This is a genomic window from Streptomyces sp. NPDC031111 (assembly GCF_055570675.1).
On record NZ_JBVIGS010000004.1, the window covers coordinates 1 to 115,343 of the forward strand.

General features: G+C 69.9%; 105 protein-coding genes and 2 tRNA genes (1 of these 107 running past the window's edge). 63 read left to right on the top strand and 44 right to left on the bottom strand.

Going from position 1 to position 115,343, the window contains the following annotated elements; translation table 11 throughout:
- Positions 1-382: 382 nt before the first annotated feature.
- Positions 383-1,048 (bottom strand): bifunctional DNA primase/polymerase, encoded by a 666-nt coding sequence (locus tag ACZ470_RS10315; RefSeq protein WP_468426331.1) that lies wholly within the window; start codon positions 1,046-1,048, stop codon positions 383-385.
- Positions 1,049-1,552: 504 nt separating this feature from the next.
- Here ACZ470_RS10315 and ACZ470_RS10320 point away from each other — a divergent pair.
- Positions 1,553-3,067, top strand: a complete 1,515-nt coding sequence (locus tag ACZ470_RS10320; RefSeq protein WP_468426333.1) for a PP2C family protein-serine/threonine phosphatase — start codon at positions 1,553-1,555, stop codon at positions 3,065-3,067.
- A 123-nt stretch (positions 3,068-3,190) separates the two neighbouring features.
- The gene (locus ACZ470_RS10325) at positions 3,191-4,648 is read left to right on the top strand and encodes an aminopeptidase P family protein (protein WP_468426334.1); all 1,458 of its coding nucleotides are present in this window, start codon (positions 3,191-3,193) and stop codon (positions 4,646-4,648) included.
- 43 nt (positions 4,649-4,691) lie between these two features.
- Here the strand turns inward: ACZ470_RS10325 and ACZ470_RS10330 are convergent, their stop codons facing one another.
- Complete coding sequence (locus ACZ470_RS10330) at positions 4,692-5,156, bottom strand: ATP-binding protein (protein ID WP_468426336.1); 465 nt, start codon at positions 5,154-5,156, stop codon at positions 4,692-4,694.
- 220 nt (positions 5,157-5,376) lie between these two features.
- Here ACZ470_RS10330 and ACZ470_RS10335 point away from each other — a divergent pair, with 220 nt between their 5' ends.
- The 9 genes from ACZ470_RS10335 (at position 5,377) to ACZ470_RS10375 (ending at position 15,195) form a co-directional block, all read left to right on the top strand.
- On the top strand, positions 5,377-6,177 hold the full coding sequence (locus ACZ470_RS10335; RefSeq protein ID WP_468426337.1) for a hypothetical protein: 801 nt from the start codon (positions 5,377-5,379) through the stop codon (positions 6,175-6,177).
- Between the two features lie 177 nt (positions 6,178-6,354).
- Positions 6,355-7,113, top strand: coding sequence for a YcnI family copper-binding membrane protein (locus tag ACZ470_RS10340; protein ID WP_468426339.1), 759 nt, complete (start codon positions 6,355-6,357; stop codon positions 7,111-7,113).
- Between the two features lie 92 nt (positions 7,114-7,205).
- Positions 7,206-7,862 (top strand): SCO family protein, encoded by a 657-nt coding sequence (locus tag ACZ470_RS10345; RefSeq protein ID WP_468426341.1) that lies wholly within the window; start codon positions 7,206-7,208, stop codon positions 7,860-7,862.
- Positions 7,859-8,314, top strand: a complete 456-nt coding sequence (locus tag ACZ470_RS10350) for a copper chaperone PCu(A)C (RefSeq protein WP_468426342.1) — start codon at positions 7,859-7,861, stop codon at positions 8,312-8,314. The genes ACZ470_RS10345 and ACZ470_RS10350 overlap by 4 nt, the downstream gene beginning before the upstream one ends.
- Positions 8,315-8,327: 13 nt before the next feature.
- Positions 8,328-10,265, top strand: a complete 1,938-nt coding sequence (locus ACZ470_RS10355) for a copper resistance CopC/CopD family protein (RefSeq protein WP_468426344.1) — start codon at positions 8,328-8,330, stop codon at positions 10,263-10,265.
- Between the two features lie 6 nt (positions 10,266-10,271).
- Positions 10,272-11,558, top strand: a complete 1,287-nt coding sequence (efeB, locus tag ACZ470_RS10360; RefSeq protein WP_468426887.1) for an iron uptake transporter deferrochelatase/peroxidase subunit — start codon at positions 10,272-10,274, stop codon at positions 11,556-11,558.
- Between the two features lie 71 nt (positions 11,559-11,629).
- Positions 11,630-12,562, top strand: a complete 933-nt coding sequence (gene pheA, locus ACZ470_RS10365; protein WP_073933379.1) for a prephenate dehydratase — start codon at positions 11,630-11,632, stop codon at positions 12,560-12,562.
- A gap of 552 nt (positions 12,563-13,114) precedes the next feature.
- On the top strand, positions 13,115-14,392 hold the full coding sequence (gene serS / locus ACZ470_RS10370; RefSeq protein WP_468426346.1) for a serine--tRNA ligase: 1,278 nt from the start codon (positions 13,115-13,117) through the stop codon (positions 14,390-14,392).
- Positions 14,389-15,195, top strand: a complete 807-nt coding sequence (locus ACZ470_RS10375; RefSeq protein ID WP_468426348.1) for an HAD family hydrolase — start codon at positions 14,389-14,391, stop codon at positions 15,193-15,195. Before serS ends, ACZ470_RS10375 begins: the two co-directional genes overlap by 4 nt.
- Positions 15,196-15,523: 328 nt before the next feature.
- On the opposite strand, the gene ACZ470_RS10380 is transcribed toward ACZ470_RS10375, so the two are convergent.
- From ACZ470_RS10380 to ACZ470_RS10395, 4 genes are read right to left on the bottom strand one after another with little or no spacing between them, the layout of a single operon-like run.
- Positions 15,524-16,243, bottom strand: a complete 720-nt coding sequence (locus ACZ470_RS10380) for an ABC transporter permease subunit (RefSeq protein ID WP_073933376.1) — start codon at positions 16,241-16,243, stop codon at positions 15,524-15,526.
- Positions 16,244-16,253: 10 nt separating this feature from the next.
- On the bottom strand, positions 16,254-17,165 hold the full coding sequence (locus ACZ470_RS10385) for an ABC transporter ATP-binding protein (protein WP_468426350.1): 912 nt from the start codon (positions 17,163-17,165) through the stop codon (positions 16,254-16,256).
- The gene (locus tag ACZ470_RS10390; protein ID WP_468426351.1) at positions 17,162-18,076 is read right to left on the bottom strand and encodes an ABC transporter permease; all 915 of its coding nucleotides are present in this window, start codon (positions 18,074-18,076) and stop codon (positions 17,162-17,164) included. The genes ACZ470_RS10385 and ACZ470_RS10390 overlap by 4 nt, the downstream gene beginning before the upstream one ends.
- A complete protein-coding gene (locus tag ACZ470_RS10395; protein ID WP_468426888.1) occupies positions 18,066-19,046 on the bottom strand; it encodes an ABC transporter ATP-binding protein in 981 nt (326 codons plus the stop codon). Before ACZ470_RS10395 ends, ACZ470_RS10390 begins: the two co-directional genes overlap by 11 nt.
- A gap of 171 nt (positions 19,047-19,217) precedes the next feature.
- On the opposite strand from ACZ470_RS10395, the gene ACZ470_RS10400 reads away from it, so the two are divergent.
- The 5 genes from ACZ470_RS10400 to ACZ470_RS10420 all read left to right on the top strand — a co-directional run bounded on the left by ACZ470_RS10400 (position 19,218) and on the right by ACZ470_RS10420 (position 24,078).
- Positions 19,218-20,978: an SDR family oxidoreductase gene (locus ACZ470_RS10400; RefSeq protein WP_468426353.1), complete on the top strand. Its 1,761-nt coding sequence runs from the start codon at positions 19,218-19,220 to the stop codon at positions 20,976-20,978.
- A gap of 128 nt (positions 20,979-21,106) precedes the next feature.
- Positions 21,107-21,655: an RNA 2'-phosphotransferase gene (locus tag ACZ470_RS10405; RefSeq protein ID WP_468426355.1), complete on the top strand. Its 549-nt coding sequence runs from the start codon at positions 21,107-21,109 to the stop codon at positions 21,653-21,655.
- A gap of 19 nt (positions 21,656-21,674) precedes the next feature.
- The gene (locus tag ACZ470_RS10410; protein ID WP_468426356.1) at positions 21,675-22,121 is read left to right on the top strand and encodes a hypothetical protein; all 447 of its coding nucleotides are present in this window, start codon (positions 21,675-21,677) and stop codon (positions 22,119-22,121) included.
- Positions 22,122-22,180: 59 nt separating this feature from the next.
- Complete coding sequence (locus ACZ470_RS10415; protein WP_468426357.1) at positions 22,181-23,083, top strand: LLM class flavin-dependent oxidoreductase; 903 nt, start codon at positions 22,181-22,183, stop codon at positions 23,081-23,083.
- Positions 23,084-23,190: 107 nt separating this feature from the next.
- Positions 23,191-24,078, top strand: a complete 888-nt coding sequence (locus tag ACZ470_RS10420) for an HAD hydrolase family protein (protein ID WP_468426359.1) — start codon at positions 23,191-23,193, stop codon at positions 24,076-24,078.
- A 4-nt stretch (positions 24,079-24,082) separates the two neighbouring features.
- Here ACZ470_RS10420 and ACZ470_RS10425 read toward each other — a convergent pair whose 3' ends face one another.
- The 5 genes from ACZ470_RS10425 to hisC form a co-directional block, all read right to left on the bottom strand.
- Positions 24,083-25,141, bottom strand: a complete 1,059-nt coding sequence (locus ACZ470_RS10425; RefSeq protein WP_468426360.1) for a M23 family metallopeptidase — start codon at positions 25,139-25,141, stop codon at positions 24,083-24,085.
- Between the two features lie 152 nt (positions 25,142-25,293).
- The gene (gene cydD / locus ACZ470_RS10430) at positions 25,294-28,788 is read right to left on the bottom strand and encodes a thiol reductant ABC exporter subunit CydD (RefSeq protein ID WP_468426362.1); all 3,495 of its coding nucleotides are present in this window, start codon (positions 28,786-28,788) and stop codon (positions 25,294-25,296) included.
- Positions 28,789-28,800: 12 nt separating this feature from the next.
- Positions 28,801-29,805 (bottom strand): cytochrome d ubiquinol oxidase subunit II, encoded by a 1,005-nt coding sequence (gene cydB, locus ACZ470_RS10435; protein ID WP_468426364.1) that lies wholly within the window; start codon positions 29,803-29,805, stop codon positions 28,801-28,803.
- Positions 29,806-29,825: 20 nt separating this feature from the next.
- Positions 29,826-31,331 (bottom strand): cytochrome ubiquinol oxidase subunit I, encoded by a 1,506-nt coding sequence (locus ACZ470_RS10440; RefSeq protein ID WP_468426365.1) that lies wholly within the window; start codon positions 31,329-31,331, stop codon positions 29,826-29,828.
- 273 nt (positions 31,332-31,604) lie between these two features.
- Positions 31,605-32,684 (bottom strand): histidinol-phosphate transaminase, encoded by a 1,080-nt coding sequence (hisC, locus tag ACZ470_RS10445; protein WP_468426367.1) that lies wholly within the window; start codon positions 32,682-32,684, stop codon positions 31,605-31,607.
- A 483-nt stretch (positions 32,685-33,167) separates the two neighbouring features.
- Here hisC and ACZ470_RS10450 point away from each other — a divergent pair, with 483 nt between their 5' ends.
- The 3 genes from ACZ470_RS10450 to ACZ470_RS10460 all read left to right on the top strand — a co-directional run bounded on the left by ACZ470_RS10450 (position 33,168) and on the right by ACZ470_RS10460 (position 36,825).
- Positions 33,168-34,280 (top strand): LacI family DNA-binding transcriptional regulator, encoded by a 1,113-nt coding sequence (locus ACZ470_RS10450; RefSeq protein ID WP_468426369.1) that lies wholly within the window; start codon positions 33,168-33,170, stop codon positions 34,278-34,280.
- Positions 34,281-34,680: 400 nt separating this feature from the next.
- Positions 34,681-35,772 (top strand): metallophosphoesterase, encoded by a 1,092-nt coding sequence (locus ACZ470_RS10455; RefSeq protein WP_468426371.1) that lies wholly within the window; start codon positions 34,681-34,683, stop codon positions 35,770-35,772.
- A gap of 183 nt (positions 35,773-35,955) precedes the next feature.
- Positions 35,956-36,825, top strand: a complete 870-nt coding sequence (locus ACZ470_RS10460; RefSeq protein WP_468426373.1) for a hypothetical protein — start codon at positions 35,956-35,958, stop codon at positions 36,823-36,825.
- Between the two features lie 85 nt (positions 36,826-36,910).
- Here ACZ470_RS10460 and ACZ470_RS10465 read toward each other — a convergent pair whose 3' ends face one another.
- Positions 36,911-38,317: a VWA domain-containing protein gene (locus ACZ470_RS10465; RefSeq protein ID WP_468426375.1), complete on the bottom strand. Its 1,407-nt coding sequence runs from the start codon at positions 38,315-38,317 to the stop codon at positions 36,911-36,913.
- Between the two features lie 110 nt (positions 38,318-38,427).
- Positions 38,428-40,218 carry a phosphomethylpyrimidine synthase ThiC gene (thiC, locus tag ACZ470_RS10470; RefSeq protein WP_468426377.1) on the bottom strand — a complete coding sequence of 597 codons (1,791 nt, stop codon included), beginning with the start codon at positions 40,216-40,218 and terminating at the stop codon, positions 38,428-38,430.
- Positions 40,219-40,472: 254 nt separating this feature from the next.
- Between thiC and ACZ470_RS10475 the strand changes: the two genes are divergently transcribed.
- Complete coding sequence (locus ACZ470_RS10475) at positions 40,473-41,864, top strand: YibE/F family protein (RefSeq protein WP_468426379.1); 1,392 nt, start codon at positions 40,473-40,475, stop codon at positions 41,862-41,864.
- Between the two features lie 56 nt (positions 41,865-41,920).
- On the opposite strand, the gene ACZ470_RS10480 is transcribed toward ACZ470_RS10475, so the two are convergent.
- The 4 genes from ACZ470_RS10480 to ACZ470_RS10495 form a co-directional block, all read right to left on the bottom strand.
- Positions 41,921-42,355: an SsgA family sporulation/cell division regulator gene (locus tag ACZ470_RS10480; protein WP_468426381.1), complete on the bottom strand. Its 435-nt coding sequence runs from the start codon at positions 42,353-42,355 to the stop codon at positions 41,921-41,923.
- Positions 42,356-42,453: 98 nt separating this feature from the next.
- The gene (locus ACZ470_RS10485) at positions 42,454-43,179 is read right to left on the bottom strand and encodes an IclR family transcriptional regulator (protein WP_468426889.1); all 726 of its coding nucleotides are present in this window, start codon (positions 43,177-43,179) and stop codon (positions 42,454-42,456) included.
- A gap of 298 nt (positions 43,180-43,477) precedes the next feature.
- Positions 43,478-43,690 carry a DUF5326 family protein gene (locus ACZ470_RS10490; RefSeq protein ID WP_030048440.1) on the bottom strand — a complete coding sequence of 71 codons (213 nt, stop codon included), beginning with the start codon at positions 43,688-43,690 and terminating at the stop codon, positions 43,478-43,480.
- Between the two features lie 149 nt (positions 43,691-43,839).
- Positions 43,840-44,157 (bottom strand): cupin domain-containing protein, encoded by a 318-nt coding sequence (locus ACZ470_RS10495; RefSeq protein ID WP_468426383.1) that lies wholly within the window; start codon positions 44,155-44,157, stop codon positions 43,840-43,842.
- 60 nt (positions 44,158-44,217) lie between these two features.
- Between ACZ470_RS10495 and ACZ470_RS10500 the strand changes: the two genes are divergently transcribed.
- From ACZ470_RS10500 to ACZ470_RS10520, 5 genes are all read left to right on the top strand, one after another.
- A complete protein-coding gene (locus ACZ470_RS10500; protein ID WP_468426385.1) occupies positions 44,218-44,595 on the top strand; it encodes a phage holin family protein in 378 nt (125 codons plus the stop codon).
- Between the two features lie 5 nt (positions 44,596-44,600).
- A complete protein-coding gene (locus ACZ470_RS10505; protein WP_468426387.1) occupies positions 44,601-45,092 on the top strand; it encodes a low molecular weight protein-tyrosine-phosphatase in 492 nt (163 codons plus the stop codon).
- Positions 45,089-46,258: a cystathionine gamma-lyase gene (locus tag ACZ470_RS10510; RefSeq protein ID WP_468426389.1), complete on the top strand. Its 1,170-nt coding sequence runs from the start codon at positions 45,089-45,091 to the stop codon at positions 46,256-46,258. Before ACZ470_RS10505 ends, ACZ470_RS10510 begins: the two co-directional genes overlap by 4 nt.
- A 226-nt stretch (positions 46,259-46,484) precedes the next feature.
- Complete coding sequence (locus ACZ470_RS10515) at positions 46,485-47,390, top strand: LysR family transcriptional regulator (RefSeq protein WP_468426391.1); 906 nt, start codon at positions 46,485-46,487, stop codon at positions 47,388-47,390.
- A 63-nt stretch (positions 47,391-47,453) separates the two neighbouring features.
- Positions 47,454-47,936 (top strand): NUDIX domain-containing protein, encoded by a 483-nt coding sequence (locus ACZ470_RS10520; protein WP_468426393.1) that lies wholly within the window; start codon positions 47,454-47,456, stop codon positions 47,934-47,936.
- A 10-nt stretch (positions 47,937-47,946) separates the two neighbouring features.
- Here ACZ470_RS10520 and ACZ470_RS10525 read toward each other — a convergent pair whose 3' ends face one another.
- Positions 47,947-48,576, bottom strand: coding sequence for an HAD family hydrolase (locus tag ACZ470_RS10525; RefSeq protein ID WP_468426395.1), 630 nt, complete (start codon positions 48,574-48,576; stop codon positions 47,947-47,949).
- Positions 48,577-48,775: 199 nt separating this feature from the next.
- On the opposite strand from ACZ470_RS10525, the gene ACZ470_RS10530 reads away from it, so the two are divergent.
- Entirely contained in the window at positions 48,776-49,642 is an 867-nt protein-coding gene (locus ACZ470_RS10530) for a GNAT family N-acetyltransferase (protein WP_468426397.1), read from the top strand.
- Positions 49,643-49,731: 89 nt separating this feature from the next.
- On the opposite strand, the gene ACZ470_RS10535 is transcribed toward ACZ470_RS10530, so the two are convergent.
- Together ACZ470_RS10535 and ACZ470_RS10540 are read right to left on the bottom strand one after the other, a co-directional pair.
- Positions 49,732-50,154: a GlcG/HbpS family heme-binding protein gene (locus ACZ470_RS10535; RefSeq protein ID WP_468426399.1), complete on the bottom strand. Its 423-nt coding sequence runs from the start codon at positions 50,152-50,154 to the stop codon at positions 49,732-49,734.
- A gap of 101 nt (positions 50,155-50,255) precedes the next feature.
- Positions 50,256-51,464, bottom strand: a complete 1,209-nt coding sequence (locus ACZ470_RS10540) for an MFS transporter (protein WP_468426401.1) — start codon at positions 51,462-51,464, stop codon at positions 50,256-50,258.
- Between the two features lie 142 nt (positions 51,465-51,606).
- Between ACZ470_RS10540 and ACZ470_RS10545 the strand changes: the two genes are divergently transcribed.
- Together ACZ470_RS10545 and ACZ470_RS10550 are read left to right on the top strand one after the other, a co-directional pair.
- Positions 51,607-52,071, top strand: a complete 465-nt coding sequence (locus ACZ470_RS10545; RefSeq protein WP_468426403.1) for a MarR family winged helix-turn-helix transcriptional regulator — start codon at positions 51,607-51,609, stop codon at positions 52,069-52,071.
- A gap of 9 nt (positions 52,072-52,080) precedes the next feature.
- Positions 52,081-52,533 carry a GNAT family N-acetyltransferase gene (locus tag ACZ470_RS10550; RefSeq protein ID WP_468426405.1) on the top strand — a complete coding sequence of 151 codons (453 nt, stop codon included), beginning with the start codon at positions 52,081-52,083 and terminating at the stop codon, positions 52,531-52,533.
- A gap of 64 nt (positions 52,534-52,597) precedes the next feature.
- Here ACZ470_RS10550 and ACZ470_RS10555 read toward each other — a convergent pair whose 3' ends face one another.
- Both ACZ470_RS10555 and dnaB read right to left on the bottom strand, forming a co-directional pair.
- The gene (locus ACZ470_RS10555) at positions 52,598-53,983 is read right to left on the bottom strand and encodes a serine hydrolase domain-containing protein (protein ID WP_468426406.1); all 1,386 of its coding nucleotides are present in this window, start codon (positions 53,981-53,983) and stop codon (positions 52,598-52,600) included.
- 23 nt (positions 53,984-54,006) lie between these two features.
- Entirely contained in the window at positions 54,007-55,485 is a 1,479-nt protein-coding gene (dnaB, locus tag ACZ470_RS10560; protein ID WP_468426408.1) for a replicative DNA helicase, read from the bottom strand.
- Between the two features lie 460 nt (positions 55,486-55,945).
- Here dnaB and ACZ470_RS10565 point away from each other — a divergent pair, with 460 nt between their 5' ends.
- Positions 55,946-57,283: an MATE family efflux transporter gene (locus ACZ470_RS10565; RefSeq protein ID WP_468426410.1), complete on the top strand. Its 1,338-nt coding sequence runs from the start codon at positions 55,946-55,948 to the stop codon at positions 57,281-57,283.
- Positions 57,284-57,380: 97 nt separating this feature from the next.
- On the opposite strand, the gene rplI is transcribed toward ACZ470_RS10565, so the two are convergent.
- The 4 genes from rplI to rpsF form a co-directional block, all read right to left on the bottom strand.
- Positions 57,381-57,827, bottom strand: a complete 447-nt coding sequence (rplI, locus tag ACZ470_RS10570; protein WP_359982845.1) for a 50S ribosomal protein L9 — start codon at positions 57,825-57,827, stop codon at positions 57,381-57,383.
- 18 nt (positions 57,828-57,845) lie between these two features.
- The gene (gene rpsR / locus ACZ470_RS10575; RefSeq protein ID WP_003949403.1) at positions 57,846-58,082 is read right to left on the bottom strand and encodes a 30S ribosomal protein S18; all 237 of its coding nucleotides are present in this window, start codon (positions 58,080-58,082) and stop codon (positions 57,846-57,848) included.
- Positions 58,083-58,124: 42 nt separating this feature from the next.
- Entirely contained in the window at positions 58,125-58,709 is a 585-nt protein-coding gene (locus ACZ470_RS10580) for a single-stranded DNA-binding protein (RefSeq protein ID WP_019525359.1), read from the bottom strand.
- Between the two features lie 74 nt (positions 58,710-58,783).
- Entirely contained in the window at positions 58,784-59,074 is a 291-nt protein-coding gene (gene rpsF / locus ACZ470_RS10585) for a 30S ribosomal protein S6 (protein ID WP_019324683.1), read from the bottom strand.
- Between the two features lie 271 nt (positions 59,075-59,345).
- On the opposite strand from rpsF, the gene ACZ470_RS10590 reads away from it, so the two are divergent.
- From ACZ470_RS10590 to ACZ470_RS10600, 3 genes are all read left to right on the top strand, one after another.
- Positions 59,346-59,660 (top strand): hypothetical protein, encoded by a 315-nt coding sequence (locus ACZ470_RS10590; RefSeq protein ID WP_468426412.1) that lies wholly within the window; start codon positions 59,346-59,348, stop codon positions 59,658-59,660.
- 167 nt (positions 59,661-59,827) lie between these two features.
- Positions 59,828-60,949 carry a peptidoglycan bridge formation glycyltransferase FemX gene (gene femX / locus ACZ470_RS10595; RefSeq protein ID WP_468426414.1) on the top strand — a complete coding sequence of 374 codons (1,122 nt, stop codon included), beginning with the start codon at positions 59,828-59,830 and terminating at the stop codon, positions 60,947-60,949.
- 83 nt (positions 60,950-61,032) lie between these two features.
- The gene (locus ACZ470_RS10600; protein WP_190164586.1) at positions 61,033-62,064 is read left to right on the top strand and encodes an alanine racemase; all 1,032 of its coding nucleotides are present in this window, start codon (positions 61,033-61,035) and stop codon (positions 62,062-62,064) included.
- An 83-nt stretch (positions 62,065-62,147) separates the two neighbouring features.
- Here ACZ470_RS10600 and ACZ470_RS10605 read toward each other — a convergent pair whose 3' ends face one another.
- Entirely contained in the window at positions 62,148-63,656 is a 1,509-nt protein-coding gene (locus ACZ470_RS10605) for a glycosyltransferase family 87 protein (protein ID WP_468426890.1), read from the bottom strand.
- A 98-nt stretch (positions 63,657-63,754) separates the two neighbouring features.
- Entirely contained in the window at positions 63,755-66,376 is a 2,622-nt protein-coding gene (locus ACZ470_RS10610; protein ID WP_468426417.1) for a transglycosylase domain-containing protein, read from the bottom strand.
- A 396-nt stretch (positions 66,377-66,772) separates the two neighbouring features.
- On the opposite strand from ACZ470_RS10610, the gene ACZ470_RS10615 reads away from it, so the two are divergent.
- The 4 genes from ACZ470_RS10615 to ACZ470_RS10630 all read left to right on the top strand — a co-directional run bounded on the left by ACZ470_RS10615 (position 66,773) and on the right by ACZ470_RS10630 (position 70,553).
- The gene (locus ACZ470_RS10615; RefSeq protein ID WP_468426419.1) at positions 66,773-67,456 is read left to right on the top strand and encodes a PadR family transcriptional regulator; all 684 of its coding nucleotides are present in this window, start codon (positions 66,773-66,775) and stop codon (positions 67,454-67,456) included.
- Positions 67,457-67,499: 43 nt separating this feature from the next.
- Positions 67,500-68,582 (top strand): inositol-3-phosphate synthase, encoded by a 1,083-nt coding sequence (locus ACZ470_RS10620; RefSeq protein ID WP_468426421.1) that lies wholly within the window; start codon positions 67,500-67,502, stop codon positions 68,580-68,582.
- Positions 68,583-68,660: 78 nt separating this feature from the next.
- Positions 68,661-69,923, top strand: coding sequence for an MFS transporter (locus ACZ470_RS10625; protein WP_468426423.1), 1,263 nt, complete (start codon positions 68,661-68,663; stop codon positions 69,921-69,923).
- Positions 69,924-70,046: 123 nt separating this feature from the next.
- Entirely contained in the window at positions 70,047-70,553 is a 507-nt protein-coding gene (locus tag ACZ470_RS10630) for an LppU/SCO3897 family protein (protein WP_468426424.1), read from the top strand.
- A 103-nt stretch (positions 70,554-70,656) separates the two neighbouring features.
- On the opposite strand, the gene ACZ470_RS10635 is transcribed toward ACZ470_RS10630, so the two are convergent.
- On the bottom strand, positions 70,657-72,123 hold the full coding sequence (locus ACZ470_RS10635; protein WP_468426425.1) for a CCA tRNA nucleotidyltransferase: 1,467 nt from the start codon (positions 72,121-72,123) through the stop codon (positions 70,657-70,659).
- Between the two features lie 197 nt (positions 72,124-72,320).
- On the opposite strand from ACZ470_RS10635, the gene ACZ470_RS10640 reads away from it, so the two are divergent.
- The 7 genes from ACZ470_RS10640 to trxA all read left to right on the top strand — a co-directional run bounded on the left by ACZ470_RS10640 (position 72,321) and on the right by trxA (position 82,173).
- Positions 72,321-74,708, top strand: coding sequence for a DUF6049 family protein (locus tag ACZ470_RS10640; RefSeq protein WP_468426427.1), 2,388 nt, complete (start codon positions 72,321-72,323; stop codon positions 74,706-74,708).
- A 43-nt stretch (positions 74,709-74,751) separates the two neighbouring features.
- Positions 74,752-77,082, top strand: a complete 2,331-nt coding sequence (murJ, locus tag ACZ470_RS10645) for a murein biosynthesis integral membrane protein MurJ (RefSeq protein WP_468426428.1) — start codon at positions 74,752-74,754, stop codon at positions 77,080-77,082.
- Between the two features lie 141 nt (positions 77,083-77,223).
- Positions 77,224-78,918 (top strand): protein kinase family protein, encoded by a 1,695-nt coding sequence (locus ACZ470_RS10650; protein WP_468426430.1) that lies wholly within the window; start codon positions 77,224-77,226, stop codon positions 78,916-78,918.
- Between the two features lie 28 nt (positions 78,919-78,946).
- Positions 78,947-79,672 carry an RNA polymerase sigma factor SigM gene (gene sigM / locus ACZ470_RS10655; protein ID WP_468426432.1) on the top strand — a complete coding sequence of 242 codons (726 nt, stop codon included), beginning with the start codon at positions 78,947-78,949 and terminating at the stop codon, positions 79,670-79,672.
- Complete coding sequence (locus ACZ470_RS10660) at positions 79,669-80,595, top strand: anti-sigma factor family protein (RefSeq protein ID WP_468426434.1); 927 nt, start codon at positions 79,669-79,671, stop codon at positions 80,593-80,595. Before sigM ends, ACZ470_RS10660 begins: the two co-directional genes overlap by 4 nt.
- Before the next feature lie 235 nt (positions 80,596-80,830).
- A complete protein-coding gene (gene trxB / locus ACZ470_RS10665) occupies positions 80,831-81,799 on the top strand; it encodes a thioredoxin-disulfide reductase (protein WP_468426436.1) in 969 nt (322 codons plus the stop codon).
- Between the two features lie 41 nt (positions 81,800-81,840).
- Entirely contained in the window at positions 81,841-82,173 is a 333-nt protein-coding gene (trxA, locus tag ACZ470_RS10670) for a thioredoxin (RefSeq protein ID WP_037936319.1), read from the top strand.
- Between the two features lie 79 nt (positions 82,174-82,252).
- Here the strand turns inward: trxA and ACZ470_RS10675 are convergent, their stop codons facing one another.
- The 9 genes from ACZ470_RS10675 to rpmH form a co-directional block, all read right to left on the bottom strand.
- Positions 82,253-82,870, bottom strand: a complete 618-nt coding sequence (locus ACZ470_RS10675; protein ID WP_468426438.1) for a GNAT family N-acetyltransferase — start codon at positions 82,868-82,870, stop codon at positions 82,253-82,255.
- A gap of 322 nt (positions 82,871-83,192) precedes the next feature.
- On the bottom strand, positions 83,193-84,293 hold the full coding sequence (locus ACZ470_RS10680; protein ID WP_468426439.1) for a ParB/RepB/Spo0J family partition protein: 1,101 nt from the start codon (positions 84,291-84,293) through the stop codon (positions 83,193-83,195).
- Positions 84,290-85,366: a ParA family protein gene (locus tag ACZ470_RS10685; RefSeq protein ID WP_468426891.1), complete on the bottom strand. Its 1,077-nt coding sequence runs from the start codon at positions 85,364-85,366 to the stop codon at positions 84,290-84,292. The genes ACZ470_RS10680 and ACZ470_RS10685 overlap by 4 nt, the downstream gene beginning before the upstream one ends.
- 346 nt (positions 85,367-85,712) lie before the next feature.
- Entirely contained in the window at positions 85,713-86,429 is a 717-nt protein-coding gene (gene rsmG, locus ACZ470_RS10690) for a 16S rRNA (guanine(527)-N(7))-methyltransferase RsmG (protein ID WP_468426441.1), read from the bottom strand.
- Between the two features lie 121 nt (positions 86,430-86,550).
- The gene (locus ACZ470_RS10695; protein WP_468426443.1) at positions 86,551-87,063 is read right to left on the bottom strand and encodes a Jag family protein; all 513 of its coding nucleotides are present in this window, start codon (positions 87,061-87,063) and stop codon (positions 86,551-86,553) included.
- Between the two features lie 15 nt (positions 87,064-87,078).
- Positions 87,079-88,347, bottom strand: a complete 1,269-nt coding sequence (yidC, locus tag ACZ470_RS10700) for a membrane protein insertase YidC (protein WP_468426445.1) — start codon at positions 88,345-88,347, stop codon at positions 87,079-87,081.
- Positions 88,348-88,350: 3 nt separating this feature from the next.
- Positions 88,351-88,725 carry a membrane protein insertion efficiency factor YidD gene (yidD, locus tag ACZ470_RS10705; protein ID WP_468426447.1) on the bottom strand — a complete coding sequence of 125 codons (375 nt, stop codon included), beginning with the start codon at positions 88,723-88,725 and terminating at the stop codon, positions 88,351-88,353.
- Positions 88,722-89,093: a ribonuclease P protein component gene (rnpA, locus tag ACZ470_RS10710; protein WP_468426449.1), complete on the bottom strand. Its 372-nt coding sequence runs from the start codon at positions 89,091-89,093 to the stop codon at positions 88,722-88,724. The genes yidD and rnpA overlap by 4 nt, the downstream gene beginning before the upstream one ends.
- Before the next feature lie 21 nt (positions 89,094-89,114).
- A complete protein-coding gene (gene rpmH, locus ACZ470_RS10715; protein WP_003956500.1) occupies positions 89,115-89,252 on the bottom strand; it encodes a 50S ribosomal protein L34 in 138 nt (45 codons plus the stop codon).
- A 375-nt stretch (positions 89,253-89,627) separates the two neighbouring features.
- On the opposite strand from rpmH, the gene dnaA reads away from it, so the two are divergent.
- From dnaA to ACZ470_RS10765, 10 genes are all read left to right on the top strand, one after another.
- Positions 89,628-91,574: a chromosomal replication initiator protein DnaA gene (dnaA, locus tag ACZ470_RS10720; RefSeq protein WP_468426451.1), complete on the top strand. Its 1,947-nt coding sequence runs from the start codon at positions 89,628-89,630 to the stop codon at positions 91,572-91,574.
- Positions 91,575-92,455: 881 nt separating this feature from the next.
- Positions 92,456-93,586, top strand: coding sequence for a DNA polymerase III subunit beta (dnaN, locus tag ACZ470_RS10725; RefSeq protein WP_468426453.1), 1,131 nt, complete (start codon positions 92,456-92,458; stop codon positions 93,584-93,586).
- A gap of 225 nt (positions 93,587-93,811) precedes the next feature.
- Positions 93,812-94,687 (top strand): phosphogluconate dehydrogenase (NAD(+)-dependent, decarboxylating), encoded by an 876-nt coding sequence (gnd, locus tag ACZ470_RS10730; RefSeq protein ID WP_468426455.1) that lies wholly within the window; start codon positions 93,812-93,814, stop codon positions 94,685-94,687.
- Positions 94,688-94,760: 73 nt separating this feature from the next.
- Complete coding sequence (gene recF, locus ACZ470_RS10735; protein ID WP_468426457.1) at positions 94,761-95,882, top strand: DNA replication/repair protein RecF; 1,122 nt, start codon at positions 94,761-94,763, stop codon at positions 95,880-95,882.
- Positions 95,879-96,415: a DciA family protein gene (locus ACZ470_RS10740; RefSeq protein WP_468426459.1), complete on the top strand. Its 537-nt coding sequence runs from the start codon at positions 95,879-95,881 to the stop codon at positions 96,413-96,415. The genes recF and ACZ470_RS10740 overlap by 4 nt, the downstream gene beginning before the upstream one ends.
- Positions 96,416-96,848: 433 nt before the next feature.
- The gene (gene gyrB / locus ACZ470_RS10745; RefSeq protein ID WP_468426461.1) at positions 96,849-98,909 is read left to right on the top strand and encodes a DNA topoisomerase (ATP-hydrolyzing) subunit B; all 2,061 of its coding nucleotides are present in this window, start codon (positions 96,849-96,851) and stop codon (positions 98,907-98,909) included.
- A gap of 42 nt (positions 98,910-98,951) precedes the next feature.
- Complete coding sequence (gene gyrA / locus ACZ470_RS10750; RefSeq protein ID WP_468426462.1) at positions 98,952-101,549, top strand: DNA gyrase subunit A; 2,598 nt, start codon at positions 98,952-98,954, stop codon at positions 101,547-101,549.
- Between the two features lie 18 nt (positions 101,550-101,567).
- Positions 101,568-102,314 (top strand): DUF3566 domain-containing protein, encoded by a 747-nt coding sequence (locus ACZ470_RS10755; RefSeq protein ID WP_468426464.1) that lies wholly within the window; start codon positions 101,568-101,570, stop codon positions 102,312-102,314.
- Between the two features lie 123 nt (positions 102,315-102,437).
- Positions 102,438-102,514, top strand: a tRNA-Ile gene (locus ACZ470_RS10760).
- Positions 102,515-102,803: 289 nt separating this feature from the next.
- A complete protein-coding gene (locus ACZ470_RS10765) occupies positions 102,804-102,947 on the top strand; it encodes a hypothetical protein (protein ID WP_468426466.1) in 144 nt (47 codons plus the stop codon).
- 147 nt (positions 102,948-103,094) lie between these two features.
- Here ACZ470_RS10765 and ACZ470_RS10770 read toward each other — a convergent pair whose 3' ends face one another.
- Positions 103,095-103,469 carry a DUF6344 domain-containing protein gene (locus tag ACZ470_RS10770; RefSeq protein ID WP_468426468.1) on the bottom strand — a complete coding sequence of 125 codons (375 nt, stop codon included), beginning with the start codon at positions 103,467-103,469 and terminating at the stop codon, positions 103,095-103,097.
- 339 nt (positions 103,470-103,808) lie between these two features.
- Here ACZ470_RS10770 and ACZ470_RS10775 point away from each other — a divergent pair, with 339 nt between their 5' ends.
- Together ACZ470_RS10775 and ACZ470_RS10780 are read left to right on the top strand one after the other, a co-directional pair.
- Positions 103,809-103,937 carry a DLW-39 family protein gene (locus tag ACZ470_RS10775; protein ID WP_003999697.1) on the top strand — a complete coding sequence of 43 codons (129 nt, stop codon included), beginning with the start codon at positions 103,809-103,811 and terminating at the stop codon, positions 103,935-103,937.
- Positions 103,938-104,081: 144 nt separating this feature from the next.
- Entirely contained in the window at positions 104,082-105,503 is a 1,422-nt protein-coding gene (locus ACZ470_RS10780) for a hypothetical protein (protein ID WP_468426470.1), read from the top strand.
- Here ACZ470_RS10780 and ACZ470_RS10785 read toward each other — a convergent pair.
- Together ACZ470_RS10785 and ACZ470_RS10790 are read right to left on the bottom strand one after the other, a co-directional pair.
- Positions 105,490-107,061, bottom strand: a complete 1,572-nt coding sequence (locus ACZ470_RS10785; RefSeq protein WP_468426471.1) for a serine/threonine-protein kinase — start codon at positions 107,059-107,061, stop codon at positions 105,490-105,492. The two genes, ACZ470_RS10780 and ACZ470_RS10785, sit on opposite strands and share 14 nt — an antisense overlap.
- Positions 107,062-107,217: 156 nt before the next feature.
- Positions 107,218-107,766 (bottom strand): helix-turn-helix domain-containing protein, encoded by a 549-nt coding sequence (locus tag ACZ470_RS10790; protein ID WP_103545009.1) that lies wholly within the window; start codon positions 107,764-107,766, stop codon positions 107,218-107,220.
- 182 nt (positions 107,767-107,948) lie between these two features.
- Between ACZ470_RS10790 and ACZ470_RS10795 the strand changes: the two genes are divergently transcribed.
- Positions 107,949-108,021 (top strand) — tRNA-Ala (locus tag ACZ470_RS10795).
- Between the two features lie 124 nt (positions 108,022-108,145).
- Here the strand turns inward: ACZ470_RS10795 and ACZ470_RS10800 are convergent.
- Positions 108,146-108,847: a DUF5324 family protein gene (locus tag ACZ470_RS10800; protein ID WP_468426473.1), complete on the bottom strand. Its 702-nt coding sequence runs from the start codon at positions 108,845-108,847 to the stop codon at positions 108,146-108,148.
- A 337-nt stretch (positions 108,848-109,184) separates the two neighbouring features.
- On the opposite strand from ACZ470_RS10800, the gene ACZ470_RS10805 reads away from it, so the two are divergent.
- Both ACZ470_RS10805 and ACZ470_RS10810 read left to right on the top strand, forming a co-directional pair.
- Entirely contained in the window at positions 109,185-109,712 is a 528-nt protein-coding gene (locus ACZ470_RS10805) for a peptidylprolyl isomerase (protein WP_468426475.1), read from the top strand.
- Between the two features lie 106 nt (positions 109,713-109,818).
- Entirely contained in the window at positions 109,819-110,709 is an 891-nt protein-coding gene (locus ACZ470_RS10810; RefSeq protein WP_468426477.1) for a rhomboid family intramembrane serine protease, read from the top strand.
- Between the two features lie 280 nt (positions 110,710-110,989).
- Here ACZ470_RS10810 and crgA read toward each other — a convergent pair whose 3' ends face one another.
- Positions 110,990-111,244 carry a cell division protein CrgA gene (crgA, locus tag ACZ470_RS10815; protein WP_004929143.1) on the bottom strand — a complete coding sequence of 85 codons (255 nt, stop codon included), beginning with the start codon at positions 111,242-111,244 and terminating at the stop codon, positions 110,990-110,992.
- 141 nt (positions 111,245-111,385) lie between these two features.
- Here crgA and ACZ470_RS10820 point away from each other — a divergent pair, with 141 nt between their 5' ends.
- The 5 genes from ACZ470_RS10820 to ACZ470_RS10840 all read left to right on the top strand — a co-directional run bounded on the left by ACZ470_RS10820 (position 111,386) and on the right by ACZ470_RS10840 (position 115,033).
- On the top strand, positions 111,386-112,165 hold the full coding sequence (locus tag ACZ470_RS10820; protein WP_468426479.1) for a DUF881 domain-containing protein: 780 nt from the start codon (positions 111,386-111,388) through the stop codon (positions 112,163-112,165).
- A gap of 187 nt (positions 112,166-112,352) precedes the next feature.
- Positions 112,353-112,514 carry a hypothetical protein gene (locus tag ACZ470_RS10825; protein WP_361459883.1) on the top strand — a complete coding sequence of 54 codons (162 nt, stop codon included), beginning with the start codon at positions 112,353-112,355 and terminating at the stop codon, positions 112,512-112,514.
- Positions 112,511-113,149, top strand: coding sequence for an aminodeoxychorismate/anthranilate synthase component II (locus tag ACZ470_RS10830; protein ID WP_468426481.1), 639 nt, complete (start codon positions 112,511-112,513; stop codon positions 113,147-113,149). The genes ACZ470_RS10825 and ACZ470_RS10830 overlap by 4 nt, the downstream gene beginning before the upstream one ends.
- Positions 113,146-114,258, top strand: a complete 1,113-nt coding sequence (locus ACZ470_RS10835; RefSeq protein WP_468426483.1) for a class E sortase — start codon at positions 113,146-113,148, stop codon at positions 114,256-114,258. The genes ACZ470_RS10830 and ACZ470_RS10835 overlap by 4 nt, the downstream gene beginning before the upstream one ends.
- 13 nt (positions 114,259-114,271) lie before the next feature.
- Positions 114,272-115,033, top strand: coding sequence for a class E sortase (locus ACZ470_RS10840; protein ID WP_468426485.1), 762 nt, complete (start codon positions 114,272-114,274; stop codon positions 115,031-115,033).
- An 84-nt stretch (positions 115,034-115,117) separates the two neighbouring features.
- Here the strand turns inward: ACZ470_RS10840 and pknB are convergent, their stop codons facing one another.
- Positions 115,118-115,343, bottom strand: the final stretch of a protein-coding gene (gene pknB, locus ACZ470_RS10845; protein WP_468426487.1) for a Stk1 family PASTA domain-containing Ser/Thr kinase. 1,775 nt of this gene lie beyond the right edge of the window; the window shows 226 of its 2,001 coding nt (coding positions 1,776-2,001); its start codon lies off the right edge, out of view; its stop codon occupies positions 115,118-115,120.

Consider the following 115,343-nt stretch of genomic DNA (forward strand, 5'->3'; position numbering starts at 1 on the left):
GCGGGGTCTGAAAAAACCGCAGGGTCATGTTGGGTGGCCGGACGGGGGTCCCGCCGGACGGCCGTCCGGCGGAACCCCCGTGCGGCGCACCACCTGCCCCATGGGCAACTCCCGTCGCGGACAAGCCAGTCGGTGACCGGAAAAGCCGAGATCGAATTTGCGAACCGCCGATCTCTTGTTACCGTTCCAGTAGCCCGGTTGCTGGTGCATCCCCCGTCGCCAGCAACCGGGTCTTTGCATACCGACCGGCGTTCACGGAACGCGGTCGCGCGTCAACTGCACGTCGTCACAGGCGAGTTGCCGTGAGGGGCGGAGTGGCGACGGCTCACCGTCGGCTCCGCGCCCGGCATCGCGCACAGGGCGGCCCGGCCTCCGGCACCCGTCAGATCTCGGGTGCGCTCACGCCCGTACGGGTGAGGGCGTCGACCACGGCGTCCACCACCGCCTCGACACCCGGGACCCAGGGCGAGGCCGAGCCGGGCAGCGGCGCGCGCTCCCAGCGGATCCCGCCCTGCGCGGTCTCGGACGGGGGCAGGGCGATGTAGCCGCCCTCGCCGTGGAAGCGGAGGGAGCCGGGGACGAAGTCCTTGGCGTACAGCAGCTCGCCCAGCTGCTCCAGGGAGTAGGGCTTCACCAGGATCGACCAGCGGGTCGGCGAGGCGACGACCGGGCCGAGCCGCATGCCGCGCCGGTCGAGTGCGGCGAGGGCGCGAGCGGCCGGAAGCGCGGGCAGGGACACCGCGCAGGGTGCCTTGCCTCCGGTGGCGAGGATGATGGGCGCCGTCGGCCGGTTGCTCCACCACCAGCGCACCATGCGCGCGTCGGTGGTGGCGGCGAGGAGGCCGGGGTCGAAGGGGTGGGCACCCGGCACCGTGCAGTCGGGGTCGGGGCAGCCGCAGCGGGACCCGCCCCGCGGGTCCGCCGCCACGCCCGGGAGTACGGGCCACTGCCATTCCGAGGCGAAGGTCAGGGCCGCGCCGATCAACTCAGGCCGTCCGCCGCGTCGCCGGGACAGGAGCCCGCGTCGCCTTCCGAGGATCTCGCGCATGAGCGCTCGTTCCTTTCCGTTGCACGCCTGGCAACACCGTGGTCCAGATCACGTCATGTGTCGATCACTTCACTGTGCGTACCTGTTGGCGCATCACACCCCCGCGCCGGGCAGGGGGAACCCCTATGGGCCGAGCATGGGCTGCCTCCGCGGCCGTCCCACCCATACTGCGTCTATCAGAAGTACGGGCGTGGCGTGGGGGTGGCGAAGTCTGGCGTTTGCCGTCGCGCGTGTTTCTCTCCGCCTCCGCCACGGGAGGATGGGGCACGGTCGTCGGTGGTTAAGACGCCCGGGTCCGTCGCCAGGTTCCCGAGCGGTTCCCAACCACCCCTGGCCTTCACCGAGTACGTACCCATCACAACCGTTGTGACGCTCCGTCGAGCAAGGCCAGTCGACCGCAATAAGCCTCCCCCTGAGGCAGTTTCAAGCCAACTTCGAATTTCGGCAAGGGGTCTACGGAGAGTTCCCTTCAACCTCACGGACACCAGGAATCCCAGCAGGACAATGCTGGACATCTCCTCACGAGTACGTGTACATGTGGAGACACTGCCGGCGACGCAGAATGACATGGGGGTTTGCGATGCTTTTGAGCAGTACGTACCGGTCGGAAAGCCGGACGCCATGAGTGCCCCGCACCCTCCGAAAGTGGCCGGAATCGATTCAACGGTTCCCTCACCCGCACACACTGTCGCGTCCGTCGCCGCGGGTACCTCCCCGGCTCCCCCGGCAAACCCCCAGAACGCACCGGGCGCGCTGCTCCAGGACCGGCTCGCCGGCTGGGTCTCCGACCTCACCACCCTCCACGAACTCACCGAGCGCCTGGTCCGCGCGGGCACGCTCGACGAAGCGCTCGAGGAACTGCTGCGCGCGGGATCCGCCCTGGTGGGCGCGCGGCGCGGGCTCGTCGCGCTGGAACCCGCCGACGGTCTCGGTCCGGCCACCACCGTCGGTCTCGGACTGGCCCGCTCGGATCTCGGCCACATGGAGACGGTGCCGCGCAGCTCACTTCCGTACGGCAGGATCCTCGACGGGCTGCCCGGCGCGGACGACGGCATCGCCGAGCCCGACCTGTTCGCCGAGAAGGGGATCGACCCCCGGCACCGCGAGGTCGCCGCCCGCCTCGGCTACGCGGCCAGCTTCACCCTCCCCCTCGCCACCGGGGCCGCCGGGCGCCTGGGGGCCGCGGTGTGGCTCTACGACGAGCCGGCCGAACCGTCGGAGCGCCGGCGCCACCTCGTCGGCCTGTACGTCCGCCACGCCGCCGAGCACCTGGCCCGGCTCCTCGAACTCGAACGCACGCGCGCGTGCATGGCCACGATGTCCGAGGAACTGCTGCCCTCCCGCCTCCCCCGGGTCGCCGGCGTCCAGCTCGCCGCGCGGCACCGGACCTCACCGCTCGGGGGCGGCGACTGGTACGACGCGCTGCCGCTGCCGGACGCCGCGCTCGGTCTCGCCGTCGGGTCCGTCACCGGGTCGGGGCCCAGCGCGGTCGCCGCGATGGGCCGGCTGCGGGCGTCGCTGCGCGCGTACGCGGTCATGGAGGGCGAGGACCCGGTCGCCGTCCTGTCCGACCTGGAGCTGCTGCTCCGGCTCACCGAACCCGCCCGGTCGGCCACCGCCCTGTTCGGCTACTGCGAGCCCGCGCTGCGCCGGATCACCCTCGCCGGGGCCGGTCACAGTCCGCCGCTGCTGCTCGGTGAGCGCCGCACCGAGTTCGTGGAGACCTCGGTCTCCGCTCCCCTGGGCATGCTGGCCTGCTGGGAGGCGCCGAGCGTGGAGGTCCAGGCGGAGCCGGGGGAGACCGTGCTGCTCTACACCGACGGGCTGCTGCACCGCACCGGCGATCCGACCGACCGCGCCTTCGCGCGGCTGCACGCGGCGGCGGCCGTGGTGCCGAAGGCCCTGCGCCGCGACCCGGGCGCCGTCGCCGACCACGTCCTGCGCGCGGTGCTGCCGGAGGGCGCGGACACCGCGGACTCGGCGGAGGACGTGGTGCTGCTGGCGGCGCGGTTCGAGTAGCCGCCCGAGGCCGCGGTCCGATCACCTCACGTACGCCCTCGGTAACAGGTCATTCCCCGGTTCGTCCGTTTCCGCACGACCGTACGATGGGGGTGGTCCAGTGCCGTATCGAGGAGGATGACCGTGGCGGAGGAGCTGCCGGAGACCCCGGAGACTGCCGAAGAGGAGCCCGTCAAGCAGCGCAAGAACGGCCTGTACCCGGGCGTGTCCGACGAGCTGGCCGAGAGCATGAAGAGCGGCTGGGCCGACACCGAGCTGCACGACCTGCGGCCGATCCCCCAGGCCGCCGAGGCGGCCGCCCGCCGCGCGGCGCTGTCCGCCCGCTTCCCGGGCGAGCGTCTGGTCGTCCCCGCGGGCAATCTGAAGACGCGTTCGAACGACACGGAGTACTCCTTCCGCGCCTCGGTCGAGTACGCGTACCTCACCGGCAACCAGACCGAGGACGGCGTCCTCGTCCTGGAGCCCACGGCCGACGGGCACAAGGAGACGATCTACCTCCTGCCCCGCTCCAACCGCGAGAACGGCGAGTTCTGGCTGGACGGCCAGGGCGAGCTGTGGGTCGGCCGCCGGCACTCCCTCACCGAGGCCGAGCGGCTGTACGGCATCCCCGCCTCCGACGTCCGCGAGCTGGCCGGCGCGCTGCGCGAGGCCACCGGCCCGGTGCGGGTCGTACGCGGCTACGACGCCGGGATCGAGGCGGCGCTGACCGACAAGGTCACCGCCGAGCGCGACGAGGAGCTGCGCGTCTTCCTCTCCGAGATGCGGCTGGTCAAGGACGACTTCGAGGTCGGCGAGCTGCAGAAGGCCGTCGACTCCACCGTGCGCGGCTTCGAGGACGTCGTGAAGGTCCTCGACAAGGCCGAGGCGACGTCCGAGCGCTACATCGAGGGAACGTTCTTCCTGCGCGCCCGCGTGGAGGGCAACGACGTCGGCTACGGCTCCATCTGCGCCGCCGGCCCGCACGCCTGCACCCTGCACTGGGTCCGCAACGACGGCCCGGTCCGCTCCGGCGACCTGCTGCTGCTCGACGCGGGCGTGGAGACGCACACGTACTACACCGCCGACGTCACGCGCACCCTGCCGATCAGCGGGACGTACAGCGAGCTCCAGAAGAAGATCTACGACGCCGTGTACGACGCCCAGGAGGCCGGTATCGCGGCGGTGAAGCCCGGCGCCAAGTACCGCGACTTCCACGACGCCGCCCAGCGCGTGCTGGCCGAGCGGCTCGTCGAGTGGGGCCTGGTCGAAGGGCCCGTGGAGCGGGTGCTGGAGCTGGGTCTTCAGCGCCGCTGGACGCTGCACGGCACCGGTCACATGCTCGGCATGGACGTCCACGACTGCGCCGCCGCGCGGACCGAGACCTACGTCGACGGCACGCTGGAGCCCGGCATGGTGCTCACCGTCGAGCCGGGCCTGTACTTCCAGGCCGACGACCTGACCGTGCCCGAGGAGTACCGGGGCATCGGCGTCCGCATCGAGGACGACATCCTCGTCACCGCGGACGGCAACCGGAACCTCTCCGCCGGCCTGCCCCGGCGGTCGGACGAGGTCGAGGCGTGGATGGCCGGCCTGAAGGGCTGACGCACGACACGAAGGCCGGGTGCGCGCGCGTGCCCGGCCTTCGCTACACCGCGACGAGCGGGGCGTCCTCGCGCCACTTGAGGATCTTGTCGAAGCTCACCACCGCGCCGCCCCGGCCCGGCTTGTTGCCGATGTGGACGTGGTCGGCGAGCTCCTGGATGAGACACAGTCCCCGCCCGTGCTCCGCGTCGGACGGCACGGGGCGCGCCACCGGCCGGGAGCGGCTCCCGGTCGCGCCGGGGAAGCCTGGGCCCGCGTCGGCGACCTCGATACGGCACTTCTCGCCGTCGAGATAGGCGGTCACCCGGTACGCCTCCGAGGTGCCGTCCCGCGCGGTGTCCCCGCCGTGCTCCACCGCGTTCGCGCAGGCCTCGCTGAGGGCGACGGAGAGGTCGTAGGAGATGTCGGGGTCGACGCCCGCTGTCTCCATGGTGCCGAGCAGCAGGCGCCGGGCGAGCGGCACACTGGCGGCATCGCGCCGCAGATGGAGTGACCACCAGATGCTCATGCTCCAGCCTCCTGGCTGCGGCTCGACATACCGTTACGTATTGCCCTGAGTGCTCGCCGGTAAGCGTGAAGTTGACGTGACACCGCCCATATGGCGGGTGTGTCGTGGACCCGACCGGTGTATGTGGGGCGGGTTGTGGCACATGTGACCTTCCGGTCGTACCTCATCTTGCGGACCTGCCGTACGGCGACCGGTGGGCCGGTGCGATGATGAGCCCGCCATGTCTGCCCCCCACCCGCGCACGGCGCGCTCCGGACGAGGACTCCGGATCCTGCGGGCCGCGGTGTTCGCCGCGGTCTGCGTCGTGCTGGCCGGGGCGGGTCACACGCTCGCCTCCTGCGCCGCCGTCCCGCTGTGGACGCTGGGCGCGGGATTCCTGGGGGCGGTCGCCGTCGCCGCGCCGCTCGCCGGACGCACCCGGTCGCTGCCGGGGATCGCGGCGCTGCTGGCGTTCGGGCAGACGGCCCTGCACACGCTGTTCGGCCTCGGGCAGCACGGGGCGCCCGCCACGGGTTCGTCGTCCACGCTCTCCGACGCCGCGCTGGTCGAGCAGGCCGCGCGGCTGCTGTGCGGGACGACCGCGGCGGGGATCACCCCGTCGCAGGCCGAGCGCCTCCTCACCGACGCGGGGATCCACCCCGGCGGGACGGACGCCCACGCGGGAGACGCCGTGGCGGCCTCCCCGGTGTCGCTGCTGCCGTCGCTGCCGATGCTGCTCGGCCACGTCCTCGCGGCGCTGGCCGCGGGGTGGCTGCTGCGGCGCGGTGATCTCGCCCTGCTGCGGCTGGCCGAGCTGTCGGCGCACGGTGTCGCCGAGGGCGCTCTCGTACGGTCGCTCCGCGCGGCGCTCGCCCTGGTGCGTGCCCTGCGCGCCGGGCTCCCGGGAGCACCGGAGGCGGCCCCGCGTACGGCGCCCACCGCGGCGCCCGCACCTCTTCCGCCCCGTTCCGTCGGGCTGCATCACACGGTGATCCGCCGGGGCCCGCCGGCCGGCGGCACCGCACTCGCTCTCGCCGCCTAGACGCGAGGCGACCACCACTCCGCCGCCGCCATGCCTTCGGGCATGCGGGGTTCCGGGCTCTCGGGCTTCCGGGCTCTCGGCTGGGGGGAGGGGCGCCGGCGTGCGGCACGCGCGCGTGCGGACGTTCCCCATCCCTCACCGTCAGTGACAACCCAATCGAAGCGGAGTGCTTCTGCCATGAAGGCTTCCCGTATCGCCGCCGCCGGTGCCGTCGCCGGTGTCGCCGTCCTCGCCGTGTCCACCCCCTGTTTCGCGCACGTCAGCGTGCAGCCGGAGGGTGAGGCCGCGAAGGGCGGCTACGCGGTCGTCGGCTTCAAGGTCCCCAACGAGCGGGACAACGCCTCGACCACCAAGCTCGAGATCACGTTCCCCACGGACCACCCGCTGGCGTCCGTGATGCCGCAGCCGGTCGAGGGCTGGGACGTCGAGGTCACCAAGTCCAAGCTCGACAAGCCGCTGGAGATGCACGGCGAGAAGATCAACGAGGCCGTCTCCAAGGTCACCTGGACCGCCAAGGGCGACGGCATCGAGCCCGGCTTCTTCCAGAAGTTCCCGGTGTCCGTCGGCACGCTGCCCGAGGACGCCGACGAACTCGTCTTCAAGGCCCTTCAGACGTACTCCAACAAGGAGGTCGTCCGCTGGATCGAGGTGCCGCAGGAGGGGCAGGAGGAGCCCGAGCACCCGGCCCCCGTTCTGGCCCTGTCCGAGGCCGCCGAGGACGGCCACTCGCACGGCGCCGCGGACGACGACAAGGCCTCCGAGGACGCCGGTTCGGCCGAGAACGCCTCCGCCGAGACCTCCGCCGCCTCCGACGGCGAGGGCGACTCGGGCGGTACGGACACCACCGCCCGCGTCCTGGGCGTCGTCGGCATCGTGGTCGGCGCCGCGGGCGTCGCGTACGGCGTACTCGCCGGGCGTCGGCGCACGACCGCCTGACCTCTTCCTCATCTCCACGGCGCGCACCGGGGCGCCCACGGCCCACGTGACCTCCCGGTGCGCGCCGCAGCACTCACCTCTCAGGACCATTCATGCGCAAGAAGACCTTCGCGGCGGCGGCCCTGCTCGCCGTCGCCTCCCTCACCCTCTCCGCCTGCGGCAGCGGTGACGGCGACAGCGGCAAGCCCGTCGCCATGGTGTCCGAGGAGGCCGGCTCCCAGAAGGCGGCCACCGTTCTCGACAAGCCCTTCGAGAAGCCGGACCTCGTCCTCACCGACACGAACGGCAAGGAGTTCGACTTCCGCGAGGAGACCGCGGGCAAGCCGACGCTGATCTACTTCGGCTACACGCACTGCCCGGACGTCTGCCCGCTGACGATGAACAACCTCGCCGTGGCCAAGAAGCAGCTGCCCAAGGAGCAGCAGGACGAGCTGCGGATCGTGTTCGTCACCACCGACCCGGAGCGCGACACCTCCTCCGCGCTGGGCAAGTGGCTCAAGGGCATCGACTCCCAGGTCGTCGGCCTGACCGGCGACTTCGACACCATCCAGGCCGGTGCCCGCACCCTCGGCATCTCGATCGACCCGCCGCGCGAGGACGACAACGGCAAGACCGTGTCCGACCACGGCACCCAGGTCATCGCCTTCTCGCCGAAGACCGACGGCGGCTACGTCCTCTACGGCGAGGACGCCACCGTCGAGGACTACACCAAGGACCTTCCGAAGATCATCAAGGGCGAGAACCCGTGAGGCGCCCGGCAGCCGTGGCCATGGTCGTCGCCGGGGCGCTGGCCCTGGCCGGCTGCGGCGGCTCCGACTCCGGCGGCGGCGAGGCCGAGCTGTCCGTCGGCTCCGCGTACATCCCGCAGCCGGTGTCGGACATGGCCGCCGGCTTCCTCACCATCACCAACGAGGGCGACGCCGCGGACCGGCTGACCTCGGTCAGCAGCGACGTCGCCGGACAGGTCACCGTGCACGAGACCGTCGACGGGGCCATGCGGGAGGTCGAGGCCCTCGACATCCCGGCCCACGGCAGCCTGGTGCTGGAGAGCGGCGGCAACCATCTGATGTTCGAGCAGCTGAAGCGGAAGCCGAAGCAGGGTCAGAAGGTCTCCGTCGAGCTGCGCTTCGACCGGTCCGACCCCGTCACGGTCGAGATCCCGGTGAAATCGGCCACCTACACCCCGAAGACCGGACCCTGAGGGAGACACCCCTGTGACCCAGACCATCGCCCCCCGGGTGCGGACCCTGGTGCTGCTGCTCCTGGCCGTCACCGGCGCGCTCCTCGCCGGCGCCGCTCCCGTCTCCGCGCACGCCGCGCTGACCGGCAGCGACCCCGGGCAGGGGGCGGTGGTCGACACGGCACCGGCCCAGGTCTCGCTCACCTTCTCCGAGCAGATCGCGGTGAGCGACGACGCCGTGCGCGTACTGGACCCCAAGGGCAAGCGGGTCGACAAGGGCGACCCGGCCAACCCCAGCGGCACGACGTACAGCGTGCGGCTGCTGAGCGGGCTGCCCGACGGCACCTACACCGTGGCCTACCAGGTGGTGTCGGCGGACAGCCATCCCGTCGCCGGTGCCTTCACCTTCTCCATCGGCGCACCCTCCGAGACCTCCGTCCCGGCCTCCGCGCAGGGGTCCGACGACGGCCTGGTCGGCTGGCTGTACGGCTTCGGCCGCTATGTGTCCTACGCGGGCTTCGTCGTCATGGCCGGCGGGGCCGCGTTCGTGCTCGCCTGCTGGGGGCGCGGTGCCGGGGTGCGGGCGGTGCAGCGGCTGGTCGTCTCCGGGTGGCTGGCGCTCACCGCGGCCACGCTGGCGCTGCTGCTGATGCGCGGTTCGTACACCCGATCCGGGACGGTCGGCGACATCTTCGACCTGTCGCTGCTCGGGGACGTGCTCCAGACCAAGACCGGTGCGGCACTCGTCTCCCGGCTGCTGCTGCTCGCGGCGGCGGCCCTGTTCATCGCGGTGCTGTTCGGTGCCTATGACAAGCGGGAGGACGAGGAGAAGCGGGACCTGACCTTCGGGCTCGCGATCGGCGGGACGGTCGTGGCGGCCGGGCTCGCCGCGAGCTGGGCCATGTCCGAGCACGCCTCCCAGGGGCTCCAGCCGGGCATCGCCATGCCCGTCGACGTGCTCCATCTGCTGGCCGTCGCCGCCTGGCTCGGCGGGCTCACCGCCCTGCTCGTCGCGCTCTACCGGGCGCCCGCCGACACCCCGGTCGACCGGGACGCCGTCCAGCGGTTCTCCCGGCTCGCCTTCGGCAGCGTGGTGACTCTGGTCGTCACCGGCGTCTACCAGAGCTGGCGGCAGCTCGGCTCCTGGTCGGCCTTCACCGACACCCGGTACGGGCAGTTGCTGCTCGCCAAGATCGGCCTCGTGGTGGTGCTGGTCGCGATCGCCTCGATCTCGCGGCGCTGGACGGCACGGCTGGCGGAGGCACCGGCCGTGGCGACGCGCGAGGAGGAGGGCGAGGGGGAGAACGAAGCGGAGAAGCAGCCGGCGGGGGCGGCGAGCCGGGCCACCGGGTCCGCGGAGGCCGGCACGGGCGAGGACGGCGAGGTGCGGGCCGCTCAGCTCGCCCGGCAGCGGGCCGCGGTGGAGAGCGCACGGCGGAAGCGGCTGCGCGACGCCGACCCGAACCGTTTCGGGCTACGCCGCTCCGCACTCGCCGAGGCGGGCATCGCCGTCGTCCTGCTCGCCGTCACCACCGTGCTGACCCAGACCGAGCCGGGACGTACGGAGCAGGAGGCCAGTGCGGCCGTCTCCGCCTCGTCCCCGTCGTCGGCCGCGACCGGTCAGGGCACCGGCGCGGTGACCCTGAACATGCCCTTCGACACGGGCGGCGAGAACGGCAAGGGAGTCGTCACGATCGATCTCGACCCGGCCGGGGTCGGCGACAACGACATGCACGTGTATGTCGAGGGTCCGGACGGCCGGCCCTTCGACATCCCCGAGGTGAAGACCTCCCTCACCCTCTCCGCCAAGGACATCGGGCCGCTGCCCGTCGTCCCCGACCACGTCACCACCGGACACTGGTCGGCGAGCGGAGTACAGATCCCCATGGCGGGCGACTGGAAGATCGAGGTCACCGTGCGGACCTCCGACATCGACCAGGTGACCGTCTCGAAGAACGCGAAGATCGGCTGAATGACCATGGCTGACCAGTCCATTCCGCAGGTCCGGACCCAGGAGGTCCCCCACGAGCGGCCCGTGGGCCGGGCCTCGGGGGACGGCATCTCCCGGCGCCGCCTGCTCGGCACGGCCGGCGCCACCGGGCTCGTACTCGGGGCGGCGGGCGGGGCCGTGGGATACGCCTCGGCACCCGCCGAGGCCACCCCGCTGACCTCGGTGGGCGACAGCCAGGTGCCGTTTCACGTGAAACATCAGCCCGGCATCACCCAGCCGCTCCAGGCCCGCGGCCATCTCATCGCCTTCGACCTCGCCTCCGGCGCGGGACGCAAGGAGGCGGCCGCACTGCTGCGCCGCTGGTCGGACACCGCCCGCCGGCTGATGGCCGGCGAGCCCAGCGCCCAGGACGACACCGGCGTGGCCCGCGACGCCGGCCCCTCCTCGCTCACCCTCACCTTCGGCTTCGGCCACAGCTTCTTCAGCCGCACCGGTCTGGAGAAGCAGCGCCCGGTCGCCCTGGATCCGCTCCCCGACTTCTCCTCCGACCTTCTCGACAAGGCCCGCAGCAACGGTGACCTGTGGGTGCAGATCGGCGCCGACGACGCCCTCGTGGCCTTCCACGCCCTGCGCGCCGTCCAGAAGGACGCGGGCTCGGCGGCCAGGGTGCGCTGGCAGATGAACGGCTTCAACCGCTCCCCCGGCGCCACCGCCCACCCGATGACGGCCCGCAATCTGATGGGCCAGGTCGACGGCACCCGCAACCCCAAGCCCGCCGACTCCGACTTCGACGAGCGGATCTTCGTACCCGAGAAGGCCGAGCCGGCCTGGATGGCGAACGGCTCCTATGTCGTCGTACGCCGTATCCGCATGCTGCTGGACGACTGGGAGAAGCTGCCGGCCAAGGAGCAGGAGGCCGTCATCGGACGCCGCAAGTCCGACGGGGCACCGCTGTCCGGCGGCACCGAGACGTCCGAGATGGACCTGGAGAAGACGGACGCCCGGGGCAATCTGGTCGTCCCCATCAACGCCCACGCGAGGATCACCCGGCCCGACCAGAACGGCGGAGCGGCCATGCTCCGGCGCCCGTTCTCGTATCACGACGGCATCGACGCGGACGGGGTGCCGGACGCGGGTCTGCTGTTCATCTGCTGGCAGGCGGATCCGTTGCGCGGCTTCGTGCCGGTGCAGCGCAAGCTCGACCGGGGCGACGCCCTGACGCCGTTCGTCCGCCACGAGGCCAGCGGGCTGTTCGCCGTCCCCGGCGGGGCGGCGGAGGGAGAGTATGTGGGGCAGCGGCTGCTGGAGGGATGAGAACAGCCCCCGGGTCACCCCCGCGGGCTCTTCCGGGGCTGCCTCCGGCCGGGGCCCATTAGGGTGAGGTCATGCCAGCGAGCTATGCGTATCTCGGCCCAGAGGGCACCTTCACCGAAGTCGCCCTGCGCACGCTTCCCGAGGCGGCCACCCGTGAGCTGATCCCGTACGTGTCCGTGCAGTCGGCGCTCGACGCGGTGCGCACGGGCGAGGCCGAGGCCGCGTTCGTCCCCATCGAGAACTCGGTCGAGGGCGGCATCACCACCACCCTCGACGAACTGGTCGCGGGCACCCCGCTGATGATCTACCGCGAGGTGCTGCTGTCGATCACCTTCGCGCTGCTCGTCCGTCCGGGCACCAAGCTGTCCGACATCAAGACGGTCACCGCCCACCCGGCCGCCCAGCCGCAGGTCCGCAACTGGCTGAAGACACACCTCCCGGACGCCGTCTGGGAATCGGCCGCCTCCAACGCGGACGGTGCGCGACTGGTCCAGGAGGGCCGCTACGACGCCGCCTTCGCCGGTGAGTTCGCGGCCGCCCGGTACGGCCTCGAGGCCCTGGAGACGGAGATCCACGACGCGGAGAACGCCCAGACGCGGTTCGTGCTGGTGGGCCGCCCCGCCCGGCCGGCCGCGCCCACCGGCGCCGACAAGACCTCCGTCGTCCTGTGGCAGCGCGACGACCACCCCGGCGGTCTGCGCGATCTGCTGGGCGAGTTCGCCACGCGCGGCATCAACCTGATGCTGCTCCAGTCACGGCCGACCGGCGCCGGTATCGGCAATTACTGCTTCTGCATCGACGCCGAGGGCCATATCTCGGACCGCCGGATGGCCGAGGCGCTGATGGGACTCAAGCGCATCTGTCTCCAGGTGCGCTTCCTCGGTTCGTACCCGCGTGCGGACGTACGGCCCGGGGAGGTGCGGCCGCCGTTCCCCGGGACGTCGGACGAGGAGTTCGTGGGGGCGGCGGACTGGGTGGCGCGATGCCAGGACGGGCGGTTCTGACGCGGTCGGTGACCGTCCCGAGCCCGGTCCTACCTGCTGATTTTCGTTGTCCACAGGAGTTATCCACAGGTCTGCTTCTCTACCTGGGGACAAGTCGACACCGAAGCCGCATTCGGTCGACAAATCGCTCCATGAATCATGATCCTGTTCATCGTCCCGCACATCACCCTTCGTCCACCCTTTTCCTTTGGTCAACCCTTTGGGGTGAGCCCTTTCCACTCAAAAGTGGGGAGGAAGGGGGTTTGTCCTGGGAATCCTTGGCTCCGGTCGAGCGTTTCGGAGTGATCAATTCCGAAGTCCACAGATCTTCCCCACATCCTGTGGATAACTTGCGCGAGGGTGTGGATACCTGTGGACAACCAAGGCCCAAGTCCCGTTTCCCACAAGGGATTCCGGTCAACGACCGACCCACGAACTGACCCGTTCCAGGGGGAGCGCCGCATTTATTGACCTCACGGAACACAGTGCGCAATTCACTCATAACGGAACGTGATCCGCCGCACCGCAATAGTGAGTCGTGAGGCGTCACCGCGCACCGGTAGCCTTGACCGCGTGATTGACCTTCGCCTGCTTCGTGAGGACCCCGACCGTGTGCGCGCTTCGCAGCGCGCCCGTGGAGAGGACGTCGCGCTCGTCGACGCCCTCCTGTCTGCCGACGAACGGCGCAGGTCGTCCGGCGTCCGCTTCGACGAGCTGCGCGCCGAGCAGAAGTCGCTCGGCAAGCTCATCCCCAAGGCGGCCGGCGACGAGAAGGCCGAGCTGCTGAAGCGGGCCGGCCAGCTCGCCGCCGACGTCAAGGCGGCCGATGCCGCCCGCGACGCCGCCGACGGCGAGACCCAGGAGCTGCTGCTCAAGCTGAGCAACCTCGTCCACCCCGACGTCCCCGTCGGCGGCGAGGAGGACTTCGTCACGCTGGAGACGCACGGCAGCATCCGTGACTTCGACGCCGAGGGCTTCGCGCCCAAGGACCACCTGGAGCTCGGCCAGCTCCTCGGCGCCATCGACGTCGAGCGCGGCGCCAAGGTCTCGGGCTCCCGCTTCTACTTCCTGACCGGCGTCGGCGCGCTGCTCGAGCTCGCCCTGGTGAACGCCGCGATGGCGCAGGCCACGGCCGCCGGCTTCACCCCGATGCTGACCCCGGCGCTGGTGCGCCCCCAGTCGATGGCCGGCACCGGCTTCCTCGGCCAGGCGGCCCAGGACGTCTACCACCTGGACAAGGACGACCTCTACCTGGTCGGCACGTCCGAGGTGGCGCTGGCCGCCTACCACATGGACGAGATCATCGACGCCGACCGGCTGCCGCTGCGGTACGCGGGCTTCTCGCCCTGCTTCCGCCGCGAGGCCGGCTCGCACGGCAAGGACACCCGCGGCATCTTCCGCGTGCACCAGTTCGACAAGGTCGAGATGTTCTCGTACGTCACCCCCGAGGACTCCCAGGCCGAGCACCAGCGGCTGCTGGAGTGGGAGAAGCAGTGGCTGACCTCGCTTGAGCTGCCGTTCCGCGTGATCGACGTCGCCTCGGGCGACCTGGGCTCCTCGGCCGCGCGTAAGTACGACTGCGAGGCGTGGATCCCCACCCAGGGCAAGTACCGCGAGCTGACCTCGACCTCGGACTGCACCGAGTTCCAGTCGCGCCGACTGTCCATCCGCGTCCGTGAGGACAAGAAGGTGCACCCGCTGGCGACGCTCAACGGCACCCTGTGCGCCGTCCCGCGCACCATCGTGGCGATCCTCGAGAACCACCAGCAGGCCGACGGCTCCGTGCGCGTGCCCGAGGTGCTGCGTCCGTACCTGGGCGGCCGGGAGATCCTGGAGCCCGTCGCCAAGTGAGCACCGCCCCCTTCCCGTACCGCCTCGTCGCCACCGACCTCGACGGCACGCTGCTGCGGGACGACCACTCGGTCTCCCGCCGCACCCGTGACGCGCTCGCCGCGGCCACCGCGGCGGGCGCCGCGCACATCGTCGTCACCGGCCGGGCGGTGCCCTGGACCCGCCCCATACTCGACGACCTCGGCTACGAGGGCCTCGCCGTCTGCGGCCAGGGCGCCCAGGTGTACGACGCCGGGGCGCACCGCCTGCTGACCTCGGTGACGCTGGACCGCCAGCTGGCCGGGGTGGCGCTGGCCAAGATCGAGGCGGAGGTCGGCCCGCTGTACCTGGCGGCCAGCCGCGACGGTCTGGACGGCGAGGTGCTGGTGGGCCCCGGTTACGAGGTCGTGGGCGGGCTGCCCGCGACCCCGTTCACGGACGCGTCGGACCTGTGGACGGCGCCCCTGAACAAGCTGTACATCCAGCACCCCACCCTGACCACGGACGAGCTCGCCGACGCGGCGAACCGCGCCGCGGGCGGGTTCGTCACCGTCACGATGGCGGGCGAGGGCATCGTGGAGCTGCTCCCGCTGGGCCTGTCCAAGGCCACGGGGCTCTCGCTGGCGGCGCGCCGGCTGGGCGTGAAGGCCGCGGAGACGATCGCCTTCGGCGACATGCCCAACGACATCCCGATGTTCGCGTGGGCCGCCCACGGCGTAGCCATGGCCAACGCCCACGAGGACCTGAAGGCAGTCGCCGACGAGGTGACCACCTCCAACGAGGAGGACGGCATCGCGGCGATCCTGGAACGCCTCCTGCCCTAGCTGCGGGCAGTCGTGCCTCCCCCAGTGCCCAAAGGGCCTGGGAGGTTCCCCCAGCGGCACGGGTGGGCGGTGGGGCGGCCCGTAAGCGCCGGGCTGCGCAACCCCACCCGCCCCACCACAACGAAGCTGGGAAGGGCGGCCCACGCGCCAGAGATGCGCGTGCTCGAAGCGGCCGCCCCGGGCAGTTCCCCGTACGGGCGGACTCAACGGAGCAGTAGGGATGACTCCGGAGTCCGCCGCGGACTGCCCTGTCCCGGTGTCGGGGACACCATCACTGTGCCCGCCGGGCAAGTCGGACGCCACCGAATAAAACCGGCGGGCGAACGCCTCACTCCTCGCCGGCGAGCGTCAGCGAGCGCAGCTTCTGCCCGGCGTACCAGGTGGCCAGCACGGTGACGGCGGCCAGCAGGACCGTCGCGGTCGTCAGGCCCACGTCCGAGGTGACCAGGTCACCGCCGGAGACCTTCTGCGCCACCGCCAGCGACCACTGCTGGACGCTCAGCGTGCGCGCGCCAGGCACCAGGGAGCCGAACAGCGCCTCCCAGACCAGCGCGTAGACCAGCCCGAACACCACCGCGTGCCGCGAGACCGTGCCGAGCAGCAGGAAGAGCGCCGCGTAGGCGATGGAGGCGACCAGCGCGGCCACCGTGTAGGCGACGGCGACCTGCTGGCCGTTGCCGTTCAGGATGAATCCCGCGATGAGGGTCGGTACCGCCGAGAACACCATGGTGACGGCGATCGCGACGATCAGCTTGGTGTAGATGATGGTCGGCCGCTTGATCGGCTTGGACAGCAGGTACACCACGGAGCCGTCGTCGATCTCGGGACCGATCGCGCCGGTTCCGGCGATGACACCGATGATCGGCACCATGGTGGCGAGCGCCAGCCCGCCGAGCACGTCGGCCGCGGTCTGGTCGTCGGCGCCGGCGAGGGCCCGCACCGCCAGGGAGATCGCGATCAGCAGCAGGGGCAGGGCGCCCAGGATGAGGGCCCGGCGACGGCCGAGCAGGGCCCGGTAGGTGAGCCGGGCGACTGTGGGGTCGTACATCATGGGCCTCCTACGCCGCGACCAGGTACGAGAACACGGACTCGAGGGACTCGTCGGACGGCGAGACCGTGAGCAGCCGGATGCCGTGCTCGCGCGCGACCTTCGGCAGCAGGGCGGTGAAGCGGCCGAAGTCGACGGCCTGGATGCGCAGGGCACCCTCCGCCACGTCCACCTCGATACCGGACGTCGACGGGTCGGCGATCAGCGCGGCCGCGAGGGCGCGGTCGTCGCTGGAGCGCACCAGATAGCGGTGCGGGCGGTCGGTCATCAGGCGGCGGATCCTGCGGAAGTCACCGCTGGCCGCGTGCCGGCCGGCGACGACGACCTCGATGTGCCAGGCGAGCTGTTCGACCTCTTCGAGGATGTGGGAGGAGAACAGCACGGTGCGGCCCTCGTCGCCCATGCGCCGCAGCAGGTCCATCAGCTGCATGCGCTGACGCGGGTCCATGCCGTTGAAGGGCTCGTCCAGCAGGAGCAGCGACGGCTGGTGGACCAGCGCGGACGCCATCTTCACGCGCTGCCGCATGCCCTTGGAGTACGTGGCGATCTTCCGGTCCTGGGCGTACTCCATCTCGACCGTGGCCAGCGCCTGCTGGGCGGCCCTGGCGCCCAGGCCGTGGAGTTCGGCGTTGGCGAGGACGAATTCGCGGCCGGTGAGGAAGTCGTACATCGCCTCGCGCTCGGGGACGATGCCGATGTGCTTGTAGATGGCCTCGTTGCGCCACACCTGCTGTCCGTCGAGGGTGACGGTGCCGGTGGAGGGGGCGAGGAAGCCGCCCATCATGTTGATGAGGGTGGACTTCCCCGCGCCGTTGGGGCCGAGCAGGCCGGTGACGCCGGGGCCGATGGTCATGGTGACGTCGTTGACGGCGACCACGTTGCCGAACCAGCGGGACACGTGGTCGATGTTGAGCGTGGTCACAGGCCCACCTTCTTGTAGCGGCGCATCAGAAGGGCGTAGCAGGCGGCGATCAGGCCGAGGCTGAAGAGGACGTAGACCACGCCCTCGGCGTTGCTCGGTCCCACGCCGCCCGGGAAGGCGGAGGTCGCGCCCAGGAAGGCGGACTGGACACCGTCGATGAGGGTGATCGGGGAGAACAGGCCGATCCAGGCGATGGCGTCGCCGCTGCTCTGGACGTCCGCGATCGCCTGGAGCGTGGAGACGGCGCCGTAGGAGATGGTGAGTACGGCGATCACGGCGGCGATGCCGAAGCCGCGGCGCGGGGTGACCGACGCGATGACCAGGCCGATGCCGGCGAAGAGCAGCGAGAGCAGTGCCACGGAGACGAGTCCCTGTGCGAATCCCTTGGTCTGGTCGGTGAAGTCGAGCTTGGCCAGCAGCGCGCCGATGTACAGCACCAGCAGGGGCGCGGCGGTGAGGATGAACAGGGCCGACGCCAGTGCGGCGAACTTGGCCCGTACGTAGTCGGCGGTCTCGATGGGCCGCGAGAAGTACAGCGGCACGGTCTTGAAGCGCAGGTCGCGCGAGACGGACTGGGGTGCCTGCGAGGCGACGTACAGGCTGATGACGGCCTGCATGACGATCGCGTAGCGGGTGTAGTCGACGGGCAGGTCGTTGGCCTTGGTGGCGACGGCGACGGCGACCATGATGGCGGCCGGCACGCACATCACCACGAACAGCAGCATCGGCAAGACCTTGGACTTCACCGAGCGGCCGAGGCCGTAGGCGCCGCGCAGGGACTGCGAGTACAGCGAGAGCCTGGCGTAGGAGCGGCCGAGGCGCGGGCCGTCGTAGGAGCGGTAGCCGATGTTGTGGATACGGGTGTCACCCGACGGCGTGGCTGGTGTCTGCATGGACTGCTCAGTTGCCATGGCCGACCGCCTCCTTCCGCTGCTCGTTCTCTTCGCTGTGCTCTTCGCTGTTCGTGAAGACCTCGGAGATGTGGTGCCGGCGCTGTTCCATGCGCACCAGGCCGAGGCCGAGGTCGGCGATGACGTCCCGGACCAGGTCGTACGTCTCCTCGCCCTGCGCCGTGAGCAGCAGGATGTGTCCGGCGCCCGGCAGTCCGCTGCCGTCCTCGACGGTCACCCCGCGCGCCTGGAGCGCCTCGCGCGCCGCGCGGGTGCCGTCCGGGTGTTCGTCGGTGTCGGTGACCTCGATGGCGAGGGTCGTGGTGGTCTGGGTGAAGTCCGTGGTGGAGCTGGAGCGCAGCAGCTTGCCGCCGTCGACGACGACGACGTGGTCGCAGGTGCGTTCGAGTTCGCCCAGCAGGTGGGAGGTGACCAGGACCGAGATGCCGAAGTCGGTGTGGATGCGGCGGATGAGGCCGAGCATCTCGTCGCGGCCGACCGGGTCGAGGCCGTTGGTGGGCTCGTCCAGGAAGACCAGCTGCGGGTCGTGCACCAGGGCCTGTGCGAGCTTGACGCGCTGCTTCATGCCGGTGGAGTAGCCGCCGATGGGGCGGTAGCGCTCCTCGTACAGGCCGACATGGCGCAGGGTGTCCGCGGTGCGCTCCCGCGCGGCGGTGGGCGGCAGGCCGGACATGCGTGCCATGTGGACGACGAACTCGGTGGCCGAGACGTCCGGCGGCAGGCAGTCGTGCTCCGGCATGTAGCCGACCCGCTCGCGGATGGCGGGGCCCTTGGTGGCGACATCGAGGCCGAGCACTTCGGCGCGGCCCTCGGTGGCGGGGGACAGACCCAGAAGGATCTTGATCAGTGTGGACTTGCCGGCTCCATTGGCTCCGACGAGTCCGGTCACACCGGGCCCGACGTCCACGGAGAGCCGGTCAAGAGCGGTCACCCGGGGGAACCGCTTGCTCAGGCTTTCGGTCGCGATCACAGTCACGTCCTCGACGGTAGTGACCGGCACCACTCCGGTCGTCAGACCGGAGAGCCGTCTTGGTGTCCCCCTGGAGTCGTACGGGCCCGTAGGGGAAGCCCTGCCCGAGAGTCATGCACAGACCCCGGGGCCCTGTTGACGAACCATCTAACAACTGCCACATTCGCCGGTGTGACGGGACTGAGTGGCACGCGGGAGCGCCGGGTGCGTACGGGCGGGGTCGAGCTGTGCGTGGCCGAGTCGGGCGATCCCGGGCGGCCGACGGTCGTCCTGGTGCACGGCTACCCGGACAGCAAGGAGGTGTGGTCGGAGGTCGCGCCCCGGCTCGCCGAACACTTCCACGTGGTGGCGTACGACGTCCGGGGCCACGGCCGGTCCACGGCACCGCGTCCGCTGCGCGGCGGGTTCACCCTGGAGAAGCTGACCGACGACTTCCTGGCCGTCGTGGACGCGGTCAGCCCGGACCGGCCGGTGCATCTGGTGGGGCACGACTGGGGCTCGGTGCAGTCCTGGGAGTTCGTCACGGTCGGGCGCACCGCCGGGCGGATCGCCTCGTTCACGTCGATGTCGGGGCCGTCCCTCGACCACTTCGGACACTGGATCAACGCCCGTCTGAAGCGGCCCACCCCGCGCCGGGTCGGCCAGTTGCTCGGCCAGGGGGCCAAGTCCTGGTACGTGTACCTGCTGCACACGCCCGTGCTGCCCGAACTCGCCTGGCGCGGCCCGCTCGGCAGGAGCTGGCCGCGGATCCTGGAGCGCGTCGAGAAGGTGCCCGGCGGCGGCGCCTACCCGACCTCGTCCCTGCCGTCGGACGCGGCCCACGGGGCCTGGCTCTACCGGGACAACGTACGGCCCCGGCTGCGCAGCCCCCGCGCGGACGCCCACGCCCACGCGCCCGTGCAGCTCATCACACCGCTCGGGGACGCGTTCCTCTCGGAGCGGCTCTACGACGAACTGCACCTGTGGGCGCCGCAGCTGACCCGGCGGACGCTGCCGGCCAAGCACTGGATTCCGCGCACCCGCCCCGACCTGCTGGCGACGTGGATCTCCGACTTCGTGATGTCGATCGAGGCGGGCCGGGCGGAAGTGACGGCTCCGGGCCGGTACGCCGACCGGTTCGGCGGGCAGCTGGTCCTGGTCACGGGGGCGGGCAGCGGCATCGGGCGGGCCACCGCGCTCGCGTTCGCCGAGGCGGGCGCGCGCGTGCTGGCGGTCGACCGGGACGCGGAGGCCGCGGCCCGCACCGCCGGGGAGGCCCGCCGTCGCGGCGCCACGGCGGCCTGGGCGGAGACGGCGGACGTCTCCGACGAGCAGGCCATGGAGAAGCTCGCCGCGCGGGTCACCGCCGAGTACGGCGTGGTGGACGTCCTGGTGAACAACGCCGGCGTCGGCCTGGGCGGCTCCTTCTTCGACACCACCCCGGAGGACTGGAAGAAGGTCCTCGACGTCAATCTGTGGGGAGTGATCCACGGCTGCCGGCTCTTCGGGGCGCGGATGGCCGAGCGCGGGCAGGGCGGACACATCGTCAACGTCGCCTCGGCGGCGGCGTTCCAGCCGTCCCGGGCCCTTCCCGCGTACAGCACCACCAAGGCGGCGGTGCTGATGCTGAGCGAGTGCCTGCGCGCGGAGCTGGCGGGGCAGGGGATCGGCGTGACGGCGATCTGCCCCGGGTTCGTCAACACCGCCATCACCTCCACCGCGCGCTTCGCGGGCACGGACGCCGAGGAGGAACGGCGGCTGCGGAAGCGGGCGGCGCGCCTGTACGGGCTGCGCAACTACCCCCCGGAGAAGGTCGCCGCGGCGATCCTGCGGGCAGTGGTGCGCGACGATGCGGTGGTGCCGGTCACCCCGGAGGCACGGACGGCGTACGCGCTGTCGCGGTGGATGCCCAGGGCGCTGCGGAGGATCGCCCGTGTGAAGCCGCCGGTGTAAGGCGGCGAGGTGCTTGTTTGTCCACAGCGGCCGCCAATTGGCCTGTGGATAACCGCACTTGGCTGTGGATCAAACCTCCGGAGCAAAATCGATCGCGTGATGCGCGTCTCTCCCGGCAGTCTGAACGGATGGACGAAAGACGCACCGTGAAGGTGTCGAAGTACATCGCGAAACATCTGCGCCACCAGCCCGAGCGGATCGGGCTCACGCTCGACGAGGGCGGCTGGGTCGAGATCGACACGCTGATCGCCGCGGCGTCCGCGCACGGCTTCCGGATCACCCGGGAGGAGCTGGACCACGTCGTCGCCACCAACGACAAGCGGCGCTTCGCCGTCGAGGGCACCCGGATCCGCGCCAGCCAGGGCCACAGTGTCGAGGTCGACCTCGGACTGGCGCCGGCCACCCCGCCGCCGTTCCTGTACCACGGCACCGTCGCCCGGAATCTGGAGGCGATCCGCGCCGAGGGGCTGCGGCCCATGAACCGGCACGACGTGCACCTGTCCGCCGACCGCGAGACGGCGACCCGCGTCGGCGCCCGCCGGGGCCGCCCGGTCGTGCTGTCCGTGGACGCCGCCGCCATGCACCGCGACGGCCATGTCTTCCACGTGAGCGCGAACGGCGTCTGGCTCACCCGGGCCGTGCCGAGCCGGTACCTGCGCTTTCCCGCGAGCCACTGAAAGCCCCATGATCGGTGCCATGGAACACCTGCCCAGCACCGAGGCCGCCGTCACCGCCCTCCGGGCGCTCGCCGAGACCTACGAGCGCGAGATCGAGGTCACCCATGACATCGGCGCGGACCAGACCTCGCGCCGCACCGCGGCGGGTGTCGGCGTCACCACCGACCCCGGCGGCGCCCTCCCCCACGAGGCGTTCGTCGAGTTCGGCGGCCTGCCCCGGGTGAGCGTGCGGCTCTACCCCGAGGACGACGCGCTGATCGACGTCGAGGGCGTGGAGTGCCCCGACATCCCCCGCGACGACGTACCGGCCTTCGTGCGCTCCGTGTTCGACGGCCTGGCGTACGTCAGGGCACGGCGATTCCCGCCGGGGTACTTCCTGATCGTGCCGCTGCCGGGAGACCGGACGCACAAGGAGTTCATGCCCATGATCGCCCTCACTCCGTGGCTGAGCGCACGCGTCCGGTGACGGAACACGGACAGTGATCGTTTCACGTGAAACCTGCCCCGCCGCATAGGCTCGGTGGTATGACTCTGCGTCTGAGCACCGTGATCCTCCCGTACCGCCGCTGGCACGAGGGCAGCCGTTCGGCCTGGGTGCGCGCCGAGGAACTCGGCTTCCACACGGGGTACACCTACGACCATCTGTCCTGGCGCAGCTTCCGGGACGGACCGTGGTTCGGCGCCCTGCCGACCCTCACCGCCGCCGCGGCCGTCACCGAGAGGATGCGGCTGGGCACGCTCGTGACCTCGCCGAACTTCCGGCACCCGGTCACCCTCGCCAAGGAACTCATCTCCCTCGACGACATCTCCGGGGGACGCGTCACGCTCGGCATAGGGGCGGGAGGCACCGGCTTCGACGCCACCGCGCTGGGCCAGGAGCCCTGGACGCCCCGCGAGCGCGCCGACCGCTTCGCCGAGTTCGTTCCGCTGCTCGACCGGCTGCTCACCGAGGACTCCGTGTCGTACGAGGGGGACTTCTACGCGGCGCACGAGGCCCGCAACATCCCGGGCTGTGTCCAGCGGCCCCGGCTGCCGTTCGCCGTGGCGGCCACCGGACCGCGCGGTCTGCGGCTCGCGGCACGCCACGGGCAGGCGTGGGTGACCACGGGCGACCCCCGGCTGTACGAGAACGGCACGCCCGAGCAGTCGGTTCAGGCCATTCGCGGCCAGGCGGAGAAGCTGGCCGACGCCTGCGCCGAGCTCGGCCGGGACGTGACCGAGCTCGACAAGATCCTGCTCACCGGATTCACCCCGGACCGGGGGCGTCCGCTGGAGTCCCTGGACTCCTTCGTCGACTTCGCGGGCCGCCACGCCGAGCTGGGATTCACCGAGATCGTGATCCACTGGCCGATCCCGGACTCGGACTTCGCCGCGGACCAGAAGGTCTTCGAACGGATCGCCATGGAGGCCCCGGCCCAGCTGCGGTGAACCCGCCGCCCGTACGTGCGTCCTTCCCGCCCCGGGAGGCGGGAAGGACGGCTGGTGACAGCAGTAACCACTCAAATGTGCGGAGTCCCGCACGACCGTGCGGGCATATGCGGGACAATGGCCCGGTGACCTCAGCGACCCGACAGCCCGAGACCCGGACAGCCACCACCCGACCCCGGCTCATCGCCACCGACCTCGACGGCACCCTGCTGCGCGACGACAAGTCGGTGTCCCCACGCACCGTCGCCGCGCTCGCCGCGGCGGAGGAGGCGGGCATCGAGGTCTTCTTCGTCACCGGCCGCCCGGCCCGCTGGATGGACGTGGTCAGCGACCACGTCCACGGTCACGGCCTCGCCATCTGCGGCAACGGCGCGGCCGTCGTCGACCTGCACGGCGGCCCCGGCGCACACCGCTTCGTCAAGGTGCGCGAGCTGCCCCGGGAGAACGCCCTGGACGCCGTACGGCTGCTGCGCGACGCGGCGCCGGGCACGGTGTACGCCGTCGAGCAGACCTTCGGCTTCAACCAGGAGCCGGCGTATCCGAAGCTGCACATGGAGATCCCGGACACCCTCGCTTCCGCCGAGGACCTGCTGGGCCCGGACTCCCGCACCGCCGACGAGCCGGTGCTCAAGATCCTCGCCTACCACCCGGACCTCGACCCCGACGCCTTCCTCACCCTGGCCCGGCTCGCCATCGGCGACCGCGCCAACGTCACCCGCTCCAGCCCCAGCGCCCTGCTGGAGATCAGCGGCCCCGACGTGTCCAAGGCCAGCACCCTCGCCCTGTGCTGCGCCGAGCGCGGCATCTCGCACGAGGAGGTCGTCGCCTTCGGCGACATGCCGAACGACGTCGAGATGCTGACCTGGGCCGGCCGTTCCTACGCGATGGGCAACGCCCACCCGGACGTGGTCGCCGCCGCCTCGGGCCGCACGGTCGCCAACAACGACGACGGGGTGGCCGTGGTGATCGAGCGGCTGCTGAGCGAGCGTCCGTAGCCGCTCAGAGCGCCACCCCGCGCCCCGCCAGCCACGACGCGGGATCCACCGCCGACCCCATCTCCGGCGTGACCCGCACCTCGAAGTGCAGGTGCGGGCCCGTGGAGTTGCCGCTGGTGCCGGACTGGCCGATCCACTGCCCCGGCGAGACCCGCTCGCCCTGGTCGACGGCGACGGCGGCGAGATGGGCGTACTGGGTGTAGTAGCCGCCCTCGTGCCGGAGCACGATCTCGATGCCGAAGGCTCCGCCGCACGACACCTTCACCACCTTCCCCGCGCCCACGGCCCGCACCGGAGTGCCGATCGGCACCGCGAAGTCCTGCCCGGTGTGCCGGTTCGCCCACCGCGCGCCACCACTGCCGTAGGAGGCGGAGAGCTCGTACGTCTCGACCGGCGCCACCCAGCGGGTGGTGAACCGTGTCTCCGGCTGGTCGAGGCGGACCGCACCGCGGCAGGCACCGGCCGCGACCGATGCGTCCGCCTCGCCCTGGAGCTTCCACCGCGCCGCTTCGAGCTTCCGCTCGATGCCCTGCTTCAGGGTGACGAGTTCCGTGTTCCGCTTCTCCAGCCTCTTCCACGCGGCCGCGGCCCTCGCCTCGTCGCGGGCGAGCCGGGCCTCGGCGCGCTCGCTCTTCCCGATCGCCTGGTCCAACGACACTTCCGCCTGCGCCACCGCTCGCTGACCGCGCATCAGCTCCTCCGGATCGTCCGCGAGGAGCAGGTGCGCGGTGAGCGGCAACCCGCCGCCGTCCCGGTACTGGGAGCTCGCGATGCGGCCCAGGTCCTCGTGCAGTGCGCCCAACTCCCGTCGCTCGTCGTCGAGGCGCTCCTCCAGCCGCTGCGCCCTGGCACGGTGCTCGTCTGCCTCGCGCAGGCCCGCCTCGTACTGCTCCGTCGCCGTCGCCGCCTCCTCGTACAGCCGCGCCACCTCCGCGCTGACGCCGGACGCGGAGCCGTGGCCGGGGACGTGGGAGCCGTCGCCGTCGGTGGGCCGGGCGGCGAGCACGGCGAGCGCGCACAGCAGCACGGCGGCGAGCAGCGGATGGCGGCGGGTGAAACGCATGACTGCGATCCTGGCCCGCACCCCGGCGCCCGGTCCTGTTCACGTCGTACACATGGGGGAAGGGGCGCCACGGACGGACCAGCGGTACCGCCGAACAGCCCTCTCGGCCGACGCGCTTGACGTCCCGTCACGCGGAGTGCGCGCCCGCCGGGCTAACGCGCCGCCACCAGGAGCCCGGCCTCCTCCTCCCGGCGCGCCATGGCCCGCAACGGACCGGCCACGGAAGCGAGTTCCGCGTAGGGACCGCGCTGCACGATCCGTCCCTCGTCCAGCACGACGACCTCGTCCACCGCCTCGAGGCCGGCCAGCCGGTGGGTGATGAGCAGCGTCGTACGGCCCTCCGTGGCGGCCAGCAGATCGGCGGTGAGGGCGTCGGCGGTCGGCAGGTCGAGGTGTTCCGCGGGCTCGTCCAGCACCAGCACGGGGAAGTCCGCGAGCAGCGCCCGGGCGAGCGCCAGCCGCTGACGCTGCCCGCCGGACAGCCGCGCCCCGTGCTCCCCCACGAGCGTGTCGAGTCCGTCGGGCAGGCCGTCGGCCCACTCCAGGAGCCGGGCTCGGGCGAGCGCGTCGCGCAGCTCGTCCTCGGTCGCGCCCTTCCTGGCGAGCAGCAGGTTCTCCCGTACCGAGCTGTTGAAGAGGTGCGCGTCCTGCGCGCACAGCCCCACCAGCCGCCGTACGTCGTCACCGTCCAGGGCGTACGCGTCCACCCCGGCCAGCGTGTACGCACCCACGCCCGCGTCCAGGAACCGCAGCAGCACCTGCGCGAGGGTCGTCTTCCCGGAGCCGGACGGGCCCACCACCGCGATCCGGCGGCCCCGCTCCAGCGTCAGATCCACGCCGGCCAGCGCGTCCCGGTCCTGCCCGGGGTGCCGGGCGGTGAGCCCCTTGACCACCAGCGGGAACGGCGACGCGGGCGCCTGCCGGGGCGACTCCGGCTCACGTACGGGGGCCGGGGCGTCCAGGACCTCGTACACACGCTCGGCGCTGCGGCGCACCCGCTGCCGGTACTGCACGGCGAGCGGCATCCCGAGGACGGCCTCGAACGCGGCCAGCGGGGTGAGGATCACCACGGCCAGCGCCACACCGTCCAGCCGCCCGGCGGCCACCGCCTGGGCGCCGACGAGCGCGGCGGCCGCGACGGTCAGCCCGGAGACCAGCGCGGTGAGTCCGTCGCCGAGTGCCGTGGCGGTCGCGGCGCGGGAGGCGATCCGGGTGAGCGCGCCGTCGGCCCGGCGCGTCCCGGCGGTCCGCGCGGGCAGCGCACCGGCGACGGTGAGCTCCGCGGTGCCGGTGAGCAGATCGGTCACCCGGGTCGCGAGGACGCCCCGGGCCGGTGCCAGCCTGCGTTCCGCACGCCGGGCGACGGCGCCGGTCAGCAGGGGCACACCGGCGCCCGCCGCCAGCAGCCCCGCCGCGAGCACGGCGCCGGCCTCGGGCAGCAGCCAGGCGGTGAAACCGACGGACAGGGCGGACACCACGACGGCCGCACCGGCCGGCAGCAGCCACCGCAGCCAGTAGTCCTGGAGCGCGTCCACGTCGGAGACCAGCCGGGAGAGCAGGTCGCCCCGGCGGGCGCCGCGCAGTCCGGCGGGCGCCAGCCGTTCGAGCCGCCGGTACACCGCGACCCTGGTGTCGGCGAGCACGCGCAGCACGGCGTCGTGCGACACGAGCCGCTCGGCGTAGCGGAACACCGCCCGGCCGATGCCGAAGGCCCGCGTGGCCGTGACGGCGAGCATGAGATACAACACGGGCGGCTGCTCCGAGGCCCGGGAGATGAGCCATCCGGACGTCGCCATGAGTCCCACGGCGCTGCCCAGGGCGAGGGTTCCGAGCAGCAGCGCGAGGGTGATCCTCCCCCGGCGGGCGCCGGACAGGGCACGGACGCGGGCGAGGACACCGCCCGGGGCCGGTCCCGCCTCCTCGGGCTCGGCGGGCGCGCCGTCCGGTACGGGGTCCGCCCCGGCAGCCGTCGTGGCGGCGGTCTCCCGGCGCACGGGCTCCCCGTGGCCAGAGGGGGCCGGTGCCGCGAGCCGCACCACCCGGTCCGCGACGGCCAGCAGCGCCGGCCGGTGCACCACGAGCAGCACCGTCCGGCCGGCCGCCAACCGCCGTACCGCGGCCACGATCTCGGCCTCGGTGGCGCCGTCCAGCGCCGCCGTCGGCTCGTCGAGCAGCAGGACGGGCCGGTCCGCGAGGAACGCCCGGGCCAGCGCGAGCCGCTGCCGCTGCCCGGCGGACAGTCCCGCTCCGTCCTCGCCCAGCACGGTTCCGGCGCCCCGCGGCAGCGCGTCCACGAACTCCAGCGCCCCGGCGTCCCGCAGGGCGCGCCGTACGGCGTCGTCGTCCGCGTCGGGCCGGGCCAGCCGTACGTTCTCCGCGATCGTCCCGGCGTACAGATGCGGCCGCTGCGGCACCCAGGCGACGCGACTGTGCCACTCGGCGAGGTCGAGCCCCGCGAGATCGGCTCCCCCGATCCGCACCCGGCCCCCGGTGGGGCGGACGAATCCGAGCAGCGCGTTCAGCAGCGTCGACTTGCCCGCGCCGCTCGGTCCGACGAGCGCGACGGTCTCCCCGGGGGCGACGGTCAAGGACACGTCCGTCACGGCGTCCGTGGCGCGGCCCGGATAGCGGACCGTCACCTCCTCGAAGGCGAGGGCGCCCGTCGGCACCGCTCCCGTTCCCGGCGCGGGCACGGGTGTCTCCAGCACCGAGAAGATCTCCTCGGCCGCCCCGAGGCCCTCCGCAGCCGCGTGGTACTGGGCGCCGACCTGACGCAGCGGCAGATAGGCCTCGGGCGCCAGGATCAGGATGACCAGTCCCGTGTAGAGGTCCATCTCGCCGTACACGAGCCGCATGCCGATCGTCACGGCGACCAGCGCCACCGACAGCGTGGCGAGCAGTTCCAGCGCGAACGAGGAGATGAAGGCGATCCGCAGCGTCCGCATGGTCGCCCGCCGGTACTCGGCGGTGATCCGGCGGATCGACTCCGCCTGCGCCTTGGCCCGTCCGAAGACCTTCAGCGTCGGCAGTCCGGCGACGACGTCCAGGAAGTGGCCGGACAGCCGGGACAGCAGCAGCCACTGACGGTCCATCCGGGACTGGGTCGCCCAGCCGATCAGCGCCATGAAGAGGGGGATGAGCGGCAGCGTGCCGACGATGATCGCCGCCGAGACCCACTCCTCGGTGACGATCCGCGCCAGCACCGCCACCGGGACCACCACGGCGAGGCCCAGTTGGGGGAGGTAGCGCGAGAAGTAGCCGTCGAGGGCGTCGACTCCACGCGTGGCCAGGGCCACCAGTGATCCGGTGCGCTGACCGTCCAGCCATCCCGGTCCCAGTGCCGTCGCCCGCTCCAGCAGCCGTCCCCGCAGCTCCGACTTCACCGCGGCGCTCGCCCGGTGCGCGGCCAGCTCGGTCAGCCAGCCGACCAGACCGCGGCCGGCCGCGACGACGACGAGCAGCAGCAGAGGAGTACCGAGTTCACCGGCGGACAGGCCGCCCTCGAAGGCGCCCACGACGATCTCGGCGATCAGCATGGCCTGGGCGATGACCAGCACCGCGCCGAGGGCGCCCAGGCCGACGACCGCCACCAGGAAGCCCCGGGTGGCGCGGCCGTACCGAAGAAGGCGCGGGTCGATCGGTTTCACGTGAAACACACCTCAGTGCACGGGATCGGCGATGTGCTGGGTGCCGATCCGCTTGCGGAACACCCAGTACGTCCAGCCCTGGTAGAGCAGCACCACCGGGGTGGCGACCACCGCGAGCCAGGTCATGATCTTCAGGGTGTAAGGGCTGGACGAGGCGTTGGTGACGGTGAGGCTCCAGTCCGCGTCGAGCGTGGACGGCATGACGTTCGGGAACAGCGTCAGGAAGAGCATCGCCACGGCGGCCACGATGGTGACACCGGACAGGGCGAACGACCAGCCCTCTCGTCCCGCCTGGTTCGCCATGAGGGCGGCGACCAGCGCGGCGACCGCCACGACCAGCGCGACCAGGCTGGTGCCGTCACCCTTGTCGGCCTGGGTCCACAGCAGGAAGGCCAGTGACAGTACGGCGGTGAGGAGACCCACGCGCAGGGCCAGCCTCCGTGCCCGTTCCCGGATCTCCCCGACCGTCTTGAGGGCCGTGAACACCGTGCCGTGGAAGGTGAAGAGCGTCAGGGTGACCAGGCCGCCCAGCAGCGCGTACGGGTTGAGCAGGTCCCAGACGTTCCCCACGTACTCGAAGTCGGCGTCGATCTTCACCCCGCGCACGATGTTCCCGAAGGCCACGCCCCACAGGAACGCCGGGATCAGCGAGGTCCAGAAGATCGCGGTCTCCCAGTTGCGCTGCCAGTTCTCCTCCGGCCGCTTCGCCCGGTACTCGAAGGCGACGCCGCGGATGATCAGGCAGATCAGGATGGCCAGCAGCGGAAGGTAGAAGCCGGAGAAGAGCGTGGCGTACCACTCGGGGAAGGCGGCGAAGGTCGCGCCGCCCGCCGTGAGCAGCCACACCTCGTTGCCGTCCCACACCGGGCCGATGGTGTTGATCAGCACCCGCTTCTCGGCCCGGTCACGGGCGAGCAGCCGGGTGAGGACACCGACCCCGAAGTCGAAGCCCTCCAGGAAGAAGTAGCCGGTCCACAGGACGGCGATCAGTACGAACCAGACGTCGTGCAGTTCCATGACGGTGCAGCTCCCTCGGCCTAGTACGAGAAGGCCATCGGCTTGTCGGCGTCACGGTGGTCGCCGCCGAGCTTCGTGGGCGGGTTGAGGTCGGACTCGCTGAGCTCGGGCGGGCCCGCCTTGACGTACTTGGCGAGCAGCTTGACCTCGATGACGGCCAGGACGGCGTAGAGGAGGGTGAAGACGGACATCGAGGTGATGACCTCGGCCGTGGACACACCGGGGGAGACCGCGTCCTTGGTCTGCATCACGCCGTAGACCACCCAGGGCTGCCGGCCCATCTCGGTGAAGATCCAGCCCCACGCGTTGGCGATCAGCGGGAACGCCATGGTCCACAGCGCCAGGAGCCAGTACAGCCGGGAGAGCCGGGTTCCGAGCGGCTTCCTCAGCAGCACCAGCTGCGGCACCTCGTCCTCCCCGGTGCGGTGCGCGGCCGGCAGCAGGAACTTCTTCCGCGTGAGCCACAGCCCGAGGAGGCCGAGCGAGAAGGAGGCCATGCCGAAGCCGATCATCCAGCGGAAGCCCCAGTAGGCGACCGGGACGATGGGCTTGTAGTCACCGGGGCCGAACTTCTCCTGGAGGGCCTCGTTGGTGTCGTTGATGCCGGGCACGTACGACTCGAAGTCGCTGTGGGCGAGGAAGGACAGCAGGCCGGGGATCTCGAGGGCGACCTTGTTGTGTCCCTTGTCGACGTCGCCGTAGGCGAACACGGAGAAGGGCGCCGGTTCCTCGCCGTCCCACAGGGCCTCGGCGGCGGCCATCTTCATCGGCTGCTGCTCGTACATGACCTTGCCGAGGGTGTCGCCGCTGATCGCGGTGAACAGGCCGCCGACGGCCAGGGTGACCAGGCCCAGCCGGAGCGAGGTGCGCATCACGGGGATGTGCTTCTTCCGCATCAGGTGGAAGGCGGCGATGCCCACCATGAAGGCGCCGCCGGTCAGGAAGGCCGCCGAGAAGCTGTGGAAGACCTGGTTGAGCGTGGTGTTCTGGGTCAGCACCAGCCAGAAGTCGGTGAGCTCGGCGCGGCCCTTCTCCTCGTTGATCCGGTAGCCGACCGGGTGCTGCATCCAGGAGTTGGCGGCGAGGATGAAGTAGGCCGACAGCAGGGTGCCGATCGACACCATCCATATGCAGGCCAGGTGGATCTTCTTGGGCAGCCTGTCCCAGCCGAAGATCCACAGGCCGATGAAGGTGGACTCGAAGAAGAAGGCGATGAGGGCCTCGAAGGCGAGCGGGGCACCGAAGACGTCACCGACGAACCGCGAGTAGTCGGACCAGTTCATGCCGAACTGGAACTCCTGCACGATGCCGGTGACCACACCCATCGCGATGTTGATCAGGAAGAGCTTGCCCCAGAACTTCGTCGCCTTGAGGTACTTCTCCTTCTCCGTGCGCACCCAGGCGGTCTGCAGCCCGGCGGTGAGGGCGGCGAGTGAGATCGTCAGGGGAACGAAGAGGAAGTGGTAGACGGTGGTGATACCGAACTGCCATCGCGCCAGGGTCTCCGGCGCCAGAGCCAGATCCACGTCGTCGCTCCTTACTTCGCCGTGGTCGCGGCGGCCAGCTTGATCCCGTTCGCCCCCGACATCTCGGAGCAAAACGGGATGTGCTTGTGAACGCGTTCACATTCACAAGCAATTATGACCTACTGCTTTCCTGACCGGGAAGGGGGGTCCCCTGTGACGTCAACCCCTGTGCGGCGACCTCTCCCGCACACAGCGCGGCGGCCGACGGGTCACCGTCGGCCGCCTGGACGTTTCCGCTGTTCGGAGCGTTCTCGTGCGGATCGGAGCAGCGGATCAGACCTCCTTGCGGAAGCCCTCCGCCACCTTCAGGAAGATGTCGTTCGCCTCGGTCTCACCGATCGTGACGCGCACGCCCTCCCCGGCGAACGGCCGGACGACCGCACCCGCCTGCTCGCACGCCTGCGCGAACGGCACCGTGTTCTCCCCCAGCCGCAGCCACACGAAGTTGGCCTGCGTGTCCGGCACCGTCCAGCCCTGGGCCCGCAGCGCGTCCATGACGCGGTTGCGCTCACACACCAGCGAGCCGACCCGGCCGATCAGCTCGTCCTCGGCCCGCAGCGAGGCGATCGCCGCGTCCTGCGCGATCTGGCTCACCCCGAACGGCACCGCCGTCTTGCGCAGCGCCGCCGCGACCGGCTCGTGGGCGATGGCGAAACCGACGCGCAGCCCCGCCAGGCCGTACGCCTTGGAGAAGGTCCGCAGGACGCAGACGTTGGGCCGCTCCCGGTAGAACTCCACGCCGTCCGGCACCTCGGTGTCCCGGACGAACTCGCGATAGGCCTCGTCGAGGACCACCAGGACGTCGTCGGGCACCCGGTCGAGGAAGCGCTCCAGCTCGGCCCGCCGCACCGCCGTGCCGGTCGGGTTGTTGGGGTTGCAGACGAAGACGAGCCGCGTCCGGTCGGTGATCGCGTCGGCCATCGCGTCCAGGTCGTGCACATCGCCCGGGGTGAGCGGCACCTGGACCGACGTGGCCCCGCTGATCTGCGTGATGATCGGGTAGGCCTCGAAGGACCGCCAGGCGTAGATCACTTCGTCGCCGGGGCCCGAGGTGGCCTGAAGCAGCTGCTGGGCGACGCCGACCGAGCCGGTGCCGGTGGCCAGGTGGGACGCCGGGACCGCGAAGCGCTCGGACAGCTCGGCCATCAGCCCCGCACAGGCCATGTCCGGGTAGCGGTTGAAGGAGGAGGCCGCGGCCGTCACGGTCTCCATCACGCCCGGCAGCGGCGGATAGGGGTTCTCGTTGGAGGACAGCTTGTACGCCACCGGGCCGCCGGCCGCCGCCGGCTTGCCCGGCTTGTACGTGGGGATCCCCTCCAGCTCGGCGCGCAGCTTGGGGCTCGTCTCGCTCACCGCAGTCCTCCTCGCGAAGACCGGCGGCACCCGTGTCCGCCGCCGACATCCAATACTGCTCACCTTATGAGGATTCGGCGCCGCTGCGTAGAGAGGCGGCCGATGCTCCCCGTGGGAGCGGCCGTTGCCGGGGCAGCGGAACCGAGTTCCTCGCCGACCTCACCAGTCACAGGAGTAACAGGGGCAACTTCACCCGAAGGCGTACGAAGGGCGTGCGGGCCAGGGGCGCGCCGCACATATATCTACGCGCCGGTGGCTTGCGCCGTGGCGCGCATCCCCCGTGCAGGTGAGTTGAGACCTCTTCGCAACATCGCACCCTCGACAGGCCCGCATGCGCCGACACGTCAGGTACTGGTATTGGAACGTTCAACACCCTTTATTTCCAAGGCAATTGGACTTAGATGATCATGCAGAAACGTGCCTGTCAACGCATGCATATGCGTCCGCCCTACCCCACCGTATGAGCCCTACTATCGGCTCGCCATGACAGCAGCAGGGAAGCACCAGGTGAGCCGCGCGGAAACCTCACGCCGAGGCAGCCGACCGGGTCGAGCGGGCATCAGGGACGTGGCCGCCGCCGCCGGAGTCTCCATCACGACCGTCTCCGACGCCCTCAACGGCAAGGGCAGGCTCCCGGACGCCACCCGGCGCCACGTCCGCGAGGTGGCCGACAGACTGGGGTACCGCCCCTCGGCCGCCGCCCGTACGCTCCGCACCGGGAAGTCCGGACTCATCGGCCTGACCGTGACGACGTACGGGGATGAACCTTTCACCTTCACCGAGTTCGCGTACTTCGCCGAGATGGCGCGGGCCGCCACCTCCGCCGCGCTCGCCCGCGGCTACGCCCTCGTCATCCTGCCCGCGACCTCCCGCCACGACGTGTGGTCCAACGTCGCCCTGGACGGCACGGTGGTCATCGACCCCTCCGACCAGGATCCGGTCGTCAGCGAACTGGTCCGGCAGGGCTTACCCGTCGTCTCCGACGGCCGGCCGGCCGGCTCGCTCCCGGTCACCGCCTGGGTCGACAACGACCACGAGGCCGCCGTCCTGGGCATCCTCGACCACCTCGCCGACGCCGGCGCCCGCCGCATCGGGCTGCTCACCGGCACCACCACCGACACGTACACCCATCTGTCGACCACCGCGTACCTGCGCTGGTGCGAGCGCGTGGGCCAGGACCCGGTGTACGAGGCCTACCCGGCGCACGACCCGTGCGCGGGCGCCGTCGCCGCCGACCGGCTCCTCGCCCGCCCCGACCGGCCCGACGCCGTCTACGGCCTGTTCGACCCGAACGGCACCGATCTGCTCGCCGCCGCCCGCCGCTACGGCCTGCGCGTCCCCGACGACCTGCTGCTGGTGTGCTGCAGCGAGTCCACGGTCTACGCCAACACCGAACCGCCCATCACCACGCTCTCCCTCAAGCCGCGCCGCATCGGCACGGCGGTGATCCAACTGCTCATCGACGCCATCGAGGGGGTCGACTCGGATCAGCCGGTGGAGCAGGTCATACCGACCGAGCTGATCGTGCGCACCTCGTCCCAGCGCCGTCCGCCCCGTACGACGGTCAGCCCGCCGAGGTCACCGAAGGGGACGTGACGCGGGGCGCCGGGCGGGGTCGCACCGCCCGGCCGTGGAGCACGGGACCTCCGCTTCCGGAGGGGGGAAGCGGCGGTCTCCGCGGCCGGCCGCGGGTCCTGGGGGCGTCTCGGACCGACGGATTCCGGGACAGCCCCTCCCCGGAGGGGGTGTCCCCCCCACCCCTCCGGGGGAAACGGGCCGGTCCCCCGGAAGAGGGCGGGCCGGCCACCGGGCGGGAGGCACGCGGGACGGCGGACGAAGACCGGCCCAAACGGGGCGAAAGCCCCGGCGAACCGGAGTCTTGCTCCGATTCACCACCCCTGGGTCATCACACAGCGCGATCCGCATTCCTATGATGGGCCCACGACACCGCGGGCCGCTGCGACCAGGCAGTCCGACGCGGTGCAGAAGCGGCGCGATGGTGGAGGGGTCGATGACTCAGGGGGCCGGTCAGGGACCCGAAGTGGAGCGGACGGCGACGCTGCGCGACTTCCGGGTACCCGCGTATGTCCACGAGACCGGTCCGTACGCCCGGAGCACGCACCCCGGCGACGTCGTCCCGCCCTCCGAGGAGACCTACCCGGAGGGATACACACCCACCCAGCGGGACCTCCCCGTCATCAATCGGGGTGACACTGTTCAGGTGACCGTCGACCCCGCGTCCGCCCCCGCCCCGCAGCCCGCCACCGGCCAGGGCCCGCTGTACGTGGTCGGCGACGTCCACGGCTACCTCGACGAGCTGATGGCCGCCCTCCGGGAGCAGGGTCTCGTCGACGCGGCGGGACAGTGGTGCGCCGGCACCGCGCGGCTGTGGTTCCTCGGCGACTTCACCGACCGCGGCCCGGACGGCATCGGCGTCATCGACCTCGTGATGCGGCTCTCCGCCGAGGCCGCCGCGGCCGGCGGCTACTGCAAGGCCCTGATGGGCAACCACGAGCTGCTGCTGCTCGGCGCCAAGCGGTTCGGCGACACCCCCGTCAACTCCGGCGCCGGCACCGCCACCTTCCAGGCGGCCTGGCTGCTCAACGGCGGCCAGAAGACCGACATGGACCGTCTCCAGGACCACCACCTCCAGTGGATGGCCCGTCTCGACGCCGTCGAGGAGGTCGACGGCCACCTGCTGCTCCACTCCGACACCACCGCCTACCTCGACTACGGGCGCTCCATCGAGGAGGTCAACGACACCGTCCGCGAAACGATCACCCGCAACGACGCCGACGAGGTCTGGGACCTGTTCCGCAAGTTCACCAAGCGGTTCTCCTTCCGCGACGAGGGCGGGGCCGACGCGGTGCGCTCCCTGCTGGACACGTACGGCGGCACCCGGGTCGTTCACGGCCACAGCCCGATCCCGTACCTCTTGGGCGAAGTCGGTTCCGAGGACGGCGAGGACGACACCGGCCCCGTGGTCACCGGACCGCACGTCTACGCCGACGGACTCGCCATCGCGATGGACGGCGGGGTCACCATGGCCGGAAAGCTGCTGGTCCAGCAACTGCCGCTGGGCTCCTGACGGTTCGGCGGGCCGCCGACACGCGGCCCGCAATGGCAGCGTGCACATGCCAATTTCGGTAAACCCCCTGTCACCGCGTGCCGTCACCGCTCTACCATCGGCTTATCCGTAGCAGGCTCCCCTCCGTTTCTGCCCGACGGCTCGTCAGCATGCCGAGCCCCAAGCCCTACGGAGCATCGGGGGATGCACATGAACAGCGTTCCGCAGCACCTGCTGAGTGAGGACCGCCAGGAGTACGAGCGGGTTCTCAATGAGGCGCTGCGCTCCGCACCACACCACCCGGAACTGGCCGCTGTCGGACAGCGGCTCAACTCGGAACAACTCCGCACGATGGCGCTCAACGCCACGGCCCTGATCACGGCGGCCGCGGCCACGGAGTACCAGCACTATGTGAAGGTCCGCGAGGAACTGCGCCGGCCACCGGCGCCGTCCACCCCGTCCGTCCGCAAGTCCGGCTCCGACGAGCCGGGCACGAACACGATGGGGCTCGCCGCCACCATGGGCGAGGTCGCCGAGACCGCGGGGGCCGGCGCCGTCGCCGTCGTCGCCGTCCTGGCACCCGTCCTGGCCGGAACCGCGGCCGCGATCTTCCTGCTCGTCGGCTACATCCTGCGGATGCTCGACCCCGAAGCCGCGTTCGCCCGCACCATGCTCACCACCGGCTGGGTGTTCGGCGCGGTGACGGCCGTCGCCATCCTCGTCGCCGCCGTGGGACTGCTGCTCACCGCGCTGCGCAACAAGCCCACGGCGCTCGGCGGCCCGTACGGCGAGCTCGACGGGGAGCTGACCCGGGCCAGGGAAGCCTGGCGCGAGGCCCTGCTGGAGCGGGGGATCCTGCCGTTCCTGCGGGAGGCGCTCGCCGACCCGGCGACGGGCGCCGCGCTCCAGCACACGGCGCCGCCCGCGCCGACCAGTCGTATGCCGCACCTCGGCTACGACCGGCCGGGTTTCTCCAGCCCGGAGGACGGGTCCGCACGCGGTACACGGCCGAGCTACTCCAGCCCGGACTACTCGAGCCCGGACTTCGGCGGACCGGATCACCAGCCCGAGTAGCCCGGCGGCCCGTCCGTCGGTCCGCGCCCCCTCAGGGCGGAGGCCCCCAGGGCCTCCGTGCCGGGGCGCGAGCCGGATGGCCGGGTCAGAGGATGCCCGCCTGCCGAGCGGCCGCGATCCACTGCGGGAACTCGGACAGCAGACGGTCGTACAGCTCCGCGTCCGGCACGGTGCTGATGTCGTCGACGGCGAAGAATCCGACGTTGTCGACCCGGCGTCCCGGCAGCGTGTCGAACCGCTCCAGCACGCCGTAGTTCGACCTGCCCAGCCCCACGAACTGCCAGAAGACGGGTTCGTCCACGGCCTCGCGCAGCTCGCGTTCGATCTCGGCGTTGCGGTAGACACCGCCGTCGGAGAAGAACAGGACGAGGGTCGGAGCGGACGCGGGAAGGTCCCGGACGTAGGCGCGCACCTCGGCGATGACCTTCTGCTCCTCGTTCTGGATGCCGACGTCCCGCATGTCGACCTGGCTGGGATCCAGCCCCTTCTTCCGCCCGCGCCGGAAGAGGCCCACCTCCCCCACGCGCACATGCAGCCGCAGCCACTCGGGCAGCTCCCCGAGCCGCAGATCCGGCAGCCGGGCCGGGTTCGAGGCGAACGTCCACGCCTGCATCTCACCGTCGTCGTCCAGCTGCGCGGCGACCGCCGCCATCCGTTCGACGACGTCGGCCACGACGCCCTTGGAGTACAGGAAGGACATGGACCCGGAGGCGTCCAGTACGAGGATGACGCGCGCGGTGATGTCGGCGGCCCCGTGCTTCCGCAGACTGACCGCCACCTGCTCCTTGCGCAGCGACAACCGCTTCCGCATGTCGACGGGCAGCCGCTCCTCGCCCTTGGTGAGCCGAGGGGAGCCGGATGGGGACGCGGCGGGCGCGGCCGACGGGGCGGGCGAGACGGGAGGAACCGGCGGGGGCGGCGGAACCGGTGACGCCGGGGGTGCGACGGCGGCCGGGGGCGCTTCGTCCACGGAGATGCCGAAGTCCGTGGCCAGACCGGCGAGCCCGGAGGCGTACCCCTGCCCCACCGCGCGGAACTTCCACTTGCCCTGCCGCCGGTACAACTCGCCACCGATGAACGCGGTCTCCGTCCCGGCCGCCATGTCGAACCGGGCCAGCTCGGCCCCCGTCCCGGCGTCGAGCAGCCTGAGCACCAGCCCCGGCACCTGACCGAACGTCCCGCCGTCGGACGACGCGCCCAGCACGATCCGTTCGACCATCGGTTCCACCGCGCCCAGATCCACCTCCACGGTGTCGCTCGCGGCACCGGCGCCGCTCCGCTTCCCGAGGTGCGTCACGGCGTCGGACGCGTGACGGGGCTGGTTGTAGAACACGAAGTCCCCGTCGTCCCGTACCCGCCCGGCATCCGTGAGGAGCAGCGCCGAGGCGTCGATGTCGGGCACACCGGCGCCGGGCACCCAGGCGAGCTCAACACGCACCATACGGGCATCGACGGGACGATTGGACCCCTTGCTCATCGAACTCGCTGTCATGGGGCCAGTCTGCCCACCCACCCCGTGGAAGGGGAGGGGCGGCCCGCCCTGCCTCCCCACGGGGGCGGCGCCCACGTCGAGCACCGCCCCCCGCGTCCAGCGCCGACCGCTCAGTCCGCGATGGGCAGATACACCCGGTTGCCCGCCGCCGCGAACTCCTTCGACTTCTGCGCCATCCCTTCCTCGATCTCCGCCCGACTCCCGCCGTGCTCCCGCCGAATGTCCTGGGAGATCTTCATCGAACAGAATTTCGGGCCGCACATGGAGCAGAAGTGGGCCGTCTTGGCGGGTTCCGCCGGCAGGGTCTCGTCGTGGAACTCGCGTGCCGTGTCCGGGTCCAGGGCGAGGTTGAACTGGTCCTCCCACCGGAACTCGAAGCGGGCGTCCGACAGCGCGTCGTCCCACTCCTGGGCACCCGGGTGGCCCTTGGCGAGGTCGGCGGCGTGGGCGGCGATCTTGTAGGTGATGACGCCGGTCTTGACGTCGTCACGGTTGGGCAGGCCCAGATGCTCCTTGGGCGTGACGTAGCAGAGCATCGCCGTGCCCCACCAGGCGATCATCGCGGCACCGATGCCGGACGTGATGTGGTCGTACGCGGGCGCGACGTCCGTCGTCAGCGGGCCGAGCGTATAGAACGGGGCTTCATCGCAGATCTCCTGCTGAAGGTCGATGTTCTCCTTGATCTTGTGCATCGGGACATGGCCCGGGCCCTCGATCATGGTCTGAACGTTGAAACGCTTCGCGATCGTGTTGAGTTCCCCGAGCGTGCGCAGTTCCGCGAACTGCGCCTCGTCGTTGGCGTCCGCGATGGAGCCGGGCCGCAGACCGTCGCCGAGCGAGTACGTGACGTCGTACGCGGCGAGGATCTCGCAGAGTTCCTCGAAGTTCTCGTACAGGAACGACTCCTTGTGGTGCGCCAGGCACCACGCGGCCATGATCGAGCCGCCGCGCGAGACGATGCCGGTCTTGCGGTTGGCGGTCAGCGGTACGTACGCCAGGCGCACGCCCGCGTGGACCGTCATGTAGTCCACGCCCTGCTCGGCCTGTTCGATGACCGTGTCCTTGTAGATCTCCCAGGTCAGTTCCTCGGCGCGGCCGTCGACCTTCTCCAGGGCTTGGTAGAGCGGCACGGTGCCGATGGGGACGGGGGAGTTGCGCAGCACCCACTCGCGGGTGGTGTGGATGTTGCGGCCGGTGGAGAGGTCCATGACCGTGTCGGCGCCCCAGCGGGTCGCCCAGGTCATCTTCTCGACCTCCTCCTCGATGGAGGACGTCACCGCCGAGTTGCCGATGTTGGCGTTGACCTTCACCAGGAACCGCTTGCCGATGATCATCGGCTCGATCTCCGGATGGTTCACGTTGGCCGGCAGCACCGCCCGGCCCGCGGCGATCTCCTCGCGGACCACCTCGGGGGCGACGTTCTCCCGGATCGCCACGTACTCCATCTCGGGCGTGATCTCGCCGCGGCGCGCGTACGCCAGCTGCGTGACCGCCTGGCCTTCCCGGCCCCGGCGCGGCAGGCGCGGCCTGCCGGGGAAGACCGCGTCCAGGTTGCGCAGGCCCCCGCGCGGAGAGGTGTGCTTGATCCCGTCGTCCTCGGGACGGACGGGACGGCCCGCGTACTCCTCCGTGTCACCGCGGGCGATGATCCAGTTCTCCCGCAGCGGAGCGAGGCCCCGGCGGACATCGGTGTCGACGAGTGGATCGGTGTACGGGCCGGAGGTGTCGTACAGCGTGACCGACTGCCCGTTGGTGAGGTGCACCTGACGGACCGGCACCCGCAGATCGGGGCGCGAGCCCTCGACGTACGCCTTGTGCCAGCCGATGGACTTCCCGGCCTCCGTGGGCTCCTGAACGGAGTCCTGTACGGAGGCAGGCGTGCGTGCGTCCTTGTTGGTCATGAGACCTACTCCCTACGCCGGCATTACCCGGTAACAGGTTCGGCGGTCGACGCAGCGGTTTCCGTCTGCCGGCGTTCCGTGTGAAACATCACTCGGACTGCGGTGATGTTTCATGTGAAACGTCGCTGGGACGGAGGTCAGCGCCCTCTCAGCCCGGTGCTCCGAGCTCCCGCGTGTACAAAAGCGACTCCACGCTAGCGTCATTTCTGGCGCGGTGAACAGAGGGCCCACCTCGTTCTTGCGATGATCGGGCGGTGACCCCGACTCAACCTCCCCCGTCCCCACCGCCCGAACCGTCGCGTACGCCCGGCTCCGGAAACGGCGGCGGCCACGCGCACGGGCACGGACACAGTCATGTGCACGGACCGGCGGCACCCGTCTCCCAGCACCTGCGCAAGGTCATCGCGGCGGTCCTGATCCCGTTCGCGGCGGCGGTGCTGATCGGACTCGCCGTGCTGTGGCCGGGCGGAGCCCCGCCGCACGAGCGCACCGGTGTGGGCTTCGACCGGCAGACAGAGCACGCCACGGTCACCGAGGTGGTGGAGCTGAGCTGTCAGTCCGTCAACGCCTCCGGCGGCGTCCCGACCGGCGACACCTCCACCGCCGAGGGCTCCTCCGCCCAGCAGCAGGCGGACGGCACCTGCAAGAAGGCGACGATCCGGGTCGACACCGGCGAGCACAAGGGCCGTACGTTCGACGAGATCGTGCAGCCGGACCAGTCCCGGCAGCTGAGCGAGGGCCAGAAGGTGGTGGTCGCCTACGAGCCCTCCGCGCCCGAGGACCTCCAGTACTCGGTCACCGATGTGAACCGGCGCCTGCCGATGGCGCTGCTCGCCGGCATCTTCGCGCTGGCGGTCGTGGCCGTGGGGCGGCTGCGGGGCGTCATGGCGCTGGTCGCGCTGGCGATCAGCTTCCTGGTGCTCAACTTCTTCATCCTGCCCGCGATCCTCCAGGGCTCGAATCCGCTGGTCGTGGCCGTGGTGGGGGCGAGCGCGATCATGCTGATCGCGCTGTATCTCTGCCACGGGCTGTCGGCGAGAACCTCGGTGGCGGTGCTCGGCACACTGATCTCCCTGCTGCTGATCGGCATCCTGGGCTCGGTGTTCATCGGCTGGGCCGCGCTCACCGGCAACACCGACGACAACACGGGTCTGATCCACGGGCTGTATCCCGAGATCGACATGAGCGGTCTGCTGCTGGCCGGCGTCATCATCGGTTCGCTCGGCGTCCTCGACGACGTGACGGTCACGCAGACGTCCGCGGTCTGGGAGCTGCACGAGGCCAACCCGACGACGGGATGGCGCGGGCTGTACCGCGCGGGGATCCGCATCGGCCGCGACCACATCGCGTCCGTGGTCAACACGCTGGTCCTCGCCTATGCGGGCGCCGCGCTGCCACTGCTGCTGCTGTTCTCCATCGCGCAGAGCAGTGTGGGGACGGTCGCCAACAGCGAGCTGGTCGCGGAGGAGATCGTGCGCACCCTGATCGGCTCGATCGGCCTGGTGGCCTCGGTGCCGGTGACCACGGCCCTGGCCGCGCTGGTGGTGTCGGCCGACCGCCCGACGGCACAGGCGCAGGGACCCGGGCAGGCACCGGACCGGCCGGCGGCGGGACGTGGCGGGCGGGGCCGCCGCCGTAAGCGCTAGGGAGCGAGGGAATCCGCTGAAGCGTTCCGCCTGGGACACCTTCCAGGAGTAACGCTTCAGCCGGCGCCCTGCTCCGCCAGGATCCGGTCCAGCGCGTCGTCGAGGTGGGCGTCGAAGTCGGCGAGAGCCCCCTCCTGGCCCAGCGGCACCAGTTTGTCGGTGCGGTCGAGGAAGGCCACGAGCGGTGCGGTCGACGCACGGAACAGCGCCTGGTCGCTGCCGACCTGAAGCCGGATCAACACCTCGCCCAGCACGTCGGGGTCGACCGGTGAGACCCGCACATCGCCCTCACCGCACGGCCGTCCGACTCCGTCGATCAGCAGTTCCCGTCCGAACGCCCAGGTCACGGGAGCATCCCCCGGCAAGTGGAAGGTCAGCCGTACGGCGTAGGGATCACAGGTGTCGTAGCGGAGCTCCACCGGGATGCGGAAGGACAACTCCTCCGACACGAGAAAGCTCATCATGACCTCTGCCTGTACGGATTCGCGCATCGCCTACCCCGTCATTCGCCGCGGACTGGCCGGGCATGGACCCTGACACCACAGGGAATCTTGCTGAACGTACACAGCAGATCACAAGGAGTGAGTTTTCAGATACTGATAGACAGCGTGAACGACCCCAGAAAGCGCCCCATCTCGGCCTGCAGTCGCTGCGCCGAGGGTTCGAGCCGGTCGGCCTGGTGTGCGGGCAGCGAGATGGCCACCGACGCCGCCAGGGAGCCGACGGAGACGGGGATCGCCGCGCAGACCGTGCCGAGGACGTACTCCTGACGCTCCATCACCGGTTCACTGCGCCTCGTCCGCTCCAGGCGTCTGAGCAGACTGTGGTCGTCGCGCACGGTGTACGGCGTGACGGGCCGGACGGGGTGGCGGTCCAGGTGGTCGCGGCGGGCCTCCTCGTCGAGCTGGGAGAGCAGGCACTGTCCGATCGCGTGGGCGTGGCCGGTCTCCCGGAAGTCGGCCCACTCCTCCACCGCGGGATTGGCGGGGGTGTCGGAGACGCAGACGACGTCGATCTCGCCCTCGCGGTACACGGCGAAGTACACGGGGACGCCGATCGCGTCACGCCAGCGGGCGAGGACGTCGACCACCGTGCTGCGACGTTTCTGCTGATCTCCACTGCGGCTCAGCCGGGCGGCCGCGTCCCCCAGGAAGAACAGCCCCTTGTCGCGGTGCAGATAGCCCTCGTGCACCAGGGTGCGCAGCAGGTGGTACGTGGTGGGGAGCGCCAGCCCGGTCTCGCGGGCCAGTTGTTTGGCGGGGGCGCCGTGCTCGTGTCCGGCGACGGTCTCCAGCAGGCGCATGGCTCGCTGCACGGAGCCGATCAGTGTCGCGGTGGGCGCCGGTGCGGAGGGCGCCGGCGAGCGGGGCTGCGGGGGGACCGCGGTCAGCTGTGCGGAGGCGGTGCCAGTCGTGGCCAAGGGTCACTCCCGTAACGCGAGGGGGCAGCCCGTGCGGGAAACACGGGTGGGGGTCGCCGCTCGCGGGGATCGTCCCCGCGTCGAGTTCCGGACTCTAACCGGCCGTCACCGCACGTGGACGGCCCGCCGGAGAAACTTCCCCCGCCCGAGGGAACCGGTGATTCCTGTTACCGCCTCACCGGTCCCCCTCGGCTCACCAGTCGCTGCGCGACGAGGAACTCGATGTGAACTTGCGTACGACGTAGATCAGTCCACCCACCAGTGCCACGAAGACCAGCACCTTGAACAGCAGTCCGATCACGAAGCCGACCACGCTCGCTATCAGCCCGCCGAACACCACCAGGGCGATGACCGGCACCGCGATCCACTTCACCCACCACGGCAGTCCCGCGAAGATCTCTCGCATCGCCCTTGTCCTTACCTCTCCGCCCGCCCAGTGCCGGGTCGCGTCGATGATGTCCTGCGTTCGATGCTAGGGCGGCGGGTGCTCCGGCGGAGGGCTCGCGTCCCTTGTCCTCCCCTGACCGTTCCCCTAGGGAACCCCGAGGCCGCGGCTCAGCTCTCGGGCGGAGAGAACACCACGAGAACCCGCAGATCCTCGCTGATGTGGTGGAACTTGTGCGCCACTCCGGCCGGTACGTACACGACGCTGCCGCGCGCCACCTGCGTGGTCTCCATGCCGACCGTGATCGCCGCGCGGCCGCTGACGACGAAGTACACCTCGTCCTGCTGGTGCGGCTGCTGCGGATCCCGGTCGCCGGCGTCCAGGGCGTAGAGGCCGACCGACATGTTCCGCTCCCGCAGGAACTGAAGGTAGGCCCCGTCGTTGGCGGCGCGCTCCGCCTCCAGTTCGTCCAGCCGGAATGCCTTCATCGTGTGGTCCCGCCCCTGCCTCACTGCCCGATCCGGATCGTGTCTGCCACGATCAGACACATGTTGAATTTCGTAGTCAAGACGATCGCCAACGCGGGCGCCCTGGCAGTCGCGGTGTGGCTGCTCGACAAGATCACCCTCACCGGTGACGGCACAGGCAAGAAGATAGGCACGCTGCTCCTGGTCGCGCTGATCTTCGGTCTGGTGAACTTCCTGGTCAAGCCGGTGGTGAAGCTGCTGAGCCTGCCCCTGCTCATCCTGACCCTCGGACTGTTCACCCTGGTGGTGAACGCGCTGATGCTGCTGCTCACCTCCTGGCTCGCCGACCAGCTCGACCTGAGCTTCCACGTGGAGGGCTTCTGGACGGCCGTCCTGGGCGGTCTGATCATCTCCATCGTCTCCTGGGCGCTCAACGTCGTCCTGCCCGACGGGGACTGAGCACGATGACCTACCGCGTCTGCTTCGTCTGCACCGGCAACATCTGCCGCTCCCCGATGGCCGAGTCCGTCTTCCGCGCGCGGGTGGCGGAGGCCGGACTCGACGGCCTGGTGGAGGTGGACAGCGCCGGCACGGGCGGCTGGCACGAGGGCGAGGACGCCGACCCCCGCACGGTGAGCGTGCTGCGCGAGAACGGCTACGGCGCCGACCACACGGCCCGGCAGTTCGAACCGTCCTGGTTCGACCGCCTCGATCTCGTCATCGCCCTGGATTCCGGCCATCTCAAGGCCCTGCGCCGCCTCGCGCCCACGGAACGGGACGCGGAGAAGGTCCGCCTGCTGCGCTCCTACGATCCCGCCGCCGGCGACGATCTCGACGTACCGGACCCTTACTACGGGGGCACGGACGGCTTCGACGCATGTCTTGAGATGGTGGAGGCGGCGAGCGACGGACTGCTCGCCGCGGTACGCGAGCAGGTGGAAGGACAGGCGGCATGAACGATTCGACAACGGGCGCGGGCCACGGGCCGGCGCTGCCGGAGGGGGCGGGTGACGGCACCCGCGCGGTGCGCGCCGGGCTGCCCGAGCCGGTCAAGCACGAGCCGACTCTCCCCGGCCCCGTGTTCGCCGCCCACTTCCATCTGCCCGGCGACCCCACCGGCCCGTACACCTACGGCCGGGACGAGAACCCGACCTGGACCCTGCTGGAACGGGCCATCGGCGAGCTGGAGGCACCCGGGCAGGACGACGTCGAGACCCTGGTGTTCGCCTCGGGCATGGCCGCGATCTCCTCGGTGCTCTTCTCCCAGCTGCGGGCCGGCGACGCGGTCGTCCTGCCGGACGACGGTTACCAGGCCCTGCCCCTGGTCCGGGCCCAGCTGGAGACGTACGGCATCGAGGTGCGCACCGCGCCCACCGGCGGCGACGCCCAGCTCGAGGTTCTCGACGGCGCGAAGCTGCTGTGGATCGAGACGCCCTCCAACCCGGGGCTGGACGTGTGCGACGTCCGGCGGCTGGCCGAGGCGGCGCACTCGCGCGGCGCCCTGGTCGCCGTGGACAACACCCTCGCGACGCCGCTCGGCCAGCGCCCGCTGGAGCTCGGAGCCGACTTCGCGGTGGCCAGCGGCACCAAGCAGCTCACCGGGCACGGGGATGTGCTCCTGGGGTACGTCACCGGCCGGAACGCCGAGGTCATGGCCGCCGTCCGCCGCTGGCGCAAGATCGTCGGGGCGATTCCGGGGCCCATGGAGGCCTGGCTCGCGCACCGCTCGATCGCCACGCTCCAGCTGCGTGTCGACCGGCAGAACGCCACCGCGCTGGCGCTCGCCCGGGCGCTGCGCGAGCGGCCGGAGGTGACGGGGCTGCGTCATCCCGGACTGCCCGAGGACCCCTCGCACAAGATCGCCTCGCAGCAGATGCGGCACTACGGGTGCGTGGTGTCCTTCACGCTGCCCACACGCGCGCGTGCGGACCGCTTCCTCGACGCACTGCGGCTCGTGGACGACGCGACGAGCTTCGGCGGCGTACGGTCCACGGCGGAGCGGCGTGGGCGCTGGGGCGGGGACGCGGTGCCGGAGGGCTTCATCCGCTTCTCCGTGGGCGCCGAGGACCCGGAGGACCTGATCGCGGACGTTCTGCGTGCCCTGGACGAGTCGGCCGACTGACCGGCCGCTTCCGCAGGTCCGGCGGGCGCCCGGCACACTGCGGCGGACGGTCCGAGCCTCCCCCCTCGTGGCTCGGACCGCCCTCGGTTCCGCGCGCGAAGAACCGCGCGAACAAGGCTAGTTGACTGAGTGTCAGTGTCCAATCACAGTAGCGACAGCGACCTATCGACATATTTATAGTTGGGCGCATCCGGCCGCAGCGGGGACCGACAGGGGAGGGTGTGCCGTGGATCTGGCCTTGCTGCGGACCTTCGTGACCGTGCACCGGGCCGGTTCCTTCACGCGTGCCGCCGCCCTGCTCGGCCTCTCACAGCCCGCCGTCACCTCGCAGATACGGACGCTGGAACGGCAGCTGGGACGGCCCCTGTTCCTGCGGCAGGCGCGCGGTGTGACACCGACGTCCATCGGGGACGAGCTCGCCCACAAGGCGGCGCCGCACCTCGACGCCCTGGTGGAGATAGCCGAGTCCGGGCTGGAGGAGGACTCCTTCCTGCGGACACTGCACCTCGTCGGCCCTCCGGAGTTCACCGCCGAGCGGGCGCTGCCCGCGCTCACGGAGCTGACCGGCGAGGACGGCCAGGGCTTCGCCCTGCGCGCTTCCTTCGGCACCGCCGAGGAGGCCCTGGAAGGACTGGCCGCCGGACACCACGATCTGGCCATCAGCACGGTCCGGCCACGCGGCGCCCTGCTCTCGGCGACCGCGCTCTGCGACGAGGAACACGTCCTGGTCGCCGCCCCGCGCTGGGCCGAGCGGATCGGCACCGGCATCCTCCGGCGCACCGGTCCGTCGGCACTGGAGCACGTCCCGGTGGTCGAGGTGCACGAGTCGCTGCCCTTCGTCGCCCGCTACTGGGCCTCCGTCTTCGACTCCCGCCCTGTCGCCCCGGGCACCGTCATCGTCCCGGATCTACGCGCGGTGCTGGCCTGTGCCGCCGCGGGAGCGGGGCTGGCGGTACTGCCCCGCTATCTGTGCGCGGCCGCGCTGGAGCGGGGCGAGGTGGCGGCCCTGCACGAGCCGACGGTGCCCCCGCTGCGCACCTACTTCCTGGCGGTCCGCACGGGCACACTGGCGATGCCGCACATCGCGCGGGCCCACGAGTGGCTGGAACAGGCGGCCGCCGGCTGGGGCTGACCCGCCCACGCCCGATGCCTCCGGGGAGGTTTCACGTGGAACGTGCCGGGCCACATTTCCCCCATGACCGTCCGACCCGTGGTCAAGCGCACCGCCCGAGCCGTTCTCCTGGACGGCGAGAACCTGATCCTGATCAAGCGCACCAAACCCGGTGTGGACCCCTACTGGGTCACCCCCGGCGGCGGGGTCGAGCCGAAGGACTCGACCGTCGTCGACGCCCTGCACCGCGAGGTGTACGAGGAGCTCGGCGCCAAGATCACCGATGTGGTGCCCTGTTTCGTCGACACCGTGGAGCACATCGGCGAGGACGACGGCGCCACCGGCGTGAAGGTGCAGCACTTCTTCGTGTGCCGCCTGGAGTCCATGGACCCTTCCCTGAGGCACGGCCCGGAGGTCGACGAGCCCGCCGGCGAATACGAGATCGTCCGCGTGCCGTTCACCCGCGTCGGGATCGCCTCCGTCCACCTGGTCCCGCTGTCACTGCGGCACTATCTGGACGGAAACATCGAGGGCGTACGTGCCATGCACGCCCCCGACCTGGGGTGATGGCCGCCCCTCAGGCGACGCGCACCAGTTCGTAGGCTTCCCAGAGGTCCCGTCCGGTGTAGGAGTGGGTCGCCAGACCCGTCAGGTGCCGGTCGGCGTTGACCGCGACGGAGACCGGAACGGCACCGAACAGGTCCTTGTCCGACATCGAGTCGCCGTAGGCGACGCAGTCCGCGCGGGTCACTCCGAACTCGGCGCACAGACGGTCGGCGATCCGGACCTTGGCCGCCGCGCTGAGGACGCCGGCGGGGTCCACCGGTTCGGTGAACGGCACGGCGGGAAAGCGCGAGCCGTGCGCCGCGTGCGCGCCCCAGTCGGTGAGACGCTCCACGAAGAAGGACGGGGACAGCGAGACGACTGCGCAGTAGTCGCCGTTCCGTGTGAGCTCCGCCCAGACCTCACGGATACGGGCCAGCCAGGGAGCCGCTTCGAACGCAGCCGCCACATGCGCCTCTGTGAGACCTGCCCAGAGCGCGTGCACCTGGGTGGCGTATTCCGGCGGCCCGATGAGACCGGACGAGATCGCCCGGTCGAGGGCCACGGTCTCGGCTTCCAGCCCCAGCTGCCGCGAGATCTCCACAGGCGCCGAGGTGCCGTGGAGCAGGGTTCCGTCGAGATCGAAGAGATGAAGCCGTGCCATGGGCGACGAGATTAACGGGCCCGGCCTCCTTCGGCTCCCTGCGGCGGAAATCGGCCATGCGCCGTTCTCGCATGTTTCACGTGAAACATCCCGCGACCCCAGCCGGTGCTCTGCCGCCGGTCGTGGCATGGCCAAAAGCTCGCACGAGTCTCCTGAAACAGGTGGACGCCGAAGCCCCCTGTCGGACAGCCTGACCTGCGTGCCGACACCATCCCTTGCCGCTCTGCCCATCCGCCGCCTGACGCTCCGCGATCTCACCGCCTGCGCCGACTTGTCCGAGGACCGGGGGTGGCCACGCGAGGAGCACAAGTGGGGCTTCCTTCTCACGGCCGGGAAGGGCTACGGCATCGACGATCCCGACGGTGGGCTGGTGGCCGCCTGTGTCGTCACCGAGTACGGGCCGCGGGACCAGCCGGCCCTGGCGGCCATCGGCATGGTCCTGGTCGCCGAACGGCACGCTCGCCAGGGGGTGGGGCGTCGGCTGATGCGTCATGTCGTCGCCGCCCTGGGCACCACGCCCCTCACCCTGCACGCGACCCCCTTCGGCCGACCGCTCTACGAGGAGCTCGGTTTCAAGGTCGTCGGGCGGGCCGAGATGGTGCGCGGCCACTTCGTTCCCACGGCCGACCGGCAGCAGGTCGGCACCCGGGCCGCGACCGCGGAGGACCTCCCCTCGATCGTGCGGCTCGACGAGGAGGTGTTCGGCACCGACCGCACGCACATCGTCACCCGTCTACCCGCCTTCGCCGATCAGCTGCGTGTCGCCGAGAGGGACGGCCGGATCACCGGCTACGCGGCTGCCTGGCCCAATATGGACACCCATGTCGTGGGCCCGCTGATCGCCCGTGACACCGCGACGGCCCAGGCACTGCTCGCCTCCCTCGCCGCCGGCACCGACCGGCCCCTGCGGACCGACATCGATGTGCGGCACGAGGAGCTGCTGAGCTGGGCGAAGGCACATGGCCTGGTGTCCGTCGCGTTCAACGCGGTCATGGCGTACGGGATCACGGAGCTGCCCGGGGACTGGAACCGTCGGTTCGCCCCGGTGACGGTCGCGGCGGGCTGAGCCGCGCATACGGCGGCTCACCCACGTACGTGACGACGCCGGCCCCGGAAGCCCGGGGCCGGCGTCGTCGCGACCGGTGGATGCCGTCGTCAGACAAGGGCCTCCACGGCCGCCGTGGCGAAGGCGTGGTCCTGCTCCGGGGCACCGCCGCCCACGCCGATCGCGCCGATCAGCCGGCCGTCGCGCCGGACGGGCACACCGCCGGCGATGAACAGCAGCGGCCGGTCGAGTGCGGTGGGCAGGGTGTGGAAGAGGCCTCCGGGCTGCACGGCCTCCACAAGATCGGCGGTGGGCGCGTTCAGCTGGAGAGCGGTGTACGCCTTGCGGGTACTGGTCTCGCCGGAGATCAGCACGGCACGGTCGTCCCGGCGGAAGGTGAGCAGATGCCCACCGGCGTCGAGGACGGTGACGCTGACCGTGACACCCGCCGCCTCGGCGGCCCGGCGTGCGGCGGTGACGAGGGCTTCGGCGTCCGCGGTGCTGAGCGGGGCGACGGCGGTGGTGGTGCTCATGAGGGGGTTCTCCTTGCGGTGCGGGTGAGGTGGGTCGGGCTGGAGGGTGGAACCGGTGGCTGCGGGGACGGCCCTGGCCCCGCGCCTCCCGGCCCGGTCGGTCAGTGGGAGATGACAGTCCGCCGCTCGGTGGGCACCGAGCCGGCGACCAGGGTGCCGGGCCGGGTGTCACGGCGCTCGAGAGCCGCCGAGACGAAGGCCAGCACGAGGGCACTGGCGGCGAGCACGGCGCCGACCCAGTTGGGCGCGGTGTAGCCGAGGCCGGCCGCGATCACCACGCCGCCGAGCCAGGCGGACAGCGCGTTGCCGAGGTTGAACGCGCCGATGTTCACGGCGGAGGCCAGGGTGGGGGCGCCATGGGCCTGGTCGAGCACCCTCTTCTGCAGCGGCGGCACCGTGGCGAATCCCAGGCCGCCGATGAGAACGATGGTGACGGCGGCCGTGACCTTGTGGTGCGCGGTCAGGGTGAAGAGCGCGAGGACGACGGCGAGGGTGCCCAGGGACAGGTACAGCAGGGGCATCAGGGCACGGTCCGCGTACCTGCCGCCGATGAGGTTGCCGCCGACCATGCCCAGGCCGAAGAGGACCAGCAGCCAGGTGACGGAGCCGTCGGCGAAGCCCGCGACATGCGTCATCATCGGCGCGATGTAGGTGATGGCCGCGAAGACACCGCCGAATCCGAGGACGGTCATCGCCATGGCGAGCAGGACCTGTACGTTCTTCAGGGCCGCCAGTTCGTGACGCAGCCGGACGCCCTCGGGCTTGGGCATGTCGGGGACGAGCCGGGCGATGCCGGCCAGGCCGACGACGCCCAGGGCGGCGACGATGCCGAAGGTGACGCGCCAGCCGATGGACTGGCCGACGAGCGTGCCGAGCGGGACGCCGACGACGTTGGCGACGGTCAGGCCGGTGAACATCAGGGCGATGGCTCCGGCCTTCTTGTCCGGGGCGACCAGATCGGCCGCGACCACGGAACCGATACCGAAGAAGGCGCCGTGTGCCAGTGAGGCGACGACCCGTCCGGTCAGCATGAGGCCGAAGGTCGGGGCCAGCGCCGAGAGCAGATTGCCGGCGATGAACAACCCCATCAACAGCATCAGCATCCGCTTGCGGGAGATCTTGGTGCCGAGCACGGTCATGAGCGGGGCGCCGAGCATGACGCCCAGCGCGTAGCCGGTGACCAGGTAACCGGCGGTGGGGATGGAGACACCGAAGTCGCCGGCGACCTCGGGCAACAGGCCCATGATCACGAACTCCGTGGTTCCGATCCCGAAGGCCCCGATCGCGAGGGCCAGAAGCGCGAGAGGCATGGGGGACAGACCTTCCCAGACGATTGCAGGAGCGCTTTGCCTGCTGACACATTAATTGCAGACGCCGATTATTTGCAAGCGCCTGATATTGCGTCCTTGCTCTACCCTGGTGTCAGCAACTCCTGGACGGAGGAAAACGCCCATGACAGCCACGGATCCGGCACTCACCGCCCTCGCGCAGGGCTGGTGCGCACTCTCCCTGTTGCACGGGAGGATCGAGGCCCACATCGAGCGCGCCCTTCAGGCCCGGCACGACCTGAGCGCGCGGGAGTACTCCCTCCTCGACGTACTGAGCCGACAGCACGACGGCGACGGGGGGCACCTGCAGATGAAGCAGGTCGCCGACGCGGTCGTACTCAGCCAGAGCGCCACCACGCGCCTGGTCACCCGCCTCGAGGACCGCGGACTGCTGGAGCGCTACCTGTGCCCCACCGACCGGCGCGGCATCTACACCAACGTCACCGAGGCCGGTCTCCAGCTTCTGGAAGAGGCACGGCCGACCAACGACACCGCCCTGCGCGAGGCCCTCGACGAGGCGGCGACCAACCCCGACCTGGCCCCGCTGGTCCGGGCCGTGGAAACACTCAAGGCGCCGGTGCCCGCGTAGGGTGCCGCCATGGAGGATCTTGAAATACGTGCCGCGGTCACCGACGACGTCCCGGCGATCGTCGGCATGCTCGCGGACGACCCTCTGGGAGCACAGCGCGAGTCGCCCGACGACCTCGCCCCGTATCTGACCGCTCTGGAGCGGCTCAGCGCCGACCCGAACCAGCACCTGGTCGTCGCGGTCCGGGAGGAGCGTGTCGTCGGCACACTTCAGCTCACGATCGTTCCCGGACTGTCCCGCCGCGGTGCCACCAGGTCGATCATCGAGGCAGTCCGCGTCCACGCGGACGAGCGCGGCAGCGGACTGGGGAGCCGGCTCATCGAGTGGGCGATCGACGCCTCCCGCCGCGAGGGCTGCCGGTTGGTCCAGTTGACCTCCGACAGCACCCGCACCGATGCCCACCGCTTCTACGAAGGACTCGGCTTCACGGCCTCCCACGTGGGCTTCAAACTGCCGTTGTGAGCTGTGACCAAGGAGCCGGGGTCTGTTTCACGTGAAACAGACCCCGGCTGCCGGACAACCGGGGCTAGCCGATACCCCGCCAGCCCTCGGGATCGACTCCGCCCGGCACAGGAGCCCCCTTCTCATAGGGCTGACGCGTGAACACGAACGACCCCAGGTCGAGATGGCTCACCTGCCCGTCCGGCCGCCGCACCGGCTTCAGGAGCTCTCCGGCGTAGTAGCCCTCCAGACCCACCCAGGTGCCGTCACCCTTCGGGCGGAAACGCGAGCGTCGGCCGGTGCCGGACAGCGGCTCCAACGAGACGAGACCGTCGCCCGAGAGCCGCAGGGCGTACGCGGACGTTCCCCAGTACCACTGCCCCACCAGCTCCAGCACCGCCGGGTCGGCCTCCCGCATCGGCTGCCAGGGAGCCGGGATACGCGGTTCGGCCTCGGCGACGATGCGGACGAGGTCGGCGGCGACCGTGAACGGCGCCGGCCCCGAGGTGCAGTTGGCCAGGACGACCGCGCTCACGTCGTCCGCCAGACCGATCGTGAGACAGGCCAGGAATCCCGGCAGCGATCCGGTGTGCCCGACGAGGGCACGCCCGTGCTGGTGCCGGAGCTCCATGCCCAGGCAGTACGCATATCCGCTCGCCACGTCCGCCGCCTCGACCGGCGCCGCCGGCACTCTCATCTCCCGCAACGACTCCGCGCTCAGCACCCGCTCGTCGCCCTGGACGAGGAAGGCCGCGAAACGCGCCAAGTCCCCAGCGGTCGACCACAGTTGCCCGGCCGGTGCCATCACCCCGAGGTCCTCCAGAGGCTCCGGCAGCATCACGTCGGCCCACGGGTGCACCGCCCAGCCGCCCGCGTGCGGTGCTTCCGCGTGCACAGTCGTGCGATGCAGGCCCAGGGGTTCGAGCACTTCTCGCCGAAGAACCTCCTCCCACGAGGCCCCGCGCACCTTCTCGACCAGGGCGCCGAGCAACGCGTACCCGGGATTCGAGTAGTGGAACCGCCGGCCCACGGGGTGCACCACGGGCCGCTCGCCCAACACATCGGCAAGACCAGGCCGCAGGGCCCCGGGGGTACGCTCCCACCAGGGGCCGGGCGTCTCGGCGGCCAGCCCGGCGCTGTGGGCGAGCAGTTCGGCGACGGTCGCCTCGCCCACGCCCGTGCCCGGCAGATGCTTCTCCAGCGGGTCGGAGAGTGCGAGCACTCCCTCGTCACGCAGCCGGAGCACCAGAACGGCGGTGAACGTCTTGGTGATCGAACCGATCCGGTACTGCACGTTCTCGTCAGGGGCGTGACCCTCCACCGAGGTCCGCGCCCCTGTCCACACGGCTTTCCCGCCCCGCACCACGGTCGCGACGAGGGACGGCGCACGCCCTTCGCTCTGGGCGACGGCGATCCGGTGCAGCAACGCACGCCGCGTACCGGGCAGCAGTTCTTCCTGAGGTGACGTCATGCCACCAGTTCAGCAGGAAACGATCACGTCTGCGCCATGTCCACGAAGCGCGAGTAGTGGCCCTGGAAGGCGACGGTGATCGTCGCCGTCGGACCGTTTCGGTGCTTGGCCACGATCAGGTCGGCCTCACCCGCACGCGGGGACTCCTTCTCGTAGGCGTCCTCGCGGTGCAGCAGGATGACCATGTCGGCGTCCTGCTCGATGGAACCGGACTCACGCAGGTCGGAGACCATCGGCTTCTTGTCCGTGCGCTGCTCGGGGCCACGGTTGAGCTGGGAGAGCGCGATGACCGGAAGCTCCAGCTCCTTGGCGAGCAGTTTGAGGTTACGGGACATGTCCGACACCTCCTGCTGACGGCTCTCGGCGCGCTTGGAACCACCGGACTGCATCAGCTGGAGATAGTCGATGACGACCAGTTTCAGGTCGTTTCGCTGCTTCAGACGACGGCACTTGGCGCGGATCTCCATCATCGACAGGTTCGGGGAGTCGTCGATGTAGAGCGGCGCCGCCGAGACGTCCGGCATCCGGCGGGCCAGGCGCGTCCAGTCCTCGTCGGTCATCGTCCCGGAGCGCATGTGGTGCAGGGCCACCCGGGCCTCGGCGGACAGCAGGCGCATCGCGATCTCGTTGCGCCCCATTTCCAGGGAGAAGATGACGCTGGGCAGGTTGTTCTTGATGGACGCGGCCCGCGCGAAGTCCAGGGCGAGCGTCGACTTGCCCATCGCGGGACGCGCGGCGATGACGATCATCTGCCCCGGGTGCAGGCCGTTGGTCAGCGAGTCGAAGTCGGTGAACCCCGTGGGGACTCCGGTCATCTCACCGCTGCGCGATCCGATCGCCTCGATCTCGTCGAGCGCGCCCTCCATGATGTCGCCGAGCGGCAGGTAGTCCTCGCTGGTGCGCTGTTCGGTGACCGCGTAGATCTCCGCCTGCGCGCGGTTGACGATCTCGTCGACGTCGTCGTCCGCCGCGTATCCCATCTGCGTGATGCGCGTACCGGCCTCGACCAGGCGGCGCAGCACGGCGCGCTCGTGCACGATCTCCGCGTAGTAGGCCGCGTTGGCCGCCGTGGGGACCGTCTGGACGAGGGTGTGGAGATACGAGGCCCCGCCGACCTTGTTGATCTCACCGCGCTTGGTCAGCTCCGCGGCGATGGTGATCGGGTCGGCCGGCTCCCCCTTGGCGTAGACGTCGAGGATCGCCGTGTAGACGGTCTCATGGGCCGGCTTGTAGAAGTCGTGTCCCTTGAGGATCTCGACGACGTCGGCGATGGCGTCCTTGGACAGCAGCATGCCGCCCAGCACCGACTGCTCGGCCTCGAGATCCTGGGGCGGCACCCGTTCGAAGGCGGAGCCTCCGCCTTCCCAGACGCCGCTGTCCGCGCCGCGGTCGTGCTGCTCGTCGCGGCCCCTGCCCCGGTCGTCGCGGCGACGGGAGGCGGGCAGACGATCACTGGGACCGCTCTCGGCCCACGGGTCGTCCAAGGGCTCGGAAATGCTCACCGAGCCACCTCCTCCCGTCCGCCGGAACGGACCTCGCCGTGCCCCTCAGTTCTACGGCACGGCACTGACAATTAAGAGGCCCAACTCCATTTGTCGCGCGCCGGATTTGTGGCGTTTTTGAAACCGGTGGACGGAGCGAGCGCCGGACCACCGTAGGCCCGTCGGCACCGTCAGCCAATCTGGTTATCCACAGGCCATGTGGACGACCGGCCCAATGCTGTGGAGAACTCCGCGAAACCTGTGCACGAGCCGGTGGACAGCCCTGTGAACAAGCCGGGTCTCCTTGCGTCCACACCCCCGTGACCTGCACGTTCATCATCCACCGGCTGTGCAGAAGAAAAAGTTGCCCCGCGGGATCAAGATCACTTCATGCGGTGTACGCAACCCCACACCCCGAGCTGCAAGGTAAGGGGCTCAAAAGCTTTGCATCTCTTACCTGTGGACGATTAGATTGGTGCACATGACACAGGCCCCCGCGCGCCCCGGAGCCACTCGACGCCGGCATGACCGAGAGATCGTCATGCTGGCGGTTCCGGCCTTCGGCGCCCTCGTCGCCGAGCCTCTCTTCGTCATGGCCGACAGTGCCATCGTCGGCCATCTGGGCACGGCACAGCTCGCCGGCCTCGGCGTCGCCTCGGCCCTCCTGATGACCGCCGTCAGCGTCTTCGTCTTCCTGGCCTACGCCACCACGGCCGCCGTCGCGCGCCGCGTCGGAGCCGGCGACCTCCAGTCGGCCATCCGCCAGGGCATGGACGGGATCTGGCTGGCGCTGCTCCTCGGGGGCTCCGTCATGGCCGTCGTCCTTCCCACGGCACCCGCCCTCGTGGAACTCTTCGGCGCCTCGGACACGGCGGCCCCGTACGCGACGACGTATCTGCGGATCTCCACGCTCGGCATACCCGCCATGCTCGTGGTACTCGCCGCGACCGGTGTTCTCCGCGGGCTCCAGAACACCAGGACTCCGCTCTATGTCGCCATCGCCGGGTTCATCGCCAATGGCGTACTCAATGTCGTGCTGGTCTACGGCGCCGACCTCGGCATCGCGGGCTCCGCCTGGGGCACCGTCATCGCCCAGTGCGGCATGGCCGCGGTCTACCTGGCCGTGGTGCTGCGCGGCGCCCGCAGGCACGGGGCGTCGCTGCGCCCGGACGCCGCCGGGATCAAGGCCTCGGCCCAGGCGGGTGTTCCCCTTCTGGTGCGGACCCTCTCGCTCCGGGCGGTCCTGATGATCGCGACAGCCATCGCCGCGCGCCTCGGCGACTCCGACATCGCGGCCCACCAGATCATCCTCTCCCTGTGGACTCTGCTCGCGTTCGCGCTCGACGCCATCGCCATCGCCGGACAGGCCATCATCGGCCGCTATCTGGGCGCCGGCGACGCCCAGGGTGCCCGTGAGGCATGCCGTCGGATGGTCGAGTGGGGTATCGCGGTCGGTGTCGTCCTCGGTGTGCTGGTGGTACTCGCCCGGCCGGTGTTCCTGCCCCTGTTCACCAGCGACGCCACCGTCAAGGACGCGGCACTGCCCGCACTGGTGCTGGTGGCGCTGTCCCAGCCGATCTGCGGCATCGTCTTCGTCCTGGACGGCGTACTGATGGGCGCGGGCGACGGACCGTATCTGGCATGGGCGATGCTGCTGACGCTCGCGGTCTTCACTCCCGCCGCGCTTCTGGTCCCCGCGCTCGGAGGCGGGCTCACCGCGCTCTGGGCCACGATGACGCTCATGATGACCGTGCGCCTGCTGACCCTGTGGCTTCGCGCCCGCTCCGGCCGGTGGATCGTCACGGGTGCGGCCCGCTGACCGTTTCACGTGAAACACAGCCGCGCCCGAGACACAGCGATGGGGCCGCACCCCGAAGGGTGCGGCCCCATACTCACTGCTTCAGCGAGCGCGGCCCTCAGGCAGCGACGACCTCGATGTTGACCTTGGCGGCAACCTCGGGGTGCAGACGCACGGACGTCTCGTGGGCGCCCAGCGTCTTGATCGGCGTGCCCAGCTCGATGCGGCGCTTGTCGACCTCGGGACCACCGGCGGCCTTGATCGCCGAAGCGATGTCGGCCGGCGTGACGGAGCCGAAGAGACGACCGGCGTCGCCGGAGCGGACGGCCAGACGAACCTTGACGCCCTCGAGCTGGGCCTTCACCTGGTTGGCCTGCTCGATGGTCTGGATCTCGTGGATCTTGCGAGCACGACGGATCTGCTCGACATCCTTCTCGCCACCCTTGGTCCAGCGGATCGCGAGCTTCCGCGGAACCAGGTAGTTGCGAGCGTAACCGTCCTTGACGTCGACGACGTCGCCCGCGGCACCGAGGCCGGAGACCTCGTGGGTGAGGATGATCTTCATGAGTCGGTCACCCTTCCCTTATCGCGCGGTGGAGGTGTAGGGCAGCAGCGCCATCTCACGGCTGTTCTTGACGGCCGTGGCGACGTCACGCTGGTGCTGCGTGCAGTTGCCGGTCACGCGGCGGGCACGGATCTTGCCGCGGTCGGAAATGAACTTCCGCAGCATGTTCGTGTCCTTGTAGTCCACGTACGTGACCTTGTCCTTGCAGAATGCGCAGACCTTCTTCTTAGGCTTGCGCACAGGCGGCTTCGCCATGATGTTTCTCCTGTGTGATCAAGAAGTGTGGGTACGGCCCGCCTAGAAGGGGGGCTCGTCCGAGTAGCCGCCGCCGCTGCCGCCGGAGCCACCGCCCCAGCCGCCGCCACCGCCCTGCTGGCCGCCGGCGGGAGCGCCGGTCGCCCACGGGTCGTCCGCGGGAGCGCCGCCGCCCTGCTGGCCACCGCCGGGGCCGCCGCCCCAGCCGCCGCCACCCTGGCCGCCACCGCCACCGCCGCCGTAACCACCCTGACCACCGCGACCGGTGGTCTTGGTGACCTTGGCCGTGGCGTTGCGCAGGCTGGCGCCGACTTCCTCGACGTCCAGCTCGTAGACCGTGCGCTTGACGCCCTCACGGTCCTCGTAGGACCGCTGCTTCAGCCGGCCCTGCACGATGACGCGCATGCCTCGCTGGAGCGACTCGGCGACGTTCTCCGCCGCCTGGCGCCAGACCGAGCAGGTCAGGAACAGGCTCTCGCCGTCCTTCCACTCGTTCGTCTGACGGTCGAAGGTGCGGGGGGTCGACGCGACACGGAACTTCGCGACGGCCGCACCGGACGGGGTGAAGCGCAGCTCGGGGTCGTCGACAAGATTGCCGACGACCGTGATGACGGTCTCGCCTGCCATGGGGAACCTCTCGGCGGGTTTGCTGCTGGCTGCTTGCTGCTACTCGAGTCCCGGGATCAGCCGAGCTGGAGAGCTCAGTGGGTCTCGGGGCGGAGGACCTTGGTCCGGAGGACCGACTCGTTCAGGTTCATCTGGCGGTCGAGCTCCTTCACGACCGCAGGCTCGGCCTGCAGGTCGATGACCGAGTAGATGCCCTCGGGCTTCTTCTTGATCTCGTACGAGAGACGACGACGGCCCCAGGTGTCGACCTTCTCGACCTTTCCGCCGCCGTCACGGACGACAGAAAGGAAGTTCTCGATCAGCGGGGAGACAGAACGCTCCTCGAGATCGGGGTCGAGGATGACCATCACCTCGTAGTGACGCATGTGGAACCCACCTCCTTTGGACTCAGCGGCCACGGTCGTTCCGTGGCAGGAGGGTCGTGATGCGTTGCGCAACGATGCCTGTCAGTAAAACAGCCGCCACTGACAATCGAGGCCGGGCGGCGGTTGCGTCTGTCCGGACAGACATCGGTGCGGACGGTACAGAGTACCCGCACAGCGGCTTCCGGTTGAAATCCGGCCGTGGGGGCGGTCAATCTGTACACATCGGGTGTGTATGGCGCTACGATCCGCCGCCTTTCGCAGGAGGTGCCCCATGGCACAGGCATTGCGACCCAACACCGCCGGAGGCCTATTCGCCACGGACGGAAAGCCCCACCCGCTCCAGGACACCCTGCTCGCGGTGACCCTGGTGCTGGGCATCACGTCCTTCATCACGGCGATGTTCCACCATCTGCACCTGCTCAGCTCCTGGACCGGCCTGGTGGGAATCCTCACCGGCGCGTACGGCCAGTGGGTCTCGGTCACGACGCGCGAGCGCTTCGGCCTCATCCTGGGCCTGGGTGCCGCGGCGGTCGGGTTCTTCCTGGGCATGGCGCACGGGGGTCTCTTCGGCGGGCTCTTCGACTGACGCCAGGCACCACGCCTTCCTGAACATCGTCCAACGCCCCGGCCGGCGACGGGCCGGGGCGAAGGTCCCGTGCGCCCAACCGGGGCGCCCCCAAGGCGCAGTAGGCTTCGCGCGAGAGCCGGAGCCCCTGAACCCATGGGGACACACCAGCCCGAGGAGCGCCCCGAATGAGCCTGACCCTGAGGACCATCAGTCGAGAGCAGCATCTGGCCTACATCCAGAGCCTGCCGTCGGCGAGTCACATGCAGGTCCCGGCCTGGGCTGATGTCAAGGCGGAATGGCGCTCGGAGAACCTCGGCTGGTTCGACGACCGGACCGGTGAGCTGGTCGGCGCCGGTCTCGTCCTCTACCGGCAGCTGCCCAAGATCAAGCGCTACCTCGCCTATCTGCCCGAGGGCCCGGTCATCAACTGGTTCGCGCCGAATCTCCAGGAGTGGATCGAGCCGATGCTCGCCCACCTGAAGCAGCAGGGCGCCTTCTCCGTGAAGATGGGTCCGCCGGTGATCATCCGGCGCTGGGAGGCCTCGACCATCAAGAAGGGCATCCAGGACCAGGACGTGAAGCGCCTGCGCGACCTGGAGGCCGACTTCATCGAGCCCCGTGCCTTCGAGGTCGCCGACAAGCTGCGCCGCATGGGCTGGCAGCAGGGCGAGGACGGCGGCGCCGGCTTCGGTGACGTCCAGCCCCGCTACGTCTACCAGGTGCCGCTGGCCAACCGCTCTCTGGAAGAGGTCCACAAGAACTTCAACCAGCTGTGGCGCCGCAACATCAAGAAGGCGGAGAAGGCCGGCGTCGAGGTCGTCCAGGGCGGCTACAACGACCTGCCCGAATGGCAGCGGCTGTACGAGATCACGGCTGTGCGCGACCACTTCCGGCCCCGCCCGCTGTCGTACTTCCAGCGGATGTGGTCGGCCCTCAACACCGAGGACCCCAACCGCATGCGGCTGTACTTCGCCCGGCACAACGGGGTGAACCTGTCCGCGGCGACGATGCTGATCGTCGGCGGGCACGTCTGGTACTCCTACGGCGCCTCCGACAACATCGGCCGCGAGGTCCGGCCCTCGAACGCGATGCAGTGGCGGATGCTGCGCGACGCCTACGCGCTCGGCGCGACCGTCTACGACCTGCGCGGCATCTCCGACTCGCTGGACGAGACCGACCACCTCTTCGGTCTGATCCAGTTCAAGGTGGGCACCGGCGGCCAGGCCGCCGAGTACCTCGGCGAGTGGGACTTCCCGCTGAACAAGCTGCTCCACAAGGCACTCGACATCTACATGTCGCGCCGCTGACCTCTGCTTCGTCGCTCCGACGGCTCCAACAGCTCCCATACCTTTGATACACCGCAGCCACGAGAAAGGTTCCAGGTCCGGCCATGGCGCTCACGCTCTACGTCGACACCGCGCGCTGGCGGGCGCATCACAAGCACGTGCAGGAGCAGTTCCCGGGGCTCGTCCCGGTCTGCAAGGGCAACGGCTACGGCTTCGGCCACGAGCGGCTGGCCGAGGAGGCCACCCGGCTGGGCTCGGACGTCCTCGCCGTCGGCACGACGTACGAGGCCGCCCGGATCAAGGACTGGTTCGGCGGTGACCTGCTGGTGCTGACGCCCTACCGGCGCGGCGAGGAGCCGGTGCCGCTGCCCGACCGGGTCATCCGCTCGGTGTCGTCGGTCGACGGCGTGTACGGCCTGGTGGGCGCCCGCGTGGTCATCGAGGTGATGTCCTCGATGAAGCGGCACGGGATCAGCGAGCAGGACCTGCCTCAGCTGCACTCCGCGATAGAGAACGTCCGGCTGGAGGGCTTCGCGATCCATCTGCCGCTGGACCGCACCGACGGCTCGGACGCCGTCGAGGAGGTCATCGGCTGGATGGACCGGCTGCGGGCGGCCCGTCTCCCGCTGCACACGATGTTCGTGAGCCACCTCAAGGCCGACGAACTCGCGCGGCTTCAGCAGCAGTTCCCGCAGACCCGGTTCCGCGCCCGGATCGGCACCCGGCTCTGGCTGGGGGACCACGAGGCCACCGAGTACCGGGGCGCGGTCCTGGACGTCACGCGTGTCGCCAAGGGGGACCGGTTCGGCTACCGGCAGCAGAAGGCCGCCTCCGACGGCTATCTGGTGGTCGTGGCGGGCGGTACGTCGCACGGGGTGGGCCTGGAGGCCCCCAAGGCCCTGCACGGGGTCATGCCACGCGCCAAGGGTGTCGCCCGCGCCGGCCTCGCCACGGTCAACCGGAACCTCTCGCCGTTCGTCTGGGGCGGCAAGCAGCGCTGGTTCGCCGAGCCGCCCCACATGCAGGTGTCGATCCTCTTCGTGCCGGCGGACGCGCCGGAACCGAAGGTGGGTGAGGAGCTGGTGGCCCATCTCCGGCACACCACGACGCAGTTCGACAGGCTCGTCGACCGCTGACAGCGAGAAGAAGGCCGTGCACGGATCTCCCGTGCACGGCCTTTGATGTGCCCTGAAGGGGTGTCACCCTCCGAGGTGTTCGCTCAGAGCGAACCGCCGGTGGCTTCCGTCCTGCCCCATTCGACCCGGGGACCCTCGAAGTGGGCGGCGTGCCGCGCGGGATGAGCCGCCGGACCGAGCACGAAGACGTCCTCGGCCCCGTCCAGCACCCCGCCCGAGGGGTCGTCGTCGCCGGACCTGCGCACCGGGTCCCGCTCCGGCATCAGGATGTCGCGCACGACCATCACGCACAGGTAGAGCGTCCCCAGCAGATGCACGCCGATGGCCCAGTGGTAACCGTCGGCGGGCAGTCCCTTGTGGGCGTCCCCGCTGGTCGTGTAGGCGAGGTACATCCAGATGCCCAGGAAGTAGGCCACCTCGCAGGCCTGCCAGACGAGGAAGTCCCGCCACTTGGGCCGGGCCAGGGCCGCCAGGGGGACCAGCCACAGGACGTACTGGGGGGAGTAGACCTTGTTGGTGAGGATGAACGCCGCGACGACCAGGAAGGCGAGCTGGGCGAAGCGCGGCCTGCGGGGGGCCGTGAGCGCGAGCGCCGCGACGCCCAGGCAGCACAGCAGCATCAGCACCGTGGCGAGTGTGTTGACCGTGTCGGTGCTCAGCGGGTCGTCCGAGTTCTGCGCCAGGATCAGCCAGAAGGACCCGAAGTCGACGCCCCGCTCCTGGCTGAACGTGTAGAACTTCGACCAGCCGTCGAACGCGAAGAGCATCACGGGCCCGTTCACGACGAGCCAGGCGACGGCTGCCCCGCCGAGGGCCGTGCCGTACTCCCGCCAGCGACCCGCGCGCCCGCACAGCACCAGCAGCGGCCCGAGCAGCAGCACGGGATACAGCTTGGCGGCCGTGGCGAGCCCGAGGAGGATGCCGAAGGCGAGGGAACGCCCCCGCGACCACATCAGCATCGCGGCGGCCGTCAGAGCGACCGCCAGCAGGTCCCAGTTGATCGTCGCCGTCAGCGCGAAGGCCGGTGCCAGGGCGACCAGGAGGCCGTCCCAGGGCCGGCGCGCGTGCGTACGGGTCACGCAGACGGCGATGACGGCCGCGCATGCCATGAGCATCCCGGCGTTGACCATCCAGTACCACTGTTCCTGGTCCTGGATGCTGCCGCTGCCGGGGGTGAGCCAGGCGGCGACCTCCATGAACAGGCCGGTCAGCACCGGGTACTCCAGGTACTGCATGTCCCCGGAGAGCTGGTCGAAGTACGGCACCAGCCCGTCGGCGAAGCCACGCCCCTGGTAGAGGTGCGGGATGTCCGAGTAGCACGCGTGCGTGTACTGGGAACTGGCGCCGAAGAACCAGGCGCCGTTGTAGCAGGGTGCCTTCTGCACCAGGCCGAGAGCGAACATGCCGATCGCCACGAGTGCGATGACCCGCACCGGGGTCCACCAGGACCCGCCGAGCAGGGCTCGCCGCCCGAGCGGACCGCCGATCAGCTCGCTGCCGGCCGCGGCGACCCGGTCCTCCTCGGTCGGACGCACCTGATCCGGCTCGTGGACGCTCGCTTGCGTCGATTCTCCACTGGGCATGCCGCACATCCTGCCGTACATGGCCGGGGATACGCCGAGGGCCGCCGCACCCGGGGGTGCGGCGGCCCATGTTTCACGTGAAACACCCAAGCCGGGCGATTGGCGGACTAGTCGGCCTCGCCTCCGAAGAGACCGCCGCCTCCATTGCCGTTGCCTCTGCTGCTTCCGGTGTCACCGCTCTCGGTGGGATCGGGCGAGGTCGTCACTCCTCCGTCCGTGCCACCGGTATCGGTCCCGCCGGTGTCGGTGCCGCCCGTCTCCTCCTCGTCTTCGCAGTTGAAGTCGAACGGCCTGCACGTGGCCGTCTCCGTGGGCGGCGGCGTGGTTTCGGTCTCCGTGGGCGACGGCGGCGCCGACGGAGACTCCTCGGCCTCTTCGGTCTCCGTGACGGTCGGAGACGGGGACGGTGCGCCGACCCCGTCCGCGATCGCGCCGATCTTCTCGGCCTCGGGGAATCCGGGGTCGTCCTCGCCCTTCAGCGCGGCCTTCATGTACTCGGTCCACACCTGGGTGGGGACGTCACCACCGTGGATGGAGTCCTCGCCCGCTGTGCCGTTCATGGAGAGAAGCTTGTGGCTCTTGGGGTCCTCACGGAACATCGCGACCGAGGTCGAGAGCTGCTGGGTGTAGCCGACCCACCAGGCCGACTTGTTCTCGTCCGTCGTACCCGTCTTGCCGGCGGCCGCACGCCCGAGTTCCTGCGCGTGGTAGCCGGTACCGTTCTCGATCACGTTCTCGAGGGTCTTGGTGATGTTGTTCGCCACGTTCTCGGGCATCGCCTGCTTGACGCGGGGCTTCTCGAAGCCGGGCAGCTCCGAGCCCTTGTGCTTGACGGCCGTCACCGAGTACGGATCAGCCTGCTTGCCGGATGCGGCGAACGTCGCGTAGGAGTCGGCCATGCGGATCGCACTGGGGGTCGACGTACCCAGGGCGAACGACGCGTTCAGACTGGCGAAGCTCTCCTTCAGGATGCCGGACTTCTCCGCGACATCCGCCACGTTCTTCATCCCCACGTCCATGCCGAGCTGCACGAAGGGCGTGTTGACGGACTGCTCCATCGCCTTGTGGAGGGTGATGTAGCCCCACGGGTAGGGGCTCTCGTTCTTCTGGCGGAAGGGCGTGTTGTCCTTCTTGAGGACGAAGGAGCCGTCGTTGTTCCTGATCTTCAGGTTGTCGTCGCCGTTGTACTTGCTCTGCGGCGAGACGCCTTCGCCGTTCGTCTTGTACGTGCCGTGCTCCATCGCGGCGGCCAGCACGAACGGCTTCCACGTCGAACCGACGGGGATACCGGAGGTGTCCGCGTTGTTGTTGAAGTGGCCGTTCTCGAAGCCGGCACCGCCGTAGAGGGCGACGATCGCGCCGTCGTTGGGCTTCACCGACGCCGCGCCGAACTGGACGTGCTCGTCCTCCTTGCGCTTCTTCGGGTCGATCTTCTCCTTCTCGACCCTCTTGACCGCCTTGGCCAGCGCGTCGACCTTGTCCTTCTCGAAGGTCGTGTAGATCTGGTAACCGCCCTGGTCGAACTGCGCCTCCGTGACGTCGGAGTTCTTCAGGACGAAGCGCTTCGCCGTGTCGACGAGATAGCTGATCTGACCGGTCATGCCCTTGGTCGCCTTGCGGCCCTGGGGCATGGGGTACTCCTTGACCGCCTCCTGGTACTCGGCGTCCGAGAGGTGCCCGTCGGCGTGCATCTGCTCGAGGATCCAGCCCCAGCGGTCCTCGGAGCGCTCGCGGTTCGCCTCGGCGGTGGCCGAGCTGTCGAGGTTCTGGTTGCCCGCGGGGTCGAAGTACGTCGGACCCTTGAGCAGCGCGGCGAGGAAGGCGCACTCGCTGGGCGTGAGATCGACCGCGTCCTTGCCGTAGTAGGTCTGGGCGGCGGCCTGGATGCCGTAGGCGCCACGGCCGTAGTACGAGGTGTTCAGGTAGCCCTGGAGGATCTCGTCCTTGGAGAGCTTGGTGCCCACCTTGATCGAGATGAACATCTCCTTGAACTTCCGGGAGATCGTCTGGTCCTGGCTCAGGTAGGTGTTCTTCACGAACTGCTGCGTGATCGTCGAGCCGCCCTGGGTGTCACCCCCCGTGGCCATGTTGCCGAGCGCCCGGGCGATACCCATGGGGTCGATGCCCGAGTCCTTGTAGAAGCTCTTGTTCTCGGCCGAGATCACCGCCCACTGCATGGCCTCGGGGATCCGGTCGATGGTGACGTTCTGCCGGTTCTGGCCACTGCCGGTGGCGACCATCTGGGACCCGTCGGCCCAGTAGTAGACGTTGTTCTCGGACAACGCCATCGCGTTCTCCTCGCTCGGGACGCTCACCATGGCGTACCCGATCCCGGCCACGGCGACCAGGCTGCCGAAGAAGGCGAGGCAGAGCCCGGACACGAGCTTCCAGGACGGCATCCACCGGCGCCAGCCGTCCTTGTCGTGCCGCGGATAGTCGATGATCCGCTTCTTGCCGGGAGGGGCCGAGCGTCCTCTGCCGCGGCCGGGCCCGGCCGCGGCACGGCGGCCCCCGCCTCTCTGCGCAGCGCGCCGGGCCTCGGCGCGGCTGCCGTACGTGCGCTCCTCACCCCCCGAGCCGCGGGAGCCCGACCCATAGGAATCGGACGGAGACCCGGTGGCGCCTCGCGGTGCCGCGCGGCGGCCGGAGGACGAGCCGGACTGGCCGCGTCGGGCCGCGGCACGTCCGCCTCCCTGCGGCTGCGGCGGTTTGCGACGGTGCTCGCTCATCGAACGACTACTCCTCGGGCAGGCGCACCCTTGCGCGCCTGGAAACGGCGGCTGGTTTCCGGTCCCCCCGAAGTACGGATGCGGTGCTTTTCGCATTCACCCGTACTGCACCGGGGACAGAGACGCCCCCAGGCGTCACTCGGTTCCCGGTGGCGTGCATGGCGCACAGACTACGCACCACCAAAACCCGCCGAGCACAGAAGTTCACCTCAAATCAGGCAACTTGCTCTCGATGAATCGGCGATGTGATCCCGTTCACTCTTCTCCCCCTTGTCGCATCCGGAGGGTCGTTCTATCGTCGTGATGTATCGAGTCGATACATCAGCTCGACATAAAGGCGGCGATGAGCCGCACACGAGCCCGTCACGGCAGGACCGCGGCAGAGGGGAGGCGACGATGAGCCGGCGTTCCGGGATCCTCGAGTTCGCCGTACTCGGCCTGCTCCGCGAATCGCCCATGCACGGCTATGAGCTGCGCAAACGACTCAATACGTCACTGGGTGTGTTCCGTGCGTTCAGCTACGGGACGCTTTACCCCTGCCTCAAGACGCTGGTCGCCAACGGCTGGTTGATCGAGGAACCGGGGAACACCACCGAGGACGCCCTCGCCGCTCCACTCACGGGGCGTCGCGCCAAGATCGTCTACCGGTTGACGGCGGAGGGCAAAGAACACTTCGAGCAGCTGCTCTCCCAGACGGGACCGGACGCGTACGAGGACGAGACCTTCGCCGCGCGGTTCGCCTTCTTCGGGCAGACCTCTCGTGATGTGCGCATGCGCGTCCTCGAGGGCCGCCGCAGTCGGCTGGAGGAGCGCCTCGAGAAGATGCGCGCCTCCCTGGCCCGGACCCGGGAGCGCCTCGACGACTACACGCTCGAGCTCCAGCGCCACGGGATGGAGTCCGTGGAGCGCGAAGTGCGCTGGCTGAACGAGCTCATCGAGAGCGAGCGGGCCGGCCGGGACCTCAAGGGTTCCGCCGCCAGGGGGCCCGCTCAGCAGGACACCACATCTGGAGCGACGGGCGGCCTGCCCCGGTCCGGGGACGACCCCCGGCCGGATACGCCCGACGACACCGCCACGTGAGACCCGCCGAGGGCCTCACTCGTACACACAGGGAGCAACCGGAATGGGTTCGGTTCGCGTAGCCATCGTCGGCGTGGGCAACTGCGCCGCATCGCTGGTGCAGGGCGTCGAGTACTACAAGGACGCCGACCCGGCGTCCAAGGTCCCGGGCCTGATGCACGTCCAGTTCGGCGACTACCACGTCCGTGACATCGAGTTCGTCGCCGCCTTCGACGTGGACGCCAAGAAGGTCGGTCTGGACCTCGCGGACGCCATCGGCGCCTCCGAGAACAACACCATCAAGATCTGCGACGTGCCGAACAGCGGCGTCCAGGTCCAGCGCGGCCACACCCTCGACGGTCTCGGCAAGTACTACCGGGAGACCATCGAGGAGTCCGCCGAGGAGCCGGTCGACGTCGTCCGGATCCTCAAGGACAAGCAGGTCGACGTCCTCGTCTGCTACCTGCCCGTCGGCTCGGAGGACGCGGCGAAGTTCTACGCGCAGTGCGCCATCGACGCCAAGGTCGCCTTCGTCAACGCCCTCCCGGTCTTCATCGCCGGCACCAAGGAGTGGGCGGACAAGTTCACCGAGGCGGGCGTCCCGATCGTCGGTGACGACATCAAGTCCCAGGTCGGCGCCACCATCACGCACCGCGTCATGGCGAAGCTGTTCGAGGACCGGGGCGTCATCCTGGACCGCACGATGCAGCTGAACGTCGGCGGCAACATGGACTTCAAGAACATGCTCGAGCGCGACCGCCTCGAGTCCAAGAAGATCTCCAAGACGCAGGCCGTCACCTCGCAGATCCCCGACCGGGACCTCGGCGAGAAGAACGTCCACATCGGCCCGTCCGACTACGTGGCCTGGCTGGACGACCGCAAGTGGGCATACGTCCGTCTCGAGGGCCGTGCCTTCGGTGACGTCCCGCTGAACCTGGAGTACAAGCTCGAGGTCTGGGACTCCCCGAACTCCGCCGGTGTCATCATCGACGCCCTGCGCGCCGCGAAGATCGCCAAGGACCGGGGCATCGGCGGCCCGATCCTCTCGGCGTCCTCGTACTTCATGAAGTCCCCGCCGGTGCAGTACTTCGACGACGAGGCCCGCGAGAACGTCGAGAAGTTCATCCAGGGCCAGGTCGAGCGCTAGGACCTCCCTGTTGTGGGCAGTTGAGGGTCTCCGGGTCGTACGGCCCGGAGACCCTCTTCGTATGTGAGGCTGTGCCCCATGGCCGTCGTCCGTGACCTGCGCGTTCTGCTGCGCTTCCAGGGCTTCAGACGTCTGCTCGCCGTCCGGCTCCTCTCCCAGGGAGCCGACGGCGTCTTCCAGGTCGCACTCGCCGCCTACGTGGTCTTCTCCCCCGAGAAGCAGACGTCGGCCACCGCGATCGCCTCGGCGATGGCTGTTCTGCTGCTCCCCTACTCCGTGGTGGGCCCGTTCGCTGGAGTCCTCCTGGACCGCTGGCGCCGCCGCCAGGTCTTCCTGTACGGCAATCTGCTGCGCGCCCTGATGGCCTCGGTGACCGCCCTGCTGATCCTCGGCCGGGTGCCCGACTGGCTCCTCCTCGTCTCCGCCCTGTGCGTCACCGGCGTCAACCGCTTCGTCCTCGCCGGACTGTCGGCCGCGCTGCCGCGCGTGGTGGACACCGATCGGCTGGTCGTCGCCAACTCCCTGTCCCCGACCGCCGGGACACTCGCCGCGACTGCCGGCGGAGGACTGGCCTTCGTCGTCCGTCTGGTCTTCGCCGACTCCGACGCGGCCGTGGTGCTCCTGGGCGCCGCGCTGTATCTGTGTGCGGCCGTGGCCTCCCTGCGGATGGCGAAGGAACTGCTCGGTCCCGACCGGGCGTTGATCCACCCCCGGTTGGCCACGGCACTCAGCGGCACCGCTCGCGACCTGATGGCGGGCGTACGGCATCTCGCCGCGCCCCCGCGCAGGGAAGCCGCCTGGGCGCTCGCGGCGATGTCACTGATGCGTTTCTGCTACGGCGCGATGCTGGTCATGCTGCTGATGCTGTGCCGGTACGCCCTGACATCGACCACGGACGAGGGACTCGCCCTGCTGGGGCTGGCGTTGGGGGTGTCCGGTGCCGGCTTCTTCGCGGCGGCCGTGCTGACGCCCTGGGCCGCGGGGCGGCTCGGTCCCGGCCGCTGGATCGTGGTGTGCGCCGCGGCGGCGGCCGTGCTGGAGCCGGCGCTCGGTCTGCCCTTCGCCTCCGGCCCTTTGCTGGCCGGGGCGTTCGTCCTGGGCCTGACCACCCAGGGCGCGAAAATCGCCACGGACACCATCGTCCAGGCCTCCGTCGAGGACGACTTCCGCGGCCGCGTCTTCTCCGTGTACGACGTCCTCTTCAACGTGGCCTTCGTCGGCGCCGCCGGAGTGGCCGCACTGATGCTCCCGCCGGACGGCCGGTCGGTTCCGCTGGTGGTAACAATCGCCGTTATCTACGGAGCAGTAGCTATGGCTATGGCCCGTTTTGAGCGCCAGTAAGTGTCACATCAGTGCCACAGAGCCCCATGGGGCTACAGAGTTGTCAGTGCGGGCCGGTAGCTTACGTGAGTCTTATCAACGCGTCATTCGCGACACGCACCCATGTTTCTAGGGGGACCCCAAGTGACTACTCCGCCGCCCCAGGGCAACCCGTTCGCCCAGGGCCAGCAGCAGCCCTACGGCCAGCCTCAGGGCCAGCAGCCCTACGGCCAGCCCCAGGGCGGCTTCCCGCAGCAGGCGGGCCAGCCCGGGTTCCCCCCGCCCGGTGCTCCCGTTCCGCCGCAGCAGCAGGGCCGTAAGCTCAGCTTCAAGATGATCAAGAACATCGTCATCGTCCTGATCGTCGCCGGTGTGGCCATCGGTGGCTACATCACCAGCCGGGACGACGCCAACACCGCCGCGGTCGGCGACTGCATGCACCGTGGCAGCTCGGACGACAACAACCCCGACCTCGAGGTCGTCGACTGCGGCGACTCGAAGGCGCAGTACACGGTGCTCGCCAAGATCGAGGGCAACTTCTCCGGTCTCACGGCGCAGAACAAGTGCGAGGCCGAGGCCAAGGACTTCCAGTACGTCTACACGGAGACCAACGGCAGCAAGAGCTTCCTTCTCTGCCTGAAGGACAAGTAGACGAGCAGAACAGACGGCGAAGGGCGGCGTTTCACGTGAAACGCCGCCCTTCGCGCGTACCCGGGGTCATGTTTCACGTGAAACATGACCCCGTTTCACGCTCTCAGCCCTGCTGTCCGGCCCACCACTCCTTGAGCGCCGCCACCGCCGCGTCGTGTTCCATCGGACCGTGCTCCAGCCGGAGCTCCAGCATGTGCTTGTAGGCCTGCCCGACGGCAGGGCCCGGCTTGACGCCGAGGACCTCCATGATCTGGTTGCCGTCGAGGTCCGGACGGATGGCGTCCAGCTCCTCCTGCTCCTGGAGCTGGGCGATCCGCTCCTCCAGGCCGTCATACGCACGGGACAGTGCGGCGGCCTTGCGCCGGTTGCGCGTGGTGCAGTCCGAGCGGGTCAGCTTGTGGAGCCGGCTGAGCAGCGGGCCGGCGTCACGGACGTAGCGACGGACAGCGGAGTCCGTCCACTCTCCCGTGCCGTAGCCGTGGAAGCGCAGATGGAGCTCGACGAGACGGGAGACGTCCTTCACCAGCTCGTTGGAGTACTTGAGGGCCGTCATACGCTTCTTGGTCATCTTCGCCCCGACCACTTCGTGGTGGTGGAACGAGACACGGCCGTCCTTCTCGAAGCGACGTGTGCGCGGCTTGCCGATGTCGTGCAGCAGGGCCGCGAGGCGCAGGGTCAGATCGGGGCCCTCGTCCTCCAGGGCCATCGCCTGCTCCAGGACGATCAGCGTGTGGTCGTAGACGTCCTTGTGACGGTGGTGCTCGTCCCTCTCCAGGTGCAGGGCCGGCAGCTCGGGCAGCACGTACTCGGCGATCCCGGTGTCCACGAGCAGGGACAGCCCCTTGCGCGGATGCGGGGAGAGGATCAGCTTGTTCAGCTCGTCCCGTACGCGCTCGGCGGAGACGATCTCGATGCGCCCCGCCATCGCCTTCATCGCCGCGACGACCTCGGGTGCCACCTCGAAGTCGAGCTGGGCGGCGAAACGGGCGGCACGCATCATCCGCAGCGGGTCGTCCGAGAACGACTCCTCGGGCGTGCCCGGGGTGCGCAGCACCCGCGCGGCCAGATCAGCGCGACCGCCGTGCGGATCGATGAACCGCTTCTCCGGGAGCGCGACGGCCATCGCGTTCACCGTGAAGTCACGGCGGACGAGGTCCTCCTCGATGGAGTCGCCGTACGACACCTCGGGCTTGCGCGAGGTGCGGTCGTAAGCCTCCGACCGATAGGTGGTCACCTCAATCTGAAAGCTCCGGTCGACGTCTCCGACGCGGGCGTCCTTCTGGGCACCGACCGTACCGAAGGCGATCCCGACCTCCCAGACGGCGTCCGCCCAGGGGCGCACGATCTTCAGCACGTCCTGCGGGCGGGCGTCGGTCGTGAAGTCCAGGTCGTTGCCGAGGCGCCCGAGCAGCGCGTCCCGCACCGATCCACCGACCAGGGCGAGTGAGAACCCGGCCTCCTGGAAGCGGCGGGCGAGGTCGTCGGCGACAGGGGCGACGCGCAGCAGTTCACTCACGGCGCGGTCCTGCACCTGGCTCAGGGCACTGGTTTCTTCGTTGGCGTTCGGCACAACAGAAGAGGGTACGTGGCCCGAACCGCCGCGGGCTCCCCCAATAACGCGCGAGGACACCCCCGCCGATACACGGACAAGCCCCCGCCCCCCGATCTTGTGGACCGGTCCGCGGCACTTCCCCCCGGCGCGCATCGTTACCATGCGTGGACGCACATTCCGACGACCACTGACGAAGACGAGGGACGGGCGAGCGCGTGGCCGAGGCGGCAGACTTCCAGGGGACGAGTCCCTCACCTGCCCGCCGCTGGATGCGGCGCACCGGAGTCCTGCTCGCCGGCGTGCCCCTGCTGGCCGGGCCGGCCCAGCTGCCCGGCGCGGCCCCCGCGGACGCCGCCGGGGCGAGCGCGCCGCAGGCCCCCTCCGGCGCGGGCTCCGTCTCCGTCTCGGTCGACACCCTCACGCCCAGCGCACCCACCGAGGGCGACACGGTCACGGTGTCCGGGACGGTGACCAACGAGGGCAAGCAATCCGTCACCGACGCCCACGTGGGGCTGCGTGTGGGGCCGCTGCTGAACACCCGCTCGGGCATCGACTCGACCGCCAGGAACAGCACCGACGTGCAGAGCTCCGTCGGTCGGGAGATCGGCGACACGTACGCCGAGGAGTTCGACAAGCTCACCCCGGGCGTCTCGCAGCCGTTCAGCATCTCGGTGCCGGTGAACAAGCTGGACCTCGGGCAGGACGGCGTCTACGAGCTGGACGTGGCGCTCTCCGGACAGACCTCGGCGCAACCGTGGGAACAGACCCTCGGCGTCCAGCGGACGTTCCTGCCGTGGCAGCCGGACGAGGCCGGAACGAAGACGAAGACGACGGTCATGTGGCCACTGATCTCCACCACCCACATGACGGCGGAGACGGGTTCGGACGAGCAGCAGACACCGGTCTTCCACGACGACGATCTCGCCAAGGAGATCTCCCCGGGCGGCCGGCTGGACCGGATGGTGGCGCTGGGCAGGGACCTCGACGTCACCTGGGTGGTCGATCCGGACCTGCTGGCGTCCGTCGAGGCGATGACCGACCGTTACGAGGTACCCGGCGAGGGTGACGAAACCGAGGTCGGCGGCCATCAGTCGGTCGCCAAGCGATGGCTGACCGAGGTGCAGAAGGCCGTGGCGGACAAGGAGGTCGTCGCGCTGCCGTTCGGCGACCCCGACCTCGCCTCCCTCGCCCACAACGGCACGTCCGTCACCGGCTCGCTCAGCCACCTCAAGGAAGCCACCGACGTCGCGTCCCGCACCGTGGAGTCGATCCTCCACGTCAAGCCCACCACGGACTTCTCCTGGCCCGTCAACGGGGCCGTCGACCCCTCCATCGTCAAGGTCGCCACGTCCGCCGGAGCCGACAAGGTGATCGCCCGCAGCGACACCTTCGAGGAGACCGGCGGCCTGTCGTACACGCCCTCCGCGCCCCGGCCCATCGGCGGCGGTACCACGGCCGTCGTCGCGGACGCGCGGCTGTCCACGGCGTTCCAGGGCGACATGACCAAGGCCTCCACCTCCACGCTCGCGGTGCAGCGGTTCCTGGCCCAGAGCCTGACCCTCGGCCTGCAGACGGGGCAGCAGCGCAGCGTCGTCGTCGCCCCGCAGCGCACCCCCTCGGCGAGCCAGGCCCAGACCATGGCCGAGGCCCTCACGGTCCTCCAGGACGGAACCTGGTCCGAGGCACAGGGCCTCACGGCGGCCGCCAAGGCCGAACCGGACCCCGCCGCCACCACCAAGGTCCCGTCGGCCTCCTCCTACCCCTCGTCCCTGCGCAAGAACGAGCTGCCGCGGGCGACGTTCGAGCAGATCGCGCGGACTCAGGACAAGCTCGACAGGTTCAAGGTGATCCTCTCCGACCAGTCCCGCGTGGTGACCCCGTTCGGACGCGCCCAGAACCGGTCGATGTCCGTGTCGTGGCGGGGCCGCCAGTCGGAGGCCGCGATCTACCGGAGCGGCGTCGAGTCGTACCTCGACGGGCTCCTCGGCCAGGTCAGGCTGATCGACAAGTCGGAGACGAAGCTCTCCGGCCGCAGTGCCACCATCCCGGTGACGGTCCAGAACAACCTGGTGCAGGGCGTCGAGCACCTGGTACTGCGCCTCACCTCGACCAACCCGACCCGCCTCGAGATCGACGGGGACGCCTACGAGGAGCAGCCCGTCGCGGTCTCCGGCGGCCACAGCCAGTCGGTGAAGTTCACCACGTCCGCCAACGCCAACGGTCGGGCGACGGTGGTCGCCCAGCTGTACACGCAGGACGGCCAGAAGTACGGCGAGGCCGTCACGTTCGACGTGAAGGTCACCGAGATCACCGCCACGGTGATGCTGGTCATCGGCGGGGGTGTGCTCCTGCTCGTCCTCGCCGGCTTCCGGATGTACACCCAGCGCAAGCGGGCCGCGGCCCGCGGCCCGGAGGAGCGGGACCACGAAACGGGCGAGGACGACGACACCCCGCAGAACCCGGAAGCCGCCGAGGAGCGTCTCACCCAGGAGTCCGAAGCGGCCCCGCGGGCAGACGACCCGGAGCAGCCGAGTGACCCGGCACCGGACACCGCACCGGAAAACGCCGACCCGTCGGGTACGGGTGAGAGAGTGGACCGTTGAGGATGTCGTGGCCGTGGGCCCGGGACGATGAGGTGGGGTAACCATGAACGCGCCGTACGACGGTGACCGCGGCCATGCCGCGGGCAACTCGGGCTACCCCGAGTCGGACCCCTCCGTGGGTCCGCCGCCCGGGCACGACCAGGTGCCTCAACCACCCGCCGACATGTACGTCCAGGACGCCTACGACCAGGATCCCTACCGGGCGCAGGACATCGCCGCCCAGGATCCGGTCGCCGAGGCGCTCTACGACCGCGCCGCGCACCCGCCGCCCCCTCCGGGCACGTACGCCCCGCAGCAGCCGCTGTACGGGCAGCCGCCCCAGTCGCCGTACGCTCCCGACCCGCGGGTGTGGGCCCGGACCCCCGCCCCGGAACCGGACGGTCCCACGCAGCACCTGCCGTACGGCGACGATCCGCGCACCACGCAGTACGTGGGCGTGGACGACCTGGTCGGCCAGGCCGGGGAGCAGCGCCACGAACCGGACGCCTTCGCCCATCTCTTCCGCGATCAGCAGCAGAGCGGTGCATTCCCCGACCAGCAGCAGGGCAGCGGGTACCCGTACCCCCAGCAGCACGGCGGCGGACACCAGGGCCACCCGTCGGCGAGCGGCCAACAGCCCTACGCGCCCGCACCGGTGCCGGGCCCGGCGTCCCCGACGCCCGGGCACTACGCGGGATCCACACCTCCCCCCGTCGCTGAGGCTCCGGCACCCGAGCCGGCACCCGCCCCCGCCCCGAAGAAGGGCGGCCGGGCCGGGGGACTGCTGAAGTCGAGCGCCGTGATGGCCGCGGGCACGATGGTGTCCCGTCTCACGGGGTTCATCCGCTCCGCGCTGATCGTCTCGGCGCTGGGCCTCGGCCTCCTCGGCGACTCGTTCCAGGTCGCCTACCAGCTGCCGACCATGATCTACATCCTGACCATCGGCGGCGGTCTCAACTCCGTCTTCGTACCGCAGCTCGTACGGGCGATGAAGGACGACGACGACGGCGGCGAGGCCTACGCCAACCGTCTCCTGACATTGGTGATGGTGGCCCTGGCCGCGCTCACCGCTCTCGCCTGGCTGGCCGCCCCACTCCTGGTGCGCGCGCTGTCTGCCCCCGTCGCCGACGACCCCGCGGCCAACGACGTCGCGGTCACCTTCACCCGCTTCTTCCTGCCCTCGATCTTCTTCATGGGCGTGCATGTGGTGATGGGTCAGATCCTCAACGCGCGCGGCCGGTTCGGCGCGATGATGTGGACCCCGGTCCTGAACAACATCGTCATCATCGTCACCCTCGGCACGTTCATCTGGGTCTACGGCACCGCCGCGGACTCTCAGATGCAGGTCACGAACATTCCGCCGGAGGGCCAGCGGCTCCTCGGCGTCGGCGTCCTGCTCGGCCTCGTCGTCCAGGCCCTGGCGATGATTCCGTACCTGCGTGAGACCGGCTTCCGTATCCGCCTCCGCTTCGACTGGAAGGGCCATGGACTGGGCAAGGCGGCAGTGCTCGCCAAGTGGACCGTCCTGTTCGTGCTCGCCAACCAGGCGGGCGCCCTGGTCGTCACCCAGTTGTCGACGGCCGCGGGCCTGGACTCCGGCGTCGAGGGCACCGGCTTCGCGGCGTACGCCAACGCCCAACTGATCTGGGGCCTGCCCCAGGCCATCATCACCGTCTCCCTGATGGCCGCCCTGCTGCCCCGCATCTCGCGCTCCGCGGCAGAGGACGACGGTGGTGCCGTCCGCGACGACATCTCGCAGGGACTGCGCACCACGGCCGTCGCGATCGTGCCCATCGCCTTCGGCTTCATCTCTCTCGGCATCCCGATGTGCACGCTGATCTTCGGCTCCTCGGGGACCGGAGCGGCCACCAACATGGGCTACATGCTGATGGCCTTCGGCCTCGGTCTGATCCCCTACTCCGTGCAGTACGTCGTCCTGCGCGCCTTCTACGCGTACGAGGACACCCGCACCCCCTTCTACAACACGGTCATCGTGGCCGCGGTCAACGGGATCGCCTCGGCGCTCTGCTTCTTCGTGCTCCCCGCCCGCTGGGCCGTCGTCGGCATGGCCGCCTCGTACGGCGTGGCCTATGTGATCGGCGTCGGCGTCGCCTGGCGGCGGCTGCGCAAGCGGCTCGGCGGGGACCTGGACGGCGCCCGGGTGCTGCGCACCTACGCGCGGCTGTGCATCGCCTCCGTTCCCGCCGCCCTGCTCAGCGGCGCGGCCTGCTACGGGATCGCGCACACGCTCGGCCAGGGCGTCGTGGGCTCGTTCGCGGCACTGCTGGCCGGTGGGGCCGTCCTGTTCGGAGTCTTCTTCGTCGCCGCCCGGCGGATGCGGATCGCCGAAGTCAACTCGCTGGTCGGTATGGTGCGCGGACGCCTTGGACGCTGAGCCAGGGGGTAGGCGCACAACCATCGACAGCCACTGTGTGTCGTGCATAGCGGCGGACTGTGGGCACAATTGGTCTCGGCGTCGAACGGCGCGCGACGGACGCCGGCCGACGCGCATGGGATGGGGAGGCAGGGAACGACGGTGGCGGAACGGAGCACAGCTGCCGTCGACGTGGCAGACAACAGCGGCGAGCAGCCGCTGACCGCACAGGCGGACCAGTCCACGGCCGACGGGGTGGCCAAGAACCGGGAGCGGGACACGGACAACGACGAGGCACAGGAGAGCACCGGGACCGACGGTCCCGGGAAGACCTCGCCACCCGAACTGCACAGCGGTCACAAGCTCGCCAGACGCTACCGCCTCGAGGAGTGCGTCACCCGTCTGGACGGATTCAGCAGTTGGCGTGCCGTGGACGAGAAGCTCCGCCGCGCCGTCGGCGTGCACATCCTGCCCGCGGACCACTCGCGCGCCCGGTCCGTCCTGGCCGCGGCACGGTCCTCCGCCCTGCTGGGCGATCCGCGCTTCGTCCAGGTCCTGGACGCCGTCGAGGAGAACGACGTCGTCTACGTCGTCCACGAATGGCTCCCCGACGCCACCGAACTGACCACTCTCCTGGCGGCAGGCCCGCTGGAGGTGTACGACGCCTACCAGATGGTCAGTCAGGTCTCCGCCGCCATGGCCGCGGCTCACCGTGAGGGCCTCGCCCATCTGCGTCTGAGCCCCAACGCCGTCCTCCGTACCTCGACCGGCCAGTGGCGCATCCGCGGTCTCGCGGTGAACGCGGCGCTGCGCGGCATCAGCTCCGACACCCCCCAGCGCACCGACACCGAGTCCATCGGCGCCCTTCTCTACGCGGCGCTCACCCAGCGCTGGCCGTACGAGAGCGACGCCTACGGCCTGTCCGGCCTGCCGAAGGACATCGGGCTGATTCCGCCCGACCAGGTGCGCGCCGGTGTCCACCGTGGGCTGTCCGAGCTGGCCATGCGCGCGCTCGCCAACGACGGCGCCACCGCCTCGCGCCACGAGTCGGCGTGCACCACGCCCGAGGAACTCGTGAAGGCGATCGGCGAGATGCCCCGCATCCGTCCGCCGGAGCCCGCCTTCACCACTCCGCCCGACTACCAGCGCACCACGTACCAGCAGGGCACCTACGGCCGGCCCGCGCCGCATCCCGGCATCACGCAGCCGACGCCGGTCCCGCCTCCGCCGCTGCAGAGCCGCACGGGCAAGGCGCTGAAGTGGGCCGTCTCGGCCCTGCTGATCGCCGCACTGGGCCTGGGCAGTTGGCAGCTCGCCGACGCTCTCATGGAACAGGGCGGCAAGGCGGACGACACCAACAAGACCCAGACGACGGACGGCGACGACAAGAGCCCCAAGAAGCCGGTCAGCAGGCCGATAGCGATTCAGGGCGCCCAGGACTTCGACCCGTTCGGCAGCGACGGCTCCGAGAAGCCGGCCGACGTCGGCAAGGTGTACGACAGCACACCCGGCACGTACTGGCAGACGGACTACTACCTGAGCACGGACTTCGGCCGGCTCAAGTCCGGCGTCGGGGTGATCCTCGACCTCGGCAAGGTCCAGCAGGTCGGGAAGGTCACGGTCTCCTTCGTGGGGGACACGGCGGTCGAGCTCCGGGCCGCCCCCGGTGACGGAGGGGTGCAGCCCACGTCCTTCGACGGCTACACCAAGGTCGCCGAGGGGTCCGGCTCCAGTGTGACCCTCACGCCCAAGGAATCGGTCAAGTCCCGGTACCTTCTGGTGTGGCTGACGGAACTGCCGCAGACGAGTGACGGCAATTTCCGTGGCCGGGTCGTGGACGTCAAGGTGAGCAGCTAGGCCTTCTGCGACAAGGGGAGGAGGGCCGATGGCGGACGGAGCCGCGTACGACGCGGTGAGTGACCAGGAGCTGCTCTCTCGCCATGTCGAGGGCGATCACGAGGCCTTCGGTGAGCTGGTGCGTCGGCATCGGGACCGGCTCTGGGCCGTCGCCCTGCGGACGCTCGGCGACCGCGAGGAAGCCGCTGACGCCGTCCAGGACGCCCTCGTCTCCGCCTACCGGGCCGCCCACACCTTCCGCGGCCAGTCGGCCGTCACCACATGGCTGCACCGGATCACGGTGAACGCCTGCCTCGACCGCGCCCGCAAGGCGGCCTCCCGGAAGACAGCTCCGGTCGACGACACGGAGCGTCTGGAGCAGCTGCTGGAGCCCCACGAGTCGGCCTCGGCGCCCGCGGAGCGCAATGATCTGCACCGCCAGCTCATCGAGGCCATGGGCACCCTCCCGCCCGATCAGCGGGCCGCGCTCGTCCTCGTGGACATGCAGGGTTATCCGGTCGCCGAAGCCGCCCGCATCCTCGATGTGCCCACCGGCACGGTGAAGAGCCGCTGCGCGCGGGGCAGAGCCAGACTCCTCCCCCTGCTCACCCATCTACGGCCGGACGGCACTGGTGAGAGTGGGAAACGGGGTGAGGGACGGAACCGGACGCAGGGGAGTTCCGTCCCACCCGCAGCGGGTCCGAGGCAAGCGGATCCGACGGACTCAGGATCGAATGACCCGGCTGCAGTGAAGGGCGGAGGTGGGCGAGCGTGACATCGACGACAGACAGGGCGGAGCACCCGGACGTCGCGGAGATCTCCGACCTCACCGAGGGACTCCTCCCGTCCGCCCGGGGCGCCGACGTGCGTCGGCATCTGGACGAGTGCCCGCTCTGCGCGGACGTCCATGCCTCGCTCCAGGAGATCCGGGACCTGCTCGGCACGGTGCCGGGCCCGCCACGTATGCCTGCCGAGGTTGCGGGACGTATCGACGCGGCACTGGCAGCGGAGGCGCTGCTGCATGCCACGGCACCGGGCCCCGGGGCCTCCGACGGATCCATCGCTCCTCCTCCGGCATCCTCCGACGACGAGCACGCGGACGAGCACGCGCATGTTTCACGTGAAACATCGACGCCCCAGGACCGGCCGACCGGGCGCCCCCGCTCCTCCACGACCGGTCCGGGCCGCAAGGGACGCCTGCGCGGCGGGCGCCGACGGGGCGCCGTTCTGGGCGCGGTGTTCACGGTCGCCGCTCTGGGGCTCGGATCGGTGGTGCTGTCGTCCCTGGACAACGACACCGGGCCGGATGAGGGCCGGACGACTGCCTCGGACACCTTCTCCGAGGGCAGGCTGGAAAAGCAGGTCACCGATCTCCTCGCGCAGAGCCAGGGCGAGATGAAGGGCTCCAGCACCGCACACACCTTCGGGACGCAGTCGGAGTCCGGCGCCGTCAACCCCAAGGTCCTCAAGGAGCCCACCGTCCCCGAGTGCGTCCGGAACGGCATCGGCAGCAATGACGCCGCGCTCGCCACCGAGACGGGGGTGTACAAGGGGAAGGAAGCGATGCTCGTCGTGCTTCCCGACGCCTCGGACGCCACCCGGGTGACCGCGTACATCGTCGAGGCGACCTGTGTGGACAACCCGTCCACGGCCGCCACGGCGAAGGTTCTGCTGAAGCACTCGTACACGCGCTCCTGACGATCGCCGTGCGCCCCGACGCCCGGCCCGCACGGCGCTGACGCCCGACGCTTCGTCTCCGGCCCGCGTGGTATCCCGTACGGTGTGTGCTTCTCCGTGGCGACAACGGGCTCTGAGCCCGTGTGCCCGGACACAGCGGGAATGCCCGCCCCTTAGGATCCGTTGGGTGGGGTGAGAGTTCCGAAAGAAGCTCCCACCGGTCGACCGACGCAGACCAGAGACGAGGAAACAAGCCGTGAGCGACGTCCGTAACGTGATCATCATCGGCTCGGGGCCCGCCGGCTACACGGCGGCGCTCTACACCGCCCGTGCGTCGCTGAAGCCCCTGGTGTTCGAGGGCGCTGTCACCGCCGGCGGCGCGCTGATGAACACCACCGAGGTCGAGAACTTCCCCGGCTTCCAGGACGGCATCATGGGCCCCGAGCTCATGGACAACATGCGGGCCCAGGCGGAGCGCTTCGGTGCCGAGCTCGTCCCGGACGACGTGGTCGCCGTCGATCTGGCCGGTGAGATCAAGACCGTCACGGACACCGCCGGCACGGTCCACAGGGCCAAGGCCGTCATCGTCACCACCGGCTCTCAGCACCGCAAGCTCGGCCTGCCGAACGAGGACGCCCTCTCCGGTCGCGGTGTCTCGTGGTGTGCCACCTGTGACGGCTTCTTCTTCAAGGACCAGGACATCGCCGTGATCGGTGGTGGCGACACCGCGATGGAGGAGGCCACCTTCCTCTCCCGCTTCGCCAAGTCCGTGACGATCGTCCACCGCCGTGACACCCTGCGTGCCTCCAAGGCGATGCAGGAGCGCGCCTTCGCCGACCCGAAGATCTCCTTCGTCTGGGACAGCGAGGTCGCCGAGATCCAGGGCGACCAGAAGCTCTCGGGCCTGAAGCTGCGCAACGTCAAGACCGGCGAGCTCTCGGACCTGGGGGCGACCGGCCTGTTCATCGCGATCGGCCACGACCCGCGCACCGAGCTCTTCAAGGGCCAGCTGGAGCTGGACGAAGAGGGCTACCTCAAGGTCGACGCGCCCTCGACGCGCACGAACCTCACCGGTGTCTTCGGCGCCGGCGACGTGGTCGACCACACCTACCGGCAGGCGATCACCGCCGCCGGTACGGGCTGTGCCGCCGCCCTCGACGCCGAGCGCTTCCTCGCCGCTCTCGCGGACGAGGAGAAGGCCGAGCCCGAGAAGACCGCTGTCTGACACCCACCCGCCCCACGCACCAACCAGTTAAGGAGCCCGCAGTGGCCGGCACCCTGAAGAACGTGACCGACGACTCCTTCGAGCAGGACGTCCTGAAGAGCGACAAGCCCGTCCTGGTGGACTTCTGGGCCGCCTGGTGCGGTCCGTGCCGTCAGATCGCTCCGTCCCTCGAGGCGATCGCCTCCGAGTACGGGGACAAGATCGAGGTCGTCAAGCTGAACATCGACGAGAACCCGGGTACGGCCGCCAAGTACGGTGTCATGTCGATCCCGACCCTGAACGTCTACCAGGGTGGCGAGGTCGCCAAGACCATCGTCGGCGCCAAGCCGAAGGCCGCAATCGTCCGCGACCTCGAGGACTTCATCGCCGACTGACGTTTCACGTGAAACACGAATGGGCCGACCCGGAAGGGTCGGCCCATTCGCATGACGGCGTCGGCTTCGGCCGGCTCACTCACAGCGGCCTCAGCGCCGGTTCCTTCTGCACGGCCCCGAGGAGCCGGTCCAGCGCCATCTCCACGTCTTCCTTCCACGAGAGCGTCGTCCGCAGCTCAAGCCTCAGCCGGGGATAGGTGGGGTGCTGGCGGACCGTCTTGAAGCCGACCGCCAGCAGATGGTCGGCGGGCAGAACACACACAGGTTCCTTCCAGCGCGCGTCGCCGAAGGCTTCGATCGCCTTGAAGCCCCGGCGCAGCAGATCCTTCGCGACCGTCTGCACCATCACCCGGCCCAGCCCTTGCCCCTGGTACCCCGGCAGGATGAACGCGGTCATCAGTTGCACCGCGTCGGGCGACACGGGGCTGGTGGGAAACGCCGCGGAGCGCGGCACATAGGCGGGCGGAGCATAGAGAACGAAGCCCACGGGGACGTCATCGACGTAGACGACTCTTCCGCAGGATCCCCAGTCCAGGAGAACGGCCGAGATCCACGACTCCTTCTCGACCGCGGACGTGCCCGCCTTTACCGCTGCCTCGCCGCTGACGGGATCGAGTTCCCAGAAGACGCACGAGCGACAGCGCTGGGGGAGGTCCGGAAGGTTGTCCAGCGTGAGCGGTACGAGCCGACGGCCCATGAAGGCTGTTCCTCGCTTCCTTCGCCCGCTGCCTCGCGGGCGGCTGTCAGAGCGCTCCGTTCCCTGAGCAGGCTGCCGATGAAGCCGCTGACGGCGCCCACCCCCAGCCCCGCGCTCACCAGTCCGGTGCGGCTCGTCATTCGCATGGCCCCTGCCTTGCTCTCCGAGGTACTGCCGGGTGGATGCGCCATATCCGAACGCATCGTATCCATGAAGCGATTCCATCGATACCGCCAAAAAGCAAAGGGCGGACCGTTTTCCGGTACACACCGGACACGATCCGCCCTGATTGCCGGACACCCGTCGGCCGAACGGCCGAAGCTCAGGACTCGGCCTCCGCGGAGTCGTCGTCCACCAGGCTCGTCTGCAGTACGGGGCCCTCACCCGGAGCGAGGGTGCCCAGGATGCGCTCGAGGTCCTCCATGGAGGCGAACTCCACGGTGATCTTGCCCTTCTTCTGTCCCAGGTCGACCTTCACCCGCGTCTCGAAGCGATCCGAGAGACGCGTCGCCAGATCCGTCAGGGCCGGGGAGACAAGAGCCCCGGCGCGCGGCCCCTTGGAGCGCTGAGCCTTCTGGGGCCGAGAACCCATCAGGGTCACGATCTCCTCGACCGCCCGCACCGACAGCCCCTCGGCCACGATGCGGTGGGCCAGCCGGTCCTGCTCCTCGGAGTCCTCGACCGACAGCAGCGCGCGTGCGTGCCCCGCGGACAGCACACCGGCGGCGACCCGGCGCTGGACGGTCGGCGACAGCTTCAGCAGGCGCAGCGTGTTGGACACCTGCGGCCGGGACCGGCCGATGCGGTCCGCCAGCTGGTCATGCGTGCAGTTGAAGTCCTTCAGCAACTGGTCGTAGGCCGCCGCCTCTTCCAGCGGATTCAGCTGAGCACGGTGCAGGTTCTCCAGCAATGCGTCCAGGAGGAGCTTCTCGTCCTCCGTGGCCCGCACGATCGCCGGGATCGCCTCGAGTCCCGCCTCATGACAGGCCCGCCACCGGCGCTCACCCATGATGAGCTCATAGCGCCCGGGACCCACCTGCCGTACGACCACCGGCTGGAGGAGACCGACCTCCTTGATGGAGGTGATGAGCTCGGACAGCGCGTCCTCGTCGAAGACCTCACGCGGCTGCCGGGGGTTCGGCGTGATGGCATCGAGAGGGATCTCGGCGAAGTGGGCACCCATGGGCGGCGCGGGCACGGCCGCCGCACCGGTCCCCGAAGGCTCCTCGGTTTCACGTGAAACAGTCGCCAGGGTCGCGACCTTCGCCGCGGCCACCCCGCGCTCGTTGGGCAGTACCGGCACCGCCGCAGGAGACGTGGACGCCGTGCCTCCCACCGCGGGTGGCGTCACCGTCTTCTCCGTCGGGGCCGCAGGGATCAGTGCGCCGAGACCACGGCCCAGCCCCCTCCGTCGCTCGCTCACTGAATGCCCTCCACCATGCTCGGATCGTGCTGCTGTGCGCCGAGGTGGGCCTGTGATGCGTCATAGCTGACGCCGACGCCCCTCAACGCGATCTCTCGTGCCGCCTCGAAGTAGGAGAGGGCACCGCTTGATCCAGGATCGTAAGTCAGCACCGTCTGCCCGTAGCTCGGCGCCTCCGAGATTCGAACGGAGCGGGGAATGCTCGTCCGCAGTACCTCGTCGCCGAAGTGGGTGCGCACCTCGTCCGCGACCTGCGACGCGAGTCGCGTCCGGCCGTCGTACATGGTGAGCAGGATCGTCGATACATGCAGGGCGGGGTTGAGGTGCCCCCGCACCAGGTCGACATTGCGCAGCAACTGCCCCAGTCCTTCCAGCGCGTAGTACTCGCACTGAATCGGGATCAGGACCTCCTGGCCGGCCACCAACGCGTTGACCGTCAGCAGGCCGAGCGAGGGCGGACAGTCGATGAGGATGTAGTCCAGCGGCTGCTCATAGGCCTGGATCGCCCGCTGTAGCCGGCTTTCCCGCGCCACCAGCGACACCAGCTCGATCTCCGCACCGGCGAGATCGATCGTGGCGGGTGCGCAGAAGAGCCCCTCGACATCGGGGACCGGCTGAACGACTTCCGCGAGCGGCTTGCTCTCCACCAGAACGTCGTAGATGGAGGGGACTTCGGCATGGTGGTCGATGCCCAGGGCCGTGGACGCATTGCCCTGAGGGTCGAGGTCGATCACCAGGACACGGCTCCCATGGAGAGCGAGCGAGGCGGCAAGGTTGACGGTGGTCGTCGTCTTGCCCACGCCGCCCTTCTGGTTGGCGACCACGATGACGCGGGTCTGCTCGGGTCGTGGCAGGCCCTCGCCGGCGCGGCCCAGAGCCTCCACCGCCAGTTGGGCAGCACGACCGATGGGAGTGTCGTCCATCGGAGGCGGTGTTTCACGTGAAACATCCGCCCCCGTCGACTCGGTACGGGGACCGGGGACCGGATCGGTCATCGGTCCCGCGATGTTGGCGTCGGACCGCAAGGATTCACTCTCCTCGACTTCAGGCTCGCTATGAACAGAGCCTCCCATGCCTTCGGGCTCGTGAACCAGTGAGCCCTGACGTTCTGTGGAGAAATCCACCTCTGTGGACAACTCCGTGCCCCCTGAGGAGGCCGAGGTCTCGTCGGGAACAGGATCCTCTCCGAGCGAACCGAGAGGCTTTCGGTCACGGGGTTCGGCCGCGGCGCGGCCCCGACTGATGATGCCGTGCAGCAGTGAGCGACGTTTCACGTGAAACACGATGCACAGCAGCCGAGGCGGCACTGCCGCGACACTCCGGCATGCATGGGTTCGGCAGCTTGTGTGGAGTACGTCCGGCCCAAGAATCGATGACACCCATCGAACGGGGCATCGTCGGGCCGGGCCCGCCCGGCTGTCAGCGCCGGCGCCTGGCCCGCCCCGTACGAGCGGCCTTGGCACGCTTCGCCGCGAACCGCACACCGCCCGGGCTCTCCCCGACCTCGACCCGCACCACCGTGGACATCGGATCCACGACGCCTTCACCCACATGCACGATCGACGTCTCCACGGCACCGAGCTTGCTCAACGCCGTGGACGCGCTCTTCAGCTCCGCCTCGGCGGCGTCCCCCTTGAGCGCCAGCATCTCCCCGTAAGGCCGCAGGAGCGGGATGCCCCACGTCGCGAGACGATCGAGCGGTGCCACGGCACGCGCCGTCACCACGTGCACCGGCGGCAACTTCCCCATGACCTCCTCGGCCCGGCCACGCACCACCGTCACATGGTCCAGCCCGAGCAGCTCCACGACCTCCGTCAGGAACGTGGTGCGCCGCAGCAGCGGCTCCAGCAGTGTGATCTTGAGGTCCTCCCGGACCAGCGCCAGGGGGATGCCCGGAAGGCCCGCACCCGAGCCCACATCGCACACCGTCACGCCGTCGGGCACGACCTCCGAGAGCACCGCGCAGTTCAGCAGATGTCTCTCCCACAGGCGGGGCACCTCGCGCGGCCCGATCAAGCCGCGCTGCACGCCCGCCTCGGCGAGCAGCTCCGCGTACCGGACCGCGTCCGCGAAGCGATCACCGAACACCTCGCGTGCCTGCTCGGGCGCGGGGGGAAGCTCCGCTGCCTCCGTCACGGGGGACCGTCCTTCCGTACGTGCCGACTCGGAGCGCCGGCACCAGAACCACAGAACTATCAGGCTGACAAAGTTCGGCCCCGTCTGCGCAACAGACGGGGCCGGTGGAGCGTGGAGCCGATCAGGCGGGAAGCACGACGACGAAGCGCTGCGGCTCCTCGCCCTCGGACTCGCTGCGCAGGCCGGCTGCCTTGACGGCGTCATGCACGACCTTGCGCTCGAACGGCGTCATCGGGTCCATCTTCACGGCCTTGCCGCTGCTCTTGGCCTCGGCGGCGGCCTTGGCGCCCAGCTCGGACAGCTCGGTCCGCTTCCTGGCCCGGTAGCCGGCGATGTCGAGCATCAGCCGGCTGCGGTCCCCGGTCTCCCGGTGCACGGCCAGACGCGTGAGCTCCTGGAGCGCCTCCAGCACCTCACCCTCACGACCGACCAGCTTCTGCAGGTCACGGCTGCCCGTGTCGCTGATGATCGAGACGGACGCGCGGTCGGCCTCGACGTCCATGTCGATGTCGCCGTCCAGGTCGGCGATGTCGAGCAGACCTTCCAGATAGTCCGCCGCGATCTCGCCCTCCTGCTCCAGGCGGCTCAGGGTGTCTGCGCCCTCGGCAGCAGCGGCGGTGGTGCCTTCCGTCACGGGATGGACTCCTTCTTACTTCTTGGACGGGGACTTGGGCCGCTGCGGACCCTTGCGCTGTCCGGACTGGGCCTTGCTGCGGGTGCTGCCGGCGGGCTTGGCGCCGCCCTTCTTGGCATCGGCAGCGGGCTTGGCGTCCTCGGGCTCGTCGGACTTGGTCAGCGAGGTGGGCTCACCGGCCGCCTTGGCCTGCCCGGACTGGCGCTGCGACTTGCTCTGCCGCTTGGGCTGCTGCCGCTTGGGGGCGGCCCCGGTGGCCGGCGTTCCGTCCTCGGCCTGAGCGGCGGCCGTGCTCTCGCTCTTGATGACCGTGCCGTCGGTCTGAGCCGCGAGGCCCGCCTTGTTCAGACCGTTGATGAACTTCCGCTCGTACTCGTTGCGGTCGCGGCCCTTGGCGACGATGGCCTTGACGATGACGCGCTGGCTGCGGCGACGGACCTTGCCGTGCTGCGTGACGTGCTTGGAGAGGCGCTCCAGGTACGCGGCCTGAGCCTTGGAACCCGGCGTCGGGTTGTTGTGGATGACGTACATCTGCTGGCCCATGGTCCACACGTTGGTGGTCAGCCAGTAGACGAGGACACCGACCGGGAAGTTGATGCCGAAGACGGCGAAGATGATGGGGAAGACGTACATCAGCATCTTCTGCTGCTGCATGAACGGCGTCTTCACCGTGGTGTCGACGTTCTTCGTCATCAGCTGGCGCTGCGTGTAGAACTGCGACAGCGACATCAGAACGATCATGATGGCCGTGACGACGCGGACATCGGTCAGCGAGGAGTTGAGCGCCTCGACCTTGTCCGAGCTGTCCGTGAACTTCGCCGCGAGCGGGGCACCGAAGATGTGGGCCTTCTGGGCGCTCTCCAGCAGTCGCTCGTTGATCACACCGACGGTGTCGTTCGACGCGATGCTGTTGAGCACGTGGTAGAGGGCGAAGAAGAACGGCGACTGGGCCAGGATGGGAAGGCACGAGGAGAGCGGGTTGGTGCCCGTCTCCTTGTACAGCTTCATCATCTCTTCGGACTGGCGCTGCCGGTCGTTCTTGTAGCGCTCCTGGATCTTCTTCATCTCCGGCTGGAGCGTCTGCATCGCGCGCGTCGCCTTGATCTGCTTCACGAAGAGCGGGATCAGGCAGATACGGATCAGAATCACCAGGGACACGATCGACAGGCCCCAGGCCCAGCCGGTGTCGGGGCCGAAGATGGCGCCGTACACGCTGTGGAACTGGACGATGACCCAGGAGACAGGTGTCGTGATGAAGCTGAAGAGGCTGGCAATCGTGTCCACTAATCATGCTCCTTGGGCATGGGACGAGGTCTCTGCGGCCGGGCTCGAGGCTTGCGTCGGACCTGTGGGAGAGGTCCGACCCTCGGTGGCCGGTTCGGCGGCGGAGGTCCCGCCCCTGCGTGCACGCCAGGCGTTACGCAGCATTTCGTGCCACCGCGGACGCTTGCGCGGCGGAACATGGTCCACACCGCCCGGCGACCACGGATTGCACCGCAGGATGCGCCAGGCCGTGAGTGCTGTGCCCTTGACGGCACCGTGCCGGTCGATGGCCGTGTAGCCGTAGTGGGAACACGACGGGTAGTACTTGCACACCGGCCCCAGCAGCGGACTGATCGTCCACTGATAGATCTTGATCAGAGCCAGTAGCGGGTACTTCATCGCGCGCCCCCTCCCAGTAGCCGCCGCAGGGCGGCGTCCAGGTCTCGGGCCAGCTGTGCATGGTCGGCGTCACCCGCACCGGGCAGCGCTCGTACGACTACCAGGCTACCGGGGGGCAACTGGTCGACTCGCCCGCGCATCAGATGGCGAAGCCTGCGCTTCACCTTGTTGCGCACCACCGCACCTCCCACGGCCTTGCTCACGACGAAACCCGCACGCGACGGGGGAGCGCTCTCCCCAGGCGCATGCGGGTCCGTGGCACCGCTACGAAGGTGGACGACGAGATGCCGGCTTCCTGCCCGGCGCCCTCGTCGTACCGCGGTCGCGAAGTCCTCGCGCCGCCTCAGCCGGTTCTCGGTGGGCAGCACGATGTCATGACCTGACCGGGATCAGGCGGACAGACGGGCGCGACCCTTGCTACGGCGGGACGCGAGAATCGCGCGGCCGGCACGGGTGCGCATACGCAGCCGGAAGCCGTGGGTCTTGGCGCGACGACGGTTGTTCGGCTGGAAGGTGCGCTTGCTCACTCGGGGGCTCCAGAAAGACTCGGTGTTTGCGGGGTGCCGTCCTGGCTGTCACCGTGCGCCCACGAGTAGCTCGCGTTACGCCCGAGTGCACCGCTGACCGATCACCTTGCGTGATCTGTGCCCATCGGAGGCAGGCGGCAGCAGCCATCGACAACTCGACCTGGTTACGGTACGCGCGGCTGCGCCATTCGGTCAAACCAGCGGGGACCGGGAGACACTTGTCCACAGCCTGGGGACAACAACTTGAACCGTACCGGCCGCGCTGACTACCGTGACTGGACTCCGATTCGTTCCCTTGACCCTCCACCACCCGATTTACATCCCGACCCGTCCCTCGCATCACACGATCGAGGGACCTGTGAGAGAGCGTGCCCTGTGGCTGACGTACCTGCCGATCTTGCCGCAGTGTGGCCACGCGTACTGGAACAACTCCTGGGTGAGGGCCGGGGGCAGGGGGTCGAGAGCAAGGACGAGCACTGGATCCGGCGCTGCCAGCCACTGGCGCTCGTCGCCGACACCGCCCTGCTCGCCGTGCCCAACGAATTCGCCAAGGGCGTGCTCGAGGGGCGCCTCGCCCCCATCGTCAGCGAGAGCCTGAGCCGCGAGTGCGGCCGTCCGATCCGGATCGCGATCACCGTCGACGACACCGCCGGCGAGCCCGCGCCGGCGCCCCGGCCCCAGCCGCGCTACGAGGAACCCGAGCTCCCGGCCGTCCGCCAGGACCGCCCCGAGCGACCCGAACGACCCGAACGGCAGGATCGCGAGCCGTACGAGGGCTACGACGGCTACGAGGGATACGGCCGCCGTCGTTCCGACCAGCAGCAGGGCCCCTCCGGCGACCAGCTCCCCACCGCACGCCCCGCCTACCCCTCGGAGTACCAGCGCCCGGAGCCCGGCTCCTGGCCGCGGCCGTCGCAGGAGGACTACGGCTGGCAGCAGCAGCGCCTCGGCTTCCCGGAGCGGGACCCGTACGCCTCGCCCCCTCAGGACAGCGGCTACGGCTCGCAGGACTCGTACGGCGCCCAGGACGGCTACGGCGGCGGCTCGCCCTCGCAGGACTACCGCCCGCAGCCCATGGAGCGTCCGTCCTACGACCAGCAGCGCCCCGACTACGACACGCCACGCGGCGACTACGACCAGCGCGACGCCAGGCGCCGGGAACTTCCCGAACCGCCCTCCGGCTCCGGACACGTCCACCGCGGTGGCCCGGTGGGACCGAACCTGCCCACCACCGGCGCGCCCGGCCCGCTGGCCGCACAGCCGGCACCGGCGCCCGGCCCCGGTGAACCGACCGCGCGGCTGAACCCGAAGTACCTCTTCGACACGTTCGTCATCGGCGCGTCCAACCGGTTCGCGCACGCGGCCGCGGTCGCCGTCGCCGAGGCGCCGGCGAAGGCGTACAACCCGCTGTTCATCTACGGGGAGTCGGGACTCGGCAAGACGCACCTGCTGCACGCGATCGGGCACTACGCGCGGAGCCTGTACCCCGGCACCCGCGTGCGGTACGTGAGCTCGGAGGAGTTCACCAACGAGTTCATCAACTCCATCCGCGACGGCAAGGGCGACAGCTTCCGCAAGCGCTACCGCGAGATGGACATCCTGCTCGTCGACGACATCCAGTTCCTGGCGGACAAGGAGTCGACGCAGGAGGAGTTCTTCCACACCTTCAACACGCTCCACAACGCCAACAAGCAGATCGTGCTCTCCAGCGACCGGCCGCCCAAGCAGCTGGTGACGCTGGAGGACCGGCTGCGGAACCGTTTCGAGTGGGGTCTGATCACCGACGTCCAGCCGCCGGAGCTGGAGACGCGCATCGCGATCCTGCGCAAGAAGGCGGTGCAGGAGCAGCTCAACGCCCCGCCGGAGGTACTGGAGTTCATCGCCTCACGGATCTCCCGGAACATCCGTGAGCTGGAGGGCGCGCTGATCCGGGTGACGGCGTTCGCCTCGCTCAACCGGCAGCCGGTGGACCTGGGCCTGACGGAGATCGTCCTCAAGGACCTGATGCCCGGCGGTGACGACTCGACGCCGGAGATCACCTCGACGGCCATCATGGGCGCCACGGCCGACTACTTCGGCCTCACGGTCGAGGACCTGTGCGGCAGCTCCCGGGGCCGCCAGCTGGTCACGGCCCGCCAGATCGCCATGTACCTGTGCCGCGAGCTGACGGACCTGTCGCTGCCGAAGATCGGCGCGCTGTTCGGCGGCCGCGACCACACCACGGTGATGCACGCCGACCGCAAGATCCGCAATCTGATGGCCGAGCGGCGCTCCATCTACAACCAGGTCACCGAGCTCACCAACCGCATCAAGGCCGGCTGAGGCCGCGGCCGGACGACCGCGTCGAGGGCGCCCCCGGATCGCTCCGGGGGCGCCCTTCTTCGTGCCCGGCCACCGCGACCCTTCGTCGAGCCGCCTGGCGCTGTTCGATTCCAAGCCGGGTTACGGCCTTCCTCCACAGATTCGGCGACTTTTTCCCGTCCACATCCTGGGGACCGGGAAGTTGTCCCGATCTTGTCCACAGGGCAGCCTGTTGAGGAGCCATCAGGCCAGGTCAACCGGCTGTGGATACGTGGACGAACGATCTCCACAGACTGTGGACAGAGAGAAGATCCACAGCCTGTGCACCGAGTTGTCCACGGGCAACCCACAGGCCGGGGGCGGTTGTCCCCAGTGATCGGCCACTTCTCCACATGAGTGTCCACTGTTCGGCAACGCGGCGCGCTCTCTCACCGGGGCGAGTGAAAGCCGTCACACCGAGCTGCCGGAGGGGGCTGTGGGAAAGACCCGCAAACCTGGGGACGGAGCTGGGGAGAACTCGCCCCTCCCTGTGCACGGGATGTGCAGAACTTTCTGTTCTCCACAGAGACGCCCGGTTGTCCACGGGTTCCGCCCACAGGCCCCGTGGACAAAATCATGGCGATGACCTGGGAAAACGAGGTTATCCACGGTATCCACAGGCCCTACTACTACTCCCGACTAGAGAGAGCGAGGAATTCGTTTCGAAGAGGGCCCTGTGCACAACTCGCTGTCTCGGCCCCGGCTGCCACTCGTCACGACTTGACCCCGAGGGGCACCTACTGTCAGTGCGGTGCGTCAGACTGTTCCCGGTGTCCTTCCCCGCAGGGGGACCGACGACACCGAGTCAGACGACGAAAGCCAGGCAGGGCGAGAAGCGCCGGCAACAGCAGGAGGCGGCAACAGTGAAGATCCGGGTGGAACGCGACGTACTCGCGGAGGCAGTGGCCTGGGCGGCGCGCAGCCTCCCGGCCCGTCCGCCGGCCCCTGTCCTCGCCGGCCTGCTCCTGAAGGCCGAGGACGGCCAGCTGAGCCTGTCCAGCTTCGACTACGAGGTCTCCGCGAAGGTGTCGGTGGAGGCGGAGGTCGAGGAGGAGGGCACCGTCCTCGTCTCGGGCCGTCTGCTCGCCGACATCTCCCGCGCCCTCCCCAACCGGCCGGTGGAGATCTCCACAGACGGTGTACGGGCGACGGTGGTGTGCGGCTCCTCGCGGTTCACACTCCACACACTGCCTGTGGAGGAGTACCCGGCCCTGCCGCAGATGCCGAACGCGACGGGCACCGTCCCCGGCGAGGTCTTCGCCTCCGCCGTGCAGCAGGTCGCCATCGCGGCCGGCCGTGACGACACGCTGCCCGTCCTCACCGGTGTGCGCATCGAGATCGAGGGCGACACCGTCACGCTGGCCTCCACCGACCGCTACCGCTTCGCGGTCCGCGAGTTCCTGTGGAAGCCCGAGAACCCGGAGGTCTCCGCGGTCGCCCTGGTGCCCGCCAAGACCCTCCAGGACACCGCCAAGGCACTGACCAGCGGCGACCAGGTGATCCTGGCGCTGTCCGGTTCGGGCGCGGGCGAGGGCCTGATCGGTTTCGAGGGCGCCGGCCGGCGTACCACCACGCGGCTGCTGGAGGGCGACCTCCCGAAGTACCGCACGCTGTTCCCGACCGAGTTCAACAGCGTCGCCGTGATCGAGACCGCCCCCTTCGTGGAGGCCGTCAAGCGTGTGGCCCTGGTCGCCGAGCGCAACACCCCGGTGCGGCTGAGCTTCGAGCAGGGCGTGCTCATCCTGGAGGCCGGTTCCAGCGACGACGCACAGGCTGTGGAAAGGGTCGACGCCCAGCTGGAGGGCGACGACATCTCGATCGCCTTCAACCCGACGTTCCTGCTGGACGGCCTGAGCGCCATCGACTCCCCGGTGGCCCAGCTGTCCTTCACCACGTCCACCAAGCCCGCGCTGCTCAGCGGCCGCCCGGCGGTGGACGCGGAGGCGGACGAGGCCTACAAGTACCTGATCATGCCGGTGCGGCTCAGCGGCTGAGGTGCGCCCGCCGCAGGGACTGCTGGGGGTGTGGGGGTCGTCCCCCACAAGACCGCAGTATGCCGGTGCGGCTCAGCGGCTGAGCCTTCGCTCGGCGAAAGCCGCAGGTGAGGGCGTGCGCATGAGCGCGTATGCCCACAGATGTGCGCGAGCGTCCGGGTTTAGGCTCGGACGCCGGCACGTACGTGCCGTCACGCCACGTCGCATACCTAAGGAACACAACTGATGGAGCTCGGTCTCGTCGGCCTCGGCAAGATGGGCGGCAACATGCGCGAGCGGATTCGCCGCGCGGGTCACACCGTCCTCGGATACGACCGCAACCCGGACCTCGCCGATGTCCACAGCCTGCGGGAGCTTGTGGGAAAGCTCACCGGTCCGCGTGTGGTGTGGGTGATGGTCCCGGCCGGCGGGCCGACCCAGTCCACCATCGACGAGCTCGCCGAGCTGCTCGAGCCGGGTGACGTCGTCGTCGACGGCGGCAACTCCCGCTGGACGGACGACGAGAAGCACGCCGAGGAGCTGGCGGCCCGGGGCATCGGCTTCGTCGACTGCGGCGTCTCGGGCGGCGTCTGGGGCCTGGAGAACGGCTACGCGCTGATGTACGGCGGCGACAAGGAGAACGTCGCCAAGGTGCAGCCCATATTCGACGCCCTCAAGCCGGAGGGCGACTTCGGCGCGGTGCACGCGGGCAAGGTCGGCGCGGGCCACTTCGCGAAGATGGTCCACAACGGCATCGAGTACGCGATGATGCAGGCCTACGCCGAGGGCTGGGAGCTCCTGGAGAAGGTCGACTCGGTCACCGACGTCCGGGAGGTGTTCCGCTCCTGGCAGGAGGGCACCGTCATCCGCTCCTGGCTGCTCGACCTCGCGGTCAACGCCCTCGACGAGGACGAGCACCTGGACGGGCTCCGGGGTTATGCACAGGACTCCGGTGAGGGACGCTGGACTGTGGAGGCCGCCATCGACAACGCGGTCCCGCTGCCGGCGATCACCGCCTCGCTGTTCGCGCGGTTCGCCTCCCGTCAGGAGGACTCGCCGCAGATGAAGATGATCGCGGCGCTGCGGAACCAGTTCGGCGGCCACGCGGTCGAGAAGAAGTAATCCACAGGGCACGTCGCACATCCACAGGACCGCGCGGCGGTCCGCAACGCCGGGGGAGGTCGGCGGAACGACCATGCACGTCACGCATCTGTCGCTGGCCGACTTCCGGTCCTATCCCCGGGTCGAGGTCCCGCTCGACCCGGGGGTGACGGCCTTCGTCGGGCCCAATGGGCAGGGCAAGACGAACCTGGTCGAGGCGGTCGGCTATCTCGCCACCCTCGGCAGCCACCGCGTCTCCTCCGACGCGCCCCTGGTCCGCATGGGTGCCGAGCGCGCGATCATCCGGGCCCAGGTCCGTCAGGGCGAGCGGCAGCAGCTGGTGGAGCTGGAGCTGAACCCGGGCCGCGCCAACCGTGCCCGCATCAACAGGTCCTCCCAGGTCAGGCCCCGGGACGTGCTGGGGATCGTCCGCACGGTGCTGTTCGCGCCGGAGGACCTCGCCCTGGTGAAGGGCGACCCCGGGGAGCGGCGCAGGTTCCTGGACGAACTGATCACCGCGCGCTCCCCGCGCATGGCCGGCGTGCGCTCGGACTACGACCGGGTGCTCAAACAGCGCAACACCCTGCTGAAGTCGGCCGCGCTGGCCCGCCGGCACGGTGGCCGCACCCTGGACCTGTCCACCCTCGACGTCTGGGACCAGCACCTGGCCCGCGCGGGCGCCGAGCTGCTGGCGCAGCGGCTGGATCTGATCGGCGCGCTCCAGCCGCTGGCCGACAAGGCCTACGAGCAGCTCGCGCCCGGCGGCGGGCCGGTCGCCCTGGAGTACAAGCCGTCCGCGCCCGGCGAGGCCCATACGCGCGACGATCTGTTCGAACAGCTGATGGCCGCCCTCGCCGAGGCGCGCAAGCAGGAGATCGAGCGGGGGGTCACCCTGGTCGGTCCGCACCGCGACGACCTGCTGCTCAAGCTGGGCCAGTTGCCCGCCAAGGGCTACGCCTCCCACGGCGAGTCCTGGTCGTACGCGCTGGCGTTGCGCCTGGCCTCCTACGACCTGCTCCGGGCGGAGGGCAACGAGCCGGTGCTGGTGCTCGACGACGTCTTCGCCGAGCTGGACGCGCGCCGCCGTGAGCGCCTGGCCGAGCTGGTCGCGCCCGGTGAGCAGGTGCTGGTCACCGCGGCCGTCGACGACGACGTACCCCATGTGCTGGCGGGTGCGCGGTTCGCCGTGGCCGAGGGGGCGGTGGAGCGCGTATGAGCGAGCAGGGCACGCCCGGGAGCGGGAAGGCCCCCGAGCCCTCCGGTGTCGATCTCGCACGCGTGGCGCTGCGCGCGGCCAAGGAGGCGGCACGCGCGCGGGGGGACGCGACGCAGCAGCGGAAGCAGGCACGACGGGGCGGCCTGCGCTCCGGCGCGCGCGCCGACCGGCGCGACCCGATGGCGCTCGGCGCGGCGATCAACCGGCTGCTCACCGAGCGCGGCTGGGAGGCGCCGGCCGCGGTGGGCGGGGTGATGGGCCGCTGGCCGGAGATCGTCGGCGAGGACGTGGCCAAGCACTGCGAGCCGGAGCGGTACGACGAGGACGAGCGGGTGCTGGTCGTGCGCTGCGACTCCACGGCGTGGGCGACGAATCTGCGGCTCCTCGCGCCGACTCTGGTCGCGCGCCTGAACCAGGACCTCGGGCACGGCACCGTACAGCTGATCAAGGTCGTCGGCCCCGGTGGTCCCGCCCGTCGCTTCGGCCCCCTGCGCGCCCCCGGAAGCACGGGCCCGGGGGACACCTACGGGTGACGCGAGGGCCATTTCCGCCCCAGCAGCCACACGTGATGGACATCACATCAGGACTTCTCAACAGGGTCGTCGCATCGTCGGCGACCGTTTCGTGGCGGGACCGCACGCGGTTGCGAATCGCCACCTGACTCCTAAGTAGCCAAGGGTTGACGGCCGGAAGCGCTGAGTGCCCTCGTGGGGCTCTTGGAGCCCCCATCCGCATATCGGGAGTCGGACGAGACCGGTTGAGGGCGGCACATGCGAACCCAGGTACCGGCAAACCCCCATCGATGTCAGTGCTACCGGTAGACTGGAAGACAATCCCGCCCCGAACGTGGGGACCGTCCGGGAAAAGCTGAGCAACGCTGATCAAGGCTTACCAACGCAACATGCCGCAGCCGCTCCGGCAACCCGCCGACGAGCCTGGCTCGTGCTGTGCCAGAAAGGGCGCTTCGTGGCCGATTCCGGCAACCCCAACGAGAACATCCCGTCCACCGACACCGGCGTCAGTGACGCGGCGAGCACCTCGGCCGGCGAGGGCGCCGCGTCGTACGACGCCAGCGCCATCACCGTCCTCGAGGGCCTGGACGCGGTCCGTAAGCGACCCGGTATGTACATCGGGTCGACCGGCGAGCGGGGACTGCACCACCTGGTGCAGGAGGTCGTCGACAACTCGGTCGACGAGGCGCTGGCCGGCCACGCGGACACCATCGACGTCACGATCCTGGCGGACGGCGGCGTCCGCGTCGTCGACAACGGCCGCGGCATCCCGGTGGGCATCGTCCCCTCCGAGGGCAAGCCCGCCCTCGAGGTCGTCCTGACCGTGCTGCACGCGGGCGGCAAGTTCGGCGGCGGCGGCTACGCGGTCTCCGGCGGTCTGCACGGCGTGGGCGTCTCCGTGGTCAACGCGCTGTCGACGCGGGTCGCCGTCGAGGTCAAGACCGACGGCCACCGCTGGACGCAGGACTACAAGCTGGGTGTCCCCACCGCGCCCCTCGCCAAGCACGAGGCCACCGAGGAGACCGGGACGTCGGTCACCTTCTGGGCCGACGGCGACATCTTCGAGACCACCGACTACTCCTTCGAGACGCTCTCGCGGCGCTTCCAGGAGATGGCGTTCCTCAACAAGGGCCTGCGCATCAACCTCACCGACGAGCGCGAGTCGGCGAAGGCCACCGCCGGTGCGGACGAGGCGGGCGAGGACGAGAAGCACGAGGTCAAGGCCGTCTCGTACCACTACGAGGGCGGCATCGTCGACTTCGTGAAGTACCTCAACTCCCGCAAGGGAGACGTGGTGCACCCCACCGTGATCGACCTGGAGGCCGAGGACAAGGACAGGCACCTGTCCCTCGAGGTCGCCATGCAGTGGAACGGCGGCTACACGGAGGGCGTGTACTCCTTCGCCAACATCATCCACACCCACGAGGGCGGTACGCACGAAGAGGGCTTCCGCGCGGCGCTCACCTCGCTCATCAACAAGTACGCGCGGGACAAGAAGCTGCTGCGCGACAAGGACGACAACCTCACCGGTGACGACATCCGCGAGGGTCTGACCGCGATCATCTCGGTCAAGCTGAGCGAGCCGCAGTTCGAGGGCCAGACCAAGACCAAGCTGGGCAACACCGAGGTGAAGACCTTCGTCCAGAAGGTCGTCTACGAGCACCTCAACGACTGGCTGGACCGCAACCCCAACGAGGCCGCGGACATCGTCCGCAAGGGCATCGCGGCGGCCACGGCCCGGGTGGCGGCCCGCAAGGCGCGCGACCTGACCCGGCGCAAGGGCCTGCTGGAGACCGCCTCCCTGCCGGGCAAGCTGTCCGACTGCCAGTCGAACGACCCGACCAAGTGCGAGATCTTCATCGTCGAGGGCGACTCCGCCGGCGGCTCGGCCAAGTCCGGCCGGAACCCGCAGTACCAGGCGATCCTCCCGATCCGCGGCAAGATCCTCAACGTCGAGAAGGCGCGCATCGACCGGATCCTGCAGAACCAGGAGATCCAGGCGATGATCTCCGCGTTCGGCACCGGTGTGCACGAGGACTTCGACATCGAGAAGCTCCGCTATCACAAGATCATCCTGATGGCGGACGCCGACGTCGACGGCCAGCACATCAACACCCTGCTGCTGACGTTCCTGTTCCGCTTCATGCGGCCGCTGGTCGAGGCCGGGCACGTGTTCCTCTCCCGTCCCCCGCTCTACAAGATCAAGTGGGGCAGGGACGACTTCGAGTACGCGTACTCCGACCGCGAGCGCGACGCGCTGATCGAGATGGGCCGTCAGGCCGGCAAGCGCATCCGCGAGGACTCCGTCCAGCGCTTCAAGGGTCTCGGCGAGATGAACGCCGAGGAGCTGCGCATCACCACGATGGACCAGGAGCACCGCGTCCTCGGCCAGGTCACCCTGGACGACGCCGCCCAGGCCGACGACCTGTTCTCGGTCCTGATGGGCGAGGACGTCGAGGCCCGCCGCGCGTTCATCCAGCGCAACGCCAAGGACGTCCGCTTCCTCGACATCTGAGTCGGTCTCAGCTGACCGCACCAGGAAGGACCTTCACCAGCAATGACCGACGAGAACACTCCCGTCACGCCTCTCGAGGACCCGGACGCGGCCGGCATGCGCGTCGAGCCCGTCGGGCTCGAAACGGAGATGCAGCGCTCGTACCTCGACTACGCGATGTCCGTCATCGTGTCGCGTGCGCTGCCCGACGTCCGTGACGGCCTCAAGCCCGTCCACCGCCGCGTGCTGTACGCGATGTACGACGGCGGCTACCGCCCCGAGCGCGGCTTCTACAAGTGCGCCCGCGTCGTCGGCGACGTCATGGGCAACTACCACCCGCACGGCGACTCCTCGATCTACGACGCGCTGGTCCGCCTCGCGCAGCCGTGGTCGATGCGGATGCCGCTGGTGGACTCCAACGGCAACTTCGGCTCCCCGGGCAACGACCCGGCGGCGGCGATGCGCTACACCGAGTGCAAGATGGCGCCGCTGTCGATGGAGATGGTCCGTGACATCGACGAGGAGACCGTCGACTTCACGGACAACTACGACGGCCGCTCCCAGGAGCCGACCGTCCTGCCGGCCCGCTTCCCGAACCTGCTGATCAACGGCTCGGCCGGTATCGCGGTCGGCATGGCGACCAACATCCCGCCGCACAACCTGCGCGAGGTCGCCGCCGGCGCCCAGTGGTACCTGGAGAACCCCGAGGCGTCCCACGAGGAGCTGCTCGACGCGCTCATCGAGCGCATCAAGGGCCCCGACTTCCCGACCGGCGCCCTCGTGGTCGGCCGCAAGGGCATCGAGGAGGCGTACCGCACGGGCCGCGGCTCGATCACCATGCGCGCGGTGGTCGAGGTGGAGGAGATCCAGAACCGCCAGTGCCTGGTGGTGACGGAGCTTCCGTACCAGACCAACCCCGACAACCTCGCGCAGAAGATCGCCGACCTGGTGAAGGACGGCAAGATCGGCGGCATCGCCGACGTGCGCGACGAGACGTCCTCGCGCACCGGCCAGCGCCTGGTCATCGTGCTGAAGCGGGACGCGGTCGCCAAGGTCGTCCTGAACAACCTGTACAAGCACACCGACCTGCAGACGAACTTCGGCGCCAACATGCTGGCCCTGGTCGACGGCGTGCCGCGCACGCTGTCCCTGGACGCGTTCATCCGGCACTGGGTGACGCACCAGATCGAGGTCATCGTCCGCCGTACGCGCTTCCGGCTGCGCAAGGCCGAGGAGCGGGCGCACATCCTGCGCGGCCTGCTGAAGGCCCTGGACGCCATCGACGACGTCATCGCGCTGATCCGGCGCAGTGAGACCGTCGAGATCGCCCGCGGGGGCCTGATGGACCTCCTGGAGATCGACGAGATCCAGGCGAACGCCATCCTCGAGATGCAGCTGCGCCGACTGGCCGCCCTGGAGCGCCAGAAGATCGTCCAGGAGCACGACGAACTCCAGGCGAAAATCAACGAGTACAACGAGATCCTCGCCTCCCCGGTCCGCCAGCGCGGCATCGTCAGCCAGGAGCTGGCCTCGATCGTCGAGAAGTACGGCGACGACCGCAAGACGAAGCTGATCCCCTACGACGGCGACATGTCCATCGAGGACCTGATCGCCGAGGAGGACATCGTCGTCACGGTCACGCGGGGCGGCTACATCAAGCGCACCAAGACCGACGACTACCGGGCCCAGAAGCGCGGCGGCAAGGGCGTACGCGGCACGAAGCTCAAGGAAGACGACATCGTCAACCACTTCTTCGTGTCCACCACCCACCACTGGCTGCTGTTCTTCACCAACAAGGGCCGGGTCTACCGGGTGAAGGCCTACGAACTGCCCGACGCCGGCCGGGACGCGCGCGGGCAGCACGTCGCGAACCTGCTGGCCTTCCAGCCGGACGAGACGATCGCCCAGATCCGCGCGATCCGCGACTACGAGGCGGTGCCCTACCTGGTCCTGGCCACCAAGGCGGGCCTGGTGAAGAAGACACCGCTGAAGGACTACGACTCCCCGCGCTCGGGCGGTGTGATCGCCATCAACCTGCGTGAGCAGGAGGACGGTTCCGACGACGAACTGATCGGTGCCGAACTCGTCTCGTCCGACGACGATCTGCTGCTGATCAGCAAGAAGGCGCAGTCGATCAGGTTCACCGCCACGGACGACACACTGCGTCCCATGGGCCGTGCGACCTCGGGTGTCAAGGGCATGAGTTTCCGCGAGGGTGACGAGCTGCTCTCGATGAATGTTGTTCGACCCGGTACGTTCGTGTTCACTGCCACAGACGGTGGGTACGCGAAGCGGACCGCTGTCGACGAGTACCGCGTCCAGGGTCGCGGCGGTCTCGGCATCAAGGCCGCCAAGATCGTCGAGGACCGCGGTTCCCTCGTCGGCGCGCTGGTGGTCGAGGAAACCGACGAAATTCTCGCCATCACGCTGTCGGGTGGTGTGATTCGTACGCGAGTCAACGAGATCAGGGAAACCGGCCGTGACACCATGGGCGTCCAACTGATCAATCTGGGCAAGCGCGATGCCGTGGTCGGCATCGCCCGTAACGCCGAGGCTGGACGCGAGGCGGAGGAAGTCGACGGCGACGTGGCCGTGGACGAGACCGCCGACGGGGCCGCGACCACCGGCACGGACGAGGGTGAGGCGCCCTCGGCCGAGTAGCACGAGGAGTGAGTCAGCGTGAGCGGAGCCACGGGCGCCGGACCGGCCGGTACCAGCAGGGGAACGGACGGCGGCGGCCGTGGCTCCGCCGCGCGGGCGGCGGATCCGCACACGACCAATCTCAAAGCGATCAAGCCGCCCGCCAAGGACGCGTCCTCGTCCGACAGGCAGGGATCCCAGGGGGGAACTGTGACGGACACCCGAGGCCCGCAGCAGGCCGCGCCCACGCACGGCGCCGCCGCTCAGACGGCCTCACCGCTGCCGGGGGAACGGCAGCCGCAGCAGCAGGCGGGCCCGTACCACCCGCCGCAGGCCTACCCGGCGCAGGCCGGTACGGCGGCCGGCCAGACCGGCGCGGTACGACGCCCCCGTACGGGGGCGCGCACCACCCCGCGCGTGCGCAAGGCACGCCTGCGGGTGGCGAAGGCCGACCCGTGGTCGGTGATGAAGGTCAGCTTCCTGCTCTCCATCGCGCTCGGCATCTGCACGATCGTCGCGTCCGCGGTGCTGTGGATGGTCATGGACGCCATGGGCGTGTTCTCGACGGTCGGCGGCACGATCGCCGAGGCGACCGGCTCCAACGAGTCGAACGGCTTCGACCTCCAGTCGTTCCTGTCGCTGCCCAACGTCCTGATGTTCACGACGATCATCGCGGTCATCGACGTCGTCCTGGCGACGGCGCTGGCGACGCTCGGCGCGTTCATCTACAACCTCTCCGCGGGCTTCGTCGGCGGTGTCGAGCTGACCCTCGCCGAGGACGAGTGAGGGCAGCTCACAGCGCTTTCGCGGCCCGCTCCGGCGGTCGCCCGAGAACCGATTTTGGGACTGCCCCGGTCGTGCGCTAATCTTCAGGAGTCAGCGCGCGGAACACACACCGCAGAGCGCGGCGGGGCTATAGCTCAGTTGGTTAGAGCGCATCCCTGATAAGGATGAGGCCACAGGTTCAAATCCTGTTAGCCCCACCAGCGAGAAGACCCCCGGTCCACTTGGGCCGGGGGTCTTTGCCTTCGTGGGCGTGGTGACCGGGGCACTGCTCGTGGCATGGCGAGCGCGGCGGGCCGCTGCCCGGGCCGCGGCCGGGGAAGTGGTCTTCTTCCCGGTCGGGGCCAACCGGCCGGACGAGGGACGCCGATACAGCCTGGGGCGGGTGCGGGCCGGAGGCGGGTTCCGGTGGGAGCCCCGCTGGTCGAGGACGCGGCTGCGGGCACTCCCGGCAGACCTGCGCTATGTGCACGCCATACGACGGTCGGCGAGATGTGGTGGATCCCGGCCGGAGCGCTGGTGATCGAGTGTGAATCGTCCGCGGGGCCGGTACGGCTGTGGGCCCGCGCGCAGCAGGCGGTGCAGGTCGTGGAGATGATCTGGCGGGCGGACGTCCCGGACGGGGCGAAGCCCTAGCAGGGGAGAGCGCTGACCAGCACGAAAAGACCCCCGGGCCGGTACAGGCCGGGGGTCTTCCGGTTCGGCGTGCCGTGTCGCTGTACGCGAGTTCGCCAGTACTTCGGGAGCGGAACGGCACGAGAAGGCTGGAGAGAGGGCCCGCGGTCAGCGTTGCAGGGGGATGCGGCCGGTGGCGGGTTCCGCCCGGGTGGTCGTCGAGTCGTCGGAGCAGTCCGCGGAGTCGGATTCCGTCGTCGTGTCCGAGTGCGGGGAGTGCCGGCAGCCGGGGGACTTTCCGTGGGCCTCGGCGTGGATGCGCTGTTTCATCGTGGGGGGCAGGGCTCTGATCAGTGACCAGGACCAGAGGGCCGCCGACGTCGCGGGCGCCGTCACGGTCCGATTACTGTCGCTGTTGCGTGCCTCGTCGGTCTGCGGTACGGCCGCGGCGGCGGTCGTGGTGACGAGTCCGAGCGCCGTGCACAGCGCGAGGAAGGCGGTGACGACGACGTTCCACAGCTTCATGACCTTGTTCCTGGCCATGGCCCCTCACTTTCGGGTCGGGCGATTTGCGTACTTTCCTCATGATGTGTATGAGGCTCGCGAAGTGGTGGACCGACGCCCGTGGCGCGTGGATGTTCAGATGAACACCACTCGGATGGGGGCATGAAGGGCGAAAAGCTGCTCAGATGGGAGGAAAGGCATCAAAGTGACCGTCCGTGCGGGTGTGGTCACCCTCCGATCGGATCGCCACACTCCGCTCCTACTGCGTGGCGCCGGAAGGCAGTTGGAGTGGCCGACGCAGGTCACCGATCGGTATCGACCGGTGTGTATAGTCGGGCGGCAGAGGTCCCCTACGTCAAGGAAAGACGAGGTCGCGCGGTGAAGAAGCTTCTCCTGGTCGCACTGGCCGCCATCGGCGGGCTCCTCGTGTACCGCCAGATCCAGGCGGATCGCGCCGAGCAGGATCTGTGGACGGAGGCGACTGACTCCGTGCCCACGGGTTCGTGAGTACCTACATCCGACGCTGAACAGACCCCGGCCGCGCTCGCGGTCGGGGTCTTGTGTGTGACGGGTCTTGCCGACGGGCCTCGTCCGCGGGGCAGGATGGGCCGCGGGTGCGACGTCCGGGCGACGACGAGGGGTGGGTGGCGCGTGAGGGGACGGCAGGGTACGGCACGGGGGCGCGGACGGGCCGGGAACGGGCGGCACCCTGCCGCCCGACGGGCGGGTGTGGTGGTGCTCGCGTCCGCGGTGCTGCTGGGGCTCGCGGGTGCGGTGCCGGGGCAGGGGGCCCTGGCCGGCGAGGCCGCCGCCGGGTTCCTCCCGGCCGCTTCCGGTGATGCCGGCGGCTACGCCTTCGCCGAGGACGCGCGGAGGATCGACGGCGCCGCGAGCGTGACGGAGTCCGTGGCACTGGAACCCGGCCGCACCTACCGGAGCACCCTGCCGGCGCGCGGCAAGGTCTACTACCGGCTGGAACTCGACGACTCCACCAACACCTACGCCTCCGCCACCGCCGTGCCCCCGGCCGGGCGTACCGCCTCAGTCATCGACGGCATCAAGGTCTCCGTGGAGGACGGCGAGGGCCGCTCCTGCGATGTGGACACGGAGAGCTTCGGCGCGGCAGGCAGCCCGCATCCGGTCGCCGCCTGGGCCATGAGGGAGATCTCCCCCAGGAGATCCCTCTGCCAGGAGGCCGGTACGTACTACATGACCGTCGAACGCGTCGACCCGGACGGCGACGGCTCCTCCCCCGACCCCTGGGAGATGGAGCTCATGACGGTGGCGGAGCCACCGCTGGAGCAGGCCGGTGCGACGAGCGCGCCGAAGGAGTGGGACTCCGCCACGCCCCAGCCCGTGGCGGGAGAGCCCGAACGGCGCGCGGGCGGCGCGGGCTTCACCCGGGCCACCCCCGTGGGCCACGGAGTCTGGCGGGACGACATCCGCCCCGGGCAGACGCTCTTCTACAAGGTTCCCGTCGACTGGGGCCGCCGGCTCCATGTCACCGCCGAACTGGGCGGTTCGGGCGGGGGCGGCAGCGGTTACGTCGCCGCCGCGCTGGACGTGGACCTCTACAATCCCGTGCGCGGCTACATCGTGGACATGGGCGTCGGCTACGACGGCGGCAGGAAGGCGGAGAGCCTCGCTCCCCTGCCGCCGGTCACGTACCTCAATCGGCACGCCGTCAGCCGTCAGGCCGGGGCGATGCGGTTCGCCGGCTCCTACTACCTCGTCGCGCACCTCTCGGCCGAGGTGGCGGACGGCTTCGGCGACGGGCCCGTGCCGATGACGCTGCGGGTGCGGCTGAGCGGCGCGGCACAGGACGGGCCCGGATACGCGGGCGAGTCCCTGCCGTCGGACGTCTTCACGGTCACGGGGGAGGACCGGGAAGCCGCGGCCGAGGGCGGGACCGCCGACGACGTCGCCGCCTACCGGGCGCTCGCGGTGGGCGGGATCGGCACCGGCACCGCGCTGCTGGCCGGGCTCGGCGTGTGGACGCTGGTGGCACGGCGCCGGGCCGTCACCCGGGCGGCGGCGGACCCCTCGCCGCAGGCGCCGTTCAGATCCGGGTGAGGGCCCAGAAGCCCACGGCGTAGCAGACCAGGGCCAGGAGTACGAGGGGCACGGCGACCCCGGCCGACGGGCCGGGACGGCGGCCGCGGCGGCGGTGGGTCCGAGGGGCGGTGGACCCGTGCCGCGCCGGCGCCTCGCTCGGCGGCGGAATCCGCGAGCCCTGGGCCGTGTACTCGGCGGTCGAGGCGTCGGGACGGACGGCCGGGTGGGGCAGGGGGGCGCGCAGCGGATGAGTGGGGTCGTGGGGGGAGAAGTGGGGGCCGGCGTCGGCCGGCTGGGCAGGTGGTCCGTACGGGGCCGGCGGCGCCTGAGGCGCGTGCCCGGGGGCCGGTGGAGGTGGCACGGGGGCGGATGTGACCGTGGCCCGGGGCGGCGGCAGGGGGAAGCTTCCGGTGTCCGACATGGCGGGTGGCCGCGGAGTGGACCCGGTGCTCCGACGCGGATCGGCTGCTACGACGTCCGCGCTCCCGCCGTACGCCCCCGAGCCGGTTCCGGCGCCCGCCCCTGTGGCCGATCCGGCCGACACGGAGCCGGACGGAACCCCGGAGACGTCCCCGGCGCTCGGGCCCCGGCCGGATCCGGACACGGCGTCGGCTTCCCCGCCGTCGGCCGGAGATCCCCGCTCCTCCTCCCGCGGCGTACGCCCCTCACCCGGCGGGCCCACACCCGAGGCCCGCTTCAGCGGGCCGGACTCGGCGAAACCCGGTGGCAGCGGGCCCAGTTGGTCGAAGATCTCGATCAGTTCGTCGTCGGGGCCGGGCTCCGGCAGCAGCTCCGCGGCCGCCGCGAGGGCCTTCCGCGCCCCCGTGGCCGTCCGGAACCGCGCCAGGGGATCCGGCTGGAGCAGTGAGGCCACCACCTGCCACAGCGGCTCGGGAATGCCCTGGGGCGGTCCGGGGGTCCCGTGGTCCGCGAAGTACTGGATGAGGGCCTTGGCGTCCGGCTTGGCGCCCTCCAGCAGATACAGCGCGACCAGGCCCACGGCGAACAGGTCGGCGGGGAAGTCCGGTTCGGACCCCAACAGCTGCTCGGGTGCGAGATAACCGGGCGTGCCCACCACCAGGTTGGTCTCGGTCAGCCGCGGCTCGCCCAGCCGCATCGCGATGCCGAAGTCGGACAGCCGCAGCCGTGGCCTGCCGGTACCGGTGGCCTCCAGCAGTACGTTGGCGGGCTTGACGTCGCGGTGCACGACGTCCTCCGCGTGCACCGCGGCGAGCCCCGCCAGCAGCTGATCGAGCAGGGTGCAGACGAAGGCGGGCGGCAGCGGACCGTAGTCACCGACCAGGTGGACCAGCGAACCGCCGGTGACCAGGTCCATGGTGAACAGGACCTTGTCGTCGTCCGCGGCCCAGCTGGTGGGCGCGAGGACATGGGGATGGTCGATCCGCAGCGCCTGCTCGCGCACGAAGCGGAGCAGGGAGTGCGCGTCGCTCTGCAACAGGACCTTGGCGGCCACATAGCGGCGGCGGCGGTGGTCCCAGGCACGCCAGACGGCCCCGACGCCCCCGCGCCCGATCGGATCGACCAGTTCGTACCGGCCGGCGAAGACCTCACCCATGGCTGTGCGTCGCTCCTCCCCCTGCGGTGTCCCCCTGTGCCTTCCCCCCGACTCGGCGAGCGATACGCATCCCCCTGCCCCCGTCCCCTGTCTTCGCGCGCATCCCCCGTTCCGCGCGCCCCGGCCGCCGAACCCCCTTCGGTGCCGGGCCGGGAGTCAGTTCTGGTGGGACTGGTAATGCGTGACCGCGTCGGAGGTGCGGCCGGCGCCGTAGACCCGCAGGAACTCCGCCAGTTCGGGGTGGGTGGGGGCGAGGGTGTCGGCGGCCTCGATGATGTCGCCGGCGGCGGCCACCGAGCGCAGCAGGGACTGGATCTCGCGAACCACCCGCTTGACCGTGGGAGCCCCCGAACTGCTCGTCGTCTGCGTGGTGTTGCTGAGCACCGAACCCCCCTGTGACTTCTTGATCTCCTCCATGCGCTCGGTCGCCTCGGCCGCGCTCACACTGCCGTCCGCCACCTGCCCCGCCAGGTCCTGAAGCAGCTGCACGCGCTGCACCACGGCCGGATTTCCGATCTTCGCCCGCTGGCCGCTCATCAGCTGCGACAGCATCGGTGCGGACAGGCCCAGAACCCCCGCGAGACGAGCCTGGTTGAGGCCCAGGTCGTCTATGAGCCTACGGAAGAGCGCCCCCAAAGGCTCCCCGTACCAGTTCCGCTGCAGTTCCCGCGCTCTTGCGGTGGCTTCCTGCTGTGCGGCGTCCATTGCGTCTCCCCATCGCTTCCCCAAGAACCGTGGTTCGCTGTAGCGAACCACGTCCGAGCATCTTACGGAGAGTGGTTGGTCACGGGGACCCCCAATCCTTTTGCGGAATCCCCGGGGGGACCCGGTACTCTGGTTCCGGGCGCCCACCAGGACGCGGTTGTCGCAGGTGGACGCTTTCCCGCGGGGCCTTAGCTCAGTTGGTAGAGCGCTGTCTTTGCATGGCAGATGTCAGGGGTTCGACTCCCCTAGGCTCCACAACAGGACCCCTCCCACCTGCGGAAACGCGGGTGGGAGGGGTCCTTGTTTCACGTGAAACGGCGCGGTGGGGCAGAAGACACCCAAGTCTCCTGCCCCACCGCGCCGTTGATGTCGTCGCGCGTCAGGGCTGATCGTCGCGCCGGGCGGCCTCTTCCTCGGCCTCCTTGGCCTCGACCTCCGGATCCAGCGAGGCTCCCTCGCTGCCGTCCACCGACGTCAGCTTCGTCGAACCGGACACGTCCGTCGCGGCCGGCGGCTCCACCAGCCAGTCCGGGTTGGCCTGCTTGTCCCACCACTTCCAGGCGGCGAAGGCGCCGCCGGTCACGGCGCCCAGGATCAGCACCATCCGCGCGGCACGGCCGGCCCTCGCCCGCCGCTGCTGCTTGCGGACCAGTTTCTGGATCTGCCGCGCCGTGACCTGACCGCGGAGCGCGGCCAGAGCGGCCGCACCACGGGCGGCGGCCTCGTCCCTCGCGGGACCGGCGGCGGCCACCGCCTGTTCGAGCCGGGGACGGGAGTAGTCCGCGGCCTGCCGGGCGGCCTTGCGGGTGCGGTCGGCGGCCTGCTGGGCGGCCAGGTCGACCTTCGGCGGCACATGCGTGCGGGCCTGCTCCAGATACGGCTGGACACGAGCGCCGTACTGGACGCGGGCCTGGCCCGCGGCCTGCGTCACCATGGGCGCGAGCCGTACGCGGGCCTCCTGTGCGTAGTGCGCGGCCCTGACCTTGGCCGTGTCGGCGTAGGGCGCCACCACTTCCGCGGCGTGCAGCACGCTGTCCTTCGCCGAACCGGTCGCGGCGCGCACGCTGTCGATGCGGGTCACGAGTTCCTCCTCCTCGGTGGCGTACGGTATTTCGACTTTCCACCCTTTTACGGATCATGCCTGCCGGGTCGCCGCGCGGCATGCGCGGACGGGCATCCGGGTGCCGATGAAGTTGATCGATCGCGATATCAAGTGCAATAGCGGAAGAATCCGGCAACAGGAGCTTGTCGTCGACAATGCCACGGATCGTCGCCATACGCCCCTGCCAGGGGACCACTCACCCGGATTTCCGCAAGAGGAACGGCCCGGTGGGCCACCTGTGAACGGAGGTCGGGCGACTGTACGTCCCGTCCGTGCGAGGATCAGGGAGTCACGGAAAGACAACGGAAGGCACATCGTGGCTGAGCAGCTCAACGCCACCCTGAAGACCAACCACGGCGACATCCAGGTCCGGCTCTTCCCGAACCAGGCGCCGAAGACGGTCAAGAACTTCGTCGAGCTCGCCAAGGGCGAGCGGGAGTGGACGCACCCGGAGACCGGTAAGAAGTCCACGGACAAGCTCTACGACGGCACGGTCTTCCACCGGGTGATCAGTGGTTTCATGATCCAGGGCGGTGACCCGCTGGGCAACGGCACCGGCGGTCCCGGCTACCAGTTCGAGGACGAGTTCCACCCGGACCTGCGCTTCGACAAGCCCTACCTGCTGGCGATGGCCAACGCCGGCCCGGGCACCAACGGCTCGCAGTTCTTCATCACCGTCGCCCCGACGGCGTGGCTGAACCGCAAGCACACCATCTTCGGTGAGGTCACCGACGCCGCGAGCCAGAAGGTCATCGACACCATCGCGTCGACGCAGACCAACCCGCGCACCGACCGCCCGGTGAACGAGGTGGTCATCGAGTCGGTCGAGATCCGCGAGGGCTGAGTACCTCGTCCCCCGGGGTGCGAAAAGCCTTCGAAGGGAACCAATCGCCCCGCTCATCCGTAAGGATGGGCGGGGCGGGGCTTTTCCACACGACCTAGGGGATCCCATGGACGACCAGGCTGCCGGCAGCCCGCAGGACGCCCAGCGCGTCCCTGTCTGCTATCGCCACCCGGACCGTGAGACCGGTATCCGCTGCACCAGGTGCGAGCGCCCGATCTGCCCCGAGTGCATGGTCGACGCCTCGGTCGGATTCCAGTGCCCCGACTGTGTCCGCGGCGGTTCGGGCACGGGGCACGCGCCCACGGCCTCCATGCCCCGCACGATCGCCGGGGGAGCCGTCGCCGCCGATCCTCGGCTGATCACCAAGATCCTGGTCGGGCTCTGCCTCGCCGTCTTTCTCGTCCAGCTGTCGCTCGGCGACCGCTTCACCGACCAATTCCAGCTGATCGGCCGTGCGTACATCCCCCTCCTCGGATCGGTTGAAGGCGTCACAGAGGGGCAGTGGTACCGGCTGCTGACATCGATGTTCCTGCACGGCAGCTACATCCACATCATCTTCAACATGCTCAGCCTGTGGTGGATCGGCGGACCGCTGGAAGAGGCGCTCGGCCGAGCCCGTTACCTCGCCCTCTACCTGATCTCCGGGCTCGCGGGCAGCGCGCTCACGTACGTGATCGTCGCTCCGAACCAGGGCTCACTCGGCGCGTCCGGCGCGATCTTCGGGCTGTTCGGTGCCACTGCCGTACTGATGCGCCGCCTCAACTACGACATGCGTCCGATCATCGCCCTGCTGGTGATCAACGTGATCATCACGTTCGGCTGGAGCAACATCGCCTGGCAGGCCCATATCGGAGGCCTCGTCGCCGGTGTCGTGATCGGGTACGCCATGGTCCACGCCCCGCGTGAGCGGCGTGCGCTGGTGCAGTACGGCACGTGTGCGCTGGTACTGGCCGCGGTGGTCCTGACGACGCTGCTGAGGACGGCGCAGCTGACCTGACGGCCGGGGGTTGTCCACAGCCCGTGGCGGATCTTGTGCACACTGTGCGGGAACATCTGTGCCTTGGGTAACCGACCAGTGTTTCCGCAGGTCAGCGGCCATGCGAACAGATTTTCGGTTGCCGGTGGTTCTGTCACACCGGCGTCAACCTCCGAAGGGTTATCCACAGATCGTCGTTGTTTTCCCCATGTGGACAAGGCCTGTGGATAACTCAGGGGACAACTCTGCCCAGAGCTGATGGACAGCTCCGGGCAGAGCGTTGCTCACCGTACGACGAGCGCTACTTCCACTGGGTCGAGACGCCGAATCCGGCGGCGATGAACCCGAAGCCCACCACGATGTTCCAGTTGCCCAGGGCGTCGATGGGCAGCGAACCGTCGGTGACGTAGAAGACGACGATCCACGCCAGGCCGATGAGGAACAGGGCCAGCATCACCGGCGCGACCCAGGCGCGGTTGGTCAGCTTGATCGCCGCCGCCTGCTTGGAGGGCGGCGGCGTGTAGTCGGCCTTCTTGCGGATACGTGACTTCGGCACGAGGGTCTCTCCTGTCGATGCGCTGCGTGGCCGCGCAGGGAACTGGGTCGGGCTCGGGGCAGCGTACAAGGGGACTCTGAGCGCTCCCCCGGGCGTCCGTTAGCGTAGTGCTTCCGCGGCGCCGAAGGAGATAAGGGTACGTTGAGCAATTCTGCCGACTTCCCCGGGAAGGAATCCAGTCCTGCCCGCCGGCGCCGTTTCCGGCCCGTGCGGGTGCTGACCGCGGGCGTCTTCGCTCTCGCGGGACTCATCTTCTTCACCAGCTTCGACACGGCCAAGGGCACCAACATCCGCACGGACGCCTCGCTGCTGAAGCTCTCGGACCTGATCCACGAGCGCAGTCTCGAGAACGGCGAGCTGGAGGAGTCCAACGGCGCGTTGCGCGACGACGTGGAGTCCCTCGCCGAGCGGGACGACGGCAGCACCAAGGCGGAGGACGACAAGCTCGCCGACCTGGAGAAACGCGCGGGCACCCAGAAGCTCAAGGGCGAGGCGATCACCGTCACCCTCAACGACGCGCCGCCGGACGCCACCGCCAAGCTCCCCGGTTACCCCGAGCCGCAGCCGGACTATCTGGTCATCCACCAGCAGGACCTCCAGGCCGTGGTGAACGCGATGTGGCAGGGCGGCGCCGAGGGCATCAAGGTCATGGACCAGCGGCTGATCTCCACCAGCGCGGTGCGCTGCGTGGGCAACACCCTGATCCTCCAGGGCCGCGTCTACTCACCGCCGTACAAGATCACGGCGGTCGGCGATCCGGAGAAGCTGAAGAAGGCGCTCTCGGCCTCGCCCGCGATCCAGAACTACATGGTGTACGTCAACGTCTACGGGCTCGGCTGGAACGTCGAGGACAACGGGACGGTGACGCTGCCCGGCTACTCGGGCACGGTGGACCTGCACTACGCGGAGCCCGTGGAGTAGCAGCCGCGCACGGCGGACGTCCCTCGTCGTTGTTTCACGTGGAACATCCCCGGGGATCGAGGCGATCGGCCCCGGGACACGTACGTGTGGGTGCAGCCCGCGGAGGCCCGGAAACCGGAGGCCTCGCGCCGTTAGTCTGTTGGCGTACGGCGTGGGTCTGGTGCCGTGGTACGACGGAAGGGACGGCATGTACAGCTGGATCTGGCGGCATCTGCCGGGCAACGGATGGGTGCGGGCACTCATCTCACTGGTACTGGTCATCGCCGTGGTCTACGTCCTCTTCCAGTACGTCTTTCCGTGGGCCGAGCCGCTGCTGCCCTTCAACGATGTGACGGTGGACAACCAGTGAGCGCGCGCATTCTCGTCGTCGACAACTACGACAGCTTTGTCTTCAACCTGGTCCAGTACCTGTACCAGCTGGGTGCCGAGTGCGAGGTCCTGCGCAACGACGAGGTGTCGACGGCACACGCGCAGGACGGTTTCGACGGCGTCCTGCTGTCGCCCGGCCCCGGCACTCCCGAGGAGGCCGGTGTCTGCGTGGACATGGTGCGGCACTGCGCGTCGACCGGGGTGCCGGTCTTCGGCGTCTGCCTCGGCATGCAGTCGATGCAGGTGGCCTACGGCGGTGTCGTGGGCCGGGCCCCCGAGCTGCTGCACGGCAAGACCTCGCCGGTGGAGCACGGGGGCAAGGGCGTCTTCGCGGGTCTGCCCTCCCCCTTCACGGCGACCCGGTACCACTCGCTGGCCGCCGAGCCGGCCACGGTTCCGCCGGAGCTGGAGGTCACGGCCAGGACGGCGGACGGCATAGTGATGGGTTTGCGGCACCGTGAACTCCGGGTGGAGGGCGTGCAGTTCCATCCCGAGTCGGTGCTCACCGAGCACGGCCACCGGATGCTGGCCAACTGGCTGGTGGAGTGCGGCGACGAGGGCGCGGTGGCGAGGTCGGCGGGGCTCGCCCCGGTGGTGGGCAGGTCCTCGGCGTGACCGCGCTGCGCCCCGAGCGCGAGTCCGGCGCGGACGACTACGGCGGTGCCGGCGGACAGGGCACCTCGTACGGCGGGCAGCCGTACGGGGTTGTGGGTGCGTACGGGGACGGCTGGTACGACAACACGGCGCCCGACCCCTATGGCGGCGCTTCCGACAGCACCGCGTATCTGCCGCCGGTCGACGAGGAGACGGTGGCGCTGCGCATCCCCGAGCCACCGGTGCGCAGGACGCGCGAGGCTCCGGCGCCCGCAGCGGCCTCGGAGGGCCGGGCGGCCCGCAGGAAGGCCGCCAAGAGGCGCCACGGACGCCGTGGCGGCTCCCACAAGGCCGGAGAGGTCTCCGAGGCCGTACAGGGGCGTCACGAGGGCTCTGAGGGGGCGTCACGGGCTCCGCTGTCGCGGGTGGAGGCGCGTCGGCAGGCGCGGGCGCGCAAGGCGAGCCCCGCGGTCGTCGCGAGCCGGGCGATCGGCGAGGTGTTCATCACCTGCGGCGTACTGATGCTGCTGTTCGTCACCTACCAGTTGTGGTGGACGAACGTACGGGCGCAGGCGCAGGCCGGAAAGGAGGTCAGCGACCTCCAGAACGACTGGGCGAACGGCGAGCGCAAGCCGGGGGCGTTCGAGCCGGGCCAGGGCTTCGCGCTGCTGCACATCCCCAGGCTGGACGTGGTGGTGCCGATCGCGGAGGGCATCAGCAGCAAGAAGGTGCTGGACCGGGGCATGGTGGGCCACTACGCCGAGGGGGCCCTGAAGACGGCGATGCCGGACGCGAAGACCGGCAACTTCGGGCTGGCGGGCCACCGCAACACGCACGGGGAGCCGTTCCGGTACATCAACCGGCTGGAGCCGGGCGACGCGATCGTCGTGGAGACGCAGGACGAGTACTTCGTCTACAAGATGGCGTCGATTCTGCCGGTGACGTCGCCGAGCAACGTGAGTGTTCTCGACCCGGTGCCGAAGGGCTCGGGCTTCAAGGGGCCGGGCCGCTACATCACGCTGACCACGTGCACCCCGGAGTTCACCAGCAAGTACCGCTTGATCGTCTGGGGCAAGATGGTCGAGGAACGGCCGCGCAGCAAGGGCAAGCCGGATGCGCTCGTCAGTTAAGGGCAGAGGAAACGTGGCAGCGACCGCCGACGACACCGAAGAACACACCGACGCGCCCGCGTTCTCGCCGCATCGAGCGCGCCGCCGCCGTCTCGGCCCGGTGGCGATGGTGGTCAGCTTCTTCGGGGAACTCCTCATCACCGCGGGCCTGGTGCTCGGCCTGTTCGTCGTCTACTCGCTGTGGTGGACGAACGTCGTCGCCGATGCCGCGGCGGACAAGCAGGCGGACAAGGTCCGTGACTCCTGGGCCGAGGGGTCCGACGGCGGCGGAGGTCCCGTCTCCTTCGACAGCAAGAACGGCATCGGCTTCCTGCACGTGCCCGCGATGAGCGGTGACGAGATCCTCGTCGAGAAGGGCACGTCGATGAAGGTCCTCAACGACGGCGTCGCCGGCTACTACACCGACCCCGTGAAGGCGACCCTGCCGACCTCCGGCAAGGAGGGCAACTTCTCCCTCGCCGCCCACCGGGACGGCCACGGCGCGAAGTTCCACGGCATCCACAGGATCGAGAAGGGCGACCCGATCGTCTTCGAGACGAAGGACACGTGGTACGTCTACAAGACCTACGCGATCCTCCCCGAGACCTCGAAGTACAACGTCGACGTCCTCGGCAAGATCCCGAAGGAGTCCGGCAAGAAGAAGGCCGGCCACTACATCACCCTGACCACCTGCACGCCGGTGTACACCAGCAAGTACCGCTACATCGTCTGGGGCGAACTGGTCCGCACGGAGAAGGTGAACGACGAGCGCACACCACCGAAGGAACTGCGCTGACACCACGCGGGGCGGCCCGCGAAGGCAAGGAGCCCCGGCCCTCTCGGAAGAGGGCCGGGGCTCCTGTCGTGCGGGGACCGCGGGTCAGTCGTCGTCGCCGTTGGGGCCGCCGAAGATGCCGCCGTCGTTGCCTCCGTTGTTACCGCCCTGATCCGCGGTGATCAGACTGACCGCGGTGCCCTTCTGCACCTGGGTGCCCTGGGGCGGGGTGGAGCCGAGGACGCGGGAGTTGGGGTCCTGCGAACCGACGATGTTACCGACCGCCAGCCCGTTCTCCTGGAGCATCCTCTGGGCGTCCTTGAGGGTCTGG

Bases quoted from the DNA above. Each gene is read 5' to 3' on its own strand.
- gnd (WP_468426455.1), top strand. From the start codon at position 93,812: ATGGAGCTCGGTCTCGTCGGCCTCGGCAAGATGGGCGGCAACATGCGC.
- ACZ470_RS10770 (WP_468426468.1), bottom strand. From the start codon at position 103,469: ATGGCCAGGAACAAGGTCATGAAGCTGTGGAACGTCGTCGTCACCGCC.
- pheA (WP_073933379.1), top strand. From the start codon at position 11,630: ATGCCAGCGAGCTATGCGTATCTCGGCCCAGAGGGCACCTTCACCGAA.
- ACZ470_RS10685 (WP_468426891.1), bottom strand. From the start codon at position 85,366: ATGGGAGGCTCTGTTCATAGCGAGCCTGAAGTCGAGGAGAGTGAATCC.
- ACZ470_RS10410 (WP_468426356.1), top strand. From the start codon at position 21,675: ATGGAACACCTGCCCAGCACCGAGGCCGCCGTCACCGCCCTCCGGGCG.
- ACZ470_RS10590 (WP_468426412.1), top strand. From the start codon at position 59,346: ATGGCACAGGCATTGCGACCCAACACCGCCGGAGGCCTATTCGCCACG.
- ACZ470_RS10625 (WP_468426423.1), top strand. From the start codon at position 68,661: ATGGCCGTCGTCCGTGACCTGCGCGTTCTGCTGCGCTTCCAGGGCTTC.
- ACZ470_RS10520 (WP_468426393.1), top strand. From the start codon at position 47,454: ATGACCGTCCGACCCGTGGTCAAGCGCACCGCCCGAGCCGTTCTCCTG.
- murJ (WP_468426428.1), top strand. From the start codon at position 74,752: ATGAACGCGCCGTACGACGGTGACCGCGGCCATGCCGCGGGCAACTCG.
- ACZ470_RS10765 (WP_468426466.1), top strand. From the start codon at position 102,804: ATGTGGTGGATCCCGGCCGGAGCGCTGGTGATCGAGTGTGAATCGTCC.
- ACZ470_RS10825 (WP_361459883.1), top strand. From the start codon at position 112,353: ATGTACAGCTGGATCTGGCGGCATCTGCCGGGCAACGGATGGGTGCGG.
- ACZ470_RS10785 (WP_468426471.1), bottom strand. From the start codon at position 107,061: ATGGGTGAGGTCTTCGCCGGCCGGTACGAACTGGTCGATCCGATCGGG.
- ACZ470_RS10535 (WP_468426399.1), bottom strand. From the start codon at position 50,154: ATGAGCACCACCACCGCCGTCGCCCCGCTCAGCACCGCGGACGCCGAA.
- efeB (WP_468426887.1), top strand. From the start codon at position 10,272: ATGGCTGACCAGTCCATTCCGCAGGTCCGGACCCAGGAGGTCCCCCAC.
- ACZ470_RS10510 (WP_468426389.1), top strand. From the start codon at position 45,089: ATGAACGATTCGACAACGGGCGCGGGCCACGGGCCGGCGCTGCCGGAG.
- ACZ470_RS10405 (WP_468426355.1), top strand. From the start codon at position 21,107: ATGGACGAAAGACGCACCGTGAAGGTGTCGAAGTACATCGCGAAACAT.
- ACZ470_RS10390 (WP_468426351.1), bottom strand. From the start codon at position 18,076: ATGGCAACTGAGCAGTCCATGCAGACACCAGCCACGCCGTCGGGTGAC.
- ACZ470_RS10320 (WP_468426333.1), top strand. From the start codon at position 1,553: ATGCTGGACATCTCCTCACGAGTACGTGTACATGTGGAGACACTGCCG.
- ACZ470_RS10345 (WP_468426341.1), top strand. From the start codon at position 7,206: ATGCGCAAGAAGACCTTCGCGGCGGCGGCCCTGCTCGCCGTCGCCTCC.
- ACZ470_RS10490 (WP_030048440.1), bottom strand. From the start codon at position 43,690: ATGCGAGAGATCTTCGCGGGACTGCCGTGGTGGGTGAAGTGGATCGCG.
- ACZ470_RS10415 (WP_468426357.1), top strand. From the start codon at position 22,181: ATGACTCTGCGTCTGAGCACCGTGATCCTCCCGTACCGCCGCTGGCAC.
- ACZ470_RS10425 (WP_468426360.1), bottom strand. From the start codon at position 25,141: ATGCGTTTCACCCGCCGCCATCCGCTGCTCGCCGCCGTGCTGCTGTGC.
- sigM (WP_468426432.1), top strand. From the start codon at position 78,947: ATGGCGGACGGAGCCGCGTACGACGCGGTGAGTGACCAGGAGCTGCTC.
- ACZ470_RS10480 (WP_468426381.1), bottom strand. From the start codon at position 42,355: ATGCGCGAATCCGTACAGGCAGAGGTCATGATGAGCTTTCTCGTGTCG.
- ACZ470_RS10315 (WP_468426331.1), bottom strand. From the start codon at position 1,048: ATGCGCGAGATCCTCGGAAGGCGACGCGGGCTCCTGTCCCGGCGACGC.
- ACZ470_RS10550 (WP_468426405.1), top strand. From the start codon at position 52,081: ATGGAGGATCTTGAAATACGTGCCGCGGTCACCGACGACGTCCCGGCG.
- ACZ470_RS10340 (WP_468426339.1), top strand. From the start codon at position 6,355: ATGAAGGCTTCCCGTATCGCCGCCGCCGGTGCCGTCGCCGGTGTCGCC.
- ACZ470_RS10545 (WP_468426403.1), top strand. From the start codon at position 51,607: ATGACAGCCACGGATCCGGCACTCACCGCCCTCGCGCAGGGCTGGTGC.
- ACZ470_RS10580 (WP_019525359.1), bottom strand. From the start codon at position 58,709: ATGGCAGGCGAGACCGTCATCACGGTCGTCGGCAATCTTGTCGACGAC.
- ACZ470_RS10620 (WP_468426421.1), top strand. From the start codon at position 67,500: ATGGGTTCGGTTCGCGTAGCCATCGTCGGCGTGGGCAACTGCGCCGCA.
- ACZ470_RS10495 (WP_468426383.1), bottom strand. From the start codon at position 44,157: ATGAAGGCATTCCGGCTGGACGAACTGGAGGCGGAGCGCGCCGCCAAC.
- ACZ470_RS10465 (WP_468426375.1), bottom strand. From the start codon at position 38,317: ATGACAGCGAGTTCGATGAGCAAGGGGTCCAATCGTCCCGTCGATGCC.
- ACZ470_RS10450 (WP_468426369.1), top strand. From the start codon at position 33,168: ATGACAGCAGCAGGGAAGCACCAGGTGAGCCGCGCGGAAACCTCACGC.
- ACZ470_RS10675 (WP_468426438.1), bottom strand. From the start codon at position 82,870: ATGGGCCGTCGGCTCGTACCGCTCACGCTGGACAACCTTCCGGACCTC.
- ACZ470_RS10600 (WP_190164586.1), top strand. From the start codon at position 61,033: ATGGCGCTCACGCTCTACGTCGACACCGCGCGCTGGCGGGCGCATCAC.
- ACZ470_RS10810 (WP_468426477.1), top strand. From the start codon at position 109,819: ATGGACGACCAGGCTGCCGGCAGCCCGCAGGACGCCCAGCGCGTCCCT.
- rpsR (WP_003949403.1), bottom strand. From the start codon at position 58,082: ATGGCGAAGCCGCCTGTGCGCAAGCCTAAGAAGAAGGTCTGCGCATTC.
- ACZ470_RS10790 (WP_103545009.1), bottom strand. From the start codon at position 107,766: ATGGACGCCGCACAGCAGGAAGCCACCGCAAGAGCGCGGGAACTGCAG.
- recF (WP_468426457.1), top strand. From the start codon at position 94,761: ATGCACGTCACGCATCTGTCGCTGGCCGACTTCCGGTCCTATCCCCGG.
- ACZ470_RS10335 (WP_468426337.1), top strand. From the start codon at position 5,377: ATGTCTGCCCCCCACCCGCGCACGGCGCGCTCCGGACGAGGACTCCGG.
- ACZ470_RS10740 (WP_468426459.1), top strand. From the start codon at position 95,879: ATGAGCGAGCAGGGCACGCCCGGGAGCGGGAAGGCCCCCGAGCCCTCC.
- ACZ470_RS10615 (WP_468426419.1), top strand. From the start codon at position 66,773: ATGAGCCGGCGTTCCGGGATCCTCGAGTTCGCCGTACTCGGCCTGCTC.
- ACZ470_RS10500 (WP_468426385.1), top strand. From the start codon at position 44,218: ATGTTGAATTTCGTAGTCAAGACGATCGCCAACGCGGGCGCCCTGGCA.
- rplI (WP_359982845.1), bottom strand. From the start codon at position 57,827: ATGAAGATCATCCTCACCCACGAGGTCTCCGGCCTCGGTGCCGCGGGC.
- ACZ470_RS10420 (WP_468426359.1), top strand. From the start codon at position 23,191: ATGCGGGACAATGGCCCGGTGACCTCAGCGACCCGACAGCCCGAGACC.
- femX (WP_468426414.1), top strand. From the start codon at position 59,828: ATGAGCCTGACCCTGAGGACCATCAGTCGAGAGCAGCATCTGGCCTAC.
- ACZ470_RS10540 (WP_468426401.1), bottom strand. From the start codon at position 51,464: ATGCCTCTCGCGCTTCTGGCCCTCGCGATCGGGGCCTTCGGGATCGGA.
- ACZ470_RS10605 (WP_468426890.1), bottom strand. From the start codon at position 63,656: ATGTGCGGCATGCCCAGTGGAGAATCGACGCAAGCGAGCGTCCACGAG.
- ACZ470_RS10610 (WP_468426417.1), bottom strand. From the start codon at position 66,376: ATGAGCGAGCACCGTCGCAAACCGCCGCAGCCGCAGGGAGGCGGACGT.
- ACZ470_RS10505 (WP_468426387.1), top strand. From the start codon at position 44,601: ATGACCTACCGCGTCTGCTTCGTCTGCACCGGCAACATCTGCCGCTCC.
- thiC (WP_468426377.1), bottom strand. From the start codon at position 40,218: ATGACCAACAAGGACGCACGCACGCCTGCCTCCGTACAGGACTCCGTT.
- ACZ470_RS10455 (WP_468426371.1), top strand. From the start codon at position 34,681: ATGGTGGAGGGGTCGATGACTCAGGGGGCCGGTCAGGGACCCGAAGTG.
- ACZ470_RS10565 (WP_468426410.1), top strand. From the start codon at position 55,946: ATGACACAGGCCCCCGCGCGCCCCGGAGCCACTCGACGCCGGCATGAC.
- yidD (WP_468426447.1), bottom strand. From the start codon at position 88,725: ATGAAGTACCCGCTACTGGCTCTGATCAAGATCTATCAGTGGACGATC.
- ACZ470_RS10525 (WP_468426395.1), bottom strand. From the start codon at position 48,576: ATGGCACGGCTTCATCTCTTCGATCTCGACGGAACCCTGCTCCACGGC.
- rpsF (WP_019324683.1), bottom strand. From the start codon at position 59,074: ATGCGTCACTACGAGGTGATGGTCATCCTCGACCCCGATCTCGAGGAG.
- ACZ470_RS10330 (WP_468426336.1), bottom strand. From the start codon at position 5,156: ATGAGCATCTGGTGGTCACTCCATCTGCGGCGCGATGCCGCCAGTGTG.
- ACZ470_RS10460 (WP_468426373.1), top strand. From the start codon at position 35,956: ATGCACATGAACAGCGTTCCGCAGCACCTGCTGAGTGAGGACCGCCAG.
- cydB (WP_468426364.1), bottom strand. From the start codon at position 29,805: ATGGAACTGCACGACGTCTGGTTCGTACTGATCGCCGTCCTGTGGACC.
- ACZ470_RS10380 (WP_073933376.1), bottom strand. From the start codon at position 16,243: ATGTACGACCCCACAGTCGCCCGGCTCACCTACCGGGCCCTGCTCGGC.
- ACZ470_RS10555 (WP_468426406.1), bottom strand. From the start codon at position 53,983: ATGACGTCACCTCAGGAAGAACTGCTGCCCGGTACGCGGCGTGCGTTG.
- gyrA (WP_468426462.1), top strand. From the start codon at position 98,952: ATGACCGACGAGAACACTCCCGTCACGCCTCTCGAGGACCCGGACGCG.